At 64.9% G+C, this 115343-nt stretch carries 87 protein-coding genes, 1 other RNA gene and 2 pseudogenes (1 of these 90 running past the window's edge); 21 read left to right on the top strand and 69 right to left on the bottom strand.

Annotated elements, in window-relative coordinates; all coding sequences use genetic code 11:
• On the top strand, positions 1-661 hold the 3' portion of the coding sequence (locus tag DF200_RS02360) for a methionine ABC transporter permease (protein WP_109136686.1). The gene continues 20 nt to the left of window position 1, outside the view; 661 of the gene's 681 nt are visible here — the last part of the coding sequence; its start codon lies beyond the left edge, outside the window; the stop codon is at positions 659-661.
• A gap of 90 nt (positions 662-751) precedes the next feature.
• Here the strand turns inward: DF200_RS02360 and DF200_RS02355 are convergent, their stop codons facing one another.
• Positions 752-1735 (bottom strand): D-2-hydroxyacid dehydrogenase, encoded by a 984-nt coding sequence (locus DF200_RS02355; RefSeq protein ID WP_109136685.1) that lies wholly within the window; start codon positions 1733-1735, stop codon positions 752-754.
• 69 nt (positions 1736-1804) lie between these two features.
• A complete protein-coding gene (locus tag DF200_RS02350) occupies positions 1805-3013 on the bottom strand; it encodes an aminotransferase class I/II-fold pyridoxal phosphate-dependent enzyme (protein ID WP_170112468.1) in 1209 nt (402 codons plus the stop codon).
• Between the two features lie 206 nt (positions 3014-3219).
• Between DF200_RS02350 and DF200_RS02345 the strand changes: the two genes are divergently transcribed.
• On the top strand, positions 3220-4260 hold the full coding sequence (locus DF200_RS02345) for a threonine aldolase family protein (RefSeq protein WP_109136756.1): 1041 nt from the start codon (positions 3220-3222) through the stop codon (positions 4258-4260).
• Between the two features lie 81 nt (positions 4261-4341).
• Here DF200_RS02345 and DF200_RS02340 read toward each other — a convergent pair.
• From DF200_RS02340 to hisS, 20 genes and pseudogenes are all read right to left on the bottom strand, one after another.
• Positions 4342-5654: pseudogene (locus DF200_RS02340) on the bottom strand (MFS transporter).
• A 350-nt stretch (positions 5655-6004) separates the two neighbouring features.
• Positions 6005-7024 (bottom strand): fructose ABC transporter permease FruG, encoded by a 1020-nt coding sequence (fruG, locus tag DF200_RS02335; RefSeq protein WP_109136684.1) that lies wholly within the window; start codon positions 7022-7024, stop codon positions 6005-6007.
• Positions 7021-8094, bottom strand: a complete 1074-nt coding sequence (gene fruF / locus DF200_RS02330; protein ID WP_109136683.1) for a fructose ABC transporter permease FruF — start codon at positions 8092-8094, stop codon at positions 7021-7023. The genes fruG and fruF overlap by 4 nt, the downstream gene beginning before the upstream one ends.
• Position 8095: 1 nt before the next feature.
• Positions 8096-9625: a fructose ABC transporter ATP-binding protein FruK gene (gene fruK / locus DF200_RS02325; RefSeq protein WP_109136682.1), complete on the bottom strand. Its 1530-nt coding sequence runs from the start codon at positions 9623-9625 to the stop codon at positions 8096-8098.
• Between the two features lie 135 nt (positions 9626-9760).
• Positions 9761-10753, bottom strand: a complete 993-nt coding sequence (gene fruE, locus DF200_RS02320; protein WP_109136681.1) for a fructose ABC transporter substrate-binding protein FruE — start codon at positions 10751-10753, stop codon at positions 9761-9763.
• Between the two features lie 267 nt (positions 10754-11020).
• Positions 11021-12763: an LpqB family beta-propeller domain-containing protein gene (locus tag DF200_RS02315; protein WP_241520097.1), complete on the bottom strand. Its 1743-nt coding sequence runs from the start codon at positions 12761-12763 to the stop codon at positions 11021-11023.
• The gene (gene mtrB, locus DF200_RS02310; RefSeq protein WP_158275749.1) at positions 12756-14471 is read right to left on the bottom strand and encodes an MtrAB system histidine kinase MtrB; all 1716 of its coding nucleotides are present in this window, start codon (positions 14469-14471) and stop codon (positions 12756-12758) included. Before mtrB ends, DF200_RS02315 begins: the two co-directional genes overlap by 8 nt.
• 22 nt (positions 14472-14493) lie before the next feature.
• The gene (gene mtrA / locus DF200_RS02305; protein WP_109136755.1) at positions 14494-15165 is read right to left on the bottom strand and encodes an MtrAB system response regulator MtrA; all 672 of its coding nucleotides are present in this window, start codon (positions 15163-15165) and stop codon (positions 14494-14496) included.
• Between the two features lie 105 nt (positions 15166-15270).
• Positions 15271-16662 (bottom strand): replication-associated recombination protein A, encoded by a 1392-nt coding sequence (locus tag DF200_RS02300; RefSeq protein ID WP_109136678.1) that lies wholly within the window; start codon positions 16660-16662, stop codon positions 15271-15273.
• A gap of 48 nt (positions 16663-16710) precedes the next feature.
• Positions 16711-19263, bottom strand: a complete 2553-nt coding sequence (locus DF200_RS02295; RefSeq protein WP_241520091.1) for a DEAD/DEAH box helicase — start codon at positions 19261-19263, stop codon at positions 16711-16713.
• A gap of 35 nt (positions 19264-19298) precedes the next feature.
• The gene (locus tag DF200_RS02290) at positions 19299-20297 is read right to left on the bottom strand and encodes a PPK2 family polyphosphate kinase (protein WP_109136677.1); all 999 of its coding nucleotides are present in this window, start codon (positions 20295-20297) and stop codon (positions 19299-19301) included.
• Between the two features lie 45 nt (positions 20298-20342).
• Positions 20343-21950 (bottom strand): bifunctional metallophosphatase/5'-nucleotidase, encoded by a 1608-nt coding sequence (locus tag DF200_RS02285; RefSeq protein WP_109136676.1) that lies wholly within the window; start codon positions 21948-21950, stop codon positions 20343-20345.
• Positions 21951-22032: 82 nt separating this feature from the next.
• Entirely contained in the window at positions 22033-22764 is a 732-nt protein-coding gene (locus DF200_RS02280; RefSeq protein ID WP_109136675.1) for a ubiquinone/menaquinone biosynthesis methyltransferase, read from the bottom strand.
• Between the two features lie 151 nt (positions 22765-22915).
• Positions 22916-24127 carry an amino acid ABC transporter permease gene (locus DF200_RS02275; RefSeq protein ID WP_109136674.1) on the bottom strand — a complete coding sequence of 404 codons (1212 nt, stop codon included), beginning with the start codon at positions 24125-24127 and terminating at the stop codon, positions 22916-22918.
• Between the two features lie 7 nt (positions 24128-24134).
• Entirely contained in the window at positions 24135-24812 is a 678-nt protein-coding gene (locus tag DF200_RS02270; RefSeq protein WP_109136673.1) for an amino acid ABC transporter permease, read from the bottom strand.
• 1 nt (position 24813) lies between these two features.
• Positions 24814-25638: a glutamate ABC transporter substrate-binding protein gene (locus DF200_RS02265; RefSeq protein WP_170112471.1), complete on the bottom strand. Its 825-nt coding sequence runs from the start codon at positions 25636-25638 to the stop codon at positions 24814-24816.
• 57 nt (positions 25639-25695) lie between these two features.
• Entirely contained in the window at positions 25696-26466 is a 771-nt protein-coding gene (locus DF200_RS02260) for an amino acid ABC transporter ATP-binding protein (protein ID WP_109136671.1), read from the bottom strand.
• Between the two features lie 91 nt (positions 26467-26557).
• Positions 26558-27109 (bottom strand): YbaK/EbsC family protein, encoded by a 552-nt coding sequence (locus DF200_RS02255; protein WP_193903108.1) that lies wholly within the window; start codon positions 27107-27109, stop codon positions 26558-26560.
• A gap of 102 nt (positions 27110-27211) precedes the next feature.
• Positions 27212-29011, bottom strand: a complete 1800-nt coding sequence (aspS, locus tag DF200_RS02250; RefSeq protein WP_109136670.1) for an aspartate--tRNA ligase — start codon at positions 29009-29011, stop codon at positions 27212-27214.
• Between the two features lie 82 nt (positions 29012-29093).
• Positions 29094-30479: a histidine--tRNA ligase gene (gene hisS, locus DF200_RS02245; RefSeq protein WP_109136669.1), complete on the bottom strand. Its 1386-nt coding sequence runs from the start codon at positions 30477-30479 to the stop codon at positions 29094-29096.
• Positions 30480-30567: 88 nt separating this feature from the next.
• Here hisS and DF200_RS02240 point away from each other — a divergent pair, with 88 nt between their 5' ends.
• Positions 30568-31965, top strand: a complete 1398-nt coding sequence (locus tag DF200_RS02240) for a DUF349 domain-containing protein (protein ID WP_109136668.1) — start codon at positions 30568-30570, stop codon at positions 31963-31965.
• Between the two features lie 239 nt (positions 31966-32204).
• Here DF200_RS02240 and DF200_RS02235 read toward each other — a convergent pair whose 3' ends face one another.
• From DF200_RS02235 to DF200_RS02225, 3 genes are all read right to left on the bottom strand, one after another.
• The gene (locus tag DF200_RS02235) at positions 32205-34535 is read right to left on the bottom strand and encodes a RelA/SpoT family protein (protein ID WP_109136667.1); all 2331 of its coding nucleotides are present in this window, start codon (positions 34533-34535) and stop codon (positions 32205-32207) included.
• A 61-nt stretch (positions 34536-34596) separates the two neighbouring features.
• Positions 34597-35070 carry a dUTP diphosphatase gene (gene dut / locus DF200_RS02230; protein ID WP_109136666.1) on the bottom strand — a complete coding sequence of 158 codons (474 nt, stop codon included), beginning with the start codon at positions 35068-35070 and terminating at the stop codon, positions 34597-34599.
• Between the two features lies 1 nt (position 35071).
• Entirely contained in the window at positions 35072-35368 is a 297-nt protein-coding gene (locus DF200_RS02225; RefSeq protein ID WP_109136665.1) for a DUF4193 domain-containing protein, read from the bottom strand.
• Positions 35369-35502: 134 nt separating this feature from the next.
• Here DF200_RS02225 and sepH point away from each other — a divergent pair, with 134 nt between their 5' ends.
• The gene (gene sepH, locus DF200_RS02220) at positions 35503-36528 is read left to right on the top strand and encodes a septation protein SepH (protein ID WP_109136664.1); all 1026 of its coding nucleotides are present in this window, start codon (positions 35503-35505) and stop codon (positions 36526-36528) included.
• Positions 36529-36537: 9 nt separating this feature from the next.
• On the opposite strand, the gene DF200_RS02215 is transcribed toward sepH, so the two are convergent.
• Positions 36538-37758, bottom strand: a complete 1221-nt coding sequence (locus tag DF200_RS02215) for an alkaline phosphatase family protein (RefSeq protein ID WP_109136663.1) — start codon at positions 37756-37758, stop codon at positions 36538-36540.
• A 78-nt stretch (positions 37759-37836) separates the two neighbouring features.
• Here DF200_RS02215 and DF200_RS02210 point away from each other — a divergent pair, with 78 nt between their 5' ends.
• The gene (locus DF200_RS02210; protein WP_241520090.1) at positions 37837-40491 is read left to right on the top strand and encodes a DNA gyrase/topoisomerase IV subunit A; all 2655 of its coding nucleotides are present in this window, start codon (positions 37837-37839) and stop codon (positions 40489-40491) included.
• A 13-nt stretch (positions 40492-40504) separates the two neighbouring features.
• On the opposite strand, the pseudogene DF200_RS11340 reads toward DF200_RS02210, so the two are convergent.
• The 8 genes and pseudogenes from DF200_RS11340 to DF200_RS02165 all read right to left on the bottom strand — a co-directional run bounded on the left by DF200_RS11340 (position 40505) and on the right by DF200_RS02165 (position 56417).
• Positions 40505-45125, bottom strand: a pseudogene (locus tag DF200_RS11340) (ATP-dependent helicase).
• Between the two features lie 25 nt (positions 45126-45150).
• Entirely contained in the window at positions 45151-47970 is a 2820-nt protein-coding gene (locus DF200_RS02195) for a hypothetical protein (RefSeq protein ID WP_109136661.1), read from the bottom strand.
• A gap of 43 nt (positions 47971-48013) precedes the next feature.
• Positions 48014-49513, bottom strand: coding sequence for a purine-cytosine permease family protein (locus DF200_RS02190; protein WP_109136660.1), 1500 nt, complete (start codon positions 49511-49513; stop codon positions 48014-48016).
• A gap of 65 nt (positions 49514-49578) precedes the next feature.
• Positions 49579-50604 (bottom strand): LacI family DNA-binding transcriptional regulator, encoded by a 1026-nt coding sequence (locus DF200_RS02185; protein ID WP_109136659.1) that lies wholly within the window; start codon positions 50602-50604, stop codon positions 49579-49581.
• 10 nt (positions 50605-50614) lie between these two features.
• Positions 50615-51604 (bottom strand): ribokinase, encoded by a 990-nt coding sequence (locus DF200_RS02180; protein WP_109136658.1) that lies wholly within the window; start codon positions 51602-51604, stop codon positions 50615-50617.
• A 243-nt stretch (positions 51605-51847) separates the two neighbouring features.
• Entirely contained in the window at positions 51848-54109 is a 2262-nt protein-coding gene (locus DF200_RS02175) for a DNA gyrase/topoisomerase IV subunit B (protein WP_109136657.1), read from the bottom strand.
• A 123-nt stretch (positions 54110-54232) separates the two neighbouring features.
• Complete coding sequence (locus tag DF200_RS02170; RefSeq protein WP_109136656.1) at positions 54233-55648, bottom strand: RNA polymerase sigma factor; 1416 nt, start codon at positions 55646-55648, stop codon at positions 54233-54235.
• A gap of 103 nt (positions 55649-55751) precedes the next feature.
• The gene (locus DF200_RS02165) at positions 55752-56417 is read right to left on the bottom strand and encodes a hypothetical protein (RefSeq protein ID WP_109136655.1); all 666 of its coding nucleotides are present in this window, start codon (positions 56415-56417) and stop codon (positions 55752-55754) included.
• A 269-nt stretch (positions 56418-56686) separates the two neighbouring features.
• Here DF200_RS02165 and DF200_RS02160 point away from each other — a divergent pair, with 269 nt between their 5' ends.
• Together DF200_RS02160 and DF200_RS02155 are read left to right on the top strand one after the other, a co-directional pair.
• On the top strand, positions 56687-57832 hold the full coding sequence (locus DF200_RS02160; protein WP_158275748.1) for a polyprenyl synthetase family protein: 1146 nt from the start codon (positions 56687-56689) through the stop codon (positions 57830-57832).
• 47 nt (positions 57833-57879) lie between these two features.
• On the top strand, positions 57880-59952 hold the full coding sequence (locus DF200_RS02155) for a protein kinase domain-containing protein (protein ID WP_109136653.1): 2073 nt from the start codon (positions 57880-57882) through the stop codon (positions 59950-59952).
• A 5-nt stretch (positions 59953-59957) separates the two neighbouring features.
• Here the strand turns inward: DF200_RS02155 and DF200_RS02150 are convergent, their stop codons facing one another.
• The gene (locus tag DF200_RS02150) at positions 59958-60647 is read right to left on the bottom strand and encodes a lysophospholipid acyltransferase family protein (protein ID WP_109136652.1); all 690 of its coding nucleotides are present in this window, start codon (positions 60645-60647) and stop codon (positions 59958-59960) included.
• A 48-nt stretch (positions 60648-60695) separates the two neighbouring features.
• Between DF200_RS02150 and DF200_RS02145 the strand changes: the two genes are divergently transcribed.
• Positions 60696-61241, top strand: a complete 546-nt coding sequence (locus DF200_RS02145; protein WP_109136651.1) for a hypothetical protein — start codon at positions 60696-60698, stop codon at positions 61239-61241.
• Between the two features lie 112 nt (positions 61242-61353).
• Here the strand turns inward: DF200_RS02145 and DF200_RS02140 are convergent, their stop codons facing one another.
• From DF200_RS02140 to hpf, 4 genes are all read right to left on the bottom strand, one after another.
• Positions 61354-62307, bottom strand: a complete 954-nt coding sequence (locus DF200_RS02140; RefSeq protein ID WP_109136650.1) for an ROK family glucokinase — start codon at positions 62305-62307, stop codon at positions 61354-61356.
• Positions 62308-62557: 250 nt separating this feature from the next.
• Positions 62558-63610: an anthranilate phosphoribosyltransferase gene (trpD, locus tag DF200_RS02135; RefSeq protein ID WP_109136649.1), complete on the bottom strand. Its 1053-nt coding sequence runs from the start codon at positions 63608-63610 to the stop codon at positions 62558-62560.
• A gap of 173 nt (positions 63611-63783) precedes the next feature.
• On the bottom strand, positions 63784-66726 hold the full coding sequence (gene secA, locus DF200_RS02130) for a preprotein translocase subunit SecA (RefSeq protein WP_109136648.1): 2943 nt from the start codon (positions 66724-66726) through the stop codon (positions 63784-63786).
• A 213-nt stretch (positions 66727-66939) separates the two neighbouring features.
• Positions 66940-67605, bottom strand: coding sequence for a ribosome hibernation-promoting factor, HPF/YfiA family (gene hpf, locus DF200_RS02125; RefSeq protein WP_109136647.1), 666 nt, complete (start codon positions 67603-67605; stop codon positions 66940-66942).
• Between the two features lie 157 nt (positions 67606-67762).
• Here hpf and rnpB point away from each other — a divergent pair.
• Positions 67763-68138: RNase P RNA component class A (gene rnpB, locus DF200_RS02120), an RNA gene on the top strand.
• Between the two features lie 114 nt (positions 68139-68252).
• Here the strand turns inward: rnpB and DF200_RS02115 are convergent.
• The 9 genes from DF200_RS02115 to miaB all read right to left on the bottom strand — a co-directional run bounded on the left by DF200_RS02115 (position 68253) and on the right by miaB (position 78104).
• Positions 68253-69080 (bottom strand): regulatory protein RecX, encoded by an 828-nt coding sequence (locus DF200_RS02115; RefSeq protein ID WP_241520089.1) that lies wholly within the window; start codon positions 69078-69080, stop codon positions 68253-68255.
• A 2-nt stretch (positions 69081-69082) separates the two neighbouring features.
• On the bottom strand, positions 69083-70258 hold the full coding sequence (recA, locus tag DF200_RS02110; protein ID WP_109136645.1) for a recombinase RecA: 1176 nt from the start codon (positions 70256-70258) through the stop codon (positions 69083-69085).
• A gap of 197 nt (positions 70259-70455) precedes the next feature.
• Positions 70456-70698 (bottom strand): DUF3046 domain-containing protein, encoded by a 243-nt coding sequence (locus DF200_RS02105; protein WP_109136644.1) that lies wholly within the window; start codon positions 70696-70698, stop codon positions 70456-70458.
• An 11-nt stretch (positions 70699-70709) separates the two neighbouring features.
• Entirely contained in the window at positions 70710-71159 is a 450-nt protein-coding gene (locus tag DF200_RS02100) for a helix-turn-helix domain-containing protein (protein WP_241520095.1), read from the bottom strand.
• 198 nt (positions 71160-71357) lie between these two features.
• Complete coding sequence (locus DF200_RS02095) at positions 71358-71939, bottom strand: CinA family protein (protein WP_109136750.1); 582 nt, start codon at positions 71937-71939, stop codon at positions 71358-71360.
• A gap of 8 nt (positions 71940-71947) precedes the next feature.
• Complete coding sequence (gene pgsA / locus DF200_RS02090; RefSeq protein WP_109136642.1) at positions 71948-72604, bottom strand: CDP-diacylglycerol--glycerol-3-phosphate 3-phosphatidyltransferase; 657 nt, start codon at positions 72602-72604, stop codon at positions 71948-71950.
• Between the two features lie 130 nt (positions 72605-72734).
• A complete protein-coding gene (locus DF200_RS02085; RefSeq protein ID WP_109136641.1) occupies positions 72735-75563 on the bottom strand; it encodes an FtsK/SpoIIIE family DNA translocase in 2829 nt (942 codons plus the stop codon).
• Positions 75564-75652: 89 nt separating this feature from the next.
• Positions 75653-76651, bottom strand: coding sequence for a tRNA (adenosine(37)-N6)-dimethylallyltransferase MiaA (gene miaA, locus DF200_RS02080; protein WP_109136640.1), 999 nt, complete (start codon positions 76649-76651; stop codon positions 75653-75655).
• The gene (miaB, locus tag DF200_RS02075) at positions 76635-78104 is read right to left on the bottom strand and encodes a tRNA (N6-isopentenyl adenosine(37)-C2)-methylthiotransferase MiaB (RefSeq protein ID WP_109136639.1); all 1470 of its coding nucleotides are present in this window, start codon (positions 78102-78104) and stop codon (positions 76635-76637) included. Before miaB ends, miaA begins: the two co-directional genes overlap by 17 nt.
• 116 nt (positions 78105-78220) lie before the next feature.
• On the opposite strand from miaB, the gene DF200_RS02070 reads away from it, so the two are divergent.
• From DF200_RS02070 to DF200_RS02060, 3 genes are all read left to right on the top strand, one after another.
• The gene (locus DF200_RS02070; RefSeq protein WP_109136638.1) at positions 78221-78919 is read left to right on the top strand and encodes a GTP pyrophosphokinase; all 699 of its coding nucleotides are present in this window, start codon (positions 78221-78223) and stop codon (positions 78917-78919) included.
• Between the two features lie 65 nt (positions 78920-78984).
• Positions 78985-79881 (top strand): Bax inhibitor-1/YccA family protein, encoded by an 897-nt coding sequence (locus tag DF200_RS02065; protein WP_109136637.1) that lies wholly within the window; start codon positions 78985-78987, stop codon positions 79879-79881.
• A gap of 150 nt (positions 79882-80031) precedes the next feature.
• Positions 80032-80937, top strand: coding sequence for a DMT family transporter (locus tag DF200_RS02060; protein ID WP_170112470.1), 906 nt, complete (start codon positions 80032-80034; stop codon positions 80935-80937).
• Between the two features lie 119 nt (positions 80938-81056).
• On the opposite strand, the gene DF200_RS02055 is transcribed toward DF200_RS02060, so the two are convergent.
• Both DF200_RS02055 and DF200_RS02050 read right to left on the bottom strand, forming a co-directional pair.
• A complete protein-coding gene (locus DF200_RS02055) occupies positions 81057-81206 on the bottom strand; it encodes a hypothetical protein (protein ID WP_241520087.1) in 150 nt (49 codons plus the stop codon).
• Between the two features lie 348 nt (positions 81207-81554).
• Complete coding sequence (locus DF200_RS02050) at positions 81555-82175, bottom strand: Ltp family lipoprotein (RefSeq protein WP_109136635.1); 621 nt, start codon at positions 82173-82175, stop codon at positions 81555-81557.
• Between the two features lie 167 nt (positions 82176-82342).
• Between DF200_RS02050 and DF200_RS02045 the strand changes: the two genes are divergently transcribed.
• Positions 82343-83749: a sensor histidine kinase gene (locus DF200_RS02045; protein ID WP_158275747.1), complete on the top strand. Its 1407-nt coding sequence runs from the start codon at positions 82343-82345 to the stop codon at positions 83747-83749.
• A gap of 4 nt (positions 83750-83753) precedes the next feature.
• On the top strand, positions 83754-84455 hold the full coding sequence (locus DF200_RS02040) for a response regulator transcription factor (protein WP_193903106.1): 702 nt from the start codon (positions 83754-83756) through the stop codon (positions 84453-84455).
• 170 nt (positions 84456-84625) lie between these two features.
• On the opposite strand, the gene acnA is transcribed toward DF200_RS02040, so the two are convergent.
• The 6 genes from acnA to DF200_RS02010 form a co-directional block, all read right to left on the bottom strand.
• Positions 84626-87328, bottom strand: coding sequence for an aconitate hydratase AcnA (acnA, locus tag DF200_RS02035; protein WP_109136632.1), 2703 nt, complete (start codon positions 87326-87328; stop codon positions 84626-84628).
• A gap of 39 nt (positions 87329-87367) precedes the next feature.
• Positions 87368-89878, bottom strand: a complete 2511-nt coding sequence (locus DF200_RS02030; protein WP_439098304.1) for an HAD-IC family P-type ATPase — start codon at positions 89876-89878, stop codon at positions 87368-87370.
• Positions 89875-90441 carry a substrate-binding domain-containing protein gene (locus DF200_RS02025; protein ID WP_158275746.1) on the bottom strand — a complete coding sequence of 189 codons (567 nt, stop codon included), beginning with the start codon at positions 90439-90441 and terminating at the stop codon, positions 89875-89877. Before DF200_RS02025 ends, DF200_RS02030 begins: the two co-directional genes overlap by 4 nt.
• Positions 90442-90565: 124 nt before the next feature.
• Positions 90566-91825: a class I SAM-dependent RNA methyltransferase gene (locus DF200_RS02020; RefSeq protein ID WP_109136629.1), complete on the bottom strand. Its 1260-nt coding sequence runs from the start codon at positions 91823-91825 to the stop codon at positions 90566-90568.
• A complete protein-coding gene (locus DF200_RS02015) occupies positions 91822-92520 on the bottom strand; it encodes a DUF3159 domain-containing protein (protein WP_109136628.1) in 699 nt (232 codons plus the stop codon). The genes DF200_RS02020 and DF200_RS02015 overlap by 4 nt, the downstream gene beginning before the upstream one ends.
• 57 nt (positions 92521-92577) lie before the next feature.
• Complete coding sequence (locus DF200_RS02010; RefSeq protein ID WP_109136627.1) at positions 92578-93405, bottom strand: DUF3710 domain-containing protein; 828 nt, start codon at positions 93403-93405, stop codon at positions 92578-92580.
• A gap of 140 nt (positions 93406-93545) precedes the next feature.
• Here DF200_RS02010 and DF200_RS02005 point away from each other — a divergent pair, with 140 nt between their 5' ends.
• A complete protein-coding gene (locus tag DF200_RS02005; protein ID WP_109136626.1) occupies positions 93546-94805 on the top strand; it encodes an FIVAR domain-containing protein in 1260 nt (419 codons plus the stop codon).
• A 26-nt stretch (positions 94806-94831) separates the two neighbouring features.
• Here the strand turns inward: DF200_RS02005 and DF200_RS02000 are convergent, their stop codons facing one another.
• Positions 94832-95878 carry a glycosyltransferase family 2 protein gene (locus DF200_RS02000; protein WP_109136748.1) on the bottom strand — a complete coding sequence of 349 codons (1047 nt, stop codon included), beginning with the start codon at positions 95876-95878 and terminating at the stop codon, positions 94832-94834.
• A gap of 178 nt (positions 95879-96056) precedes the next feature.
• Here DF200_RS02000 and DF200_RS01995 point away from each other — a divergent pair, with 178 nt between their 5' ends.
• The gene (locus tag DF200_RS01995) at positions 96057-97088 is read left to right on the top strand and encodes a tyrosine recombinase XerC (RefSeq protein WP_109136625.1); all 1032 of its coding nucleotides are present in this window, start codon (positions 96057-96059) and stop codon (positions 97086-97088) included.
• Between the two features lie 29 nt (positions 97089-97117).
• Positions 97118-97975, top strand: a complete 858-nt coding sequence (locus DF200_RS01990) for an exodeoxyribonuclease III (protein WP_109136624.1) — start codon at positions 97118-97120, stop codon at positions 97973-97975.
• Positions 97976-97991: 16 nt separating this feature from the next.
• Here DF200_RS01990 and DF200_RS01985 read toward each other — a convergent pair whose 3' ends face one another.
• On the bottom strand, positions 97992-98729 hold the full coding sequence (locus DF200_RS01985; protein WP_109136747.1) for an SGNH/GDSL hydrolase family protein: 738 nt from the start codon (positions 98727-98729) through the stop codon (positions 97992-97994).
• A 72-nt stretch (positions 98730-98801) separates the two neighbouring features.
• Positions 98802-99452, bottom strand: a complete 651-nt coding sequence (locus DF200_RS01980; RefSeq protein WP_109136623.1) for a GNAT family N-acetyltransferase — start codon at positions 99450-99452, stop codon at positions 98802-98804.
• A gap of 178 nt (positions 99453-99630) precedes the next feature.
• Between DF200_RS01980 and DF200_RS01975 the strand changes: the two genes are divergently transcribed.
• Positions 99631-101676 (top strand): bifunctional ADP-dependent NAD(P)H-hydrate dehydratase/NAD(P)H-hydrate epimerase, encoded by a 2046-nt coding sequence (locus DF200_RS01975; protein WP_439098305.1) that lies wholly within the window; start codon positions 99631-99633, stop codon positions 101674-101676.
• A 1-nt stretch (position 101677) separates the two neighbouring features.
• Here DF200_RS01975 and DF200_RS01970 read toward each other — a convergent pair whose 3' ends face one another.
• The 3 genes from DF200_RS01970 to DF200_RS01960 form a co-directional block, all read right to left on the bottom strand.
• On the bottom strand, positions 101678-102463 hold the full coding sequence (locus tag DF200_RS01970; RefSeq protein WP_109136622.1) for a carboxymuconolactone decarboxylase family protein: 786 nt from the start codon (positions 102461-102463) through the stop codon (positions 101678-101680).
• Between the two features lie 93 nt (positions 102464-102556).
• Complete coding sequence (locus tag DF200_RS01965; protein ID WP_109136621.1) at positions 102557-103513, bottom strand: LysR family transcriptional regulator; 957 nt, start codon at positions 103511-103513, stop codon at positions 102557-102559.
• 68 nt (positions 103514-103581) lie between these two features.
• Positions 103582-105231, bottom strand: coding sequence for an NAD-dependent malic enzyme (locus DF200_RS01960; protein WP_277724792.1), 1650 nt, complete (start codon positions 105229-105231; stop codon positions 103582-103584).
• 280 nt (positions 105232-105511) lie between these two features.
• Between DF200_RS01960 and DF200_RS01955 the strand changes: the two genes are divergently transcribed.
• The 3 genes from DF200_RS01955 to DF200_RS01945 all read left to right on the top strand — a co-directional run bounded on the left by DF200_RS01955 (position 105512) and on the right by DF200_RS01945 (position 108200).
• Complete coding sequence (locus DF200_RS01955; RefSeq protein ID WP_109136744.1) at positions 105512-106942, top strand: DASS family sodium-coupled anion symporter; 1431 nt, start codon at positions 105512-105514, stop codon at positions 106940-106942.
• 233 nt (positions 106943-107175) lie between these two features.
• Complete coding sequence (locus DF200_RS01950) at positions 107176-107436, top strand: DUF6725 family protein (protein WP_109136620.1); 261 nt, start codon at positions 107176-107178, stop codon at positions 107434-107436.
• Between the two features lie 137 nt (positions 107437-107573).
• On the top strand, positions 107574-108200 hold the full coding sequence (locus tag DF200_RS01945) for a TetR/AcrR family transcriptional regulator (protein ID WP_109136619.1): 627 nt from the start codon (positions 107574-107576) through the stop codon (positions 108198-108200).
• A 3-nt stretch (positions 108201-108203) separates the two neighbouring features.
• Here DF200_RS01945 and DF200_RS01940 read toward each other — a convergent pair whose 3' ends face one another.
• The 7 genes from DF200_RS01940 to DF200_RS01910 all read right to left on the bottom strand — a co-directional run bounded on the left by DF200_RS01940 (position 108204) and on the right by DF200_RS01910 (position 115226).
• On the bottom strand, positions 108204-109289 hold the full coding sequence (locus DF200_RS01940) for a prephenate dehydrogenase (RefSeq protein ID WP_109136743.1): 1086 nt from the start codon (positions 109287-109289) through the stop codon (positions 108204-108206).
• Between the two features lie 2 nt (positions 109290-109291).
• Positions 109292-110245 carry a prephenate dehydratase gene (locus DF200_RS01935; protein WP_109136618.1) on the bottom strand — a complete coding sequence of 318 codons (954 nt, stop codon included), beginning with the start codon at positions 110243-110245 and terminating at the stop codon, positions 109292-109294.
• A 9-nt stretch (positions 110246-110254) separates the two neighbouring features.
• A complete protein-coding gene (locus DF200_RS01930) occupies positions 110255-110743 on the bottom strand; it encodes an alcohol dehydrogenase (protein ID WP_146191984.1) in 489 nt (162 codons plus the stop codon).
• Between the two features lie 67 nt (positions 110744-110810).
• Positions 110811-112733: a translational GTPase TypA gene (typA, locus tag DF200_RS01925; RefSeq protein ID WP_109136616.1), complete on the bottom strand. Its 1923-nt coding sequence runs from the start codon at positions 112731-112733 to the stop codon at positions 110811-110813.
• Positions 112734-112886: 153 nt separating this feature from the next.
• Positions 112887-113492, bottom strand: a complete 606-nt coding sequence (scpB, locus tag DF200_RS01920) for an SMC-Scp complex subunit ScpB (protein ID WP_241520085.1) — start codon at positions 113490-113492, stop codon at positions 112887-112889.
• A gap of 23 nt (positions 113493-113515) precedes the next feature.
• Positions 113516-114373: a segregation and condensation protein A gene (locus DF200_RS01915; RefSeq protein WP_109136742.1), complete on the bottom strand. Its 858-nt coding sequence runs from the start codon at positions 114371-114373 to the stop codon at positions 113516-113518.
• Between the two features lie 13 nt (positions 114374-114386).
• Entirely contained in the window at positions 114387-115226 is an 840-nt protein-coding gene (locus DF200_RS01910; protein WP_109136614.1) for a ParA family protein, read from the bottom strand.
• Positions 115227-115343: the final 117 nt, after the last annotated feature.

The following is a 115343-nucleotide window of genomic DNA, read 5'->3' as shown; positions in this document are numbered from 1 at the left end:
ATTTCTCGGCGAATACGGGGAACTGCTGCTGGACGGCACGTGGGACACCTTGGTGATGACCACGGTCTCCACCTTTCTGGCGTATGTGATCGGCGTGCCGTTGGGCGTGCTGCTGACCATCAGCGCACCGAAGGCGATCTGGCCGCATAGGATTCTTCATGCCGTGCTTGGATGGATCGTGAACATCGGACGCTCCATCCCGTTCATCATCCTGCTGGTGGCGTTGATCCCCCTGACCAGACTCATCATGGGCACCTCGCTTGGCGTGCAGGGTGCCATCGTGCCGTTGGTGGTCTCGGCGGCTCCGTTCGTCGGACGCATGGTGGAGCAAAGCCTCGCCGAAGTGGATGGGGATCTCGTCGAGGCAGCTCAGAGCTTCGGCGCGGGCTCCTGGGCCATCGTCACCAAGGTGCTGCTGTTCGAGAGCCTACCCTCCCTCATCCGCGGTGCGGCGATAACGTTCATCAACCTGTTCGGGTATTCGGCCATGGCCGGCACCGTGGGTGCCGGTGGTCTTGGCGACATTGCCATCCGTTACGGCTACCAGCGCTACCAGTATGACGTCATGGTGGTTTCCGTGGTGCTGTGCGTGATTCTCGTCCAGATCTTCCAGAGCCTCGGCAACGTGCTTGCGCGCCGGATCGACCATCATTCCCGGTGACGAGAACCGAAAGGCATCATTTATACGGAAAAGGACGGCCCTGGCGGAACTGGAATCCGCCACGGCCGTCCTTTTTCATCCGCCGCGCGATCAGCGATGTACGAGATTATGCAATGGTCTGCCATGCGCATAGTTCGCCACGTTGTCCAACGCTATCTCAATGATGCGCTCCACGGTGATGCCGAGATGATTGCCTCCGGCGACATGCGGCGTGATCAGGCAGCGCGGCTCGTCCCACAGCGGGTCTTCGGCGGGCAGTGGCTCCGGTTCCGTGACATCGAGGCCTACGCCCCTGAGCCTTCCCATGGCGTCGTGCAGCGCCGCCGGATCGATGACGTCGCCGCGGCCGGCGTTGAGCACGATCGAACCGGTCTTGAGCAAGTCGAATCGGTGGGCGTCGAGGAGGTGATGCGTCTTCGGGGAGGACGGCACGGTGATGGCCACCACATCGGCCTTGGTGAGCAGCACGTCCAGCGCGTCGAAGCCGAACATGGAGTCGATGCCCTCCGCCGGCTTGTTCGGGTCACGGCGCACTCCAAGGGTGTGGGCGCCCACGCCCTTCACCATTGTCGCGAAGGTGGATCCGATATCGCCCGTGCCGATGACCAGCACGGTCAGTCCCTTGGGCGACAACGCCGGACCCGCGTCCCTCCATTCGTGCGCACGCTGCCGGTCGCGGTATTGCGGCAGATTCTTCATCAACGACCACATCATGGCGAACAGATGCTCGGCTACGCTCTGCCCGTAGGCACCGGTGGCGTTGGTCACCTGGACGTGGTTCGGCAGCACGCCGGGAGCCAGATACCGGTCGACGCCAGCGCTCCACGTCTGCAGCCATTCCAACCGAGTATAGTCGCCCATGCCGTCCGGAGGCACATTGCCGATGAGCGCCGTGGCATGGGGGCGCATCCCCTCTGGGACGCCGGCCGGCCAGGCCATCTGGTCTCGCATGGAATCGTCCCCGACGAATTCCTGTCTCACCCCGGCGGCGGCGTCCACGAAACGTCGGCGCTCATCGGCGGTGAGCGGCAGGCAGTTGATTATCAGCCGATCGGCTGTCGGTGCATCGTTCATTGCCATCCTCTTTCATCGATGTCGGTTCATATCGTAGTTGCACATACCGGGGTCCCGATATGCCACGGATCATGCCGGACGACTCGTCCGCACGTCATCGCAGAACCGTCCGATTCTGCGCAGGCCCTCGTTCAACGCATCACGGGAGGCGGCGTAGGACAGCCTCACATGCGTGTCCGCCGTGGCCACGGCGAAGTCCCTTCCCGGCGTGAGCGCCACGTGATATTCCTCCAGAAGCCGCTCACAGAACGTCCAGGAATCCATCCCCGTGGAGCTGATGTCGAAATACGCGTAGAACGCCCCGGTAGGCCGCACCTCCAACGGCAGCCCGATACGATCCAGACCCTCGGTCACCACCGCGCGCCTGGCCAGGAATTCACGACGCCGGGCGTCGCATTCCGCATATGATTCCGGAGTGAAGCACTCCAATGCAGCGTATTGCACCGGGGTCGGGGCGCACAGCAGATAGTTCATGGCCAGATTGTCGGCCGCCTCCAGCAGTCGTTCCGGCAGGACGAGCCAACCGAGACGCCAGCCGGTCATGCCGAAGTACTTGGAGAAGCTGTTGACGGTGATGGCATCCGGATCGCAGGCCAGCACCGATCGTACTACAGGCCTCCCCATGGCATCGACATCGGCGAGGTCGAGATACGTCTCGTCCACGATCCGCCACGCGCCATGCTCGCGCGCATAGCCGCAGACCGCATCCATTGTGTCGAACGGGATGCACGTGCCCGTCGGATTCGACGGGGATGTGATCATAACGGCCGCTACCGCATCATCCCAATGCCGTCGAACGCCGTCGAGATCGAGATGGTATCGCGTCCCGGCATTGGTCGGCACGTCGACCACGGTGCCGCCGAACGTCCGCACCAGTTCACGGTTGCAGGGATACGAAGGGTCCGCCACGAGGACCTTGTCCCCCGGATCCACGGTGAGCGCCGTGGCGAGCAGCAGTCCTTCGGAACCGCCGCAGGTCACGCATATGCGGTGCGGGTCGACGTCCAGACCGTGACGGTCCCTGTAGAACCCGCTGATCGCCTCTCGCAACCGGGGAATGCCGAATGTCGCGGTATAGGGCAGCGCACGGCCGTCCATCAACCCGGCCATGGCCCGTCGCACGGCCCGGGGCGCCCCGAAATCCGGCTCGCCCAGACAGAGTTTGATCACGTCGCACCCCTGTGCGGCGAGCCGGTCCGCCCTGGCGCCGAACGCCATGGCCCGGAACGGCTCCGATCGTTCTGCGCGTATCGACATCCTCGGCGGCTGGTGGTTCATGTCGGATCCCTCATTGGTTAAACGAATGCTTCCCGTAGCATCATAACGCCATGCTGTCCCATCACCCTCACGGAACATGCATCCCTATATGTAGGACATTATTTCAAAATCTGAAATCTCGGGAATATACTGTGCGATAAAACCATCGACGATTTACGATGCCGAGGGAATTCACGATTCATGTTCACGACGGGGGGAGCCGCATCATGCTGCATTTCGACAACGACTATCTGGTGGGAGCGCATCCCCGCGTTCTCGAAGCCCTATGCGAAGACAACGGCCGGGAGCATACGGGATATGGACTTGACGACGTCTGCGAGCACGCGGTGCAACGCATACGCATGGAATGCGGCACCCCGGATGCGGAGGTGCGGTTCCTCGTAGGCGGCACGCAGACCAACCGCACGGTCATCGATTCCACACTCCGTCCATTCGAAGGCGTCGTCTCCGCGGAAAGCGGCCACATCAGCGTCCACGAGGCCGGCGCAATCGAATCGAGCGGGCACAAGGTACTCACGCTCCCCCATCATGAAGGCCGAATCGATGCGGACGATCTGCGCTCGTACCTCGACGCCTTCGAACAAGACGAGAACCACGACCATATGGTCAGACCCGGCATGGTATATGTTTCCCATCCCACGGAATTCGGCACACTGTACTCCTCGACCGAACTGCATGCCATCAGTGCGGTCTGTCACGATCACGGCATACCCCTGTACCTCGACGGCGCACGGCTTGGATACGGTCTTGCGGCGGAGGGCACCGACGTGACGCTGAAAACAATTGCGGAATGCTGCGACGTGTTCTACATCGGTGGCACCAAGGTCGGAGCGTTGTTCGGGGAGGCCGTGGTCGTCACCAGACCGCACCGTCGCGACGGGTTCGGCATAGACGGCTTCTTCACACAGATCAAGCTCAACGGCGCCCTGTTGGCCAAGGGATGGCTCCTGGGTTTGCAGTTCAACACGTTGTTCACCGATGGTCTGTATGTGGACATCGCCAGAAACGGCGTCGAGCAGGCGATGCGGATCAGACGGGGCTTCACGGAAAAGGGGTATCGGCGTTTGTACGACTCCCCTACCAACCAGCAGTTCCTTATCCTCGACGACGCGACGCTGAGCCGCCTGCGGAAGGACGTATCGTTTAGTTTCTGGGAGAAATACGACGACGACCACACCATCGTTCGATTCGCCACCAGCTGGGCGACCCGGCCGCAGGACGTGGACGCGCTGCTGGAACTCATCTGACCATATGCAAATGGGGAGTCCCCCTCTGGGAGACTCCCCATGGTCAAAGCGTCGAGCTGACGCACGGCCGCCAATCGCTGGCTACTTGCTGTAGTCCATGTTCTTGCTTTCCTTGATCAGCAGCAACGCGATAAGCGCGACGGCGCTCATTGCGGCCATGTACCAGCCGACGGACATGATGCCGTAGGTGCTCACGAGCCAGGTGGCCAGCGACGGGGCGAACGCACCACCGAAGATGGCCGCGAGGTTATAGCTCAGGCGGCGCCGGAATACCGCACGTGCATCGGGAACAGCTCGGGCAGGTAGGCGCCGGAGGGACCGAACAGGCCTCCCATGAGCACGAAGCCGAGGCAGAGGAACAACATGATGCGCATGGCGTCGTGCTGGAGCAGCGCCGGGGCGAAGAAACTGAACACCAGCGTGACGGCCGTGGTGGCGATCAGCACCTTCTTGCGGCCGAGTTTGTCGGCCTGCAGGCATCCCACGACGATGAACGCGGCGAAGAAGAACACCGACACCATCTGCATGGCGAGATACTCGGGCTGGCTGAATCCAAGACCCGAGACGCCATAGCTGAGCGACCATGTGCCGAGGATGTAGAACAGCGTGTAGGTGATGCCCATGGCGACCGTGCCAAGCAGCACCTGCTTCCAGTAGGGAAGGAGATCGGTAAGCGGATGCCTGGAGGTGCGCTTCTCCTCGGAGGCCTTACGGAAGACCGGGGTTTCGCTCATGCGGGCACGCACATACAGACCGATGATGACGAGGATCGCGGACATGAGGAACGGGATGCGCCATCCGAAGGCAATCATCTGGTCCTTGCTCAGATGCGTGGTGAGCAGCAGGTTGATGCCGTAGGCGCAGAAGAATCCGATGGGCGCACCGAGGTTCGGGAACGATCCGTAGAGGGCGCGCTTGTCGGCGGGCGCGTTCTCCGTGGCCACGAGCGCGGCGCCGGACCATTCGCCGGCAAGACCGACACCTTGGCATGCGCGGCAGAGGCACAGGATGACGACAGACCAGACGCCGATCTGTTCGTAGCCCGGAAGCACGCCGACGAGGAACGTGGAGATGCCCATGGTCATGAGGGCCACGACAAGCGTCTTCTTTCGTCCGAGCTTGTCGCCGAAGTGGCCGAACAGCATGGAGCCGAACGGTCGGGCGAGGAACGAGACGGCGAAGGTGACGAATGCCATGAGCGTGGCGATGGCGGGGTTGGATTTGGCGACGTCCGTAAAGAAGATCAGGCCGAAGTAGCTCGCCGCGGCGATGGAATAGCAGTAGTTGTCATAGAACTCGATGGCGGTGCCGACCATGGACGCTGCGATGATCTCGGCGACGGAATCCTTCTTTACCGTCTTGGAGCCGGACAGTGATGCCGTTGTGGTTGACATGATGGTTATGTCTTTCTCTCACATGAAGTGCATCGCGGCCCGGCTCCGGATGCGGTCGGCGGTTGGCGTTCCGCATCACGACGCCCGGCGACGATGCGGAGCTTTGGCTTCCCTCTTGGAGGCTGTCACCATCTTGTACCCTATGAGACAACAATGAGATATTTGCTCAGATAATGGACAGTTATTCGCCGAATCGTATGACACATCATATTCCCTCCAACGCCGTCACCTCGTCGGCCTCGACCGGCGCAAGCCACTCGTCAGTGGCGCGAATCGTCGCCCCGTCAACGGCAAAGAGGCCCGCCGGGAAATCCCGACGGGCCTCTCCGAAGGAGGGAAATGAACCGTTGCTATTCCTTCTTGAATGCGGTGACCGCACGCTGAAGGACAACGAAGATGAGGATCATCACGCCGACCACGATCTGCACGGCCTCGGCGGGAACGCCGAAGTCGGTGGTCAGCGGCTCAAGGATGGAGCGGACCAGGGCACCCAGCACGGAGCCAAGCACGTAACCGAAGCCGCCGGTGATGATCGTACCGCCGATGACGACGGAGGCGACGGCGTCGAGCTCCCAGCCGACACCCACCGTGTTCTTCGCGGAACCGATGTTGGCGGTGTAGACGATGGAGGCCAGCGCGGCGAGCGTGGCGGACGTCAGGTAGATGACGTACTGCGTGCGCTTGACCGGCAGACCCATGAGCTCGGCCGAGGAACGGGAGCCGCCGATGGCGTAGATCGTGCGTCCGGTGCGGGTGTGATGCAGCAGGATGTAGCCGAACACGACCACGACGATCGCGATGATCACACCGAGGTTGATGCTCAGATCGTTGGCGATCTTCGGATTGTCGATGATCTTCCAGCCTTCGCCGCCGATCCACGCATAGCCGTTGTTGGCCGGCATGGTCAGGGAGTCGGTGGAGATGATGGATGCGATGCCTCGGGCGAGGAACATGGTCGACAGCGTCGCGATGAACGGCTGCATGTTGAATTCCTCGATCAGCACGCCGGCGAGCAGGCCGAAAGCGGCACCGATGAGCAGCATGACGACGAGGACCAGCGGGGCGGGGGTTCCGCCGTTGAGCATCTTCATGCCGACGACGGCCGTGATGGCCACGATGGCACCGACGGACAGGTCGATGCCGCCGGTGAGGATCGGCAACGTCATGGCGACGGCGAGGATGATCAGGTAGGCGTGGTCGATGAACAGCGAGGAGATGAAGCCGAGCCTGAAGTAGGTGCCGAACAGCACCTGACCCATGATCAGCATCAGGATGAAGATCACCACGGCGGCGATCGTCGGAATCATTTGGGCGTCGAACTTGCCGCCCTTGGCCTTCTCGGCCTTTGGAGTCACTGCTGCGGAACTCATGCTGCCACCGCCTTCTGAGAATCCTTGAGCGCGCGCTTACGCTTCAGCTCGGCGCTCAGGTTGTGAACCTTCGGAGCCTGCATCACACAGATGATGATGACCACGGCGGCGAAGAAGGCCGGGGTTGCGGCCGAATCGACACCGAGGGTGATGATGGTCTTGCGAATCATCGCGATGATGACGGCGCCGAGGGCGCTGCCCGCAAGGGAGAACTTGCCGCCGAGCAGCGAGGTGCCGCCGATGACGACCGCGAGAATCGCGTACATTTCGAGATCCTGACCGGTCTTGACCACGTCGACGCGCATCACGGATGCGGTGGCGAACAGACCTGCGATGGCGGCGAGAACGCCGGAGATCGCATAGACAAGGAAGAGGATCTTTCGGGGGTTGATGCCGGTCATGCGGCTGGCTTCCTGATTGATGCCGACGGATTCGATCATCATTCCCATGGCCGTCTTGCGGGAGACCAGGCCGACCGCGATGACGATGACGAGGGCGATGACGAAGTTGGCGGGGATGCCGAGGATGAAGCCGTTGGCCATCCAGCGCAGGGGTTCGCCGCCGGCGACCTGGGAGGCGTCGGTGTTCTCACCGGAGGTGATGACCTTGGCGATGCCTCGGCCGGCGAGCATCATGATCAGGGTGGTGATGAACGGCTGAAGTCCGAGGATGGAGACCAGCACGCCGTTGACGGAACCGATGACCAGACCGATGGCGAGGGCCACAAGGATGGCGACCCAGACGTTGGTGCCGTTGGTCAGCAGCTGCATGGCGGTGGCGCCGGCCACGGCCATGACGGAGCCGACGGACAGATCGATGCCGGCGGTGGAGATGACCAGGGTCATGCCGGTGGCGATCATCAGGTATCGGGCGGATTCCTGAAGCATGGTGATCAGCGGGCCCGCGAGACCACCCGTGTTGTCGTTCCACGAGAGGTTGAGGAACTGGTGGTCGACGATGGTGCAGATGATGATCAGCGCGATCAGTGCGACGACCGACCAGGTCAGGTTGTTGCCGAGGAGCTTGGCGACGACGTTGTTCTTGTCGTCCTTCTTCTCTGCTGCTGCCATCTCACGCCTCCTTTCCGGAATTTGCGATCGTCTCGACGATGGTTGCCTGCGAGACGGTGTCGTCGTTTACGATGTCTGCGATCTTCTTGTGGTCCTTGAGCACGGTGATGGTGTCGGAGAGTCGAACCACCTCTTCGAGCTCGGAGGAGATGAAGACCACGCCCATGCCCTCGGCGGCGAGTTCGAGGACCTTCTGCTGGATCTCGGCCTTGGCGCCGATGTCGATGCCTCGGGTCGGCTCGTCGAGGATGAGCAGCTTGGGCTGGATGGCGAGCCAGCGGGCGATCAGCACCTTCTGCTGGTTGCCGCCGGAGAGGTTCTTGATGAGCTTGTTCGGATCCGGCGGACGGACGTTGAGCTCCTTCATGTACTTGTCGACGATCTCGTCCGCTTCCTTCTTGGGAATCGGGTTGAACATGCCGCGGATGGCCTGCAGGGCGATGAGCATGTTCTGGCGGACGGTCAGGTCGGCGACGATGCCTTCGTCTCGACGGTTCTCGGTGGAGTAGGCGATGCCGTTCTTCAGCGCGACGTACGGGCTGTCGATGTTGACCTTCTTGCCATTGAGCATGTACTCGCCGTGGTCGGGCTTGTCGGCGCCGAACATCAGACGGCCGAGCTCGGTACGACCGGAGCCAAGCAGACCTGCGAAGCCGACGACCTCGCCCGCGTACACGTCCTGGTTCGTTGGCTCGATCTGTCCCTTGCGGCCAAGCTGCTTGATGGTGACGACGGGCTTTTCGCCGGGTTTGATCTCCCGGCGCGCCTTCTTGGCGCCGATCTGGCTCAGCTCGGCGGCGGACTTGCCGATCATCATGCCGATGAGCTCGTCGCGCGGCGTCTCCTTGGTCATGACCTCCTTGATGAACTGGCCGTTGCGCAGAATCGTCAGACGGTCGGTGATCTCATAGATCTGGTCGAGGAAGTGGGAGACGAAGAGGATGGCCACTCCGGAGTCGCGGACCTTGCGCATGATGGCGAACAGGTCCTGGACCTCGTTGGCGTCCAGCGAGGAGGTCGGTTCGTCGAGGATGAGCACCTTGGCGTCGATGACCATGGCGCGTGCGATGGCGACCAGCTGCTGCATGGCGATGGAGATCGAGCTCAGCGGTGCGCGGGGGTTGAGATGGTCAAGGCCCATCTTGGCGAGGTGCTTGCGTGCCTCGGCGTGGGTCTTCTTCCAGTCGATGCCGAACGGGCCGCGCTTCTCGTGGCCGAGCATCACGTTCTCGCCGATGGAGAGGTTGGTGCACAGGTTGACTTCCTGGTACACGGTGGCGATACCGGCGTTCTGGGCGTCCAGAGTGCCGTTGAGCTGCGTGGGCTTGCCGTCGACGGTGATGGAGCCTGCGTCGATCTTGTACACGCCGGTCAGGGCCTTGATCATCGTGGACTTGCCGGCGCCGTTCTCACCCATGAGAGCGTGGACCTCGCCGGGGAAGAGACGAAGATTGACACCGTCCAGAGCCTTGACACCAGGGAATTCGATCGTGATACCCTTCATCACGACGATCGGTTGTTTATCTGTCATGTCTTTGCCTTACGAAAGGGGATGTTATCGTTTTGTGACATTTGCGCCAGACATGCTGAACGGTGTATCAGAGGGTCGTCCGCTGATACACCGTTCAATGCAATGCGTTTGGCTTATGAGGCGTTCGGTACCGAATCAGTACTTGCGCTCGCCGGAGTCGAGGGCCGTCTTGGCGGCTGCGGCGTCGAAGGTCTTGGATTCGATCTGGATGTCGGCCTCCGGGGTCTTTCCGTCCAGCTTGTCCTTCACGGCCTGGGCGGTCTCCTTGCCGAAGATCGGGTTGTACTCGATGACGAAGTCGAGATCGCCGGCGACGACGGCCTTCAGGGCGGCCTCGGTACCGTCGATGGTCACGATCTTGACCTTGCCCTTGAGTCCGGCGGCGTCGACGGCCTGAGCGGCGCCGATGCCCATCTCATCGTTCTGGGCGAAGATGAACTGCGGGTTCTTGGCCTTGTACTTGTCGAGCAGACCGGCGGTCACGGTCTTGGCCTCGTCGGTGGACCAGTTGGCGGACTGGGACTCAAGGACCTTGATGTTGGAGGCGACCTTGTTCTCCCAACCGGTTCCACGGTCCTTCACCACGGACAGGCCTGCGGGGCCTTCCAGGATGAAGCCGTTGGCACCGTTCGGGAAGTCCTTGGCGATGCGCTCGGCGGCCTGCTCGCCGGCCCACTCGTTGGACGGTCCGATGTGGGAGACGATGGCCTTCTTGGCCTCCGCGTCCTTGACCTCGACGTTACGGTCGACGGTGAAGACCGGAATCTCGGCCTCGGCGGCCTTCTTCAGGGAGTCATCCCAACCGGAATCCTCGGTGGAGGACAGGATGATCGCATCCACCTCGTCGTTGACGAACTTGTTGAATGCCTGGATCTGCTTCTGCTGATCGTTGTTCTGCGTCGGAGAGTAGACGAGGTTGAAGCCGGCGTCCTTGAACGCCTGCTTGATGTCGTTCTCGTTAGCGGTACGGAAGCCACCCTCGGGGCCGACGGCGACGAAGCCGACGGTCTTCTGGCCGCTGTCGCTAGAGCCGCCATCGCTGGAGCTGCTGCCACCGCAGGCCGCGAGGCCGACGAGAGTGGAAGCTGCGACGACTGCCGCCAGACCCGACTTGATTGCTTTCTTCATGTAACTCCTCCTTGAGTAAGACAACAGAACGCTCTGTTGCCGTAACAGACGTTTGTTCATCTGTTGATGTTTTTTACATTAGAGCCTCGTTAACGCTCACTCAACACCATCCGATAACAAAACGGTAACAGTGTGGTTATCGACGTTTCACGCAACGTTTTCCAACAAAAAAACCGCTTATTTGTTGGAAAACGTTATTTTTTGAAAGATTATCGAACATTTCCTTCATCGCTGTGCGTGTCGGCGACAGCAACGACGGCGTGTCGCTCATACGCCGCTGGATATCGCAGTGGTCTGCAGGTCCAGCATCCTCCAGGCGGAGGCGAGCGAACCGCGCGCATACCGAACGTTGCCGGAATCATCCAACGCTATGAGACTCAGCGTCTGGTCGATCTGCGCCGACGCGAGCGCCACGGTGTTCTTCGGCAGTTGCTGCGTGGACTCAGGCCCCGGGGCGAGCTGCTGGTATCCGCTCAGGGAGCCCTTCGTGGAATAGACGACGGTGGTGTCGTTGTAGAACGTCACCGCGTTCACGCCGGAGGCGCGGGACAGCACCGTGAAGGCTCCGCTGAGTCCCGCCACATGGTTCTCGGCGTCACGTCTCACCCCCGCCATGACCACACGGGACGAGGCGTCACCGGCGTCGTCGAAGGCGATGACGATGCGCGACCCTTCCGGGGACACCGCCATCGCGTTGACGCTCACCCCGTCCAGCCACGGCACATGGAGGAGGGAATGCTCGTCGTCCCCGTCAACGGTGTCGATGGCGATGTTCCCACGCGAGTCGGCCATCCATATCTCACGCCCCGTCCCGGCGGTTATGACCCGGGCGCGACGTCCGTCGAACAGCGTGCCGCATGGGGTGACGCCCCGGTCGAAGCACTGCACCGTCCCCGAGGAATCCAGCACGGCGCCGCCACGGGACGTGAAGGCGAGGGAACGAGCGTCCTTGCCGTTCTCCACCTCGCCCAGTTTGATGAGGTTCTGCGACGGAATCGACACGACGGAGCGGTTCGACAGGGTGTAGAGATGCCTCGCCGGCTGCTCCACACCCAATGTGATGTGGGAATCGGCGTCGGACAGGTCCAGTCCGGAACTGTCGATGATGCGCAGGTCATAATCGTCGTTGCCGTCTCCGAGCGTAAGCCTGATCTGGCGGACCAGCATCGCACGGTCGTCGCTGGAGAGGGTCGCGGCATCGGAAAGCCTCACGTCGATCTGGCTGCCGGAGGAGGGCACGGAATCCATGGCGAGCTTCACCTTGCCGTTCGATGCGGCATGGACGGCATCGCCCAGCCATGGGGCAGAACCGTCGAGCAGCTCACGGACCGCGAGCGTACGCCACTGCTTCCATCCGAACCATCTGGTGTCGGGCACGAGCGTATCGGCCGAGCTGGAACGTTGGTAGAGCTGCACCTGACGGAACACCTGCTGGAAATCGGATTCCTCGATCATGATTCCCGCCGGGAGCCTGTCGATGCGCCATTGGCCATCGATCCTCGCGAGCGTCAGACCCTTGTGGACCGACTGCGAGGCGCCGGTCGTGGCGAAGACGCCGTCGCGGTCAATCGACCCCACTTCACTGAACGACATGTCGACCTGCGCATGTCCGGCGCCTGCCCCGGACGCGGTGGCGGCATCGGCCCCGGAGACGCGCAGGTCAGGCTCCCCGTGAAAGACCACGACACCGGTCTCGGGCTTCCACGACTTGGCCGCGGCCTCCGTGAGGAACTGCCGGGCCACCTTGAACCCGTCCGTCTGCGGCCCCGCCGGCAGGGCGGCGAGGAATCCTCTGACGATCTCCCCCGGCGTGGCGTCGTCCGTTGGGCCCTGGGGATCGATGAATACACGGTGGTCCTCGCGTTGGACCTGCGAAAGCCGCTGTACCGGTCCGTCCGTCGGCAGACCGAGCGTCAGTGAGCACGCGCTCAGGCCACCGAGGACCATGACGCCGACGCATACGGCGGCGACACCGCGAATCATTCGGCCGCAGACCGTCACCTTACGCATCGCCACGCTCACCTCCGCTTTCCGCGGTTCCCTGTGCATCGTCTTCCTCCGCCTTCCGCCAACCCTCGCGTCGGACGTCTCCGGGGAGGAAACGCCCAAGCACGTTCATCGACGTGGCATCGGCGAACCGGACCGGATACTGCTCCGGCCGGGGCCTCTCCCCCGACTTAACCGGAATGGACAGCAGGAACCAGGTGCCCTTGCCCAATGCGGACCGTACATCAATGCCGCCGTGGTGCAGGCGGGCGTCCTGCTGGGATATGGACAGCCCCAGTCCGGTGCCTCCGGTGATGCGGGAGCGCGAGACATCCGCGCGCCAGAACCGGTCGAATACATGGGGCAGGTTCTCCTGGCTGATGCCGGCGCCGTAGTCCCTCACCCCGACGACCACACCCGTCTCGTTCGCACCGACGCGCACCTCGACCGGATTCCCCTCGGCGAAGTCCACGGCGTTGCCCAACAGGTTCCTCAGTATGCGCTCGATGCGTCGGGCGTCGATGTCGGCGTAGACCTCGCGTCCGGGTAGCGTCACATCGATCGGCACCTGCCTCGCCTGCGCGATCTCGGCGACGTCGCGAACCGCTTCGTTGATGGGACTGCGTACATCCATGGCGATGAGGTCGGCCGCCGCCGACCCGGCATCGTAGCGGGAGATCTCCAGCAGATCGGCGAGTATGTCCTGGAAGCGCGTGGTCTGCTCGCCGAGCAGTTCCACGGTGCGGGCCGTGGTCGGATCGAAATCGCCCTTCCTTGATTCCAGCAGGTCGGACGCCATCCGGATGGTGGTCACCGGGGTCCGGAGCTCATGGCTCACATCGGAGACGAAGCGACGCTGCATGGAGCTGATGGTCTCCAGCTCCTCGATCGTGGTGTTCAACGTGTCGGCCATCTCGTTGAACGAACGCTGGAGTACGCCGATCTCGTCGTAACGATCGACCTTCACCCTTGCGGAACGGTTGCCGTCGGACAGATACTCCGCGGCCACGGCCACGGATTCAACAGGGCGTATGATGCCGCGGAGCACCCTCCAGGTCATCAGACCGATCACCACGCTGAGCACCAGGGAGCAGGACAGCAGGGTGGTCTGTATGCTCATGACCGAACGTTCCTGCGACTCGTATGAGTATGCTGCGAACAGGCTGACATCGTCGCCATCGGGCATGGTCAGCGAGGCCCCCAGGATGGCGCCCGGCAGATCGGACCGGTTCTCACGACCATAACCCACCGGCTGGTAGAAGATGTCACCCGCCTTGTCGGAGGAGACCTCTCCGCGCATGGCATCGGAGATCAGGCCCATGTATTCCGGATCCGTGGACACCGGAACGACCGAATCGTACTCCCCCGACTCCCCGACGATGTAGACGCCCAGGAGATTCGAACTCCCCTCATCCTGCAGGGTGGATGCGAGGTCCGTGATCAGACGCTGGTAGTCTATGCGATTGATCACATCGGAGGAATCCAGATTCGCCTGCGCGCGCTGGACCTCCTCGGTGAAGTCCCGTTGCGATTGCTCCGACGCCTGCTTGAGCAGGGTGGAGCGCACCGAGAAGACGGACACGACGGAGAAGCCGAAGGCAATCGCCAGCGACATCAGGACGACGACGACGATGATGCGCCGTTGCAGGGAACGACGTATGGCGGCGCGCACCCGTCGCCATAGCCGAAGCAGCGGAATCCCCTTGTCCGAGGAGGGCTCGTTCCCCATCATGGTCGTTCCCGTCGTTGACGCCTCAGGCAGCGGCCCCGGCGGGAGGCACGAACTTGTATCCGATCCCGCGGACCGTCTGGATGATATGCGGATGCTCGGGATTGTCCTCGACCTTTTGGCGCAGACGCTGGACATGCACGTTCACCAACCGGGCGTCGCCGGAACTCTGATAGCCCCACACCTTTTCCAGCAGCTCCCCCCGGCTGAGCACCTCGCCGCTGTTGGCGGCGAGGACGAACAACAGCTCGAACTCCATGGGGGTGAGGTTGAGGTCGACGCCGTTCTTCGTGGCGGTGTGCTCAGCACGGTTGATGGAGACACCACCCTCGTTGATGACCTGGACATCGCCCCGTCCCTCGTCCCTCGCCTGGAGCAGCGGGGCGGCCACACGGAGACGCGCCTTGATCCTGGCCACCAGCTCGGCCACCTTGAACGGCTTGGCCACATAGTCGTCGGCCCCGGCCTCCAGACCACTGACCACATCCCTCGTATCCGATTTCGCGGTAAGCATGATGATCGGCACCTGGGAGGCGCCGCGGATCTCCTTGGCCACCTCCACGCCGTCAAGCCCGGGAAGCATGACGTCGAGCAGGATGAGGTCGGGACTGATGGTGGGGAACATCTCCACGGCACGCAGACCGTCATAGCAGACCACGGTGGCGAAACCTTCGGATTCGAGGACGATGGACAGCATCTCGTCCAACGCCTGATCGTCATCCACAATCAGAATGGTCGTCTTGGACTCCACGTGAACTCTCCTTGTTCGGGTGTGTGTTACGTCTACCGCCAATCGAGAAGGCTATGAGCGTCCAGAGCCGTCCTCGCCATGGAGGATGCCCCGTATCCGTTCCAGCCGCGGGCCTATCTCCCGCTCATAACCCCGGTCATTAGGATGATAATACTCCCGCCCAACCAATTCGTCCGGCATATACTGCTGGCTGGCCACGGCGCCGGGCTCGTCATGGGCGTACCGGTACCCCTCGTGGTTGCCCCACTGCTTCATGAGCTTGGTTGGCGCGTTGCGCAGATGCAGCGGCACCTGGCCTATCAGACCCGCGTCCACGTCCGCGAGAGCCTGGTTGATGGCGTTGTAGCTGGCGTTGGATTTGGGGGCCGTGGCAACGACGATGACGGCTTCGGACAGGATGATGCGGGCTTCGGGCATGCCGACCATGGCCACGGCCTGGGCTGCGGCGACGGTGGTCTGCAGTATCTGGGGGGCCGCCATTCCGACCTCCTCGGCCGACGCGATCATGATGCGTCTGGCGATGAATCGCGGATCCTCGCCCGCGCGCAGCATTCTGGCGAGGTAGTGGAGGGCCGCGTCGACATCGGAACCGCGCATGGATTTGATGAACGCGCTGGCGACGTCATAATGGTCGTCACCGGCCTTGTCGTATCTTACGGCCGCGACGTCCATGACCTGGGAGACGACCTGTGGCGTGATGACAGGTTTTCGCGCGCCTTTTTTCCGTTGTCTGTCACCGGTCATGGCACCGGCTGCCGCCTCAAGGATGGTGAGGGCCTTACGGGCGTCGCCGCCGGAGAGCCGAATGATTTCGGCGATGGCCTCGTCGGAGGCCCTGACCTCGCCGGCAAGACCCCGTTTGTCGTGCAGCGCACGACGGATGAGGACTCCGAGATCGTCCGGGCCGAGGGGTTCGAGCTTGACGACGACGGAGCGCGACAGCAGCGGCGCGATGATGGAGAAGCTGGGGTTCTCGGTGGTGGCCGCGATGAAGGTGACGTCACGGTTCTCCACGCTCGGCAGCAACGCGTCCTGCTGTGATTTGGAGAAGCGATGCACCTCGTCGATGAACAGCACGGTCTCACGTCCGGTGGCGACAAGGCTGTCATGGGCCCGCCGGAGAACCTCGCGGACGTCCTTGACACCGGAGGTGACCGCGGAGAGCTCCTCGAACCGTCTGCCGGATCGCTTGGCCACGATATAGGCAAGGGTGGTCTTGCCGACTCCGGGGGGACCGAACAGAATCACCGAGCTCGGCGCGGTCAACGACCCGCGGCTGGCCGGTGACGCAAGGCGTCGGAGAGGCGAACCGTCGGTCAGGGCATGGTCCTGGCCGACAACGTCGTCGAGCGACGCCGGGCGCATGCGGACGGCGAGCGGACGGGTCACGTCCCGTGGGGCCGATGCCGTGCTGAAGAGATCATCCATACCTGTTTCGGACATATTGCCAGTGTATCCCAGACTTCGAACAGCTGTTCGATATTCACGGAATCAGCCGAGACCGTCGGCCGGCCCCACACGGTAGTCGTCGAAGGTCACCTCGGCGCTGTTCTGCGTGGCATCGAGGTTGACGACGCCGGTGATGGCCCAGTCATGGTCGCCGTCCGAGTCGTCGATGATCTGGCGGACCACCCACCGGTGTTCGGAGCGTTCCCGGGAGGTGTCGAGCATGAAGTACTCGGACGAGTGTGCCTCGGCGTCCACGTTCACATAGTCGTGTTCGTCGTAGTAGTCGTCGAGCGTGTCCTCCCAGTCGCGCAAGCCCATCCCCCACTGTTCGTCGAGGGCGGCGAGGGTCCGCGTGTCCTCGCGATCCATGAGCTCGATGCGGTGGAACAACGCGTTGCGCACGAGCACGGTGAGACCCCGCCGGTCATGGACCACCTCGTCGGGACGAACGGGCGGCGCGGCGGCCGCAGCCGCATCGGACCCCTGCACGCCGGCGTTCTCCCATTCGTCCACAAGACTGGAGTCTATGCCTCGTACGACGACGCGCAACCAGGCGACGATGTCGTCGAGCCGATCGTCATACTTCTCCTCCGGCACGGTGCGTTCAAGCACGCGGTAGGCGTCGGAAAGATACCGCAGCAGCGTCCCCTCGGACCGGGCGATGTTGTAGCGGGCGATGTACCCGGTGAAGTCGGATGCGGTCTCGACCATGTCGCGCAGCACGGATTTGGGGCTGAGCCAGTAGTCGTTCGCCCATGGCACGTCCCGGCGGTATTGGGTGAACGCGGCGTCGAGCATGTCCTCCAGCGGCTTGGGATAGGTGATCTCCTGCAGGCGGTCCATGCGTTCGTCGTAATCTAGCCCATCGGCCTTCATGTCGGCGAGCGCCTTGTCTCGGGCCTGACGCTCCTGGGCGCGCAGCACCTGACGGGGGTCTTCGAGCGTGGATTCGACCATGGAGATCACGTCGAGCGCATAGGTCTCCGATTCGGGGTCGAGCAGTTCGAGCGCCGCCAGCAGGAACGGGCTGAGGGGCTGGTCGAGTGCGAAGTCGTCGGGCAGGTCGACGGTGGTGAGGTATTCGTCGGTGCCGTCGGGGGCGGTCCTGCATTCGATGACCTGGGTGTCGGTGAGGGTCCGGAAGATCTCGTCGGCGCGTTCGTGCAGCTTCTCCTTCTGCTTGGGCGTCTGCGCGGAATCGTCGATGAGATCGTTGATGCGCGCGCGGGCGTCCCCTCCCTGCTCCACTTCCGCGAGCACCATGGAGTGGGTGATGCGCATGTGCGGGATGAGCGTTTCGGGCGGCTGGTCGATGAGTTTGTCGAAGGTGGCGCTGTTCCAGGTGACGAAGCCCTCCTGGGGCTTCTTTCGCTTGACCTTCCTGAGTTTTTTCGGGTCGTTGCCGGCTTTGGCCAGCGCCCTCGCGTTTTCGATCTCGTATTCGGGGGCCTCGGCGATGACGAGGCCTTCGGTGTCGAACCCGGACCGGCCGGCGCGGCCGGCGATCTGATGGAATTCCCTGGCCTTGAGCCTGCGCATGCGCGTGCCGTCGAATTTGGTGAGCTGGGTGAGGATGACGGTGTGGATGGGCACGTTGATGCCGACGCCGAGGGTGTCGGTGCCGCAGATGATGGGCAGCAGGCCCTGTTGGGCGAGCTGTTCGACGAGCCTGCGGTAGCGTGGCAGCATTCCGGCATGGTGCACGCCGATTCCGGTACGTAGCAGGCGTTGCAGGATCTTGCCGAACGCGGTGGTGAACCTGGTGCTGGCGATGGCGTCCTTGATGCGGTCGCGCTGCTCCTTGGTGGTGACACCGGCGCTGGAGAGGGCCTGGGCGGTCTCCAGCGCCGCATCCTGGGAGAAGTGCACGATGTAGACGGGCGACTCCTCCCGGCTCATCGTGCGCTCGACCGTCGTCGCAAGCTGGGTGTCCACGTATTCGTAGCTCAAAGGGATGGGCCTTTTCGCATCGTCGACGATGGCCACGTCTCCATCGGTGTGGCGTTCCAGCGTCTGTACGATGCCGGTGACGTCGCCGAGGGTGGCGCTCATGAGCAGGAACTGCGTCCTGGGCAGGGTGAGCAGCGGCACCTGCCACGCCCAGCCGCGTTCGGGGTCTCCGTAGTAGTGGAATTCGTCCATGGCGACGCATCCGATGTCTGCGTGCGCGCCTTCGCGCAGGGCCTGATTGGCGAGGATCTCGGCGGTGCAGCAAATCACCGGCGCGTCGGGGTTGATGTGGGTGTCGCCGGTGATCATGCCGACGTTCTCGCGGCCGAGCGTGGCCACGAGATCGAAGAACTTCTCGGATACGAGGGCCTTGATGGGAGCGGTGTAATAGGAACGCCGGCCGGTGCACAACGCGGCGAAGTGCATGCCCAGCGCCACCAGCGACTTTCCCGAGCCGGTGGGCGTGGACAGTATCACGTGATCGCCGGCCAGCAGCGAGAGCACGGCGTCCTCCTGATGCGGCCACGGGGTGATGCCCCGAGAGGCGACCCAGTCGAAGAAACGGTCGTAGATGTCATCCGCGCCCAGATTGCGGTCGTCGTCTCCGTATCCCGGAATCAGCGCTTCCAAAGTCCCTTGTTCCACGCGCTCCAGTGTATCGTGTACGCCGGTCGGTGTCGTCACAGGCCGGGTTTCGCGTCATCGCAAAGCCGTCGACGGGCCTCGTCGAGGTCGAAGTCCGCTTCGGGCCAGTTGAGCTCCATGGCTTTGAGCGTCACCCTCAGCAGTTCCGATACCACGGCCCTGGAATACCAGCGGTTGTCGGCGGGCACGACGTACCACGGCGCATAGTCGGTGCAGGTCTGTTCGAACGTCTCCTGCCATGCGGCCATGTAGTCGTCCCAGCGTTCGCGCGCATCGAGGTCGGACACGTCGAATTTCCAATGCTTCGTCGGATCGTCGAGCCGTTCGACGAACTGTCTGCGCTGCGCCGCACGCGAGACGACGAGGAATATCTTGATGATGGCGCAGCCGTCTGCGACCAGCCCCTTCTCGAAACGCCGTATCGTGTCGTATCGAGGCCGCCACGCCTTCTCCTCCATGGTGCCGTACACGTTCGGCATGACGACGTCCTCGTAATGGGACCGGTCGAAGATGGAGATCCATCCGTCCTGCGGCAGTTCGCGGCGGATCCGCCAGAGGAAGTCATGCGAGGCCTCCTCGTCCGTGGGCCTGCCGAAGCCGTGATAGTGTACGCCCATGGGATTGACCTGGCGAAACACGTGTCGGACGATGCCTCCCTTCCCGGAGGCGTCCATGCCCTGCAGGACGATGAGCAGGCGGCGGCGCCCGCCCTTGGCGCCGTTGGCGTACAGGAGGTTCTGGTATCGCGCGATCTCAGTGGCGCTCAACTGGATGAATCGTTCTCCTTCCTCGGCGGTGGCGTGGAATCCGGGGGTGGAGCCTCCCCGGACGTCGGCGAGGTCGATGACCCCCTGCCCGAATCGCAGGCGTGAGGAGGGGTGCTTGCTCCAGACCGAACTGAGCAGCTGCGAGGTCTCTGATGCGAGCCGCAGCCGCTTCTGCAACGATTTGCGCTGCTTGATGGCCTTGTCAAGCCCCCGGCTGCTGCTTGATGCGCTCTTGAGCGCGCTGTTGATGTATCGCGTGTCGCCCATGATGCCTCCTCCACGTCGAGATGGTGGAGACCACTTTAGTACCGTTCAGTCCTGTCCGCGGGATTTCAGGTAGTCGATGAGCGTCTGCGCATACGGCACATGGGTGTCGGCGTAGTCCACACCCTCACGGAACGCCGTATACCCGTCGCCCCCGGTGAGCAGGAACGTGTTGCCGGCCACGACGATCCGGTCGTCGTCGGAGACGGGGCGTCCGTCGACGGTGAGATGTTCCACGCGTGGTTCGTCGTCATCGAAGCTCATGTCATACCGCACGTTCGACGATATGCCGAGATGGCCGCTGCGCCAGACTCCGTCCCCGCGATGCCATTGCCGTGCGATGACGCGTTTCAGCCGGGAACCGGTGAGCGTCGTCACCGCGTTGTCGAATTGCAGGGCCATCATATCCTTCGTCTCACGCACGGTGATGAATCCGTCGCCGTCGAGATCGAGCGCCCGGGTGCGCAGACTGCCGGGGTTGACGAAGCCCACTTCCGCCTTCGCCCCGATGGTGGTGCGTCTGGCGCCGTCAAGCGCGGCGTCGGCGATGAGGCCTCCCAGACGGTCGAGTCCCCCGGGCGTGGTCCTGGAATAGGGGTCGTCGGTGGACGAGACCACGACGTTTCCCCTGCGACGGGCGGAATCGTATGCCTGACGGATGATGGAGTCCACGCGCTGACGGGGTGCTTCCGAGGTCTGTGCGGCGTTGATGGCCCGGGCCGGGTCGGGGTCCGTGCCTGTCCGTTCGACGACAGGTGAGCCGAATGCGTCCCGTACCATGACCTTTGCGGCCGGTCCGCTTCCCCTGACCTCCAGATCCTGAACGGCCATCTGCTCGCCGAAGCTTCCCGCTTCGATGATGGGGGCGCCCGATCGGGTGTGACGGCCCGTTTTGACCGCATGGGTGTGGCCTGTATAAATCAGGTCGACGTTGCGGTCGAGCCCGACCGGATCATGGGCCACGATATCGGCGTCCTCGTGGATGAGTGCGACGACGGCATCGGCCTCCCCGTTGCTCTCGTCTCCGTCGGACAGCATGTCGGCCACCCGGTTGACGGAGGCGACGGCCTTCTCCTCCAGTTGGACGTTCTGCATCACGTCGCGGGACAGAACGGAACCCAGACCGTCGGTGACGGCGCCTACGAACGCCACACGCTTGCCGTTGGCCACCCGCATCGTGTAATCACGCAGATTGGAGAACCGCCCCGTCTTGCGCACGTTGGCGGCGAGCCAGTCGATGTGGTTGGCGGGATCCGCCACACGACCGTTGAAATCACCGACGCCGCGGTCCAGTTCATGGTTGCCCATGGCGGATATGCCGAGCCCCCACGCCTGGGCCATGGCCAGGGTGGGGGCGTCATGTTGGGACGAGGACTCGTATGGGGAGCCTCCTACGAGATCTCCCGTGGATACGAGCACCGTATTGCCGGGATTGTATTCCCTGGCCTTGTCGAATCGTTCATCCACCCACCGTCCGTTTTCGATGTGGCCGTGGAAATCGGTGATGTCGGCGATGGTGATCTTCCTGACGTCCTCGGTGGCGTTCGTGGTCTGCGCGGCGGCCGTGCCGGCGAGCAGCGAGATCGCCGCAAGGACCGCAACGCTCTTCAACGTCCAGAACAGGGTGCTTCTTTTGGTATTGCTCTCGAATCCCACGGCCGTAAGGATACCGGCGCGAAGTTGACGACGACGATGGCGTAACCGGATTGGAGACTACGGCATGGTGAATTCTTGGCTCCTATGCGACGGCCCGACACAACGACGCGATGCCTCCTGACAGCGGCCGCACGGCAACGTCACGCCAGCCGGCGTCACGCAGCATCCCGGCCACGCCCCTCCGCCCGGGCCACGAGTCGATGGACGCGTTGAGATACCGGTAGGCGTCGCGGTCTCCCCCGAGAACGCCTCCCAGAACCGGAAGGACCGCCGTGGCGTACCGCGTATAGATGAGACGCCAGCAGGGATCGGACGGCATATCGAAATCCAGCACGACGATACGGCCTCCCGGACGGCATACGCGGCGCATCTGTTCGAGCGCCGTCCCTGGACGGGGCATGTTCCTCAGACCGTAGGAGACCGTCACCGCGTCGAATGCCGCATCACCGAACGGCAGACGCATGGCATCCGCGGCGATGTAGCGGATCATGGGCCGCCGGGCACCATGTGAACGGCTGCGACGTTCCCGGCGTCGGGCCACGCCGAGCATGCCGTCGGCGATATCGCATCCGGTGACGAGGGCCCCCTCATCCGCGAACGCGCGGGACGACGATCCGGTCCCACATGCGACGTCCAGGATTCTCAGCCCGACGAGGGAACCGTCATAGGAGGCCTTCATCGCCCGCACCGCGGCTCGCCGCCAGAGAAGGTCCTGCCCCAGCGACGCCAGATCGTTGACCAGGTCGTATCGTTCCGAGATCGTGGAGAACATGGCGGCCTGCCGCCGTACATCCTTGAGGGAGTCCGTATCCATGCGTTCACGATACCGCGTGCGCCCCGGACCGTCCATACGCGTCGCGTACGACGGGCCCGATTCCGCCCCGCATATCCGTCCGGGACGAAGAGGCCTCCGCAGGGTCATGCGGAGGCCTCGGTGAATGCGGGCCACGGCCGGCCGGGAACGGTCAGATCTTCGGCTTTCCACCGATGCCGTCACGTCCTCCGCCGATGCCGTCGCCACGCTTGAAAGACGCCGCCCCGAAACGATGATGGTCTCCCGAGAAGCTCTTCCTCGACTCGTGCCGCGCTTCGGTCTTCGTCGCCGGCGATCCTTCGTGTTCGCCATCGGCCTTGACGTCCCGGTTGTCGGGATGCGTCTCGTCGTACCCCTGCTCGTAGCGGGTTCGACGCCAGTTGTGGATCGATGCGTTCGTGCCACGGTGGTGCGCATGGTACTTGCGCGGGGTGCCGCCGAGCGGCAGTTCCTCGACCTCCTTGGCCACGGCTATCTGATTGACGTTGGAGGGGTCCATGACGGCGATGGGCGCCACCGGTTCGGTGTCGACAGGCGCGGCGGTGCGCTGCTGCATGTGCTCGGGCAGCCATTCGGCGAGGCGGGACAGCAGCCAGCATGCGAAGAAGTAGACGATGCCCGCCACGACAAGGGCCTGCAGGATGTTGAAATACATCGAGCCAAGACGCCGGGACTCCTGCAGCAGGTCGGTGTACATGATGATGGACCCGAGGGCGGTGTCCTTGAGCACGACGACCAGCTGGGTGACCGCCGCGGGGAGCATGGCGTTGATGGCCTGCGGCACCTCGATCTGCATCAGTGATTCGGTGCGGGTCAGGCCCAACGCCAGGGCCGCCTCGCGCTGCCCTCCGGGCAAGTTGCCGACGCCGGAGCGCACGAGCTCGGCTACCACGGAACCGTTGTAGAGCACCAGGGCGAGGACCACCGCCCAGTACGACGGTTCCTGCATCCCGGCGAAGGCGAACCATCGCCAGAAGAAGATCATGAGCAACAGTACGGGCACGGCACGGCAGAATTCCACGACGACCGCGGACGCGCCCCGGACGACGACGTTGGGCAGCAGGCGGCCGAAACCGAAGAGCAGTCCGAAGGCGACCGATCCGACGACTGCGAGAACGGACGCCTTGACGGTCATCCACAGGCCGGGAAGATAGAAGTCCGTCCACGCCTCCTTTTCGAGCGCAGGTCTCCACAGCTGCCAGTCAAGCTGGTTCTCGCCGTCCGGGGGATTGTGCAGACGCATCAGGATGAGCGCGAGGACGGCGAGGAAGCAGATCGCCGCGGCCCAGTTGATGACGGCGATGCGGCGCCGCCCCCTGGGGCCGGGCTGGTCGAACAGGACCGATGAGGATGTGTTGTTCATTGCCGGATCACCTTCTTACCGCGAGCTTGTTGGACAGGTATGTGGTCAACATGCCGATGGGGATGATGAGGATCACATAGCCGAATGCGAAGATCAGGAAGATCGAAACGATCACATCGGGATGATATTCGATCATCTGGCTCATGAGCGACGACGTCTCCGTGGCCACCGATGCGGCAGCGGCGACGGTGGAGTTCTTGAGCAGCGCGATGAATGTGTTGCCCAAGGGGGCGACGGAGCCGCGGAACGCCTGCGGCAGGATGATCTCGGTGGCGGACTGCATGAAGCCCAGTCCCAGGGCGCGAGCGGCCTCGGCCTGGCCGAGCGGGACCGTGTTGATGCCGGACCGCAGCGACTCGCACACGAACGCCGCGGTGTACAGGCTCAATCCGGTCACGGCGAGCCAGAAGAAGTTCGTGGCGAACGTGTCGGAGAACGTGAGCTTGAGCTGCGCGTAAGCCCCCAGCACCATGAACACCATGATGATGGTGAGCGGCATGTTCTTGAAGAACTCCACGTAGGCGCCGGCGACCGCCCTCATGGAGCCGATGGGAGAGATGCGCATCATCACGAGCACGACGCCGAGGATGAGCGAGAACAACGCCGACCACAGCGTCAATTCGATGTTGACGAGGAACGCGGCGGGAATATCGTATTCGGAGAACAGTCTGACGAGGCTTTCCATGTCACTCCCCCTCCGTCGGTTTCGGCGGATTGTATTCGGCGTTCGGCCGGTATCCGGTGCCCTTGGTGTTGTCTTCGATGGCGCGTTCCCACGATCCGTCCCTGATCATGGTTTCGATGGCCCTGTTGATTTTCCTCGCGAACGCCTTGTCGCCCTTCCTGATGCCGACCCCGTAGTATTCCTGCGTGAACGGCTTTCCGACGACCTTGAGCTTGCCGCGGGAGGCGGAGGCCAGACCGGCAAGGATGATGTCGTCGGTGGTCACGGCGTCGACGATGCCGGAGAACAGCGCGGTCGCGCATTCGGCGTAGCCGGGCTGTTCCATGAGCTGCAACTCGTTGGCGAATTTCTCCTTGACGGTGGTGGCGGATGTCGAGCCGGTCACCGAACACAGCCGCTTGCCGTTGAGGTCCTCGGGCCCCTTGATGTCGTCGTCCCCCCTACGCACGAGCAGGTCCTGTCCGGCCACGAAATACGGGCCTGCGAACGACACGGCGTTCTTGCGCGCGTCGGTGATCGAATACGACGCGAGGATCATATCGACGTCGCCGTTCTGCAACATGGCCTCACGCTGCTTGGAGGGCGCCTCCTTCCAGACGATCGCGTCCTCGGAATACCCCAGCTGCCTGGCCACGTATCTGGCCACGTCCACGTCGAATCCCACATAGGTGCCGGATTTCTTGAAGCCGAGTCCGGGCTGGTCGAATTTGATGCCGATGCGGATCTTGCCCGACTCGTCGCCCGATCCGCAGGCGGCGACGGAGCATATGCATGCCACGACGCATACCACGGCGAGCAGTCTCTTCCACAGCCGTTTCACGGCCATCGTCACTGTGCTCATAGTCAATCTCTCGTTCTTCTCCTGTTCCTGCGATGTCGAAGATCAGTGCGTAAGGATCTTGGAAAGGAAATCCTTGGCGCGGTCGCTCTTCGGATGGTCGAAGAACTCGTCGGGCGCCGCCTCTTCGAGGATCTGCCCATCGGCCATGAACACGATGCGGTCGGCCGCGCGACGCGCGAATCCCATCTCGTGGGTGACGCAGATCATGGTCATGCCCTCATGGGCCAGTTCGATCATGACGTCGAGCACCTCGTTGACCATTTCCGGGTCGAGCGCGGAGGTCGGCTCGTCGAACAGCATGACCTTGGGGTGCATGGCCAGGGCTCGCGCGATGGCCACGCGTTGCTGCTGGCCTCCGGAAAGCTGCGCCGGCATCTTGGACGCCTGGGAGTCTACGCCGACGCGGGCCAGCAGCTCCATGGCCTGGTCCTCGGCATCCTTCTTGGCCATGTGGCGCACGCGGATGGGCGCCAGGGCGACGTTTTCGAGAATCGTCTTGTTGGCGAACAGATTGAACGACTGGAACACCATGCCGACCTCGGCGCGCAGACGGGCCAGTTCCCTGCCCTCCTGCGGCAGGGGCTTGCCGTCGATGCGGATGTCGCCGGAGTCGATGGTCTCCAGACGGTTGATGGTGCGGCACATGGTGGATTTGCCGGAGCCGGACGGGCCGACGACGACGAGCACCTCGCCCTTGGCGACCTTCAGGTTGATGTCCTTGAGCACATGGAGATCGCCGAAATGCTTCTCCACATGGGTGAGTTCCACAAGTGGACGGGATTCGTCCGTACGGTAAATTTTCTCTTCTGACATACGTGCAGTATAGCCCATGCCCCATTTCAAACGTTTTACGTCCGGCGCGTGGACAATATGCACGGCCTTGCGGCGTATGCGCGGCGACCCGTCAGCCGCGAGGCCTGCCGAGGCCTTCCACGAACGTTACGCCGGGGATGTCATCGAATACCGATCCATCGACCACGAGCTTCGACGGCCGGATTCCCGATCCCAGATACAGCCGCGGTATGCCCGTGATGCGCGCGTCGACGAGCAACGGCCAGCCTTCCGGAAGACCGATGGGCGACATGCCGCCGGATTCCATGCCGGTCGCCTCGACCGCGGCGGCGATGGGCGCGAACGAGACCTTGCTTACCCCGAGCGTGTGCTTGACCAGACCATTGAGGTCGGCACGAGTGTCGGCGGTGACGAACGCCGCGGCGAACAGCGGCGGCGCCTTACGGGTCTTATGCGTATGCACGATCACGACGTTGCCTGTCGTGGAGAACGGAATCTCGTATTTCGGACACCACAGGTCCGTGTCGGACTCCTCGTCGGTGTTCTCGGTGACGCCGAGAATCTTCGATTCGGCGACACCTGAGGCGATGAGCCCGTTCAACGCGTCGAACACCGGCTTCGCCAACAGCCGTCCATCATGCCAGTCCAGTATCTCCAATGCCATGCCTTCCCCCCGTCCATAAGTGCCCGGCCCTGTGCATAGAGGATAACGAAAGCGCCACCGGCACATGCCGATGGCGCTATTCGTATTGCCTATGAACCGTTATCAGTCCTCATCCTCTTCGGGGTCGTAGTCGACTCCGGTCTCCGCACGCTGCTCGTCGGAGATCGGGGCCGGGGCGCCCGTCAGCGGGTCGCGGCCGCCGCCCGCCTTCGGGAAGGCGATGACGTCGCGGATGGAATCGGCGCCTGCGAGGATCGACACGGTGCGGTCCCAGCCGAGGGCGATGCCGGCGTGGGGCGGCGCACCGTACTTGAATGCCTCAAGGAGGAATCCGAACTTCTCGTCGGCCTCCTCCTTGGTGATGCCGAGAACGTCGAGCACACGGTTCTGGATGTCGTCACGGTGGATACGCACCGAACCGCCGCCCATCTCCTCGCCGTTGCAGACGATGTCGTAGGAGTCGGACATGGCATGTTCGGGGTCCTTGTCGAACCTGTCGAGCCAGTCGGCGCTCGGCATGGTGAACGGGTGGTGCATGGACGTCCACTTGGAGTGGCCGACGGCGACGTCGTCATCATCCGGATCGTCGGTGGGCTTGAACAGCGGGAAGTCGACGACCCAGGTGAAGGCGAACTTCTTGGGATCGAGCAGGCCCTGGCGGCGGGCGATCTCGACGCGGACGGCGCCGAGCAGCAGCTGGGAGGACTCACGGGCACCGGCGGCGAAGAACACGGCATCGCCGGGTTCCGCACCGACCGCCTCACGAAGGCCGTCGCGTTCGGCGTCGGACAGGTTCTTGGCGACGGGCCCCTTGAGGTTGCCGTCGGCGGAGAACTGCACATAGGCGAGGCCCTTGGCCCCACGCTGTCGAGCCCAGTCCTGCCATGCATCGAACTTGCGACGGGGCAGGTCGGCGGCGCCCTTGTAGACGACGGCGCCGACGTACGGAGCCTGGAACACGCGGAACGGGGTGTCCTTGAAGTATTCGGTCAGTTCGACGATCTGGTTGCCGAAACGCAGGTCGGGCTTGTCCGAGCCATACTTATCCATGGCGTCCTGCCAGCTGATGCGATCGATCGGCAGCTTGATGTCGTAGCCTGCGGACTTCCAGATGGCGGAGATGACCTTCTCGGCCATGGCCATGACATCCTCCTGGTCGACGTAGGCCATCTCCATGTCGAGCTGGGTGAATTCCGGCTGGCGGTCGGCGCGGAAGTCCTCGTCACGGTAGCAACGGGCCAGCTGGTAATAGCGTTCGACGCCGGAGACCATGAGCAGCTGCTTGAGCAGCTGCGGGGACTGGGGCAGTGCGTACCAGGAACCGGGCACAAGGCGGGCGGGCACGAGGAAGTCACGGGCGCCCTCCGGGGTGGACTTGATGAAGGTCGGGGTCTCGACCTCGGTGAAGTCCATGTCCTCAAGGGCGTGACGGGCCGCCTTGGCCATGTCGGAGCGCAGCTTGAGATTATGCTGCATGGACGGACGGCGCAGGTCGAGGTAACGGTACTTGAGGCGCACATCCTCGCCGGGCAGCTTGTTCTCGGACTCGTTCTCAAGAGCGGTGGACACCTGGAAGGGCAGGGCGTCGGACTTGGCGAGAATGGTGATGTCCTCGGCGACGACCTCGATCCTGCCGGTGGCGAGGTGGTCGTTCTCGTTGCCCTCGGGACGCAGGCGGACCTCGCCGACGACCTGGATGACGAACTCGCTCCTGAGCGGGCGGGCCACCTCCTCGTCGTAGATGACGACCTGCACCAGACCGGTGCTGTCGCGCAGATCGATGAACGCCACCCCGCCGTGGTCGCGGCGGCGGTCCACCCAACCGGCGAGCGTGACCTTCCGGCCGACAAGCGCCTCGGTCACCTCGGTGGCGTGCTGTGTTCTGTAAGCCGTCTGGCTCATTGTGCCTCTATCCTCCTATGGATTGGAAATCTCACGTATTATATCGAATCGCCTATGCGGACCCATGACGGAACGGGAGCCGTCACCGGTCCCCGCATTCGATGCTCTGGCCGGCGAAGGCCCCGTCGGGACGCCATGACCCGGAGTCGGCGCCTGTCTGGTCTCCGGTGACGATGTTCTTCACCTCGTCACCCGCCCCGTCCTGTCCGGGGAACCACACGTAGGGGATGCCCAGCCTGTCGGCGTATCTGATCTGCTTGCCGAGCTTGGCCGCCGTCGGAGCCACATCGGTGGCGATGCCACGGGCCCGCAGCGCCTCGGCGATGCGATTGGCCCGGCCGCGCTCGTCCTCGTTCCACACGGCCACGAGCACGGCGGCCGGGGACTGGCGGCTGGCCCTGGCCCCGGCGGTGTGCAGCATGTAGGACACCAGCCGGGAAAGGCCGATGGACAGGCCCACGCCCGGATACTTCCTGCTGCCCTGGGAGGCGAGATTGTCGTAGCGGCCTCCGGAGCAGATCGACCCGAGCGACGGGGCGCCGTCGAGGAACGTCTCGTAGACGGAGCCGGTGTAGTAGTCAAGGCCGCGGGCGATCTTGAGGTCGGCGACGACCGCGCCCGGTCGGATGCGGGCCGCCTCGTCGACGATCATCGCAAGCGTTCCGAGACCTTCGCTCGCCAGACGGTAGGCGTCGGAGGATTCCTCGATGCCATGCTTTGCGCACAGTTCGCGGAAACGCTCCCCCAGCTCATCGCCGGTGGCCGCGCTCAGCCCCGCGAGATCGAGACACGCCGATGCCTGCGCCTCGCTGGCACCGCATTCGGAGACGAGCAGCTTGGACACCTCGTCGGCGCCGATCTTGTCGAGCTTGTCGATCTCGCGCAGCACCCCTTCGATGTCGGTGAGACCGAGACCGCGGTAGAAGCCCTCGGAAAGCTTGCGGTTGTTGGCGTGGACGGTCGCCTTGGGCAGGCCGAACCGGCGCAGGGCCTCAAGGGCGGAGACCATGACGAGCGGAAGCTCCACTTCGTAGTGGGACGGCAGGTCGCCGTTGCCGACCACGTCGATATCGGCCTGGATGAACTCGCGGAAACGCCCTTCCTGCGGACGTTCGCCACGCCAGACCTTCTGGATCTGCCAGCGCTTGAACGGGAACACGACGTCGCCGGAATGCTCCACGACGTACCGGCTCAGCGGCACGGTCAGATCGAAGTGCAGGCCGAGACGGTCCTCGACGGGCGTGTCGTTCTCCTTGCCGACCTCCTGAAGACGGGACAGCAGATAGATCTCCTTGCTGGTCTCGCCCTTCTTGAGGAGGCTTGAGCCCTGTTCCACCGCCCTCGTCTCGATGCCGAGGAACCCGTTGAGTTCGAAAATCCTACGGAGCGTGTCGATAGCCTGCTGTTCGACGACCCGTTCTTCGGGAAGCCACTCCGGGAAACCTGATAATGATGCACCTTTTGCCACGAGTCCATATAATAGGTCTAGTTGTGGAAAAACCGTGGCTTCCATGGTTCTTCCCATCTCTCTCACGCAAGAACACAAGGAGCTGGCCATGTCGGACGAGACTGCAACCACACCCGAGAACGTATCCGCAGCAGCAGCGAAAGCCGCAGCACGACCCAAGGCGACGCCGAAGCCACATGCGCCGTCGCCGGCGGCCTTCGCCAGGAAGACCCCCAAGGTCGCGGTGGTGAAGAGCACGTATTCCGACGAGGACATCGCCAAGGCCGAGGCCTTCGGACGCGTCGCCGACGACGGCACCGTGTTCGTCAAGGACGGCGACGCCGAGCGCGAGGTCGGCCAGTTCGCGGACGCGGACAAGTCGGAGGCCCTGAAGCTGTACGCCACGCGGTTCCTCGACCTCAAGGCCAAGTTGGACTTTCTGGCCACGCGTCTGAAGTCGGCAGGCATCAAGCCCCATGAGATCGATGAATCCCTGAAGCTGCTGGAGCAGGAGGTGGACAATCCCCCGGTCGTGGGCGACCTGCCTTCGCTCAGGGCCCAGCTTGAGCAGCTCAAGACCGCCGGTGCGGCGAAGAAGGAGGAGCTGTCCGCCGCCCGCAAGGCCGCCGTGGCCAAGGCCGTGGAGGAGCGCACCGCCATCGTGGAGAAGGCGGAGGCGTTGGCCGCGTCCCTCGGCGACAGGACGAATTGGCGTTCCACAGCCGACAAGTTCCGCGCCCTGTTCGACGAATGGCAGGCGCATCAGCGCACCAGCGTGCGCATCGACAAGGCCCAGGCGGACGCGTTGTGGAAGCGCTTCTCCGCGGCACGCACCACGTTCAACCAGTCACGCCGCAAGTGGGCCCAGAACCGCGACGCCGAACGCGCACAGGCGAAGAGCGCCAAGGAGGCCATCATCGAGGAGGCCAACGCCATCAAGGATTCGACCGAATGGGTGGCCACCTCGCGCAAGTTCAACGAGCTCATGGACCGTTGGAAGAAGGCCGGACGTGCCGGACGCAACGACGACGACGCCCTGTGGGGTCGCTTCCGCGAAGCCGCCGACACGTTCTTCAATGCGCGTCAGGCCGATCGTGATCAGATCAGCTCCAGCGAGAAGGAGAACCTCGCGAAGAAGGAGGAGCTGCTCAAGAAGGCGGAGGCCCTGTTGCCCGTCAAGGACGTCAAGGCCGCGAAGGCCGCCCGCCAGGCTCTCGGCAAGATCCAGGACGAATGGGATGAGATCGGTTTCGTGCCGCGCGGCGACGTGCACCGCATCGAAAGCCGTCTCGACGACGTCGAGAAGCAGATCAAGGCCGTCGAGGACGCCGAGTGGAAGCAGACCGACCCGGAGACCGACGCCCGCAAGTCGGACTTCGAGGAGCAGCTGACCGCTCAGCTCGCCGAACTCGACGAGAAGATCGCCGCAGCCACCGACCCGAAGAAGAAGGCCGCCCTTGAGGCGGAGAAGGCCACCAAGGAGCAGTGGCTCAACGCGGTGAAGTAATTGCCGGTTATGGGTATGCAGGAGCCCGGCACGCGATAGTCGCGTGCCGGGCGCCGGGTTTTCGGCCGGTATGGCCCGTCCTTGTCTCGTTCCGAGTGATGAGACGTTTGGCGGGACCTGAAGGGTATGGCAACCGTGGGTGTCGCTCTCCTCAGTCCGCTTCGCGGGCAGCTCCCCTCATGGAGGGGAGCCAATCGGAATCAAGCGCCTTGCGAATCAAGCGCCTTGCGTCGGGATGCTCACATGTGACGAAGTTTGGGTTCCGCGCTGTCCTTGGCTCCGGTGATGCGGTAGCAGTCGAAGACGCCGTCGATCTTGCGCACGGCAGCCAGCAGTGTGGTCAGATGCTGGGGGTCGGCCATCTCGAAGACGAACTGGCTGGTGGCCACACGGTCGTCGCCGGTGGCGATGGAGCCGGAGATGATGTTCACGCCGTGGTCGGACAGCATACGGGTGACGTCCGACAGCAGATGCGGACGGTCAAGCGCCTCCACCTGGATCTTCACCAGGAAGGTTCCGTTGGCATTCGCCCATGAGACGTCGACGATGCGGTCGGGCTGGTGCTTCTTGAGGTCGAGAAGATTCTGGCAGTCGGCGCGATGCACCGACACGCCCTGGGCGCGGGTGATGAAGCCGATGATGGAATCGCCCGGTACGGGCATGCAGCATTTGGCGAGTTTGACCCATATGTTGTCCACACCCTTGACCGACACGCCCGGAGCCGCGTCCACATTGCGAACACGCTGCAACGGCAGCGCCTCCTGCTCCACCTCGTCGTCGACCTCCGCCGGACCAACGTCCTTGACCAGACGGGATATGACGTTCTGCGTGGATACCTGGCCCTCCCCGATGGCCGCGAACACGGCGTTCGGGTCGGGGTAGTTCAGCTCCTCGGCCACGCCAATCAGTGCTTCCGGGGTCAGCAGCGTCGAAATGGGCATGTTGCGCTTGCGCATGGCGCGCGTCAGTTCCTCGCGCCCCTCCTCGATGGCCTCGCTCCGGCGTTCCTTGCTGAACCATTGCCGGATCTTGTTGCGGGCCTTGGGGCTCTTGACAAAGCTGAGCCAGTCCCTTGAGGGGCCGGCGGTATCGGACTTCGAGGTGAGTATCTCCACGGTGTCGCCGTTGTCGAGCTTGGTGTCAAGCGGCACCAGCCGTCCGTTGACGCGGGCGCCCATGGTCCGGTGTCCGACCTCGGTATGCACGGCGTAGGCGAAATCGACCGGAGTGGCGGCCGCAGGCAGGGACACGATCTTGCCCTTGGGGGTGAATACATAGACCTCGGCCGAACCGAGATCCTGCTTCAGGGAGCCCAGGAACTCGTCGGAGTCGGGGGTCTCGCTCGTCCAGTCGGCGAGCTGTTGGATCCACTTGAGGTTGTCGGCCTCGGAAAGCTCGCGATACTCGCCGTCCTTCTCACGTCGGCGGTCCGACTTGTCCGGCGACGACAACGCACGGCCAGCCTGGCCGTTCTCCTTGTATTTCCAATGGGCCGCGATGCCGAATTCCGCCCGCCGGTGCATGTCCCACGTACGAATCTGAATCTCCACCGGCTTGCCGCCGGGACCGACCACCGTGGTATGCAGGGACTGGTACATGTTGAGCTTCGGCATGGCGATGTAGTCCTTGAACCGTCCGGGGACCGGGTTCCATCGGGCATGCACGGCACCGAGCGCGGCATAGCAGTCGCGAATCGAATCGACGATGATGCGTACACCCACCAAATCGTAGATGTTCTCGAAATCATGGCCACGCACGATCATTTTCTGATAGATGCTGAAATAGTCCTTCGGACGACCGGTCACATACGCCTTGACGCCCTGCTTCCTAAGATCGGCGTTGACCTCCTCAAGGATCTGCTTGAGATACACCTCACGCTGCCCGGCGCGACGGGCCACGAGCACTACGATCTCGTTGTAGATCTTCGGATAGAGCACCTTGAAGCTCAGTTCCTCAAGCTCGGTCTTGATGGCGTTCATACCCAGACGGTTCGCCAGCGGCGCATAGACGTCGAGTGTCTCCCGGGCCTTGCGCTGGGCGCTGGAGGTCTTCACATAACGCCATGTGCGCGCGTTATGCACGCGGTCGGCGAGCTTGACGACCAGCACACGCACGTCCCGGCTCATCGCCACCACCATCTTCCGGATGGTCTCGGCCTGGGCCGAGTCTCCGTAGTCCATCTTGGAGAGCTTGGTGACGCCGTCCACCAGTCCGGCCACGGTGTCGCCGAACTCCCGACGGCATTGGTCGAGTGTGTAATCGGTGTCCTCCACGGTGTCGTGCAGGAGCCCGGCGGCCACGACCAACGGCCCCATGCCAAGATCGGCGAGGATCTGCGCCACGGCAAGGGGGTGGATGATGTACGGTTCTCCCGAGTTGCGCCGCTGCGGGGCATGTTGGACCACCGCGCGGTCGTAGGCCCGTTGGAGTATCGACAGGTCCTCGCCGGGATGGTGCAGCTCGCATATCTGCCAGATCGGCCGCAGCGGGTTCAAAGGATCCGTGCTGATCTCGCATCCAAGCGCATGCGCGGAGATGTCCTTCGGCTTGTCAATGGTATGCGTGCCCATGCTTCGCTCCTCTCCCTGCCCCATGATGGCCCCAGTGATGCTGCCTATTGTAGACGCCCGTTCAGGAATTGACCCCGGTGGAGCCGAATCCCCGCTCCGCCCTGTCGGAGCCGGGGAGGGACACGGCCTCGACGAACCGCGCCTCGACGTATCGTTGGATCACCAATTGGGCGATGCGGTCCCCCGGCTCGAAGACGACGTCGTGCTCCGGGTCGAGATTGATGAGCGGCACCTTGATCTCGCCACGGTATCCGGCGTCTATGGTTCCCGGCGCGTTCAGCACGGTGACGCCGCGCTTGACCGCGAGTCCCGACCGGGGATGCACCAGCCCCACATATCCGCTTGGCAGGGCGATGGACAGCCCCGTGGGAACCAACGCGCGCTGGAAGGGGGCGAGCCTCACATGCTCGGTGGTCACGAGGTCCGCCCCGGCGTCGCCGGCATGGGCATAGCGCAACCTCACCGGTGAGCCGTCCAGGGAACGGACCAGAACCTCGATGTTCTCCGGACCGTCATATGCTTCGTCGTACGCCATGTCAGCCAGCGCACTCCTCGCATACGGGGTCGCCGTCGTCGGTGGTGTATGCGAGCTGGCTGCGGTGCTTGACGAGGAAGCATTCGGAGCACACGAACTCGTCACCCTGCATCGGGATGACGGTGACCGAGGAGTCCTCGTTGCTCAGATCGGCGCCCGGCAGCTCATAGTCCTCGGCGATGGCGTTCTCATCATCGTCGATGTCCCCCGCCTGGCTCTGCCGCGAGTTCTTTCCCAGGGCCTCGATGGACTCCTCGTCCTCGTCCTTGCTCCTGGGGGAATCATAATCCTGTGCCATGTGAGAACCTCTTTTCCCGAAAAATGGTGTCGTGTTCTGCGCCATAGGATACACGATTTCAAATACCCGCAAAATACGACACGTGGGGCACAATAGAAGTAATCGGTAATTTTTTTGGAAGTCGGGTGCCACATATGTCGAACGAAACGCTCAAGGTAGCGCATTTCGAGAAGGTCAGCGAACGCGGCGATCTGGTGTTCTCCCTTGAGGGACGGCAATTCGCCGTGCGCGTCGACGACCGGCTTGAGCAGGGCATTCTCGCCAGCAGGCAGATCAGGGAGGAGAATGAGGGCAAGCCCAATCCCCAGGCGAGCTCCACGATTCCCATCTCGACGATCCAGTCCATGATCCGCGCCGGTCATACCACCGGGGAGATCGCCGGGGAATACTCGCTGAGCGAGGCCCTGGTCCGTCGGTTCGCCCAGCCGATCGAGACGGAGAAGCGGTATGCGGTCAACCAGTTCTTCTCCTCCCCCATGCCGGGAAGCCCCCGGAACCGCAAGGTCTCGGACGTCATCGGGGCGTCGTTGCGCGCCGCCCACGTATCCATGGATTCGGTGACATGGCAGGCGACCAGGAACAAACGCGAGCCATGGCATGTCCATGCGACGTTCGAGGCCGCCGGAAGGACCATCAAGGCGGAATGGTCATGGGACATGCGCGACAACTCGGTGACGCCCATGAATTCGACGGCGCGCAAGCTGCTGAAGTCGTCGGAGTTCGACCCCGCCTCCGGGCAAAGCACGCTTGACGACCGGTTCGGACCCTTCCCCGTTCAGGAGGGATCTCCGACTCCCGCCAATGACGTCCATATAGTGGACTCTCATGCCCCGGATACCCTGGGCACGACCGCAAAGAAGGCATCGACGTCCACGGTGCCGCTGCCGGAACGCAGGGACACGGCCTCGAACCCGCCCAAGCCCGATCTGCCGCCCAATCCCGCCGCCGGCGATGCCGGAGGCACGGACGGCACGGACGACTGGCTGTATGGCAAGACCCCGGAGGAGCCGGGCGATCGCGCCGGAGCCGGGGCCAAGGTCAAACCGTTGCTCCCGGACGATGGCGAAGACGGTGGGGACGCGCAGGACCCCGACCGGCAGAAGCGCAAATCCCGCCGTTCGGCGGTGCCCAGTTGGGATGAGATCCTGTTCGGGGAATGATGCGGACGTCTAGACGACGTCGACGAGGAAGGGTATGTCCATCTCGACGCTGGTCTGCGACCCATGGACCGATGGCAGCCGGGTGGCCTTGTCGCTCTGGGTGCGCGAGTCGACGATGGTGACGCGGTCCGCGGCGCTGACCAGCACGTCGCCGAGCATCGGCCTCACCCGGTCATCGACCGGTCCGTAGACACCTTCGTCGATGGCCTGATCCCGTGTGCGCACGAGCGCACGCTCCCCCAGCCGGTTCCGCCAGCGCTCCGCAAGGGTTTCCGGGCTCGTCCCCGGCTCCGCGTACAGCATGACCGCGCGGGGCTCCCCGCCCACCGCGGCCACATCCCGGGAGAGATCGGGTTCGACGGCGATGTCGATGCGCTGCTCCGGATCGGTGGCCACCATGCCGTGGTCGGCCGTTATGACGATCAGCGTCCCCTTGGGCGCGTTGCGCCGGAGCATGACGAGTTGCGCGTCGATACGTTCGAAGACGCCGATCCATTTGTCCGAGTTCCAGCCGTAGTTGTGTCCGGTCTTGTCCGCGTCCCGGATGTACAGGTAGGTCAGACCGGGCGTGCGCGCCGCCTCGCACGCGGCCATCACCCTGTCCTTGGGATGGATGTTGGGAATGTAGTCGGCGCCGCGGAACGCCGCCCTGGTCAACGGGGAGGAAATGAACTTGGGCAGGCCCGATGATGTGACGCGCACATGTTCCGCGGCCAGTCGCTCGAAGATCGTCGGCTGTGTCTGCAGACGCTCGGGTTCCATGGCGTCCTTGAACTGGATGAGCTGGCAGATCCGGCCTGTGTCCGGGTTCAGCTGCGTGTATCCCGTCATGCCGGTGAGCCCCGGGCAGGTCCCCGTGCCGAACGTGCTCATCGCGGCGACGGTGGTGCTCGGATAGCACGTGGAGATGGGACGTCCGTTGGCGGAATCCGCCATCAGGGAACGCAGGTATCGCGCATGGCCGCGTCGCAGGGCGAGATTCCAGAAGCCCAGTCCGTCGATCAGCACCACGATGGCGCTGGAGGCGTCCGGCAGGCCGAGTTCGTCGCGGGCCCGGTCCGGATCGGGATGCAGCGGGGTCGGCACGGGATGCCCGATCGCGGAGGACATGGCGGGCAACACGGCGGAAAGATGCCGGCTCCCCCCTCGGAGACCGGCGTCCATCGCATCGTAACGCACCGTAGGCTGCAGACGCAGCAGGTCGGCTGAATCGGGCACTTCCATACTCATACGTCCCATTGAACCACCTGTGCAGGTCAAGTGGTCGTAATATAGATAGTCGATTCACCCATGTAAGGAGTTCACGCGTTGGCCACCAAGCACAGAACCAAACCGTCCTTCGACCCGCGCACGGTCAAGGAGAACATCGTCGATACGCCGTTGAACGAGGAGATGAGCAAGTCGTTCCTCGAATACGCGTACTCGGTGATCTACGCGCGCGCCCTGCCCGACGCGCGCGACGGTCTCAAGCCGGTGCAGCGGCGCATCGTCTACCAGATGGGGGAGATGAACCTGACCCCGGACCGCGCGTACATGAAGTCGGCCCGTGTGGTCGGCGAGGTCATGGGCAAGCTGCACCCGCACGGAGATTCGGCGATCTACGAGGCCATGGTGCGTCTGGCCCAGCCGTTCGCCATGCGTCTGCCGCTGGTCGACGGCCACGGCAACTTCGGCTCGCTTGACGACGGTCCCGCGGCGTCCCGGTACACCGAAGCCCGGCTGGCTCCGGCGGCGCTGGGCATGAACGCGGACATCGACGAGGAGACGGTCGCCTTCCGCCCGAACTACGACAACAAGCTCGAAGAGCCGGAGGTGCTGCCATCCGCCATACCGAACCTGCTGGTCAACGGGTCGTCCGGCATCGCGGTGGGCATGGCCACGAACATGATCACGCACAACCTCGGCGAGGTCGTGGCCGCGGCGAAGCATCTCATGGCGAATCCCGGGGCATCGGTCGAGGATCTCATGCGGTACGTCCCCGGCCCCGACCTGCCGGGCGGCGGCATCATCATCGGCCGCGACGGCATCCGGGACGCCTATCGGACGGGCCGCGGATCGTTCGTCACGCGTTCGGTGACGCACATCGAGAACATCACAGCCCGAAAGAAGGGCATCGTGGTGACGCAGCTGCCGTTCATGGTCGGTCCGGAGAAGGTGCTGGAGCGCATCTCCGAAGGGGTGAAGAACAAGAAGATCGAAGGCGTCACCGGAGCCATCGACCTGACGGACCGCCATAACGGCACACGCATCGTCATCGAGGTAAAGACGGGATTCAACCCGGAGGCGGTGCTCGCGCAGCTGTTCCGCCACACGCCGCTGCAGGACTCGTTCACCATCAACAACGTGGCGCTGGTGAACGGCCGGCCGCACACCATGGGCCTGCGCGAACTGCTTGAGGTGTGGATAGACCATCGGCGCGGCGTCATCCGCAGACGCAGCGAATTCCGCAGACGCAAGGCGCAGGAGCGTCTGCATCTGGTCGAGGGCCTGCTGCTGGCGCTGATCGACATCGACGAGGTCATACGGGTGATACGCAGTTCCGAGGACGCCGACACCGCCAAGACGAGGCTGATGGCCGTGTTCGACCTCGACGAGGTCCAGTCGCAGTACATCCTCGACCTGCGGCTGCGCAGGCTTACGAAGATGAGTCGCATCGAGCTGGAATCCGAGCGGGACGACCTGCGTCGCCGCATCGATGAGCTCACGGAGATCCTGGGATCCGAGTCCCGTCTCGACCGCGTGGTGACCGAGGAGATGGACGAGGCCGTCGCCAAGTGGGGCGATCCTCGGCGGACCGTGCTGCTCGATGCCGACGAGAACGGCAATCTTACCGCCGTGCACAGCCTTGCCGGCAAAGCCGAAGGCGGTGACTCTTCCATGGCGTCGGCCGCCATCCAGGCGATCTCCGACGTCTCCGGTGCAGCGTCGTCCGCAAGCACGGCGAAGTCGGCCTCGGCGATCGTCAAACCGGAGGGCATGCCGCTGACCATCGCCGACGAGCCGTGCACCGTCATGCTCAGCGCATCCGGACTGATAGCCCGAGCACCCGCCGGGGTCATCGACGCATACGAATCGCGCACGACGTCGACGCCGCGCGCGAAAGACGACCAGATCGTCTCCATCTTCGCGACCACCACCACATCCGATTACGGACTGGTCACGTCCGCAGGCCGTTTCGTGCTGGCGCATGTGGCCGATCTTCCGGTGCTGCAGGCGTCGCCGTCGTTCAGTGTGGCGGACGGGGTGAAGGCCGACGAACTGCTGACGATGACGGAAAGCACGGACCCGATCGATGGGGAGCGTACGATAGCCGCGGTCTCCCTCGACGACGAGCGCCCGCTGGCCATAGGCACGCGGGGAGGAGTCATCAAACGCTGGAACCGTGAATCCCCCACGACCATGGATTCCTGGTCGGTCATCGACCTCAAGGACGGCGACGCCGCCCTGGCCGCCCAGCCCGCCGGCGACGACGACCATCTGGTGTTCGTCTCCACGGACTCCTCGCTGCTGACCTTCGAGGGGGCCAAGGTGCGTGCGCAGGGCAGGAACTCCGCCGGCATGGCCGGCATTCGTCTGGCCGAGGGATGCCATGTGGCCGCGTTCGCCGCCATACCTGCCGGCAAGGTGGCGTGGACGACAGGCGGGGACGGAGACGGCGCGGCCATGCAGTCGGGCGCGGTGGTGCTCACCGTGGCCGGGGACTCCGACGCCCTGGAGGGCACGGAGAACGGCGCGGCCAAGGTGACGCCGCTGGAGATGTACCCGACCAAGGGGCGTGGGACCGGCGGTGTGCGGTCCCAGCGGTTCCTCAAGGGGCAGAACACGCTGATCCTCGCCCACGTCGGCCTCTGGCCGCTGTTCGCGGCGTCATCCTCCGGCTCCCCCGTGGAACTGCCCCACGTGGACATGCGGCGTGACGCCTCCGGCGTGGAGGTCGCATCCCCCATCGCCGCCGTGGCGTGAGTTCATCGGATCATCAGGGGTACAGCTTCATGCCCTGAGGCGACGGTGTGAATCCCGCCGCCCGCATCCAGACCCGCATCGTGGTGCGTGAGGTGAGCGGAATGCCGTTGACGTCGGAGAACAACACCGTGGATTGGTACCGGCGTCGCAACGCGTATGCCAATTCCCCAAGGGCCCGCCGCAGCACCCGTTCGTGGGCGTCGTCGATGGGGGCCAGCACGGTGAGATGATGACTCCGTGGCGCGGCGTACAGGATGGCCGCGCCGTCGACGATGACGGTCGTGGTGCCGGCGCGTCTCGTGGGACGGGACGCCGCCGTCTGCGTCGGGCCCTGGCCACAGGCAGGCCATGGCAGAACCGTGCCGTACAGATTCGCCGGGTCGAGCGTGTCCAACGCGGTCACGGTCTCCTGCGGTTTCTCGGCGCAGCCGCGCAACGCGTCCACGTCCCGACGTCTTGCGAACTGCGCCGCGCCCAGACCGTCCACGAACATGCCGCGGACCAAATCGCCGTTCTCCTCCATGGCCTTCAGAACGGGATACAATGCGGAGAATCCTCCATCCACCCCGGCCGCCTCCGTCAACGGGGGCGCGATGACACCGTACCGGTCGAGCAGCATGTCGACGACCGCGATCAGACGTCGTGCCGGCGCGGATTCCTCGTCGTCCATGCGCGCGGCGGCGGCAACGCCTGACCACAGTCCCCCGAATCCGGCATATGCCGATGCATTCGCGATTCTCCGCATCCTTGCGCGGGCTCCCGTCGCCGTGCGTCCGCCCGTCGCATGCGGCGTCCGTCCCGTCGAAGCGCCGATCATCGACCGTATCGGAGCGAACGTACTACCGGTGATGAGCCCTTGCCATATCAGCGTCCGCATGTGGTTCGCGAAGCGCGAGCCCCCCTCGCCATCGTCCAATTGCCGTGCGGGGAAGGCTCCTCCACCCCGCATACGGGCGAGGATGGGGTCCATGTCCGGGCTTGCGGACGGATCGGGCATGATGACGGAGTCGGCGACATACCAGGCGATATCGCCGACCCCGTGAGTATCCCTGCGGGGCCTGGACCCCACCCATGCAACGGTCGATGACGCAAGCAGCTCGTCGAGCATCCCCGGACGGTAGTTGCGGATCCGTGCGGGGAACACCGCGGTCTCCCATAATGCCGCCGGCAACGCCACACCCTCCAGCTGCTCGATGACCCGCAGCACACCGTCCCCGCCGTCGTAGCGCTCCCCTCCCACGGCCCCCGCCCCCTGCAGGGACAGCACCATGCGCTGGTATGACGCCCCGTCTACCGGTCGGATGGAGTCCCTGGCCCGGGCCAGGGAACGGGAGCGTATGATGCGGAACACGTCCGGATGCAGATATTGCCGCTCCCCCGAATCGCCGTCCGACGCCGCGGCGGCGAGGAACGTGCCGGAAAGCAGCCTCCCCTCCGCCGCGAGGTCGCGCAGTTCGGCTCTGGTCTGCCCCAGGTGAAGTCCGAACCGTCCGGCGATGGCCTGCGCGGCGAACGGACCGTGCGTATGCGCGTACCGAAGGATCAGGTCGTCGGGATCCTCGTCCAGACGACGCCGGTCATCGGGCATGGCCCAGTACCGGTGCGCGCCGATGGGCATCGGCACGGCCCTCCCCGCCGCGTGCAGCGTCTCCAGCATGTCGTCCACCCGCCGGATCCGGGCCGTGCCGTCCGTCCCCCCTGTCGACGGCATCCGGTTCGATCCGCAGCATGATCTCCTCCGCGGTCAACGGTCCGAGCACTCGCAGCAGATCGGCCACGCCCTCCGTCCCATGGCCGCGTCGGTCGTCGGACAACCGTTGCAGACTTCGTTCGACGTCAGCGATCACATCGGGGTCCAGCACTCCGGACAGGTCGCCGTCCCCTTCGCCCAGCAGACGGGCGAGCACGTCCGCGTCGATGGACAACATGGCCGCGCTATGTTCCGCCCGGGGCACATCGTACTGGTACATATTCGCGCCGGTATACCCGAACAGCAGCGATTGCGCGAACGGGGACGGCACCATGGTCATCGCATCCACGAGGCCGATCCGCCGTTCCCCGAGCGCGGCCATCAGCGAACGCAGGGACGGCATATCGTAAACGTCCTGCAGGCATTCTCGCGCGGCTTCCAGCATGAGGGGGAAGTTCTTCAGCCCGCCGGCCACGGATTGCAGCTGCGCCGCGCGCAGACGCTGCTGCCATAGGGGGACGCGTCTGTCCGGATTCATGCGCGGCATGAACAGCGAGCGCGCGGCGCATTCGCGGAATCGTGCGGCGAATAGCGCGGTGTCGGCGATCTCCCTGCGAACGGTGTCCTCCAGTTCATCCGGATCGAAGATGAACAGGTCGGGCCCCGGCATGGCGTCCGCGGTGTCGGGCAGACGAAGCACGATGCCGTCATCATCGGCCATGGTCTGCCCCTCGTATCCGTACCGGTCGCGCAGACGTGCGTTGATGCCCATGGCCCACGGCTCGTGTACTCGTCTGCCATATGGCGAATGGAGCAGTATGCGCCAGTCGCCGTCCTCGTCCTGGCAGCGTTCGATCACCAGCGTGCGGTCGTCCGGTACTACGCCGGTGGCGGCCCGTTGCTCATGGAGCAGCCGCGCGAGATTGTCGATGGCGTTGCCGTCGAGCCCGTCGCCGACCAGCCTGCCCCGTGTCCGGTCGTCGAACCGAGAGCCCGCCAGCCCGTCGCACAGTTCGCGGGTGACCGAACCCAGACGGCGTCCGAATGCGGCGTCGCGTCCATCGCCGTCACCGTGCCAGAACGGGAGTCTCGCGGTGCGGCCCGGTGCCGGTAGCACGATGACGCGGTCACGGGTGATCTCCCGTATCTGCCAGGTGGATGTGCCGAGGGTGATCACGTCCCCCACCCGGGACTCGTACACCATCTCCTCGTCGAGTTCGCCGACACGTCTGGACCCGCCGCCGGCCTCATCGTCGGGCAGGACCACGCTGTAGGTGCCACGGTCGGGTATGGTCCCACCGGAGGTGACGGCGAGTCGTTGCGCCCCGGGTCTTGCGGTGATGGCGCCGGTACGCCGGTCCCATACGAGTATGGGACGGAACGCGGAGAACGCCTCGCCGGAGTATGCCCCGGACATCATGCCCATGACGGCGTCGAACATCGTCCTCGGCAGGTCCGCGAAGGGCGCGCTGCGTCGGACGGTGTCGTACCAGTCGTCCGCGTCGAGGGGGTCCATGGAGGCCGCGGCCACGGTCTGTTGGGCGAGGACATCAAGCGGGTTGGCCGGTATGGAGAACGTTTCGATGTCCCCTGCCTGCATGGCTTCCACCGCGGCAGTGGTGGCGAGAATCTGTCCGCGGGTCAGGGGATGGAACAGGGCGTGGGAGATGCCGCCGACCTTGTGGTCGGCCCTGCCTACGCGCTGCAGTCCGCTGGCGACGGAGAACGGCGGCGATATCTGGATGACGAGGTCCACCGTGCCCATGTCGATGCCGAGTTCGAGGCTGCTGGTGGCGACCACGCAACGCAGGCGGCCTGCCTTGAGATCGGATTCGACCTGTCTGCGCCGTTCCTTCGACACGGAGCCATGATGAGCCATGGCGATGGCGTCGTCGGGGTCGGGGTCGTTGACGAGCATGGTGGAGGAGCCCACGACGGCCGCATAGTGCCGGCCGGAACCGTATTGCGAAGGCTGCGGGCCATGTCGTCGCTGCGTATGGAGGTCGTTGAGCCGTGCCGTGAGCTTTTCGCATAGCCCCCGCGAGTTGACGAAGACGAGGGTGGTGCGATGAGTGAGCACTTCGTCGAGCACGCTGCGCTCGACCATGGGCCAGATGGAACCGTTGCTGCGCTCGTCGTCCTCGTCGGTGGCCGATCCGGCCAGATCACGCATGTCCTTGACCGGTTCGATGATTCTCAGCTCATATCGGGGAGCCTGCGCCGGATCGACGATGGTGACGGGCCTTGTACCGCCCAGGAACCGCGCCGCCTCGTCGGCGGGCCGGATGGTGGCGGACAGCCCGATGCGCTGGGCAGGCCGTCCGGAGAGGCGGTCGAGCCGTTCCAGGCTGACGGCGAGATGGGCGCCGCGTTTCGTCCCGGCGATGGCATGCACCTCGTCGATGATGACGGTGTCGACGGTGGCGAGGATGCGACGCGTCCTGGACGTGAGCATCAGGTACAGCGATTCGGGTGTGGTGACGAGGATGTCGGGAGGATGGGAGGCGATTCGACGGCGTTCCTTCGGCGTGGAGTCGCCGCTACGTATGGCCACGGTGACGTTCGGACGGTCGCCGCCGGCTTGCCCGCATTCGTCGGCGATGCCTTCCAACGGTCCGGTGAGGTTCCTCGCCACGTCGGTTCCCAGGGCCTTCAACGGCGAGACGTACAGCACTCGCACGCCGGAACCGCGCATTGGATGCCCGTCGTCTTTCCCGTCCTTCTCCGGGCATCGTCCGGAGGATCGTTCCCGTATCATCCGGTCTATGGCGTAGAGGAACGCCGCCAGCGTCTTGCCGGAGCCGGTCGGTGCGATGACGAGTGCGTCGCCGCCGGCGCCGATGACCGGCCATGCCATGCGCTGCACCTCGGTGGGTTCGCCGAACGACCGGGAGAACCATCGTCTCGTCTGTTCGGAGAACGATGCCATGGAATCGTCCGTCATCGTGGACGCGTTCATGCGTTTCACCCTAGCCGCGGTTCCGGGCTCCGCCGGCTATGCGGCCGGACGCCTGCGACGTCGGGACGACGACGGTTGCGTCGACGTGCGGTATGAGCACCGGAGCGTCCAGCAGGCCGCACGGTGCGGGGCCGTCTCCCTGTTGCATGGTGCCGGCGTAGTATCGGTTCGCCGCGGACGGCAGTATATCCAGGACCAGCCTGTTCACACCGGTCTTCATGACGCGTCCAAGCGGTATCGGACCGGCCGGCCATGGCGATTCCGCGACCGTCCCGCCGTTGACCCGGACGACGACGGACCCTGCGACCTTCGGCAGCGACAGATCCCATGCGCCATCCCCTCCCCGATCGATGACGACGTCCCGGATGTATCGTCCCATGCCGCAGAACGTGGGATATCCCTGCCGTTCCCAGCCAGACATCGGACTGATGCCGGCAGGTGCGTCGGCCTCATGGCCCTCATATGGCATGAACCGCCATCCGGTGGACAGCGTCATCGACGTGGGCGCCGCGTCCCCGTCCGGGATGATCTGCATCAATACGACCTGATGGGGGTTCATGGACGTTTCGATGCTCGCCCCGATGCCGGTTCCCCGGATCGAGCCCGGCTCCCCTACCGTGCCGTCCGACGGATTCCAGACGACGAGCCGCGCATGGGACGATCCCGTTTCGATGACGACGGTCCTGTTCCGATCGGCATCGTTGAACAGCATGATGCGCCATCCGAGGCGGTCCCGTCCCCTGCGCACCCATAGCTGTCCGATCTCCGGGGACGTGTCGGTCACACGCGGGAGCGGGGACACGCACTCCATCACGTCCGCCGCTACCGCGCGCCATTCGGGAAGACCGTCATACACGCGGACGGTCCCCTCCTCAGTCGCCCCGCAATCCGCCAACGTCTTCAGCCGTTTCACGGCATGGCACCTCCCCGGTTCGGGGGCCGCCACCTCGTGGGGGAAGGCCCCGGTGGCGAGCACGGTGCCACCCGTGCGGACGAAACGCTCCAGAACGCGAACGGAGCGTTCGTCGTGCAGGGTCTCCACGTCGGGCAGCGCCAGTACGGGGAACGAGCGGCCGTCCGGAAGACGCAGGACCCCCTCGTCGGCCTCGCCCCGGCACAGGTCACGTTCGTCGATGATGGCGTAGTCGATGCCGTCGCGGGCCAGGTTCTCGCACCATAGGGCCATATGCCGTCCGAACCCATGAGACGGACCGTGGGCCCAGTCCGTCGTCAGCGGGTACAGCACGGCGACTTCGTCCAACGGCTCGCATCCGTCGAGGAACACGGAGACCCGGGCGGATTCGTCGGCGAACCGACGATGGAAACGGAACCACGGCTCATAGTTGACGCCCGGGGCGAAATCGAACCGGGGGTTGACGAACATCTCGGCCGCGTCGTCGCCGGACGGGTCATGTCCGTCGGTGAGCCAAAAGGCGTGCATGAGCAGTTGCCTCATCCCGAGGACATGATGCCTCATGGTCTGCGAGCGCAGGCGGTCGAGGGTGAGCTCCCACCATCCGGCGGCGAAGTGGGATCCGGGGACCGTGCGGCCGAAGTACTGCTCCACGATGCAGCCGCTTCTGCCGTGGCTGCGTGCCACGGAATCGCCGAATTTGGCGGAGAGCTGTGGATGGTCGTTGCGCGCGTCCACGCCGGTGACGTCGCGCCACGCGTCGATGCCGAAGTAGTCGAGTCCGAAGTTGGTGCGAGGGTCGTCGGCGATGATGGTGCTGGTGGGGTCCCACGAGGAGACGTGGCTGAGCACCTCATGGCCGCAGAGCCTCAACCCGTGACCGTGGCACCATGTGGCGAGCGTGCCGAAGAACATGTCGATGGCGCGCCTGGCGTATCGCTCATAGAACCAGACACGCGACGGCGTCGTCTCCCCTCCGACGTCGATGGCCCATGCGAGCAGGATCAGAGGCCAGCGGTCGCCGGCCTCTTCGGCGAGCTCCCGGTAGAATTCCGGATCGTACATGAGCGTGGACGCGGTGGTGCCACGGTTCTGCGCCCAGTCGAAGAAGCAGGCGTGGGGCTGGTCGAAGAACACGTAGGCGACGGTGGTGCCGAGATGGTCGCCGAACGCCTTCGCGTACGGTTCGTAGCCGACCTCGGTGAAGCGTCGGGCGGCTTCGGGGTCGAGGTAGTTGATCATGCGGCTGGTCGCGCAACGGGCCGATACGAAGAAGGTGACCCGTCGATGCTCCCCCGTGACGTCATCGAGATCGGCGGTCATGGCGCAGCCATCGGCGTCGGCGGATGCGATCCTTGCGCGGGATGTCACGTCCGTGACGGTCGGGCCGATGGCCGCGCCATGTTCGTCGGCGTCGTAGGCCACGGCGGCGACGATGCGCCACTGGTCCCATCGGGGAACGCCGCCCTCGAACACCCATTCGCGCCCCTGTCGCAGCAGGTAGTCGACGTCGACTGCATGGATGCCGTCGATGGTTCCCTCGACGTGTCCCCGTCCGTCCACGTCCGCCGTCACATGGAACAGGTGTCGTTCGCGCAGCCCGTCGTGGCCGTCTGCGACGACACGTCCGCCCGCATGTCCGGAAAGCCAGTTGTATTCGTCATAGATGCCGACCATCATGTCGTGGCTTCGGGCGACGTCGGCGGCGTGACGGCACATGCGCAGGTAGTCGTCGCTCAGATACTCGTCGAGCGGCATCGACATGCGCGCCTGTATCTGGAAGGAACGGTATCCGGCCTCGTCCATCCGCCTGATCTGCTCGTCGATCTCCCCCATGGTGGGGATGCGGTGCCAGAACCAGTAGGTGGCCGGCGCGTTCCATACGCCTGGATGGAGAAAATCATCGTGCGCGTTCATCGGATGCCGTTCCTTCCTGACGACGTCATGGCATGGCCATCGCTCACTGGTCTGCGGATTCGAGCCGGGAACGGTCCGGCTTGGGATCGAGCCCGAATCCGTAGGTGAGGATGGCGTAGAGGACCGTACCGACGATCATGGCGACTACGACGCCGATGTTTGTCGATCCGATGACGCCGGTCCGCTGCTCGGGCGTAAGCAGGAAGCCGACGACCTTGGCGATGTTCGGGTCGGCGCTGGTGACCATGCCGAGTCCGACCACGGTGGCGACGCCCATTGCGGTCAGGGCGGTCCATCGTCCCGAACGGCCGCCGAACCCCTTGGTGCGGGCCATGCGCACATCCCAGCCATAGCGCCTCTGACGGATGAAGTCGATGAGCTGGATGCCTCCCATCGTTCCCATGGGCACGGCGATGAGTGCGAGGAACGCCTGGAACGTGGCCAGGAACGATGTGGAGATGAACAGCAGGTAGAAGGCCCCGAATGCGATGATGCATCCGTTGATGATGGTGATGACCACGCGCGACCCCGGCAGGCCCACCGCCATGAGGGCCAGGCCGGAGGAGTAGATGCCGGTCATGGCCGCGGAGACCAGGGAGATGACGATGACGATGCTGAACGGCACGAAGAACCATGTGGGCAGGAGCACCGTGAGGGCTGCGATGGGGTCCGAGGCTGCGGCTTCGCCGAGCTTGTCGTTGGTGGCCGCGAGCAGGATGCCGAGGATCAGCAGCACCGTGACTGGCAGGGAGATGCCGAGGGTGGTCCATCCAATGACGCCGCGCGCCTTGGTGTCCTTGGGCAGGTAGCGTGCGAAGTCGCCGCCGTAGTTGAGCATGCCCAGACCGACCATGGTCATGGCCATGACGACGCCGCCGACGAACACCATGGGGCCTCCGTCGGGCTGTCCCGCCAGCCTGTCCCAGTGGATGTGCGGCAGGATCATGGCGATGAACACGATGGTGAAGACGCCGGTGATCCAGGAGATCCATTTCTCGGCCTTCATGATCAGTCCGTGGCCGGCCACGGCGAACGCCATGGTGACGACCAGAACGACGATGAACCATATGAGCACGAGCCACGTGACCGGCGTGCCGTCGTCCTTGGCGAACACGGCGGGATTGAGTCTGGAGAAGATGTTGGCCCCGGTGGTGGAGGCCAGGGTGATGATGGTGACCTTCCATCCGATGTTCGACAGGTAGGCGAAGAACGCGATGATGCGGTTGCCCTGATATCCGAAGGCGAAACGCGTCTGCGTCAGCGTGGGCAGGCCGGTTCGCGGGCCTCCCACCGAAAGCACGCCCACGAGGAACGACGAGATGGCGTAGCCGAGGGTTCCGGCGACGATGGCCTGAAGGGGTCCGAGACCGAGTCCATAGACGTAGATGCCGTAGCTGATGCCCATGATGGACACGTTCCATGCGAACCATACCGCGAACAGGTCCCGTGATCTGCCGTGCCGCTCGCTTTCGGGTACGGGATTGACTCCATTGGCCTCGGGCCCTCCTGTGGCCGCGGCCGTCGATGCCGGCGTATCGCTCATGCCATGCCTCCTTGCCGGGTTTGCATTTCCCCAAACAGAGTACACGACCATGGGCTGTTCGACGGCTATGTTCTCATCGACACGGTTCCCCGGCGGATGAGCTCGGGTGGAATGATGACGCTCCGCTCCCCCGACGCGCCCGAGGACCCGGATTCCCCGATGCGCTCACGCATCAGGACCGAGGCCTCGTGGGAAAGCCACCCTATCTTCTGGCCGATGGTGGTCAGCTCGAAGCCGAACCCGAACCGGTCGGCGATGCCATCGTATCCCATGACGGACATGTCGTCCGGAACGCGAAGCCCGCGTTCCCGAAGGCGCTGCATAAGGCCGAGGGCCATGAGGTCGTTGCAACAGAATACGGCGGTGGCGCCTGATTCCACGACGTCGTCGGCCGCGTCGTAGCCGCCTTCGTGCCGATAGTCCCCTTCGATCATGACGGAGGGGGCAAGCCCCACCTCCGCGAGCGCATCCACGAAGCCGTCACGTCGTTCGGCGGCGTTGCCGATACGCGTGTCCCCATAGACGCAGGCGATGCGGCGATGACCGCATTCCATGAGATACTGCGCAGCCATGCGGCCTCCGGCATGGTTGTCGATGCCCACGCCGTCGCACCAGGACGCCCCGGCCATGCGGTCCACCAGCACCACGGGGCATCCGCATCGTCCGATGTCATCCCGCAACGCCGTGATGTCGCCGCCGGATTCGCCCGCAACGATGAGGAACATGCCGTCCACCCCGCGGGCGGCGAGGCGGACGAGGACGTCGTGTTCGGCCGTGCGTGAATCGTTGGTGTTGGCGATGATCAGCGAGTAACCGGTTCTCCGGCATTCGTCCTCCAGCCGTTTGGCGAGGGCGGCGAAGAACAGGTTCTGGATGTCCGGTACGATCAGCGCCAGCAGCATGGAGCGCTGCGTCACCAGCGTGCGGGCCACCTGGTTGGGGACGTAGTGCAGTTCCCGGGCGGCGCGGAGGATGGCGTCACGGGTCTCCTCGGATACCCGTGACGGACGGTTGTTCAATACCAGGGAGACTGCCGTGGCGGAGACTCCCGCGGCGGCCGCCACATCCTTGATCGTCGTGCGTTTGGCCATGTTCTCCAGCCTAGGCGAATCTTGCCGCGATCTGCTCCGTCGTGCCGTATGACGCCTGGGCGCCGTATCCCGTGGCCGCGTAGGCGGATACGTAGGAGGCGACCTGTGCGCCGGTCACAAGGTCAAGACCGGACGCAAGGCCGGCGAGTATTGTGCCCATGAAGGAGTCGCCGCAGCCCGTGGTGTCGACGGCGTCCACCTTCACCGGCGAGATGCGGTGGGCGCTTCCATCGTCGATGACGACGCTGCCGTCGCCGCCGAGGGTGATGACTGCCTGATCGAAGCCGAAGCCCGACATCTGCGTGACGATGGCATCCCAGTCCACGGCGTCCCAGTCGCCGTCCTCGGGCTCGTCGATGCCCAGCAGCTGGCTCATCTCATGCTCGTTGACCAGCAGGATGTCGGCGTTGACGATGAGTTCGCGCGGCAGCTCGGGGATGAACGGCGAATCGTTGACCAGCACCTTCGCGCCCGCTTCGTGGGCGATGCGGGCCGCCTCGATAACGGCGGGCATGGGGCTTTCCAGGCAGAGGCCGAGCACTGCGGCCTCGTCGAAGAGGTCGGCGTGCGCCCGGACGTATTCGGGGCTCACCTTGCCGTTCGAACCGGGCGAGTAGACGATGGTGTTCTCGCCGTGGGAATCCACGGTGATGACGGTGGTGCCGCTGGGGCCGTCGACATGCAGCACCGTGTCGGTGCGGACGCCCGCCTTGCCCAGCTCGTCCAGAAGGAAGCCGGCGTTGGAGTCGCTCCCCACAGCGCCGAGCATGCGCACATCGGCGCCGATCTTCGCCGCGGTGGCGGCCTGGTTGCCGGACTTGCCCCCCGGAAGGACGCGCAGCGGACCGGCGTTCACCGTCTCGCCCGGCCGGGGCAGTCGCTCCGTGGTCACGGTGTAGTCGGCGTTCATCGACCCGACCACGACCAGGGGCCGTGCCGTATGGGCGAATGATGCGAGCCGTTCGAGCGCCTCTTCCCTGCTGATGCCGTTCACGTTCATGTCTGTCTCCCTTGCATGGTGCCGGCGCGCGATGCCATGCCGGAATCGCGGCGGCATCGCCTTTCGTAGTCCGTGATTACTGGGTTCGTGCGGATGAGTGGATGGTATTGAGATGTTGCGTGGAACGCCGACATATTTCATGGTAAAACGCTAGACCAAATTATGCAAGCCGACACAGGGGAACGAACATGGGGTTATCGTGCCGTCGTTCCTCCGGAGACGGCCCCGGAGGAACGACGGGAGTCAGGCGTCGATGTTGGAACGATCGAAATCGTCGGCGTTGTCGACGATGAAACGCTTGCGCGGCGGCACTTCTCCGCCCATGAGCAGGCTGAAGATCTCCGAGGCCTGCGCCGCGTCCTCCATCCGGATGCGCCTCAACATGCGTGTGCGCGGGTCCATGGTGGTGTCGGCCAGCTGGTCGGCGTCCATTTCGCCGAGTCCCTTGTAACGCTGGATATCGTCATCGTAGGCGATATGCCCTCTGTCCAGCTGTGCCGTGCGTTGCGCCAGCTCGTCGTCGGAGTACGTGTAGATGTACTCGCCCTTGCGTTTGCCGGTGAGCGCGATGCGGTGCAACGGGGGCACCGCCGCATATACGTGCCCGTGCTCGATGAGCGGACGCATGTACCGGTAGAACAGGGTGAGCAGGAGAATCCGGATATGCGCGCCGTCCACATCGGCGTCGGTCATCATGATGACCTTGTCGTACCGTGCCTGGGCGATGTCGAACGTGGCCCCCGATCCCGCGCCGATGACCTGGATGATCGAGGCGCATTCCTTGTTGGCGAGCATCTGGGAGATGGACGCCTTCTGCACGTTGAGGATCTTGCCGCGGATCGGCAGCAGCGCCTGGAACATGGAGTTGCGGGCTGCCTTGGCGGTTCCCAACGCGGAATCGCCCTCCACGATGAACAGCTCGGCGATGTCGTCGTTGCCGGGCTGGCAATCCGAGAGCTTCGACGGCATGGACGCGGATTCGAGGGCGTTCTTGCGGCGCGTGACCTCCTTCGTCCTGCGCGCCTGGATGCGCGCGTGCATCTCTCCCGCGATCTTCTCCAGCACACGGCCCGACTGCTCCTTGTAGCCGCGTTTGGAGCCGGCGATCATCTCGCCGAACTGCCGGTCGGTGAGACGGGCGACGATGGGCTTGACCTGGGCGGTGCCGAGCACGTCCTTGGTCTGTCCCTGGAACTGCGGTTCGGCGATGCGCACCGTGACGACGGCCACCAGACCGGTCGTCACATCGTCGCGCTCGACCTTCGTGGCGGAATCCTTCAGATTCACCTTGAGCCTGCGGGCGTTGGCCTCCACATTCCTGCGCACCTGCCTGGTGAGCGCGTTGAGGAACCCGTCCACGTGCGTGCCGCCGCCGGGGGTCTCCACCACGTTGACGAAGCTGCGTATGGTGGTCTCGTAGTCATTGGTCCATCGCAGGGCTATGTCGACCCCGCATGTGCGCTCCACCATCTGCGCGTGCAGGTCGCCGCCTGGGCCCACGACCTGCGTCTCCTCCTGATAGGTGCCTTCCCCGCTCACATGCCAGATGTCGCACACGGGCTCGCCTTTGGACAGGAAGTCCACGTAGTCGACGACGCCTCCCGTATGAAGGAACTCCTCCACCCGGGCATGCGAGCGTCCTTCCATCTGCCGCGCCGCGGACGGTTCCACGGATGCGGTGCCGGAATCGCCCGCGCCTGCCTCGGACCGGTCGGAGGCCTCGGCGGCGCCCTCCGACGGCATGACGTCCACCTCGCGGAAATCGTCGACGGATTCGTCTCCGGTCTCGGGGATGTTCTCGTCGACCACCGTGATCGACAGCCCGGGAACGAGGAAGCTGGTCTGCCGCACGCGGTCGATGAGCTGCTCGTAGCTGAACCGCGCGGTGGCGTTGAAGATCTCCGGATCGGCCCAATAGCGGATGCGTGTCCCCGTGGTCTTCGCCGGCACCTCACCGACCTCGCGCAGCTCGGTCGGGGAACGTTTGCGGGTCTTCTTGAACGGGGAGGCGGGCGAGGGATGCCCGGGGTCGGCGTCGGCGAAGACGCCCGGATGACCCTGACGGAACTCCATGCGGTAGGTCTTGCCGTTGCGGTCCACCTCCACGTCGAGACGGGAGCTCAGGGCGTTGACCACGGACGAGCCGACACCGTGAAGACCACCGACGGCGTTATACGACGCATTGCCGAACTTGGCGCCGGCATGCAGCTTGGTGAGCACCACCTCGACGCCCGTCAGACCGGTCTTCGGCTCCTTGTCGACGGGGATGCCCCGGCCGTTGTCGGCCACGGTGATGGAGCCGTCCGTATGCAGCGTGACCACGATTCTGGTGCAGAATCCGGCCAACGCCTCGTCGACGGAGTTGTCGATGATCTCCCACAGGCAGTGCATGAGCCCCTGGGAGTCGGTGGTGCCGATGTACATGCCCGGACGCTTGCGCACCGCATCGAGGCCTTCAAGCACCGCGAGGTCCTTCGCATCGTATTCTTCCTTGGTTGCAGCCATTTCCCCACCCAAACTGTCGTCGAATTGCGTTAGATCGAATTACGTTGATATTGAAGCGAATGCCACGTCATGCGAACGGCGGATGCCGATGGCACCCGCCGAACCGCAGCCGATGATGACGATTCACTGGTCGAGGAAGTCGCGCAGCGTCTGAGAGCGGGACGGATGGCGCAGCTTCGACATCGTCTTGGATTCGATCTGACGGATACGCTCGCGTGTCACGCCGTATACGCGGCCGATGTCGTCAAGCGTCTTGGGCTGGCCGTCCTCAAGACCGTAGCGCATCTTGATGACGCCGGCCTCGCGCGGGGAAAGGGTCTCCAGCACCTGCTTGAACTGCTCCTGAAGCAGCGAGAAGGCCACTGCGTCGGACGGGGCGATGGCGTCGGTGTCCTCGATGAGGTCGCCGAACTCGGAATCACCGTCCTCGCCCAGCGGGGTGTGCAGCGAAATCGGCTCGCGCCCGTACTTCTGCACCTCCTGCACCTTCTCGACCGGCATGTCGAGCTCACGGGCGAGTTCGTCGGGCGTGGGTTCGCGACCGAGGTCCTGCAGCATCTGGCGCTGCACACGCGAAAGCTTGTTGATGACCTCCACCATGTGCACGGGGACGCGGATGGTTCGCGCCTGGTCGGCCATGGCGCGGGTGATGGCCTGGCGAATCCACCACGTGGCGTACGTGGAGAACTTGAACCCCTTCTTCCAGTCGAACTTCTCCACGGCGCGGATCAGTCCCAGATTGCCCTCCTGGATGAGGTCGAGGAACAGCATTCCTCGACCGGTGTATCGCTTGGCCAGCGAGACGACGAGTCGCAGGTTTGCCTCCAGCAGGTGGTCCTTGGCCTTGCGGCCGTCGTTGGCGGCCCACTTGAGCTCACGGCGACGTTTGAAGTCGAGGCTGTCTCCCTCGGTGTCGAGCAGATGCTGCGCATACAGGCCCGCCTCGATGCGCTCGGAAAGGTCGACCTCCTGCTCCGCGTTCAGCAGGCTTACCCGGCCGATCTGCTTGAGGTAGTCCTTGACCGGATCGGCCGTCGCGCCGGTGGCGATCACGCGGCGCTTGGGGTTGCCGGACGGCGTGTAGTTGTCATCGTCGTCGAGATCGGTGACGACGAACGCGCCCTTCTCCTTCGGCTGTTCCGGGGGCTTCGGCTTGGACTTCTCCTCGCCTTCCGCATCGCCTTCGGAATCATCGCCATCCGCGTTGTTCTCCCTATCCTCGGCGTCGCCGTCTTCGCTGACGTCGTCGAATCCCCCGTCGAGGTCGGCATCGTCCACATCGGCGTCGTCCAGCAGTTCGTCGTCCAGCTCCAGCTCGTCGTCGACCTTCTTGCTGGCACGGGAGGCCTTGCCCCGCGCGGCGCCCTTGGGCCGCGCGGCCTTCGCGGTGCGGCGCGCGGGACCCTTGGCGCCCTTTCTGGCCGTACGGCCCTTCCTCGCCGTGGTCTCCTCAGCCGTCTTGGATTCCGTGGAAGTCGAATCCTTCGCCGCTGCGTTACGCTTCGTTCCACGCGTTGCCGTCGTCTTCTCGCCTGCCAACTTATCCTCCTGGCTTCGTCCTGCCCCGCCCTTCTAGCATGAAGGCGCACTTATGGCAAGAGCAAATTGTCAACTAATAGAGTGAACCACGTTCCAAGGACGATTATTCCCGCTCCCTTCCGTGAACCCATGCGGGGAACACGCCACGGGCGATGGAGCCGGCGATTATGGACGCCATCGTGCACCCGTCGTCGAGCAGCAACGCGCGTATGGCGCAGGCCAGCGACTGTTCGTCCCTGCCCACCCACCACAGCAGATACGCCAGAGTGGTCAGCGGTTGCACGGAGTAGCCTGCGGGCACCAGGCAGACCATCCGCGCCAGGGCATCGATGCCACGCTGGCAACGTTCCGTGTCGGGGCGACTCGCAGGGTTCTCAAAACCGTCCCGGAGCGTCTCGTACACCAATCGGCCGCTGTCCTTGTCGTGCGGCTCCGTGGCCAGGACGAGCAGACGCTCCTGTTCCACCTTCGCCAGCACGGCCATCAACATGGCGTCACGCATCGACATCACCTCGCCCATGCCCACGCACAGCCGGATCATCACGGCACGGTCCAGATCGTCGCTCCGGCCCTCCAGCAGTCGGGCCCACTCCCGCAGAGGCTCACCGAACCAGGACCGGTCGGCGTCCGGCACCCCTTCCCTGCGCCGGGACCGTCTGAACGTCTCCCGAGCCATGTCCATCGTCCGTTCGTCCACCTTCATGGACCGCAGCTTGTCCTCATCCGCGTAGTCTCCGCTCAGCGGCCGCAATCCCACGGTTGTCGTCATCCTCAGGCTCCTTTCGCCCCGTCCGCGGCGGGGACGGTCCCCACCGGCGGCGACGCATCCCCTTTCGCCATCGTCCTCGCCTGTATCCCACTATCGCAGACGGGCGAGGCCCCGCCCATGGTTTTCCGGCAATGTTGACGAACGTGGTTTTTCGTTGCGGCCGTGCGGTTCGGCGCCCGCCCGGGACGGGTGGCCGACACCGGCCGGGGGCACGGCGTTGTCAGCACCGGTTCATTATTGTGTCTTCCATGAACGTTCAGGACCCATTGATGACGACACGTGACCGGATCGAGCGGCGCATCGAAGAGCTCGTCGTCCGGCTGCTCGACACGCATTCCGAGGACCTCGGCTCCGCGACGAGCGAGCGGCTGTGCCGTGCGGTGGCCGATCAGGCCCTCGTATCCAGCCAGGGGGGCAAGCGGCTCCGTGCGTTGCTGCTGTTGACGTTCCATGACGTCCTGCGCGGCCCTGTGGATACCGATGACGCCGAAGCCCGCGGGGCGCTTGACACGGCCTGCGCCATCGAGGTGTTCCAGACCGCGGCGCTCGTCCATGACGACATCATCGACGACGCCGACGTGCGTCGGGGCAGGCCCGCCGCGCACAAGGCGCTGGAATCGTTCTGCGCCGGACACTCCCCCACGCCCATGGGTTCCGACGCCGCCTCGATCGGCAATGGGCTGGGCATCATGCTCGGGGATCTGCTCGCCACCGCAAGCGTGGCCATCGTCAACGAGGCCACGGCCCCGATGGCGAACCATGGATGGATGCTCGACCGGTTCCTCGCGATGCATCGCGACGTGGAGATCGGGCAGGTCATGGATCTCGCGGCGGAGCGAATGCCGCTGGACTCCCCCGCGGCGCTGGCGTCGAACGCCCTGGCCGTGTCCCGCTGGAAGACCGCCAGCTACACCACCGTGGCCCCGATAGAGCTCGCCCTGCTCGCCGCCGGGCTGGATCCGACGGTCTGCCGCGGCGCGGCACGGGAGATCGGCGTGCCGTTGGGTACGGCCTTCCAGCTGGCAGACGACCTGCTCGACGTCATCGCGGACCCGGCAGTGACCGGCAAGCCGGTAGGCGGCGACATCCGCGAGGGCAAACGGACCGTGCTGCTCGCCGACGCCCTCGACGCCTTCGACGGTTCCCTGCCGTCCGAGGCCGCGTTCCTGCGCGAGCGGTTCTCCGCCCCTCGACGCGATGACGACGACGTCGCCCGCATCATCGACGCCTTCGTGGCTTCGGGTGCCGTCGACCGGTCCAAGGACCGCATCGCACGGCTGTGGGACCGGACGAGGGACGCCATCACCGACACATCGGCGAAACTCGGACTGTCACCCGATTCCACGGAAACGCTGCGGTCCATGTGCGCCCGTTTCATCCCCGGTGCACTTCACGTGGAGATTTCTCCGGCATGACATGCCTTTTCGCCTCGCCGGCACGAACGAAACGTAGTATATGAACCATGAGTGAAGTGACGGGGACCCTTATCGGACAGACCATCGACGGCCGGTATACGATCACGAGGAAAATCGCCGAAGGCGGCATGGCCACCGTCTACGAGGCCGACGACACCCGCCTCGCGCGAACCGTCGCCATCAAGGTCATGCATACGCAGTTGGCGCAGGGACCCCATCGCGACCAGTTCGTGGAACGGTTCCGACGCGAGGCGCGTTCGGCGGCGGCCATCGCCAACCCCCACATCGTGCAGATCTACGACACCGGCGAATTCGACGGACTCGACTATCTGGTCATGGAATACGTGCACGGCGTCAACCTCCGGTACGAGATGAACCGGGTGGGCACGTTCACCGTACGTGAAACGATGCGCATCATCGGGGAGATCCTCGACGGGCTGTCAGCGGCGCACGGAGTGGGCGTGGTGCATCGGGACATCAAGCCGGAGAACATCCTGCTCAACGAACGCGGCCGCGTGCAGATCACCGATTTCGGACTGGCGAAGGCGGCCTCGCAGGCCACGCTCGCCACCACGGGCATGCTGCTGGGCACGGCCGCCTACCTCGCCCCCGAGATGATCGAGCACAATCAGGCCACTCCACAGGGGGACCTGTACTCCGTCGGCATCATGGCATGGGAGATGCTCACCGGGGACGTTCCCTTCAACGCCGACAATCCGGTTACCATGGTGTTCAAGCACGTGCACGAGGACGTGCCCGCCCTTGCTGACGGACATCCGGGGATGCCGCGCCCCGTTTCCGAGTTCATCGCGCATCTGACCTGCCGCATGGTGTCGGACCGTCCCGATGATGCCATGGCGGCTCTGGAGGAGCTGCGCGGCTTCGTCGGAGGGTTGACGCCCACGGAGCTGTCGTACCGGGTGGGATCCGGACATACGCCACGCCCCACCAGCGTGCTCCCCCTGTCGGATCGGCCGTCCGGGACGGACGGCACAGGCCGTTCACGGTTCGGCACTCCCTCATCCGACGACGATGACGCGGTCATGGGCCGGCAGGATGTTCTGCGTCGCGATCTGCCGGCCCAGCATTCCGAATCCGGCGGGGACGGCGGCTCGGCGACGGCGAATCGTGGCGGGTCACGCCGCAGGACCATGATCATCGCGGCCGTCGTGCTCGTCATCCTGCTGATCGCCGGAGGCGGAGGCGGTTTCGCATGGTGGTACTATCTCGGGCCCGGCAGCTATTGGACCGTGCCCGCCGCCACCGACGTGCGATGCGGGGAGGACCGGGCATGCCCGCTCAAGGGAGCGAGCTTCTCGGACTATGAGAGCACGCTCAAGGTGGCGGGGATACCGTACGAGTCCATCGAGGAATTCAGCGACACCGTCGCCAAGGGCGCCATCATCTCGGCCAGTCCCGCCAACGTGGGAGACCATGTGAGCAAGAGGAACAACGAGTTCATGCATCTCGTCGTCTCCAAGGGGGTGCGTCAGCTGACCGTTCCCGCGGACATCGCCGACGCGAACTCCACGAACGGCAGGAACCCCGTCGAAGCACTTCGCAAGACGGGTTTCTCGAACATATCGCATGACGAATCCAAGGACGAGTATTCGATGGACGTGCCGCAGGGCGCGATCCTTTCCATCGATCCCAAGCCCGGATCCACGGTGAAGCACAACGCCCGCATCACCGTGACGCTGTCCAAGGGCCTCAAACCGGTGGCCATGCCCGCCGTGGTCGGAAGAAACAAGGCGGATGCCATCGCGTCATTGAACGAGGCCCGTCTGAAGATGTCGGTCACGGAGCAGTACTCCGACACGGTGGCCGCCGGCAAGGTGGTCTCTGCCTCGGTAAGGGCGGGGTCGCAGCTGCATTGGGGCGATGCCGTGAGCCTTGTGGTCTCCAAGGGACCGCAGATGGTGACGGTCCCCGATGTCCGGGGCAAAAGCGAGGACGAGGCCACCAAGGCGCTCAAGGCCCTAGGTCTCGACGTCAAGGTCACCGCCCCTCTGGGCAACCTCACCCATACCGTCCGACTGCAGAATCCGGACCCGGGCAAGCAGGTGCGTATACGAGACGCCAAGGGCAAGGCCACGGTCGTGACGCTCACCGTGGTGTAACGGAATCAGGCCTTTGCCTGGGCGGCGAGACGCTGCTTCACCTTCTGCGCGTATTCGTCCACGTATTCCTGTCCGCTGGCCTCGCCGATGATCTTCATCATCCGGTCGGTCAGTTCGCGCAGCTCATCATGGTTGAGGCTGTCGGCGGGCACCTTCTTCACGATGATGGGCTTGCCGAAGATCACCGTGGTGCGTCCCTTGCCGGGAATCACCTGTCCCGGCTTCTGCAATTCACGGGTGCCGATGATCGCCGTGGGAATGATCGGGCATCCGGTCTCAAGCGCGAGGCGGGCCACCCCGGTGTGTCCCCGGTAGAGGCGTCCGTCGGGACTGCGGGTCCCCTCGGGATGGATGCCGAACAGATGGCCGTCCTCCAGGATTCCCCGGGCCGTCTCCAACGCGCCCAACGATTTCCTGCCGCCGGAACGGTCGACGGGGAACACGCCCACCGACGTGAACCACCACTTCTTGAGCCGTCCTTTGATGCCCTTGCCCTCGAAGTACTCGGCCTTGCCCATGAAGTGGATCATGCGCGGGGAAACCAACGGCAGCAGACCGTCATCAATGACCGCGAGATGGTTCGCCGCGATGATGGCACCGCCCTTCTTCGGAATGTTGTTCAGCCCTTTGACGGTGGGGTTGAACCGACGGCGGGCCAGCGGCCCCAGCAGTCTGACGAAGAACCAGTAAAGCACGATACCTCCAAGCCGTATGATGGCAGATTCACGATTACAGTTATAGATATGACCGGCAACAAGGATAGCAATGTGAACCCGACGTCTTCAAACGGCGGGGCGAACGGCGATGATGAACACCTCCAGTGGGAGGAGTTTCTCTCGTCCCATGAGAGCGATCTGGATGAGGTGGCCCGTTCGCGCAGCGCGCGGAAATTCGACAAGGCCGCACGGAAGGCGGAGAAGAAGGCGCAGTTCAGTGTGCATGATCTCAAGGCGGAGGCCTTCACCAGAACTCCCCCCACCGGCAGGGGCCCCCGTGACTTCAGCAACAGCAGTTGGCTGGATGTAGACGAGACGATGGACGGCGACTCCACGTTCACGCCGCCGAATCCTTCCCTCGGGCCCGTCAGCAGGAGCGGCCTGCTGTTCGTCATCCTGCTGGTGGCAGGTGTGCTGGGACTGGCGGCGGCGGTGCTGCTGCCGTCGTTGGCCTCTCTTCTGGGCACGGTGTGCGGTGTGATGACATTGATCGGCGCCGGCGGCCTGTTGGCACGTCATCGTGGCCATTCGGAGACCCGTCGCGACATCTTCGATGACGGCGCCAGGGTGTGAATGGCGCATGGGCATGAACGGCGCTCAGCGGAATATGTGAACGTACCGACGACATAGGGGGCAGCAATCAAACGCCCCCTATGTCGTTGACGCCTATGCCGGGCGACTCCGGTCACGCATTGCGGAGCGCCAGATCGGCGGCTCCGATCATACCGGCGTCGCCGCCCGCGGTGGCGGGCAGAATCCTCGCATGCTCACGGTAGGCGGCCGCCTGAAGGAAACGCACATAGTTGTAGCGTGCGGGCTTGAGGAGGATGTCGCCGACGGAGACGACGCCACCGCCGATGACGAACAGGTCAGGGTCGATCACCGCGGCGATGGCGGACATGGTACGGCCCAGCCATTCCCCGATCTTGCCGAATGCATACAGCGCCAGCTCGTCGCCCTCCTGGGCGGCTTGGGACACCATCTTGCCTTCGAGGGCGTGGACGTCCCCGCCACACAGTTCCAGAAGCCGATCGGCCTTCTGCGGCATACGACGGATGCCGGCGCGCGCGAACCGCTCCAAGGCGTTGCCGGAGGTGTAACGCTCCGCGCATCCACGCAGTCCGCAACCGCAGAAGTCCCCGTCGGAGACCATGGGCAGATGCCCAAGTTCGGCCGCCATGCCGAACGCCCCACGGTAGAGCTCGCCGTTAATGATGACCGCCCCTCCGAGTCCGGTGCCCACGGTGAGCATGACCATGTCACGACTGCCACGGCCCGCCCCGAGGATGTACTCACCCCAGCCTGCGCAGTTGGCGTCGTTCTCCACGACGACCTTGCATTTACCCCCGGTCCGCTCCTCGATGCGGTCCGCCAGCGGGTAGCCGATCCATTTGGCGATGTTGGCCGAGAAGCTTATGGTGCGACGGTCGGCCTTGACGTTGCCGGCCGCGGAGATGCCCATGGTGGGAATGTCGGAGTGCAGTTTCAGCGCCTCGTTGTAGATCTCGATGATGCAGTCGTTGATCTCTTCGGGATCGGTCGGCGTCGGAACGCGCCATTGGCTGAGAATCTTGTCGTTTTCGTCGCAGACGGCACCCGCGATCTTCGTGCCCCCGATATCGATGCCCAGTGTGTACATGAATCCTCCCTATCGCCGTATCCCACCGTTGACGCTCGTCGATGACGCACCCATACGGAGGAATTAGAACGTTCAACACTGCCATGATACCAGCGACAGGAACGACACGCCGAGCAACCTACCAATCGGTTGGTTTTTTATGGTTGATTCTATATAGCCGAATCGGGCCGTCTTCCGCCATCAACAGCGGAATCCGGCCCGATTCGGCAGTTCAAACCCCTATCGCGATCGCGCGGACTGAAGTCACGAGTCAGTCCCTCTTGCCGCGGGCAACCTCGATCCACCGGTCAAGCAGCTCCCCTGCCTTGCCGGAATCGACGGTCTTCTCGGCCAGTCCGTACGCTTCGCGGAATCGATCGGCCAGAGCGCCGTCCGAAACCAGATGGCCATCCGCGACGATTGCGGAGGCGGCGTTCAGCAGAGCAGTGGTGCGGGCGGGGATATCCTTGCCGGAGACGAAATCACGGAACGCCGCCGCATTGACTTCGGGCTCGCCTCCCTTGAGCTGGTTCACGTCGATCTTCTCAAGGCCCAGCTCCACCGTCGGGTCGAATTCGGTCTCGACGACCTTGCCGTCGCGGACCTCCCATACGGAAACGGGACCGGTGGGCGCAAGCTCGTCCATTCCTTCGTGCGAGGTGTAGACCATGCCGGACTGCCCGTTGGCGGCATACACGGCCGCCATGACCGGGCTGACCTCCCGGTTGGCGCATCCGATGGCCACATGCTTGGGCTTGGCCGGATTGGTCAGGGGTCCCAGCACGTTGAACACGCAGGGGATGCCCAGCGCTGCGCGAATGGGGCCTACGAACCGCATGGCGGGGTGGAAGGTGCGCGCGAAGGCGAAGGTGATACCCACTTCGTCGCCCACCTCGCCCACGGCTTCGGGCTTCAGGTCCAGGGGCAGGCCAAGGGCCTCAAGCACATCGGCGGCGCCGCACTTCGAGGATGCGGCGCGGTTGCCGTGCTTGACGATCTTGATTCCAGCCGCGGCGGCGGCCACCGAACCCATGGTGGACAGGTTCACGGTGGAGAAGCCGTCGCCTCCGGTGCCGACGATGTCGGTGGTCTCTCCTGAGACGTTGAGCGGCACCGCATGGGAGACCATGGCCTTGGCCGCGCCGGACACCTCCTCAGGGGTGAGGCCGAGTTGTTGCTGCATGGCCAGAACGGCACCCACGGCGGCTGGGTTCGCCTGACCTTTCATGAGGTCGTCGACGTACCACTCACTTTCCTCGGCGCTCAGATGCCCCCCGTGCACGAGCTTGGTAAGGATTGCTTTCCACGTGAATGGTTCGACCATGGCTGATTCCTCCTTGGCGTATTCGCCAGCGTTACATTCGTTGCCATTGTATCGACTGTGCATTACGCGCCGGCCATGTCGTCCACGATTGTTCCAATATACGAAAAGACGCCCCGTGGGTTTTCTCCCCGCGGGGCGTCACATCACGACGGAGGCGTCAGCCCCGTCGTCCCTTACTTCTCGTTTTTGCCATGGCACAGCTTGTATTTCTTGCCGGAACCGCAGGGGCATGGCGCGTTCCTGCCGGTTCCGGGGAAGGTGCGTCCGTCGGACTCGGGAGCATGCAGCTCCCCGCTCTTGGGACGTTTGGAGGCGGGGACCTTGCGGTCGGCGTGACTGATCGGCTTCGGCCCGGTGACGCTGCCGGTCTCGGTCCTCACAGGTTCGTCCGTCGCATCCTCCTCGGTCGCCTTCTCGCCGGAATCCTCGTCATTTTCGGTCTCGGCGACGGCAGTCTCCTCGGCGTCCTCGTCTTCCGAATCCGGATCATCGGGGGCGGAGGTCTCCAACTCGTCCGCGGACGGCTGTTCCCCGTCCACGCCTTCGACCTTCTCCGTGGCCACGGCCACGGCCTTGTCCTCATCCGTCTCGGTGTTCGATTCCTCGGTCCGGGCGACCTGCTGGATGTCGACGTGGAACAGCAGCTGGATGGACTCCTCCTTGATACCCTCCACCATGGAGTTGTACATCTGGTAGCCCTCGCGCTGGTACTCGGTCAACGGATCGCGCTGACCCATGCCGCGCAGGCCGATGCCGTCCTTGAGGTAGTCCATCTCGTACAGATGCTCGCGCCATTTGCGGTCGAGCACGGCGAGTACGACACGGCGTTCGAGCTGGCGCATCGCCGCCGATCCGGCCACCTCCTCGATCTTGGCGTACTGCTTCTCGATGTCGTCCACGATGAGCTCATGCAGCTTGGCGACGGCCTTGTCGGCCTTCAGCCCGGTCAGCTCCTTTTCGGCGTCCTCCCGCTCCACGTCGATGGGATAGATCTGGCCGAGGGCCTTCCACAGGCCCTCAAGATCCCAATCGGCAGGCTTATCGCTGCCGTGGGCGGCGCCCCTGATGTAGGAGTCGACGGTATCGGCCATGAAGCGCCTGATGTCCTCGTCGATGTCCTCCCCCTTGAGCACGGCCTGGCGTTCCGCGTACACGACGGTGCGCTGCTTGTTCATCACGTCGTCGTACTTCAACACGTTCTTGCGAATCTCGAAGTTACGAGATTCCACGGCCTTCTGAGCGTTACGGACGCCCTTGGACACGCTCTTCGACTCGATCGGCTCGCCCGTGGGCATGCCCTTGGCCATCACGCGAGCCACAAGCTGCGTGTTGAAGAGGCGCATGAGGTTGTCTTCGAGCGACAGGTAGAAGCGGGATTCACCCGGATCTCCCTGACGGCCGGAACGGCCGCGAAGCTGGTTGTCGATACGGCGGGACTCATGGCGTTCGGTGCCAAGCACGTAGAGACCGCCGAGCTTCTTGACTTCCTCGTGCTCATCCTTGACCTGCGCCTTGACCTCGGCGAGGGTCTCGGGCCACAGCTTCTCGTACTCCTCCGGGGTGTCCTCCGACGAATAGCCCTGCTCCTTGAGCTTCTGGTCGGCGAGGAACTCGACGTTGCCGCCGAGCATGATGTCGGTGCCTCGGCCGGCCATGTTGGTGGCCACGGTCACGGCGCCCTTGCGGCCGGCGACGGCCACGACGGCCGCCTCCTTGGCATGATGCTTGGCGTTGAGCACCTGATGGGGGATGCCGGCCACGTCGAGCAGCGAGGAGACGACCTCGGAGGATTCCACCGACGCGGTGCCGAGCAGCACCGGCTGGCCCTTGGCATGACGCTTGGCCACGTCCTTGACGATGGCGGTCAGCTTCTCCTTCTTGGTGCGGTAGATGAGGTCGTCCTTGTCCTGACGGATCATCGGACGGTTCGTCGGAATCGGCAGCACGCCCAGCTTGTAGGTGTTCATGAACTCGGCGGCCTCGGTCTCGGCGGTGCCGGTCATGCCGGCGAGCTTGTCGTACATGCGGAAGTAGTTCTGCAGGGTGATGGTCGCAAAGGTCTGGTTCTCGGCCTTGACCTCCACGCCCTCCTTGGCCTCGATGGCCTGGTGCAGGCCCTCGTTGTAACGGCGTCCGGGCAGCATGCGTCCGGTGTGCTCGTCGACGATGAGCACCTCGCCGCCCTGCACCACGTAGTCCTTGTCGCGCAGGAAGAGCTCCTTGGCCTTGATGGCGTTGTTCAGGTAGCCGATGAGCGCGGTGTTGTTCGGTTCGTACAGGTTGTCGATGCCGAGGTAGTCCTCCACCTTGGTGATGCCCGGGTCGAGTATGCCGACGACCTTCTTCTTCTCGTCGACCTCGTAGTCCTCGTCGCGTTTGAGCTTGAGCACCAGCTTGGCGAACTGCCGGTACCAGCGGGTCACGTCGCCTTCGGCGGGACCGGAGATGATGAGCGGGGTCCGGGCCTCGTCGATGAGGATGGAGTCGACCTCGTCGACGATGGCGTAGTGGTGCTCACGCTGCACCAGATCGGACTTCTCCCACGCCATGTTGTCTCGCAGATAGTCGAAGCCGAACTCGTTGTTGGTGCCGTAGGTGACGTCCGCCGCGTACTGCTTCCGGCGCTCCGGAGGCTTCTGGTCGGTGATGATGCAGCCGGTGGTCATGCCGAGGAACCGGAACACACGGCCCATCAGGTCGCTCTGGTAGCTGGCGAGGTAGTCGTTGACGGTGACCACGTGCACGCCCTTGCCCTCCAGGGCGTTGAGGTAGCTCGGCAGCGTGGCGACCAGGGTCTTGCCCTCGCCGGTCTTCATCTCGGCGATGTTGCCCCAGTGCAGGGCGGCGCCGCCCATGAGCTGTACGTCGAAGTGCCTCATGCCTAGTGTGCGCTTCGAAGCCTCACGCACCGTGGCGAACGCCTCCGGCATGAGCTTGTCGAGACTCTCGCCGTTCTCGATGCGCTGCTTGAACTTGGCCGTCTGCCCCTTGAGTTCGTCATCGGACATGGCGGAGATGGTGTTCTCCAAGGCGTTGGTCGCCTCCGCCACGGACTGAAGCTTGCGAAGCTGGTGTCCTTCGCCGATACGCAGGACCTTGTCCAGAACGTTTACCACGAGTTATCTCCTCAACTTGTGTCTGTGTTTTTGCACCTGGACTACAAGCCCTGTTCAGGCACAAACTGCATCCATAGTACGCGATTGTTCCGATTTTCGTTTTCTTCCCGGAGGTTTTATGGGAAAACCCATCCGAAATCGTTTCCCCGCGTTCACAGACGAGCGCCCCCGGGCATTGGTCCGGGGGCGCTCGTCACAACGGGTGAAGGGCCGTCACTTGGCCTTGTTCACATTCTCGGGGGTATCAATCTCGAACACGCCGTAGCTCCATCCGTGACGGTGGTAGACGACCGAGGGACGACCGGTCTCCTTGTTGACGAACAGGAAGAAGTCGTGTCCGATCAGCTCCATCTCGTACAGGGCCTCGTCGATGCTCATCGGTTCCGCGATGTGCAGCTTGCGGCGGATGACGATCGGGGTGTCCCCGACCTGCACCTCGACGGACTCGCCGGGGCCAAGGTCTCCGGCCACGGCGTCGGCGGGGCTGTTGCTCGGCTCTTCGACCGGCTCCTCCTCGACGACGGGCGGCTCGACCGCGCCCAGATCGACGGGCTGGGGATTGGTGTATCCGCGACGATGGTCCTTGCGGCGGTCACGGGAACGGCGCAGACGAAGCGTCAGCTTGTCAAGGGCCAGATCGAGGGCACTGAACTCATCGGTGCTCGAAGCCTCGGCACGGACGACGGTACGGCCCGCGATGACGGTGATCTCGACCTTCTTGGCGGTATCGGCCTGGCGGGGATTGCCCTCATGCGTGACGACGATCTGGGCGCGTTGCGCATCGGGGGCGATTGCGGTCACACGATTCATCTTGTTTTCGGCGACATCACGGAACCTCTGCTTGATCTGCGTGTGACGCCCGGTAACCACGATTTCCATGTGAACCTCCTTTTTCAAGCGGTTGCTGCACCGCTGTGGACACCCATCGGCAACCTCGCCGAAGGGATATCCACCATCCTAGCCGACGAAACGAAATTTTTGTGGAATTCAGCGCAATGAAAACCCGTGTTCACCATTGCTGCTATGCTTTTCTCCCTGAGACCCCTTGATGGCCGCGACACGCGTTCCCACGGAACACGGGTTGAGGAACTTCCGGGCTCCGCAGAGCACGATGGCGGATAACGTCCGCCCAGGGCGACCTGAGAGATAGCGCAGCAGAGAACAGACCGCCCGGCCTCGGCCGGGTAAGGGTGAAACGGCGGTGTAAGAGACCACCGGGCTTCCGGCAACGGACAGCCGCATGGCAAGCCTCATCGGGAGCAAGGCCAAGCAGAGGACGTCAAGGGCTGCTCGCCCATGTCCTCGGGTAGGCCGCTAGAGCCTGGCGGCGACGTCAGGTCGAGATGGATGGCCATCCGTGCGTGATCTTCGGATGCGCACGACAGAACCCGGGGTATAAGGGGTCTCAATCATCCGTATCAAGCGGTCCACCAAGGTCCGCCCATATTTCGCATCCCGATTCCACATCCCGGACGGGCGCCGTCTTCGTCCAGCCACATCCCCCATCCCCGCCGACGCGGGCTCGGTCACGCGATGCCGTCTGCGCCATCGCCAAACAGGTCATCGCGAAACAGGTCATCGGCCACGCGCCGGATGAGGTCCGGATCATGGCCTTTGCGGCCTCCCGCACTCCATAGCCGGCGGCGCCGTCCGTCCCGGTCCATGCCCTCGGTCCTTCGCGCGACACGCCGGCCCAGCTCATACGCCGAATCCACGAACGCGCCGGTTTCGGCGAACCGTTCCACCACCTGCTCGGACAGTGGACGTCCGAGTCCTTTTCTCATGAGTTCGCGTACCGCGCCCATCCTGCCCAGCTGCCGTGACAGACAATACCGGACCATGGAACATGCGTAGGCTTCGTCATCGACGAGACCGACGTCGACCAGCCGCCGCACGACCTTCGCCGCCACTGACGGCGCATATCCCTTGGCCCTCAGCCGCTCGTCCAGCGCGCCCGACGAACGCGGAGCGGCGTCAAGCAACGTCAACGCGGCCTCGCGGCACGCTTCGTAGTCCTCTGGGTTGTCAGGCCCTTCGACGGCGTGGATACCACGACCCGACACGGCGAATCCGCCGCGCCTGGGAACGCGCGCCGCACGCCTGCGGCCGCCCCGTCCCCGTCCGCCGCGGATGCGCCCCGAAGAACCGTCCTCATCCGGCACCGCTCCGAACGCGCCCGAGCACCGGGACGGCGATCCCGTGACCGTGACGGCGGTCTTTCCACTGTCATGGTCACGGTCATGGGAACCTTGCGCCGCGTCCTCGGCCCCGTCCGGCATATGGCATCCAGCCCCATGAGGCTCCTCCGCCATGACGGTGGGATGGCGGCGGAGGAACTCCTCTGCGGAAATCATCGTCAGGCAACGGCCCCGGCATCGGAAGACTTGCCGTCCGCGGACTTGCCGCCGGAGGGCTTCCCGGCATCAGCCTTGGACACGCCATCGGCGGCACCGGCCCCGGACGTCTCCTCCCCCTCCTTCTTCGCCGCAGCCTCATCGGGGTCGGGCTTCTCGACGCCGAAGGCGATCTTCACCCGATGCTCGATCTCATTGGTGAGTTCGGGGTTGTCCTTGAGGAACTGACGCACCTTCTCGCGCCCCTGCCCCAGCTGATCCCCGTCATAGGTGAACCAGGAGCCGGACTTCTTGACCAGGCCGCACTGCTGCGCCATGTCGAGCACGGAACCCTCCCGGGAGATGCCCTCGCCGTAGAGCACATCGAACTCCGCGGTCTTGAAGGGCGGCGCCATCTTGTTCTTGACGACCTTGACCTTGGTGCGGTTGCCGATGGCCTCGTCGCCGTTCTTCATCGTCTGTATGCGACGGATGTCCAGCCGCACGGACGCGTAGAACTTGAGCGCCTTGCCGCCGGTGGTGGTCTCGGGCGAGCCGAAGAACACGCCGATCTTCTCACGAAGCTGGTTGATGAAGATCGCCGTGGTGCCCGCCTGGGACAGCGCACCGGTCATCTTGCGCAATGCCTGACTCATCAGTCGGGCCTGCAGACCGACGTGGCTGTCTCCCATATCGCCCTCGATCTCGGCCTTGGGAACGAGCGCGGCCACCGAATCAATGACGATGACGTCAAGCGCGCCGGAACGGATGAGCATGTCGGCGATCTCCAACGCCTGTTCGCCGTTGTCCGGCTGCGACACGATAAGCGAATCTGTATCCACCCCGAGCTTGCGCGCGTATTCGGGATCGAGGGCGTGTTCGGCGTCGATGAACGCGGCGACACCGCCGTTGCGCTGGGCGTTGGCGACGACATGCAGCGCCAGCGTCGTCTTGCCGGATGACTCGGGGCCATACACCTCGACGATCCTGCCCTTGGGCAGACCGCCGATGCCCAACGCCAGATCGAGCGCCAGGGAACCGGTGGGGATGACCTCCACGTTCTGGATGGGCTTGTCGCCCAACCGCATGGCGGACCCCTTGCCGAAGCTCTTCTCCACCTGCGCCAGCGCGGTGTTCAGCGCCGCCTGTCTCTGGTCCGCGGTCTTCGCGGCCGGATCCTGTTTCTTCTGCTGTGCCATCAGCGTCTCCTTAACGTCGGTGCCATGGTGCCCACCGTAGACCGACCATCGCCGTGAATGCCGGCCGCGCGGAAAATGTGGACAACCATACCACCCGCAAGCGGACATCAATAATGTTGCCTTTTGCCGGCATCATCCAATCTGCCGCCAACGACTATACTCGAACATGTGTTCGACTTCTTGCGACACGCCGAAAATCAACGCAACGATTTCGGCGGCAGAGGCGGGGCGTTATGCCCATCGCCCCACCGTCGACCGTCGGGAACCCCCATATGATCGCACAGCACATTCCACACGACACGTGGCTCCACGCCGGCCGCCAACGCCTCGACGACCGTCATCGACCCCAGACGATCCAGATTCTGGTCACGCGATACGCTCCTGCCGTAGGACCGGCCGAAGACCTCATCAACCAGCTGCCAAAACTCCCGTTCCCGCATATGCGCAGAATCTATTCCCTGCCCTCAACCGCACGGACGCGGTCGGCCACCATCATCAGCATGTCGGAGAGGTGCACGCCCAGCGCCTGCGTGATGGATACGAGCAATTCGGAGCTGGCCTCCTTCTGCCCGCGCTCCACCTCGGAAAGGTAGCCGAGGGAGACGCCGGCCTTCCCGCTGACCTCGCGAAGGGTCTTGTGGTCCTTGGTACGCAGCGAACGCAGAACCTCGCCTATGACCTTACGCAACGAGATCTGCCCGTCGTCACTTGTGACCACGCGGGTGCGCTCGGCCGCATTCGAACGGTCCTCAAGGCCGTCCTCGCGGTCGGCGTTCGCCCACATGCGGCTGAGTGCCGCCTGACGGTCGTCCTTCGCCTTGCGGGCCGCGCGGGCGCGCAGGATCTGCTGCTGCGCGAAAGCGACGGCGCGCTTCTGCGCAGGGGTGAGGTTCCTGGCCATGGCCTTGCCGTCGGGCAGTGCCGCCGTGGCATGGCCGGAAGTGCGGATGTCATCGTCGTACCGTGTTGCCGTAGTCGTCATGTTCGCTCCTTTTCCAACCCCTGGACCTGTATCTCAATCCCTATAGGTGTCAACCGGATGATTCGGCGATTATTCCGCTATCGGTCATAAATGTGACTCATTTCACACGTCAGGACGTCATCGCGACGCGTCTTCTCGCCGCGCGTCACCGGCAAGCAGCGCGACAAGACGGCCCAGCACCCGCCCGACGGTCGCCTCGCGTATCTCCTCGCGGGTGCCGGAGAGCCTCAGCTCGTGGGATTCGACCATGTACCCGCCGCGTACATGCCTGTCCGGGATGCACAGGCCGATGTATACCAGACCCACCGGCTTGTCGCCATCGGGGCCCGGGCCGGCGACGCCCGTCGTCGACAATCCGACGACGCGGCCGCGGTATTCGTCGCGCGTGCGGTACAGCCGGGCGGTGCCTACCGCCATCTGCCTGGCCACTTCCGGATGAACGGCCCCATGCTCTCGCAGAAGCCGGGAATCGACGTCGAGAATCGACGCCTTCGCCGCGATGTCGTAGGTCACCGCCGAGCCGAGGAACACCTGTGACGCGCCGGGGATGCGGACGAACGCGTCGGCCAGCAGGCCTCCCGTCAACGACTCCGCGGCGGCGATGCGCCAGCCGCGTCCGCCGCACAGCCCCAAGGCCCGCGCCGCGAGATCGTCCCGCTTGTCCTGCGCACCCACATCATCGAGACCGGACTGCGCCATCCCATGCATCAGGCGTCCCTCCCCGAGGCCCCGAACGTGTTGCGCAGGTAGACGCCGCCGGAATACAGGCACAGGACCAGCGCCACGATGAGCATCGCATAGGCGAGGACGTAATACCATGTCGTCCATCCGATGCCGGGGGCGATGACGTCAGCCAACGACCATACCGGCAGCGTGTACATCGACAATGCGATGGACTGGAACACCGTCTTGAGCTTGCCCGGCCAAGCGGCGGCGATGACCTTGCCTCCCGGACGCTCCATCACGAAGAACCGCATGACGGTGATGCCGACTTCACGGACGAGGAACAGCACGGTGATGACCCATGCCCACGCGAATTCACCGAAGACGGAGAACACGATGAGCGCCGAACACATGAGCAGCTTGTCGGCGATGGGGTCCATGAGCTTGCCCAATTCGGTGACTTCGTTGCGGGAACGCGCCAGATACCCGTCGACCTTGTCGGTGCTGGCCGCCACGATGAACAATACGGCGGCGACCCATCGCAGGACAAGATTGTCCCGTCCTGCAGGACCGGCGACCACGGTCAACACGATGAACACCACCACGAGGATGATGCGGGCGTAGGTGACGAGGTTCGCCGGCGTGTTCCAACCCGCCAGCAGGGAATTCCCCGTCGTCCCCGAACCATTGCCTTCGGACATCACATGCTCCTTGCCATATCGGTATGCGGCCGCACCGGCATCGCGGCGGCCGCATGTTTCCTAAGCGATTCCCAAGCGTACCCCATATTCCCGCGGGCGCGCCTCCGATCCATCGCCCCGCAGCGGGCCCTCACTCCCCCGCCTCCTGTGGCCGGGAGGGCGTCAGGGCCTTCGTCTCGCCCTTGATGAATGCCAGCACCTGCGGCAGATCCTGGGGCTGGACCAGCACCTCCCTCGCCTTGGACCCCTCGGACGGGCCGACGACGCCGCGCGATTCCAGCAGATCCATGAGGCGTCCCGCCTTGGCGAAGCCGACGCGCAGCTTGCGCTGCAGCATGGAGGTGGAGCCGAACTGCGAGGTGACGACGAGCTCGGCGGCCTGCAGCAGGACGTCCATGTCGCCGCCGATCTCCTCGTCGGGTTCGAGCGCGCTCTTCTCCGACTCCTTGGCCATCTCCTCGATGTCCTCGCGATAATGCGGCTTGCGCTGCGTCTTGACGAAGTCCACGGCGTCGCGGATCTCGGATTCCGAGACCCAGGAGCCCTGCACGCGCAACGGCTTGGCGCTGCCCATCGGCAGGAACAAGGCGTCACCCTGTCCGATGAGGCTCTCCGCACCGGTGGTGTCGAGGATGACGCGCGAATCCGTGGCCGACGAGGTGGCGAAGGCGAGTCGAGAGGGGATGTTGGCCTTGATCAGGCCAGTGACCACGTCGACGGACGGACGCTGCGTGGCGAGCACGAGGTGCACGCCGGCGGCGCGTGCCAGCTGGGTGATGCGCTGGATGGAGCTTTCGACGTCGTTCTTGGCCACCATCATGAGGTCGGCCATCTCGTCGACGACCACGAGCAGGTACGGGTACGGCGCCACCTTGCGGTTCGACCCCTCGGGCGCATGCACCTTGCCGGCGCGCACGGCCTCGTTGAAGTCCTTGACGTGACGGAATCCGAAGTACTGGAGGTCGTCGTAGCGGGCGTCCATCTCCTTGACGACCCATTCGAGCGCCTGGGCGGCCTTCTTCGGGTCGGTGATGATGGGTGTGAGCAGATGCGGGATGCCGGCATAGGCGGAGAGCTCCACGCGTTTGGGGTCCACCATGATGAGCCGCACCTGCTCGGGCGTGGCGCGCATGATGATGGAGGTGAGCATGGAGTTGATGAAGCTCGACTTGCCGGAGCCTGTGGCGCCGGCGACGAGCAGATGCGGCATCTTGGTGAGGTCTGCCGTGACGAAATGGCCCTCCACGTCCTTGCCCACGCCGGCGAGCATGGGATTGCGGTCCTTGCGGGCCTTGTCGGAGCGCAGGACGTCGCCGAGATGCACGATCTCGCGGTCCACGTTCGGGATCTCGATACCGATGGCGGATTTGCCGGGGATCGGCGAGAGGATGCGCACGTCGGAGCTGGCCACGGCATACGCGATGTTGCGCCGCAGGTTGGTGACCTTCTCGACCTTGACCCCGGGGCCGAGCTCAACCTCGTACTGGGTGACCGAGGGCCCCCTGAGGAATCCGACCACCTGGGCGTCCACCTTGAACTGCTGGAAGGTGTCGCGCAGGGCGGCGATGACCCTGTCGTTCGCCGGTGTCCTTGCGGCATGGGGCTTGCCGTGTTTGAGCAGCTCCAGATCGGGAAGATGGTATTCCGCGGGGTCCAGGACCGTGGCGGCGGGACGGGGCTCTGCACGCCGCGCATCGTTGGACGCGGCATCGACCACGGTCTGCGGTTCCACGCCGCCGTGCGCGTTCCCGAGGTCCTTCGCATCCATGGCGGGCGAAGCTGAGGACTCGACGGCGGCGGCGCCCTGCGGATGCGCGGGCGACTCCGACGCGGGGAAACTGCCCGAGGGCATGATGGCGGTGGCCCACGGGTCCACCCCGACGGCGCCGGACTGCGCCGGGGAACCGGCCTCGCCGCCGAGGGACGATACGGTTCGCAGGCGATGCGCCGGCAGATCGCCGTCACGGCTCACCAGTGCGGTCTCCGCCGTCTGCCCATGGGTGCTGGCGGCCTTGTCGAACGCCTTGTCCGCTGCATATTCGTCCAGTTTGGCGTCGTCGCCGGCATCCCGGCCGAAATGCCCGGAGAACAATCGCCGCCACCATGGGGCGCGGGCACCGTCGCCGCCCTCGTCGGCCCCATGGCCGCCGTCGCTCCCGTCATGGGTAGGCACGCCGTCAGCGAAGGCTATGGTGTCGTCGCCGTCCCCCAGCCTGACCTCGTTGGGGAAATCGGCGTCGCGCCCCTCGTCCCCGGCTGCGGCGTCGCGACCCTGCAGCCGCGCGGCGAGCGTCTCAAGACGCTGCGGCAGCTCGCTCACATGGGTGCGGGTGATGAGCAGCAGCGACGCAAGCGCCACGAGCACGAACAGGATGATGGCGAAGACCTTGGAAAGACCCCACGACAGCGTGGATCCGAGCACGAATCCGAACAGGCCTCCGGCGTCCTGTATCCGGTGGATGTCGAAGTCATGGGAGTCCCCCAGCTTGGCGGCGTCGATGATCGAGCAGACGGACCACAGCAGCATGGTCCACCCGCAGACGACGCGGGGATTGTCGGAGTCCCGGCCGGCGTTGCGCAGCAGCCGCCAGACGACGATGAACAGCAGCACGGGAAGCACGACGCTCATCATGCCGAACAGCCCCGCCGCGACCGCGTGGAGCGTACGGCCGATGAATCCGTCGACGCGGAACCATTCGCTGGCCACGAACATGATGGCCAGTATGGCGAAGACGAAGCACAGCCCGTCCCTGCGGTAGGCCGGATCGAACTCTCCCACGCCGGTGAGCGTACGGACCATCATGCCCAATCCGCGGGGCACGGCGAGCAGGGCCCGCTTCCATCCCGGCTCGTCGTCGGTCATGGCGGGGCCCGCCTGCGATGCGGAACGCGGGGATGACGATGCTTTTCGTGAACTGGACCGATTCGGCGTCGATCGAGGGGATGATTTCTGTGCCATAGCAATGCCCTACAATACCGTTGCTTCAGGATGTCCCCGGGCTCGGCGGCATGATGTTCACGAAACATCGTGGAAAAAACATCCGCATGTCATCGGGCGATGTCTCCGAGATGGTGCTGCGCGTATTCGTCGGCATGCGCGTCGATGGCATCGTATGCGCCCTCATCGGCATGGGCCACGATGGCGAGCGCGTTGTGGAGCAGCGCCGGGTTGAGCGCCTCAAGCCAATGGATGCGGGGGTCGCGTCCGAACCATCCCATCTGCTTGCGGGCGAGACGACGGGTCTTCTGCGCGATGTCGGCGAACGCCTCGTCCTCGTCCATGAGCCCGTCGAGCACGTCGATCATCTGCTGGTAGCCGAGCGCCCGTGCGGCGGTGGCCCCCAGATGGTCGCGAAGACGTTCCGCCTCATGGACGAAGCCGTCGTCGCGCATCCGCATGGTACGTGCGGCGATGCGCCTGTCGAGCTCCTCGCGCGGCAGGTCGAGGCCGATCTGCACGCAGGGGATCACGTAGCGGTATCGGGGCAGACTGGCGGAGTACGGGCGACCGGTGATCGCGATGACCTCCAGCGCTCGGATCGTGCGTCGCGGGTTGTGCGGGTCCATGCGCGCGGCGGCTTCGGGGTCCTTCGCGCGAAGCTCGTCGAAGAGGACGCCCGGTCCCTCGTCAACCGCCCTGCGTTCGAGCGCCGCACGCACATCGGGATCGGTTCCGGGGAAGCTGATGTCGTCGATGGCGGCGCGCGCGTACAGCCCCGAACCGCCGACGAGTATGGGGCGCACCCCCCGGGACCGCAGTTCACGGATGCAGTCGCGGGCCATGGCCTGGAACCGGGCCACGGTCATGGTCTCGCCGGGATCGATGACGTCGAGCAGGTGATGCGGCACCTCGGCCCGTTCCCCGGCGGTGGCCTTGGCGGTGCCGATGTCCATGCCGCGGTACATCTGGTAGGCGTCCGCATTCACGATCTCGGCCCGCTGCCCCTTGGCCTCAAGGGCCTTGGCTAGGGCGATGGCGAGGCCGGTCTTGCCGGAGGCCGTGGGTCCGACGATGGAGACGACTCGCGGCTCAGTGCCTGATGTCATAGGTCTGCCCCGCTTTCATGTCCGGGTCGGCGATGAGATAGTGTGCCGCGGCATGGGTCACGGTGGCGGTGACGAAGTCGCCGACCTTCGGCTGCGGACGGTCCTCGGGCACACCCACGTGCACGAGGACGCCGGTGCGTTCGCGTCCGGTGACGCGATGGGTCTCCCCGTCGCGTCTGCCCTGCGTGGCGGAGACCATCACCTCGACGTCGCGCCCCTCGAACGTGCGCAGCCCTTCGGCGGTGATGCGCTCCTGCAGCTCGTGGAGCCTGTCGTAGCGCTCGCGCACCGCGGCGTGGGGCACCTGGTCCATCACGGCGGCGGGCGTGCCCGGCCTCGGCGAGTATTCGAAGGTGAACGCCGAGGAGAACCGGGCCTGTTCGACCACGCGCATGGTCTGTTCGAAGTCATCGTCGGTCTCACCGGGGAATCCCACGATGACGTCCGTGCTGATCTGCGCGTCGGGCATGGCGTCGCGCACCTTGCCGAGGATGGTCATGAACCTCTCGGCGCGATAGGAGCGCCGCATGGCGCGCAGGATGCGGTCCGACCCGGATTGCAGAGGCATGTGCAGCTGGTGCATCACGTTGGGGGTCTCGGCCATGGCCGCGATCACGTCGTCGGTGAACGCCGCCGGATGGGGCGACGTGAATCGGACTCGTTCGAGCCCGTCGATGCGCCCGCATGCGCGCAGCAGCCTGGAGAACGCGGTGCGGTCGCCCATGGAGTACCCATACGAGTTGACGTTCTGCCCGAGCAGCGTCACCTCCCGGGCCCCTTCGTCCACGCAACGTCGGATCTCCTCAAGGACGTCGCCGGGACGGCGGTCTCGCTCCTTGCCTCGCACGGCGGGCACGATGCAGAACGTGCAGGTGTTGTTGCATCCCACGGAGATGGACACCCACGAGGATATCCTCGACGCCCTTGCCGTGGGCAGCTGGCTGGGGAAATAGGAGAGGTCGCGCGAGATCTCCACCTGGGCGCGTCCGGTCGTTCGCGCCTCGTCCAGCAGTCTGGGCAGCGAGCCGATGTTCTTGGTGCCGAAGACGGCATCCACCCAGGGCACTCGCCTGGTGATGCGGTCGCGGTCCTTCTGGGCCATGCACCCTCCTACGGCGATCTGCATGCCCGGTCGGCGGTGCTTGTACCGGGCCCATCGACCGAGTGTGCCGTACATGCGTTCGGTGGCGTTCTCGCGCACCGCGCAGGTGTTCAGTATGACCAGGTCGAAGTCGCCGTTCCTGGTCTGGTCCTCGTCGGCGGGCACGTATCCGGCGGATTCGAGCACGCCGGCGATGCGTTCCGAATCATGCACGTTCATCTGGCATCCCAGCGTGCGGATGGCGAACACACCCCTGCCGCGTCCCGTGCCACGCCCGCATTCGTCCTTCCGCCCGGCTGGGACCGCGGGGACGGGATCGCGTTCCTCAGGCGTCATCATGTCCTCGTTCATAACGTCCAATCCTAGCGAGCGTCGCGAATCTCACCGAATTCCCAGCTTTCCCCGCGTCTCGTTTGCTAATATTCCGTTGGTTTCGATGATGATCGGTCGACAAGGAGAACGGACCCATGATTCTTGAACGCAAGCAGCGCTTCAACGTGCCCGAGATCCGCACACGCATGGAGCAGGTCTCGGCGGAGCTCGGCACCGACACCTTCCGCGGCGCGCAGATCGTGGAATACGCGGAGTTGGAGCAGGTCTATTCGGGCGCCATGCGTGAGATCAGCACGAAGCTGGAGAACCTCGACGACGAGTTCCAGCTGAAGAACGAACACAATCCCATCCACCACATCGAATGCCGTCTGAAGAGCATCGGCTCCACGATCGGCAAGCTGAAGAGGCGCGGCCTGCCCGTCGAGATCTCATCGATCAGGGACAACCTCTACGACATCGCCGGCATCCGCGTGATCTGCAACTACGTGACGGACGTCTACGCCGTGGCGAAGACCCTGTCGGAGCAGTCCGACATCGAGGTCATCCGGGTCAAGGACTACATCGCCAATCCCAAGCCGAACGGATACCGCAGCCTCCACGTCATATACCAGGTGCCGGTGTTCCTTTCCGACGGCCCCCATCCGACGCCAGTCGAGGTGCAGTTCCGCACCATCGCCATGGACTACTGGGCGAGTCTCGAACATCGTCTCCGCTACAAGAACACGATCGAGGACACGGCCAGGGAGAGGCATTTCGAGACCTTGAAGGACTGCGCCGAGCAATTGGCCGAGATCGAGGGGCGCATGCAGCGGATTCATCAGGAGATCGGCTGAGTTCCAGCAATCCTTAAGGTGGCCGCCGTATGCTGTGCCCGGTTATGGAAACAGAAGGAGCATTCATGGCATTCGACAACGGCCGCCAGCCCCGCAACCAGCAGTATCAGGATTATCAGGACGGCTACGGCCAGCAGTATCAGCAGCAGTATGCGCAGCCCCAATACGCGCAACCACAGTACACTCAGCCCCAGTATGCGCAACCACAGTATGCGCAGCCACAGTACGCGCAGCCAGGATACGACGGCCGTCCTGTCATGGACGCGCAGGCGGCCTATTCCCAGGACAGTCTCTTCAGAGCACAGCGGGTCTCGGTCACGAAGGCGTATGCGGAGATGACCGCCGGTCTTCTTGTGACGGCCGTCGTGGCCATGTTCACGCAGGTCAGCGGCCTGCTGGTCGCGTATCTTTCCGCCACGGGCGTGTTCGGATGGATCGGTCTGGCCATCGTCCAGGTGGTGATGGCGGTGGCCCTGAGCGCCAAGGTGATGTCGATGAACCCGGCCGTGGCCCGCGTGGTGTTTTACGTCTACGCCGCGTTGATGGGGTTCACGCTCAGTTCGATCTTCGCCGTGTATTCGCTGGGCAGCATCGTCATGGTGCTGGCCATGACCGCCGGATTCTTCCTGTGCCTGACCATGATCGGTCTGACCACCAAGGTGGATCTGCTGCGGTTCGGACCCATTCTCATGGTCGCCTTGCTGGTGCTGATCGTGGCGGAGATCCTTATGGCCGTGTTCATGCCCGGCCAGACGATGACTATGGTCTGCTCGGCGATCGCGTTGGTGATCTTCGCCGGTCTGACCGCCCATGACGCGCAGTTCACGCGCGCCATGTTCCAGCAGTATTCCTACGACGGCACGATGATCAGGAGGGTTTCGATCCTCTGCGCGCTGAACCTGTATCTCGATTTCATCAACTTCTTCATGAACCTGCTGCAGCTGTTCGGCTCCCGGGACTGACCGTCGGATCCATCGTCCGGAAGGCCGCTTCGCGTTTCGCCGAAGCGGCCTTCCGTCGTTTCGCGGCCGGTTCCATAATCCGGACCGTCGTTCTGACGGTTCATATGCGTGGTCTACGGTGTTCGCGTGCGAAAGAAAGAGTATGGCGGCATGGCCTGCCTGTTGCTGACGGCCATGATATGGGGATTCGCCTTCGTCTCGCAGGTCGCGGGCATGGATTCGACGACCCCGATGTTCTTCAACGCCGCGCGGTTCACGTTGGGAGCGATCTCCCTCCTACCCATTCTGCTGATGCGGAAAGGCGGACGGAGGGGACTCCCCCATGCCCACGGGACGGGCTCGCCGGCGCATGTGGCGGCGGTGGCCGCGTTATGCGGGCTGGTGTTGTTCGCGGCGAGCACCCTGCAACAGTACGGCGTCCTCTACGGCCGTTCCGCGGGAAGGGCGGGGTTCATCACCGCGCTGTACATCGTCATCGTGCCCCTGCTGGCGTGGGTGTTCCTGCACAGGCGCATCGGCCTGTTCACAATCGTGAGCGTGGGACTGGCCGTCATCGGCTTCTACCTGCTGTGCATGGCGAACGATTCGGGGACGCTGACCTTAGGCGACGCCATGGTGTTCGTCTCCGCGCTGCTGTTCGCCGCGCACATCCTGCTCATCGACACGCTCGCCTCGGACATCGACCCGATCCTGTTGTCGTTCGGCCAGTTCATCGTCACGTCGGCGCTCAGCTGGTCCGGTTCGCTGATCGAGGGATCGGTGAACTGGTCGGGTGCGGCCGCCGCATGGATGCCCATCCTGTATGCGGGAATCGGCTCGGTGGGCGTCGCCTACACCCTGCAGGTTGTGGGACAGCAGTGGGTGCCGCCGACGCGCGCGTCGCTGATCATGTCGCTGGAGTCGTTCTTCTCCGCCGTCGGAGGGGCTCTGCTGCTCGGCGAGGTGATGACCGGACGGGGGTATCTGGGATGCGTGTTGATCTTCGCGGGCACCATGCTCGCCCAGATCCCGGCGAAGACGCCCCGTGAGGCTGTGGATGCGGCCGCCCCACGCTGACGGTGTACTGGGGAAAACGATGATGGCGGCGGGCGTCCATCGTCGAACGCCCGCCGCCATCATTCAGGATTCGCGTCCGATGCACGGCATGTATCGGACGCGAATCTTCCGGATATGAATCATTGCTGCTTCACCGGGGCCGGGACCGCCTGCCGCCTTGGCAGACGGAGCTGTCCATAGACAAGCGCCCTGGTGAAATGCCGTTCGCACAATCCGCTGGCTTCCGCCGGTGCGTCGCATCCGGCGATGGTGCATTGATGCTGCGTCATGGTAAGAACTCCTTCGCTCCTGCTCCTGCGCGCAGGCCCGCGTTGTTGCATGCCATTCGCGCATCGCGGCCGTGTCGCATTGCGGCCGCGTCATGTCCGCATCGGGGCTCGTTCTCCGATGCGCTTTACTCCAGGAGCGCCGAATACTGCTACAGCGCAAGACCCTTCGTTCCCTTCATCCGCCAACAGTATCAGCATTGCCGCATATTGTTATGGTTTTGATGCCTTTTTGACATCGAAAGGCTTTTCGCACGGCGTGTTGCGTTCGATGATGGGATGTTGCTGTGCGTTTGGACTGGAATCGGCCCGGCCGGCCACGTCATCCGTGGCCCGGCCGGCGACGACGGCTCACCCATTGAGATGCTCGATGGCGTAGTTGGCCTCATCCGCGGTGAACTTCTCACCGTCCTTGCTGGTCAGCTGGTCACGAATCGCCTCGGGCGACATGGCCATGTCCTCCTGATAGGTCTTGGCCTTGGCGAGCGCGTTGGCGTTCCAATCGGCCTTGACGTTGTCGATCGCGTATTGCGCGGCCTTTGCGGAGAACTGTCCCCCGTATTCGCTGGTCAGCTGGTCGTATACGCCCTGCTTGGACATATGCATGGTGTTGGCATAGGTTTCGGCCTGGCGCAGGGCGGACCTGTAGTCGGCTGGGACGGATGGATCCTCGCTCTTCTTCTGGCCGGTGGAGCCATCGGACGTACCCGCGCCTCCGGTCTGCGAGGATTGCGTCTGCGAGGATTGCGCCTGCGATGCGCCTGTCGTTCCATCCGTCGACGATCCGCCGCCCGTGCTGGCCGCGGCGCCGATGACGATGAGGACGACGATCAACCAGAACCACCATCTCCTCCAGAACGGCTTCTTCGGCCTCCTGTCTCGTTTCGATCCGCGCTTCGGCGCCTGATATGCGGTTCCGGGCTGTTGCGGCGTCGGCCGGCCGCCCGGCACGGGTCCGTTGTTGCTGGTCATGATTGGCAGTCCTTCTTTCTTCGAGGTCTCGTACATGGCTCAACGTACCGGTTTCGCGGCTGCGCCGTCAGTGTACGAACGGCCGTTTCGGATTGCCCGAACGGGCGATGCCGCCGGCCGCCCCGGGCAATGGCGTACGACTGGGCGAGCGTCTACGCTTGTCGGATATGACCGATCTGACAGATTCCCGGAACATGGACCCGCCCGTGGGCGTGAGGAGGCGTTGGACCGTGGCCATGGTCGCGGTCTCTATGCTCGACATGCTTGTGCAGACCGCGTATGCGTCGAACTGGTTCCGGCATACGGGATACGACCTCGGCTACGTGTGGGGCGTGGCGGGCCTGCTGATCGGGTTCGTGGCGCCGTTCCTGCTGCTGCGCCGGGGCGAGCGTCCCGTGCATGTCTGTGTGGCGTCCTGTCTGGCGGTGCTGCTGACGCCGTCCGGCTCGGCGTTGCCGCTGTTCGCCCTCGCGGGGGTTCTTGCGCGGTGTCGTGACCGTCGCGTCGTGTCCGTCTGCACGGCGTTGTCGGCGGCGTGCTGCGTCAAAGTGGAGGTCATGGACCTGCTTCGCCCGGCCGACTATTCGGTGTGGCGCTTGTTGTTCGCCCGGCCCGGCACCGGCGTCGACGGGGTTCCGGCGGTGGTGGATGCCGATTCCCTGGCCATCGTCGCGGCCGCCACGCTGTGGTCCGTCGGTACGTTCGCCGTGGCCGTCCTTTCCGGATTGCATATGCGCAACAGGACCGTGGCTGCGGATGCGGCCGCCCGTGCGGACAACGAACGCGAGCGCGCGAATGGACTGCAGACGGATCTCGATGCGCAGCGGTTCGCGGACGCGGTGGCCGCCGAGGCGCATGACACGCTGGCGCACAGCCTGTCGCTGATCGCCGTCAACGCGAGCGCGCTGCAGGCCCAGGCGACGCGGCTCGCCTCGATGCTGCGACCGGGCGACGCTGGTCATCCATCGAACGACGCCGACGATGCCATGGCCTCAGCCGCCGATCTGGCGAAACGTGCCGACGAGATTCGACGACAGTCGGCGGGGGCGCTGGATGAGGCCCATGACATCATCGACATGCTCCGGCACCCGCAGGATGCGCGGGCGATGCTGGCTCCGGACTCCGGTACCGCGCTGACACGCGAGGCGTTGTATGACGTCATCGGTTCGGCACGCTCTGCGGGTATGGCGTTGGATACGTGGATCGACATCCGGGATCTCGGTTCGCTGCATCCGGACATCGGCAAGATCGCGTTCCGTGCCGTCCAGGAGGGGCTGACGAACGCCCGTCGTCATGCTCCGGGCCAGCATGTGTCGTTGGAGATCACGGCGGAGAGGCCACATGGGGTGATCATACTGTTCACGAATGCGACGGGGCGGCCGGACGATGCCGCGGCCTCGACGGCCTTGCCGGGCACGCCTGTGGCCACGGGGACGCTCCCCCGCTCCGGAGGCAATGGGCTGCCGGGGCTCAGAGCGCGGGTGCAGCAGGCGGGCGGCACCTGCGAATACGGCTATGATGAGCGTAACGACTTCCATCTTGACGTGAAACTGCCGTTCGTGCCGCTACGATGAGGATATGCCTTCATCCATGCAGCCCGTCTCCGTTCCCACGCCGATCACGGTGGGCATCGTCGACGACGACCCGATGATCTGCCAGGCGATGCAGTTGATTCTCAACGATTATTCGCGGGGACGCGTCACCGTGACGTTCATGGCGCATGATGGCGAGGATGCCGTCGCCAAGGCACGTGAGCATCATCCGGATGTGGTGCTTATGGATATCGCCATGCCGAACGGGGACGGCATCACGGCGACGTCGCGGCTACGGCGTCTTCCCGATCCCCCGCATGTGCTGATTCTTACGTCGCTTTCCCCCAAGGGCACGGTGGAACGTGCCGCCGAGGCCGGGGCCGAGGGATTCGTGTCGAAGACGGATGCCCCGGAGGAGATCATCGACCGCATCATCAGGGTGCGCGAGGGGCGTCCGCAGTATAATCCGGCGAGTCAGCGCCAGCTGTTGGCCGATCTGCATACGCACCGGCCGATGACGCGTCGGGATGAGGCGAGGACGCTGCTGGATTCGTTGAGCGAGCGGGAACGCGAGGCGGTGCTGCTGGCCGCCGATGGTTTGACGAATCAGGAGATAGCCGCGCGCATGTTCACCAGCGAACGCACGACGAAGGCGCATCTTTCCTCGGCTTCGGAGAAGCTGTGCATGAACCGTGTGCAGCTGGCGCAGCTGGTGGGCAGGGCCGATCTGCCGTCCCCGCTGGCGTAGCGGCTTCGATTCGCCGGGCCGGAGGACGAAGGCATGGTGCCATACGTCGATTCCTCCGGCCCATGGGCCCGCGCCCCGAAGCGGCGCCGCGTGTGTCCTCGGTGCATCAGCAGGCGAAGACGTATTGGCATACGTCGATTCCGCTGAGGTGCCGAGGACACTCCGTCATCTCATTTCCTCATGAGGTTCCTCAACACGTACTGGAGAATGCCGCCGTTACGGTAGTAGTCGGCCTCGCCGGGCGTGTCGATGCGCACGACGGCGTCGAATTCGGTCTTCGAGCCGTCCTTGTGCGTGGCCGTGACGTGGACGGTCTTCGGGGTGGCGCCCGCGTTGAGCTCGTCGATGCCGTCGATGTCGTAGGTCTCGGTACCGTCGAGGCCCAGCGACCCGTAGGATTCGCCGGCCGGGAACTGCAGCGGCAGCACGCCCATGCCGATGAGGTTGGAACGGTGGATGCGCTCGAAGCTCTCGGTGATCACGGCTTTCACGCCAAGCATGAGGGTGCCTTTGGCGGCCCAGTCGCGCGACGATCCGGTGCCGTACTCCTTGCCGGCGAGGACGACGAGCGGCGTGCCGGCGGCCTTGTAGTTGAGGGAGGCGTCGAAGATGGTGGACGGCTTGCCGGTGGTGAAGTCGTAGGTGAAGCCGCCGGGCGTCACCTCCTCGCCCACCGAGGCGAGCAGCTGGTTGCGCAGTCGGATGTTGCCGAAGGTGCCGCGGACCATGATCTCGTGGTTGCCTCGACGGGAGCCGTAGGAGTTGAAGTTCTTCGGCTGCACGCCGCGCTCGGTGAGGTACCTGCCGGCGGGGCTGGACGCCTTGAACGCGCCGGCCGGGGAGATGTGGTCGGTGGTGACGGAGTCGCCGAGCAGGGCGAGCACGCGGGCGCCGTGGATGTCCTTCACCGGGTCCGGGGTGGCGTTCATGCCGTCGAAGAACGTCTGCCTGCGCACGTACGTGGATTCCGGATCCCATGCGAAGAGCTCGCCTTCGGGCACGTCGAGGCCCTTCCAACGGCGGTCGCCGTCGAAGACGGAGGCGTAGTCCTTGAGGAACATCTCGCGGTTGACGGTGCCGTTGACCACGGCTTCGACCTCGGCGTTGGTGGGCCAGATGTCCTTGAGGTAGACGTCGTTGCCGTCGGCATCCGTTCCGAGCGGCTGGGTCGCGAAGTCGAAGTCCATGGTGCCGGCGAGCGCGTAGGCGATGACGAGCGGCGGGGACGCCAGGTAGTTCATCTTGACGTCGGGGCTGATGCGGCCTTCGAAGTTGCGGTTGCCGGAGAGCACGGCGGTGACGGTGAGGTCGTTGGCGCTGATGGCTTCGCTGATCTCGGGCAGCAGCGGGCCGGAGTTGCCGATGCAGGTGGCGCAGCCGAAACCGACGAGCTGGTAGCCGAGGGCGTCGAGGTCGTCCTGCAGGCCGGCGGCCTTGAGGTAGTCGGCGACGACCTGCGATCCGGGGGCGAGGGAGGTCTTGACCCAGGGCTTGGGCTTGAGTCCCTTGGCGTGGGCGTTGCGGGCGATGAGGCCCGCGGCGATCATGACGCTCGGGTTGGAGGTGTTGGTGCAGGAGGTGATGGAGGCGATGGCCACATCGCCGTTCTCCAGGTCGAAGTCGCCGCGGAACGAGGTGGAGACGGGGACAGGCTCCGTGACGGTCTTGTCGGTCTCGTAGGCGGGCAGGGTGTCTTCGAATGTCTTCTTGGATTCGGCGAGCGTGATGCGGTCCTGCGGGCGCTTGGGTCCTGCGATGGAGGGCACGACGTCGCCAAGGTCGAGTTCCATGTATTCGGAGTACCGAGGTTCGACGTAGTCCGGGTCCTTGGCGTCGCCCCACAGCTTGTTGGCCTTGGCGTAGGCTTCGACGAGCGCGACCTGCTCCTCGCTGCGGCCGGTGAGGCGCAGGTAGTCGAGGGTGACGTCGTCGATGGGGAAGATGCCGCAGGTGGAGCCGAATTCGGGGCTCATGTTACCGATGGTGGCGCGGTTGGCGAGCGGCACCGAGGCAATGCCTTCGCCGTAGAATTCGACGAATTTGCCGACGACTCCGTGCTGGCGGAGCATGTCGGTGATGGTGAGGACCACGTCGGTGGCGGTGACGCCTTCGGGGATGGAGCCGGTGAGCTTGAATCCTACGACGCGGGGCACAAGCATGGAGATGGGCTGGCCGAGCATGGCGGCTTCGGCCTCGATGCCGCCGACGCCCCAGCCGAGTACGCCGAGTCCGTTTTCGGTGGTGGTGTGGGAGTCGGTGCCGACGCAGGAGTCGAGATAGGCGAGCGTGTTGCCGTTCTCCTCGGCGCGGGTCATGACCACTTTGGCCAGGTATTCGATGTTGACCTGGTGGATGATGCCGGTCCCCGGGGGCACGACGCGGAAGTTGCGGAACGCCTGCTGGCCCCAGCGGAGGAACTGGTAGCGTTCGCCGTTGCGCTGGTATTCGATGTCCATGTTCTGCTGGACGGCGTCGGCGAGCGCGTATTTGTCGATCTGCACGGAGTGGTCGATGACCATGTCGGACTGGACCTGCGGGTTGATGACCTCGGGATCGCCGCCGAGCTGCTTGACGGCGTCGCGCATGGTGGCGAGGTCGACGATGCAGGGCACGCCGGTGAAGTCCTGCATGACGACGCGGCTGGGCGTGAACTGGATCTCGTGGCTGGGTTCGGCGTCCGGGTCCCAGTCGAGCAGGGCCCTGACGTGCTCGTCGGTGATGTTGGCGCCGTCGATGTTGCGCACGAGGTTCTCGACGAGCACCTTGAGCGAGTACGGCAGATGGTCGATGCCGGGCAGGTCGGCGATGGAATAGTAGTCGAAATCCTTGCCGGCAACGTTCAGCCGGGCAAGTTGATCGTCATGGATGGACATACGACCTCCGTGAATTACGAAATCATTAACACATTAGTTCTAGCGTGTTTTTGTTTCGTGTGTAATAATGCGCCCGATTTTTGGGACGACGATGATGCAGACCACGAAGATCGCCGCGGCGACGGCGAGCGCGACGGCGGTGGCCGTGAGCGTCCTGCCGGCGGGGATGATGAGGGCGAAGAAGTTCGCGACGAAGGGGATGAACATGCCGATGACGCCTGCGGCCGCGAAGAACGCCACGAGTCCTCCCCGCCAGGAGCGCAGCGGCCGGGCGACGCGGGCGAGCACGAACACGCCCATGAGGAACAGGATGATGGCGCTTGTGGCGCGCATGGCGTCGAGGTCGTCGGGGCGTGAGAGGTCCCATCCCATGGCGTGCGGCACGATCCATGCGCAGAGCAGCACCGACAGGCCGGTGGCGATGCCGCCGGGCAGGGCGAAGGCGACGACGCGGCGGAGGAACCCCGGGATGTATCGGCGGGTGTTGGGCGCGAGCGCGAGGATGAACGCCGGCATGCCGATGGTGAGCGCGCCCACGTAGGTGATGTGCCGGGGAAGGTACGGGTAGGGCATGGCGGTGAGCACGACGCCGAGGGAGATGATGGCCGAGTAGACGGTCTTGACGAGGAACAGGCTGGCGACGCGTTCCATGTTGGCCATGACCTGGCGCCCGCGGGCGACGACGTCGGGCAGGTGGGAGAATTTCGAGTCGACGAGCACGACCTGGGCCACGGCCTTGGCGGCGGGAGCGGCGTTGCCCATGGCGATGCCGAGGTCGGCCTCCTTGAGGGCGAGCGTGTCGTTGACGCCGTCGCCGGTCATGGCCACGGTGTGTCCGCGCCGGTGCAGGGCCTGCACGATGGCCTTCTTCTGTTCGGGCAGGACGCGGCCGAGCACGTCGACGCGTTCCAGGGTTTCGGCGAGCGCGTCGGGATCGGTGATGTCGGGCAGTTCGCGGGCGTCCATGTACCGTGGCGGCTCGTCGCCGGTGAGCCGCACCTTGCCGGCGATGGCGGCGACGGTGCGCGGGTTGTCTCCGGAGATGAGCCGGCATCGCACGCCCTGTTCGCGGAACCATGCGAGGGTCCTTTCCGCGTCGGGCCGGATTCGCTCGGAGCAGACGACCAGGGCGACGGGCTCCGCGTCCGGCAGCGGCCGCGGGTCGGAATCGGACCATGCCCCGGGGCCTTGGATGGAATCCGGGACGGTGTGCGCCCGGGCGAGCAGCACCACGCGGCTGCCTTCGGCGGCGATGGCGTTCGCCCGGTCGAGGATGTCGTCGTGGGATTCCCTCAGGCAGGACAGCAGCACTTCGGGGGCGCCCATGTACCATGCCGTCGCCCGGTCGCCGCGCCCGCCGGATCCGATTTCCACGGCGCTCCATTTCCGTGCGGAGGAGAACGGCACGCGCGCCGCGACCTTGCCCGCGGTCACGCCCCGCTCCCCCAGTCCGTCGAGGATGGCCCTACCGGTGCCGTTGGGCCGTTCCTCGTTCGCCAGGTCGAACAGCGCCTGTTCGGCCAGGCGTCTCGCTTCGTCCGATGCGTCGCCGTCGAGCATCTCCACCCGGTCGAAGGCGATGCCGCCGTCGGTGATGGTGCCGGTCTTGTCGAGGTTCAGCGCGTCGACGCGGGCGAGCGTCTCCACGGATTCGAGCTCCTGGACGAGCGTGTTGTGCCGTGCGAGCCGCATGGCGGCGACGGCGAAGTTGAGCGATGTGAGCAGCACGAGACCTTCGGGGATCATGCCGACCACGCCGGCGACGGCGGAGACCACGGCCTGACGCCATGCGCCGGTGGATACCGCGGCGTCCCATCCGCCGACGGTGTTCAGCTGCGTCCAGATCAGCAGGGCGCACAGCGGCACGACGAGGAACGTCATGAACCTCAGTATCGTGTCGATGCCGGCGTTGAGGTCGGAACGCGTCTTTTTGTAGACCTTCGCCTCGGCGGCGAGGCGGGCCGCGTAGCTGTGCTCCCCCACCGCGGTCACGCGGCCGAGCGCCATGCCGGCGACGGCGGTCGAACCCGAGTACGCGGTGTCTCCCACGGATTTGCGTACGGTCCTCGATTCGCCGGTCAGCATGGACTCGTCGAGTTCGAGCCCCCATGAAGCCGTCAGCTCCATGTCGGCGGGGATCTGGTCGCCCGACCGTATCCACAGCAGGTCGTCCCTGACTATCTCGTCGTGCGCGATCTCGACGTCGTCTCCGTCGCGGCGGACGAGGTATTTCGCGGCGACGAGGATCGACAGCCGGTCGAGCGTGCGCTTGGCCTTGAGTTCGGTGACGATGCCGATGCCGGTGTTGATGATGATGACGAACCCGAACACGGAGTCGCGCCATTGGCCGGTGAGCAGCACCATGACCATGGCCACGGCGATGATTGCATTGAACAGTGTGAACACGTTCGCTCGGATGATCTGCGACACCGACCGCGACGACTCGTCCCTCACGGTGTTGGCCTCGCCCCGCTCCATGCGACGTCTTACATCCTGCCCGGTAAGTCCCGTCATCGTCACCGCGGGCATCGTCCCCCTCTTCCCGCTCATTCCAGCGTCCCCGTCAGCATCACGTTCATGTCCTTGGCGTGCGGTTTGTCGTCGATGACGGTCATCAACGCGTCGTCGATGCCGTATGCGCCGCCTTTGGGCGTCGAACCCTGGGCGACGATATGGAACCGTGCGGCGTACAACGTTCGGTCGTCCGGGGTGATGGAGCTTTCCAGCAGCACGACGGGTATGCCGGCGCGCCGCGCATCGTCGAGCGCGTCCTGCCAGCCGGACGGGTCGTCCACGCTGATGACGATGACCTTCACGTTGCGTTGGACGAATCCCTCGACGGATTTCCTCTGGCTGCCGGCGTCGGTGTTGGCCGCGGCGTAGAACGGCTGCATGTCGTTCGCACGCATCGATCGGAGGACGGCCGAGTTGCGTTTGGCGTTGCCGGGGCTGGCGCTGCCGACGAAGCCGACGCCGATGTCGTGCCTATCCACGCCGTCGTGCGCGATGGCCTCCGGCGTCTCCTGGGTGTCTCCCACCGCCTTGTCCTTCGGCATGCATCCGGAGAGCGGCAGCAGCGCGCCGACCGCCAGCAGACAGGCCAGCGTTCTCACGATTCGTCGTATTGTCCATCGTCCGTTCATCGTTCTCATTGTACGAGGGCGTCGGAGAACCATCGTCGCCGCGACGGAACCGCTACGGCATGGCCATATTCCGCGTGACGGGGTCGACGCCGGATCAGCGGACGAAGAGGGCGATGGTCTCGACGTGGTGGGTGTTCGGATAGATGTCGTGCCCTTTGATGTATGCGATGTCGTAGCCGAGGCCGGTCAGCGTGGCGGCGTCGCGGGCGAGGCTGGCCGGGTCGCAGGCCACGTAGACCACGGAACTGGCGCCGGATTCGGCGATCTGCTCGCATACGCGGCGTTTGGCGCCGGCGCGCGGCGGATCGAGTACGACCACGTCGGGATGGGCGAGACGTCCGGGCACATGCCGCAGGGTTTTCGACACGTCGCCGATGAGCGCATGCACGTTGTCGATGCCGGCGGCCCCGAGGTTGCGGCGCGCATTGCGCACGGCGGTCTTCGCGCCCTCGATGCTGAGCATGCGCGTGCGTTTCGCCGTGGCGGAGGCCAATGGCAGGGTGAACAGGCCCGAGCCGGAATACAGGTCCCACAGGACGGCGTCGTCGGTGCCGTCGAGCTGTCGGCGGACCAGATCGACGACCTCGTCGGCGAGCACGTTCGGCGCTTCGCGGTGCACCTGCCAGAAGCCGCCGGCATCGACGGTGTACGAGTATTCATGGCCGTCGTCGAGGACCATGGCCTCGGTGAGATTCCGGGTGCCGGAACGCAGTTCCCCGTCGACGAGGATGGCGTGGTTCGTGGGGGCCGCCGCGGAGGATCGTGGTTCGGGGACCGCGATGCGGATCCGTGCGCCGGGTTCGAAGCCCCCGTCCCATACGTGCTCGGCTTCGGCCACCGCGTTCAACGCGTCGGAGGCGAGGGGCATGGAGTCCAGCGGCACACGCACGTGCGATTCGCGGCGGCGCATGGACGGACGCCCATCGTCGTCGGCGATCATTTCGATGCGGGTGCGCCAGCCGAGGCCATGGCGCGCCGCGTCGTCGGGCACGCCGACGACCGGCACATCCACCTCCACATGGCCGAGACGCTTCATCTGGTCTCCGATGGATGCGGATTTCCACCGTAATTGCCCGGGGACGGAGACGTGCACCATGTCGGCGCCGCCCACCCCGCCGTCCCATGCGAGCGGGCCGGCCAGCGGCCATACGGGGTCCACGCGGTCGTCGCTCGCCTCCAGCACCTCGACGACCTCGCCGGTCCAGAACCGGTCGTCGCGGTCATGCGGCTCGTCGAGGCGCACGTTCACCAGTTCGCCGGGCAGGGCGAAGCGGACGAACACCACACGGCCGTCGATGTGGGCGATGCAGCGTCCCTGATCGGCGTACCGTTCGATACGGACTTGGGAAGTCATGAATTCCTTTCCTCGGCGAGGCGATGCCGGTGCAGCGGGGTGGCGATGACCAGCCACGAGACCCAGATGGCGGCGGCGAACAGGGGGATGCCCATGACGAGCCTCGCGGTGCCGAGCCAGCCGACGTGGTTGGTCAGGTACATGGGCACCTGTATGCCGAGACGCAGCGCGAACACGGCGATCCACAGGCCGCTGACCGTCATGTACGCCCTGAGCAGCGGGCCGTCGGAACGCCACGCTTGCAGCCAGTCCCGGAAATGGCCGGTCGCGGGATTGCGCACGAACTCCACAAGCACGCCGATGCCGGGGATGCGCACCGCCACCGATACGGCGAGCACGACGATCCAGAACGCGTTGACGAGGAAGCCGGGCAGATAGTAGTTGCGGGCATCGTGGCTGAGCCACGCCCAGACGAGGCAGATGGCCACCGACATCACACCGGTGAGCGCGCCGAGCACGGACTGCCGCTGGAGCAGCCGCACGACGACCTGTACGACGGCGACGGCGGCGGACGCCATGACCGTCAGTCGCAGGTCCCGTGTGGCCACGAACAGGACCACGAACACCACGCCCGGCAGCATCGATTCGATGACGCCGCGCGGCCCTCCGATCGCGCCGATGACGGAGAAGTCCTCGTCCGCCAGCGATGCCAGTCCGCTGCGGTTCCCCGTGCGACCCGTCGCATGGTCCGGCATGGGGGCTGTATCGTCGGCACCGTCATGCCGTTCGTTCATCGTCACCTGCCAGGCCGCCTATCGGACCTCGGAGAACAGCGGACCGCGGCGGAGCGTGGTCTGGGTCTCGGTCTGCACGGTCTTGGTGAGCGGGCCGTCGGGCTTGCCGGGGACGTCCTTCCTCGCATCGTCGGCGGATTTCTCGGCCTCGGCCTGCTTGGCGCGTTCGGCCGGGCCGATGGGCGCGTGCATGGGGATGAGGTCGCGCGGGGCCAGCGGCTCCTCGCCACGGTCCACGACCATGTCGGAGAAGTACTTGTCGAGCGTGGCCTTCTCGTCGTTGTCGCCGTCGAATTCGGCCGACGGGCCGGTGAAGATGCCGCGGAGCATCCAACGCGGGCCGTCTACGCCGACGATGCGGGTGTCGAGCGTCTTGTCCTTGACCTTCACCGGCAGGCGCAGCTCGGTGCCGAACACGCCTTCGACCTCCTCGGCGCCCTCGTTGGCCGTGAGCAGGTCGGCGCGCACGTCGTCCCACAGGCCGTACGACTTCGGCGCGGCGAACGCCTCCATCTCCAGGCTGGACCCTCCAAGCGTGATGGTGGCACCGAGCACGGCGCCGGTCTTCCGGGCGCCCTTGAGGCGCAGTTCGATGCCCTGCAGGAACGGCAGGTAGAGGGAGCCGATGTCAAGGTAGTCGTCGTAGTCGGGGATGTTCTCGTCGTCGACGTCCCATGGGCCGCGGTCCACGCCGCGCTCGCCCTCCCCCGGGTTCGCGTCCTTGGTTTCCCCGGTCTCGTCGACATCGTCCATGATGCCCTCGGCCTCGTCGACGTCCTTGGTCTCGACGCCCTTGGACGCCTCGTCGGCGTCGTGGTGCTTCCTGCCGAATCCGAACAGTCCCATTGTCCCTCGTTTCGTCACATGCGTGAATGTACCGTATACAGCTTAATGGTCCGCCGGGTCAATTATGTGATTGCCCGTATTCCGACATCGCTCACCAGCCGCGATCAAGCAAACAACCGGTTTGCATATGGGGGTATAATATGGCCCGCAACACGTTGAACGTTCCGCTCGCCGTCCAAGGGGAATCCATGCCGCTCCAATCACCGAACCAGTCCGAGATGCCGCCCGTGCCGATGCCATCGCTCCCGGCGCAGCCGTCCCCGGTGCCTCCGGTGCTGATGCCATCGGGGAACGCGCCCGTCGGCGACACGCCCGCCGGGGATGGCGACGATGCGGGACACCGACGGATCATGCCCGTACTCGCCGCGGCCGTGGCGATCGTGGCGCTGCTGGCCGTGGGCACGTTCCTGTTCACCCGGCATCAGACCATGGCCATGGCCGACACATGCCGTCAGGAGCAGGACCGGCTCACCGGGCTGGCCGCCACGCTGGGCAGGACCATGGACACGGCCAGGGACGCCGCCGGAACCGACGCCTCGAAGCTCGACGACGCCGCCACCCTCACCACGTTGAAGACCGCCATCGACGGTACCGCAACCCCCGACGCCGCCAAGCTCGACTGCGGCGCCGACCAGCCGTTCCGCGACCTCAAGGCGAATGCGGAGAGGCTCAAGGAACTCGCCGACACGGCCGAGAAGGACAACGGCAGGCTGGCAAAAGCCGTGGACGCCGTGACCGCCAGCCGCGACGGCAAAAGCCTGGCCGACTCCAGAAAATCACTGAACGGCTCCATCGCCAAGGCCGAGTCCATCCTCGCCAAGGCCAGGAACAACGTGACCGACCGGAGCACCATCACCGCCCTGCAGACCAGCATCGACAACGCCAAAAAGGTGGCGGACAGCGACTCACCGAGCCTGAACGACGTCACACGTGCGAACAGGGAGCTCACCGCCGCCATCAACAAGGTCAACGGCTCCATGACCGCCAAGCAGAACGCCGACCGCGCGCTCCAGCAGCGGCAGCAGCAGGCCCAGCAGGAGCAGCGGGCCGAACTGCAACAGCAGCAATCGCAAAGCCAAAGCCAGTCGCAAAGTCAAAGCCAGTCGCAGGGCGGCACACAGCAGGCAGGAGGCATCCCGAACGGCGCGTACTCTTTCGTGGCGCCGGTCGGCGGAGCACGAAACAGCGTCTCCGTCGTCGGCAACAGGGCCACCGTGACCGAAGGGAAGTCAATCGTCAGCCCCGATCGCTGGACACGCACGGTCTACACCATCTCCGGCAGCGGCCCGACATACACCTTCACCGCTTCCAACGGGAAGACACAAACCTACACCTACGACGCCAACGCCCATACGCTGACGGATTCCTATGGACTCGTTTACCAAAAGGTAGCCGGCTGACGTAGCGCACCACCCGTCACGGACGCTCAGTTGACGCCGACGACGTTGTGCGCGATGGCGTAGCCGAGGCGTATCAGCCCGCGTCCGAGGGGACCGCGCACGGTGAGCAGCCGTCCGATGACGGTGCGGCGCACGGCGGCGTCGGCCTCGGGCGCGCGTTCGGCGAGGTACGCCCACAGCTCGTCCTTGCGGCGGTAGTTCTCCCTGTCCTTGGAAAGCACCATGAACACCGAGTCGATGGCCATGTTGATGGTCAGGTAGTGGATCATGTACCGGTAGAGGCCGGCGGGCACGGCGTCGCGTCCGGGCGTCGCGTCGACCATGGCGCGTACCACGCGGATGAGCTGGTCGATGCGGCGGATCATCGTCTCCTCCTCGACGGACTGTCCCTCGCGGCCGATGAAATAGCGGTAGAGGTCCTCGTCGAGGTACATGAGCGTGCGCACCTGCGGCAGCGGCGCATACGCGTAGATGTTGTCCACGTAGAACGTGTGCTCGGGGAGTCTGAGCCCCGCCTTCTCGCGCAGCACCTTGGTGCGGTAGATGAGCGAATGCATGAGCAGGTTCTGGTCGGGGCGGAAGCGCCGCACCTCGTTCCAGCCGAGGATGGTGTTCGGCCTCATCACGCTGCCGTAGCGCACGGTCTTCTTGATGCGCTTGCCCTGCTTCTCGTACGTGTAGTTCGTGACCACCAGGTCGACTGGCGCCGTGGCCTGCGCCTGCGTGCGCAGTTCGGCGAGCACGTTGCGCAGCGCGACCATGTCAAGCCAGTCGTCGGCGTCGACGACCTTGACGTACATGCCGCGCGCATTGGCGACGCCCGTGTTGACGGCGCCGCCATGCCCCTTGTTGGTCTGGTCGATGACGCGGATCACGCCCGGGTACCGGCTTTCGTATTCGCGGGCCAATGCGGGCGTGCCGTCCTTGGAGCCGTCGTTGACGATGATGATCTCCGTGTCGCTCAGGTCCTGCTCGATGAGCAGCGACGAGAGGCATCGTCCAAGATAGTCCTCGACGTTGTAGGAGGGGACGACGAACGTCAGCACGATGGGGTTGTCGCCGTCGCCGGGCATGGCGTCGACGGCTTGGTTTTCGCTGTTCTGCACCCTACTGTTAAACCATAGATTCGTCGTTTTGCCAAATGACGGCGTACGCCGGACGCGACGGTATCATGACGAAAGGTCATGGAGGCCAGGATGCAGATGGCCACGGCACAAACAGCCATGAGCAAAGGTCATGGAGGGATCACGTATGGAATACGAACGCGACGTCGACGGCTTTCTGCGCTACATGGCCGTCAACCGGGGGTTGAGCGGCAACACGGTCCGCGCATACGGCTCGGACCTGCATGAGTGCCTGTCGTCGATGGACGCGCGCGGCGTGGCGTCCCTCGCCTCGGTGACGGTGGACGACCTGCGTTCGTGGATGGCGGCGGCGTCGCCCGGTCTTGCACGCTCATCCATGGCGAGGAAGGTCGTGGCGGTGCGCGCGTTCTTCGCATACGCGTACGGGCGCGGGACTATTCCGTCGGACCCTGCCGCGGGGCTGAAGACGCCGAAGATCCCCGGCACGCTGCCGACCGTGCTGAACGAGACGCAGGCCGCGCGGATGATGGACCGCGCGGACACCGACGCGCGAAGCAGCGGCGCAGAAAACACTGACGCGCGAAGCGGCGGCGCAGAAAACACCGACGCGCGGAACGCTCCCGAAACACCGTCGACCGGAACGATCCGGCACAAACACCGCGGGGATGCGACCGTGCGCAGGGCGCTGGGACTGCGCGACGCCGCCATCGTCGAGATGCTGTATGCCACGGGCATCCGTGTCTCGGAACTGGTGGGCATCGACGTCGAAGACGTGGACTTCTCAACGCGCACGGTGCGCGTGCTCGGCAAGGGCGGCAAGCAGCGGGTGGTGCCGTTCGGCGCGCCGGCGGCCAGGGCGCTCGACGCGTGGATGAGCGAAGGCCGGTCGCCCATCCTGCACCGGGCCGGGGCCAGGGGCGACGCAAGTGCCGTGTTCCTCGGCGCCCGCGGAGGCAGGCTCGACCAGAGGCAGGTGCGGACGGTGGTGCATCACGCCGCGGCGGCGGCCGGGGTACCCGACATCGGACCGCACGCGCTGAGGCATTCGGCGGCCACCCACATGCTCGACGGCGGTGCCGACCTGCGCGAGGTGCAGGAGATGCTCGGCCATTCCTCGCTGCAGACCACGCAACGGTATACGCACGTCTCCATCGAACAGCTGACGCAGCGGTACAACCAGGCGTTTCCCCGGGCATAGTTTCCCCGGATGTCGATAGACTGCTGCGTATGATCTCCATCACGACTTCGAACATGAACGGCATCCGGGCGGCGGCACGCAAGAACCTCGGCTCCTGGATCGACGGGCATACGCCCGACGTGTGGTGCATGCAGGAGGTGCGTGCCCCGCAGGACGCCCTCGACCCGATCCTCGACGACATCGCCGTGCGGTATGCGGCGTCGGGCGCGGCCGACGGGCCTGCCGGGCTGCATCGTGTGAACGAGGTGTGCCGGGTCAAGGGCCGCGCCGGCGTGGCGCTGCTGTCGTCCCTGCCTGTGGTCGCGACGAGGCGCGGACTGCCGGGATTGGACGAGGACGTGGACTCCGGACGGTGGATCGAGGCCGACATCCGCACGCCGGAGGGATACGTGATCACCGTCTGCTGCGTGTACGTGCATGCGGGCAACGCCGACGACGAGACGAAGATGGCGCAGAAATACCGGTTCCTCGACCATATGCTGGTCCGTCTGGGGCAGCTGAGGGACGAGGCGGCGTCGGGCGGCAGGCAGGCGGTGCTGTGCGGCGACTTCAACATCGCGCACACGCCGCTCGACATCAGGAACGCCAAGGGCAACGTGAAGCATGCCGGGTTCCTGCCCGCCGAACGCGCCTACGTGGACCGTTGGCTCGACGAATACGAGTTCGTGGATGTGATGAGGGACCTGGCCGGCGACATCCAGGGGCCGTACACGTGGTGGAGCCAGCGCGGGCGCGCGTTCGACAACAACGTGGGATGGCGGCTCGACTACCAGTTCGCCACGCCGGAGCTCGCCGAGACGGCCCGCGGGTTCGTCATCGACAAGGCGCCGTCCTACGAGGCGCGATGGTCCGACCACGCGCCCCTCACCATCACCTACGCCGTATGAGGGGGCGCGTCGGCGGTCAGACGCGCAGCGTGCGCAGATGCCCGCGGAGGAGCTCGATGCTGCGTTCGGCCATGTAGCGGTAGCCGAACTCGCCGGGATGGAAGTGATCGGCGGCGTAGAACTTCTCGTCGTCGGCCTTCACGTCCTCGTGGGTCATATCAAGGTAGACGACGCCGCGTCGATCGCAGATGCGCCTGCTGACCGCGGTCTGCTCATCGACCCGTCCCTCCAGGTATTCCCTGAGCGCGGCACCGAGCGCGGGACTGTTGTACAACTGGCCGCAGCTGTAGACGACGACGCCATCGGCCATCGCCATGGCCTCGTCCAGCGTGGCGGCGAGGTCCTCGGACCACTCCTTCATGCTGCGCTGCGCCATGATGTCGTTGGAGCCGGCGCACAGCACCAGCAGGTCGGCACGCCCCTCCACCTCGGGCAGCAGACGGTAGCGCACGCGGCGCATGGTGGCGCCCAGCCGCCCGTGCGCGCTCCAGCGCACCGGTCGTTCCAGCTCGTCGGCGACGCCCCTGGCGAGGTCGGGGATCAAGCCGGCCGCCTGGTCGTCCACTCCGCATCCGGCGACCATGGAGTCGCCGACCGCCACCAGCGTGAACGGTCTCTCGCCGGCGTGGGGACCGTCGGCATACCGCTCCCCGACGACGCCGTGCCGCTCCCCCGCAGGTTCGGGTGCGAGCCGCACATGGTGCTTGGCCCACCAGGCCTCAAGCATCGCCATGGTCTTTCTCATCACGTTCATGGTCCATCCCTCCCTGATCGAACCCATCGGACCGTCCGAAAACGATCCGGCCGCCATCATACGGGCGTACGGTCAGACGGTCAGACGACTGACCGAACCGTCATAGATGTACATCTCCTCGGAGACGTCCTCGCCCGCCAGGGTGAAGCTCGCCGTCCGGGAACAGCGGCGCTCCAGACCACGGTGGTCGTAGAAGCCGTAGTCGCAGCTGGTGTCGGTGTAGAGGAAGAAATCGTCGATGCCACGCCCGCGCAGATGGTCGAGGGCGGCGTCGAACAGCATCCTCCCCAGTCCGTGGCCGCGGTACCGGTCGTCGACGATGAACAGCACGATCTCGCCGTCGTAGCGCCGTCCCTGGTCGAGGGCGTCGCGGTCGAGGGCGCGGTCGGCGGCCATGAACCTCGCGAACATGCGCAGCCCCTGCCGTCCTTCCTCGCTGCCGAGCAGGCCGAGACCCGCGACCGCCTGCCGGGCGACCAGACGCAGGTCGGTCCTGGGGTTGCGGCGGTCGGCGACGACGATGAGGCCGGCGACCCGGCCGTCGATGTCGGCCACGCGCATGAACGTGCGCCGGGAGAGGCAGTTGCAGGCGTCAATGCGTCCGAGCAGCGCGGCCTCGCGCGGCGGCATGCGCTCATCGTATTTCCACGTTCTCCTGGCGAGGTCCTCGATCTGCGGCATGTCTTCGGCGCGCATGGCCCTGAGCACGGCTTGCGATGTCATTCTTGGTCCGTTCCTCCGTTCTGTCGGAACTCCACCCTATCCGATATGGAGGATGTCCACACGACGCACGGCCGGCCCTTCGGGTTTTTCTCCGCGGAGTGAGAGACAATGGTGTGGCAAAGAGCCGGTCGCGACGAGATTCGTCGCCCGACAGCCGGCGGGAAGGCTGGAAACGATGATGTCGACGCTGTTTGATGACGATGCCGAGATGTTTGACGAGTTCATTTCGGCCGCGTTCTCCTCGGATGACGTCCGGGCGATGGAACGGCCCCTGCTGGACGAGGGCGTGCCGCTGATGCGCATGGCCGCCTCGGCCACGGCCATGACGGCCCGTGGGATGATGGCCCGCGCGCACATATCCCCTGACGAGGCGAAGATCGTGCTGCTGGCCGGAGGCGGCGACAACGGCGGCGACGGATTGTTCGCGGCGGCGGAGCTCGCCGCCGAGGGCGTGGACGTGACGGTGGTGGCGACCGGGAGAAGCCTGCACGAGGCCGGGCTCTCCGCGTTGCGAGCGCAGGGCGCCGACCTCATCGTGCTTGATCCGGACGCGGAGATTCCCGGCGCGGACGGTCCCCGGGACGCCCGGGAGGCGGTGGACCTGTTCGAGGAGGCCCTAAGTGCCGCGGAGGGCGCTCATCTGGTCATCGACGCCATGACCGGCATCGGCCTGCACGGCGCGCTGCGCGGCATCCCCGCGCATATCGCCGCCGAACTCGGTGAGGACGGGGCGTTGCCGTCCACCTTCGCGGCACCCCGCGGCGAGGGCGTCGACGGCTTTCCCCTGGTGCTTGCGGTGGACACGCCGTCCGGCATCGGCGTGGACGACGGCACCCTGCCCGGTGCGTACATCCCCGCGGACGTGACCGTCATGTTCGGCGCGCTCAAGCCGTGCGCGCTGATTCCGCCGTCGGCGTATGTATGCGGCCAGCTGGTGCTTGTGGACTTCGGCTTCGACACGGAGGGGCACGTCCCCGTCGCCGAGTCGGTGAACGCCAGGACCGCGGCCCAGTCGGTACGACTGCCGCATATCGACGATTCGAAGTATTCGCGCGGCGTGACCGGGCTGGTCACCGGCTCGGACGCCTACCCCGGCGCCGCCGTGCTCTCCTCGCTGGCCGCGGCGCGATCGAACGTGGGCATGATTCGCTACGTGGGCCCGTCCCGCCCGGGCGACATGGTGCTGCGCGAGGTGCCCGAGGCGGTGATGGGCACCGGCCACGTGCAGGCGTGGGTCGTGGGGTCGGGCGTACCGAACGCCATGGCCGACGAAGGCCATGACAACGAGGGCCATACCGACGTGCAGCGTCGAACGATAGCCGCCCTGCTCGCCCACTATGACGTCGATGCGCAGGGCAGCGACGCGATGCCGCCGGTAGTGGTGGACGCCGGAGCGCTTGACCTGCTGCCGGAGAGCTGCGTGTCCCAGGTGCTCATCACCCCGCATGCGGGCGAGCTGGCCCGGCTCATCAGCGAGCGCGATGAGCCGGTGACCGTGCCGCAGGTGCTCGCCTCCCCGTTGGAGTATGCGTTGCGCGCATGGGACCTCACCGGCGCGACCGTGCTGCTCAAGGGCGCGGCGACGATTGTGGTGGGGGACGACGGCGAAGGCAATCCCCGCGTATTCGTCGCCGGAGCCGGACCGGCCTGGCTGGCCACCGCGGGCTCAGGCGACGTGCTGGCCGGCACGCTGGGTTCGATGCTGGCGCAGAACGCGGAGACCCTCGACCGCTTGCCCGACCTGATGGCCGTGTATTCGGCGGTCGGCGCCTACATCCATGGCATGGCGGCCATCGTGGCGTCGGGCTCGTCGCAACAGGGGCTGTCACGACCGGTGGTCTATGATGCGCAGGACCCGGTCGCGTTCTTCCACGATATGATGAGCGTCCACATCGCCGGCGGGAAAGCCCCTTACGGTCTGCTGGGTCGGCCGATCACGGCGTCGGAGGTCGCCGAACGGCTGCCGTCCGTGTTCGGCACGCTCATATCCCTGGCCGACGACGGATGCGATGTCGATGGATATGACGGCGACCCTCTCATCGACGGCCCGGTCTCCCCCGTACATTCCACCTCCACCGGAGAAGACGGACCCGCGGCACCGGTCAACGATGACGATCCCGGCGACGGGATCGTCATCGACGCCGACCGCGACTACACGGACGAGGAGCTCGACGCGCTCGCCGACGCCCTGTTCGCGCGGTATGAGGAAGACGACCGGCGGTAGCCTATTCGCCTTTCCCGTCGGCGTCCGTCCCCGCGCACGCCCGGTCCACGCAGTCCAATGCGTTGAGCGTGCGCGGATAGCCGATGTAGGGCATGATCTGGGAGATGACCGCGATGAGGAACGTCCGCTCGTTGCCTACGTTCACGTTGGCCTTCACATGGGCCGTGAGCTGCGGTTCGCAGCCGCCCTGCGCGGCCAAGAAGCACAGGGTGATCATCTCGCGTCGGCGCACGTCGAGCCCGCCGCGCGTATAGTAGTCGCCGAAGCAGTTGCCGACGAGCCAGCGGCGGATGTGCCGGGTCGCCGCGGGACCGGTTTCGGCGAATCCGCGCATGTGCTCGCCGAAGATCGCCATCTGTTCACGTTCGCCGGCCTCCATGCGGGTGTCGGCGTCGACGGTGCCCTGCGGTTCGAGGGGCAGGGGGATTCTCCGTTCGAGGAACACGTCATTGGTGGCGTTGAGGAAACCCATGACACGGCCGATGCCGAGGTAGGCGGTCGCCTGGTAGACGATCTCCCTGACCTCCACCGGGGTGACTCCCGTCCGCAGTGCGGCGGGAAGCATGAGCCGGTATTCGTCAAGGCCCTGACAGCCGATCAGCGCGGCGAGAATGGCCATGGACCTGATGCGGTCGTCAAGGTCGGGATGGTTGGCGTCGGGGTCGCTCACCACTTCGTCGTAGGCGAAACGGCTGAACATGTCCACGAATTCGGGGTCGGTCTCGCCGAGCGGCCGCTTGTCGGACATGAGCTGGTCGTATTTCTTCCTGAATGATTCGAATGCCATGCCTCAACTTCTTACCACGAAAGCATGAGGGCCGCGAATGCATGTCATGCATGCCCCGTCATGCCCGCTCCGCATGATATGCGCCGCGCCCGTTCAATCCTGCGCATCGGAGGCGAGCCGTCGTCCGATGACGTCGAGGAACGCCTGGGCCCCCTCGCCGCGTCCGCCCGTCTGCCCGGGGGCGTCACGCGTCTCGTCGTTGAACACGTAGACGTCGAACGTGGGCAGTTCGACGCCGTGCACGGGCAACGTGGCGAGACGGTCGTCGTTCTCCACGGCGATGGATGCCATGAGACCGACGGCCAGACCGGAGGCGATGATGGCTTTCATCGTGTTGACGTCGGCCACTTCGATGAGCTGGGTGACGTCGATGCGCGACCTGAGGAATTCGTCCACCGCCTGGGAATGCACGAAGTCGCCTCCCAGCGTGACGAACCGCAGGTGGCGGAACAACGATTCGTCACCGAAGTCGAAGCCGCTCCGCCCGCTGAGCATCTCCGGAGGGTTGACCGCCGAATAGGTGAGTCGGAAGGGGAACGATGCGAGTTTGAACGATCGGACACCGCCGATGTCCGGCAGGGCGTCGAGGGTGGCGACGGCCCCGAAATCCACGTCATGACGTTCGATCTGCTCCATGAGACGCGTGGAGCCGACCGACTGCACGGATATCCTGCCGTGCAGTCGGTCGGCAAGCATGTCGATGGAGGCGTCGCCCAGCAGATAGGCGGAGATGATGGGCGGCAGTCCCACGGTGTAGACATCGTGCATGTGGGCGGCGTCGAGGTCGTCGGCGAGCGCATCGAGTTCACCGAGTATGGCGGCGGTGTGGCGGACGACGATAAGCCCTTCGCCGGTGAGGCTCAGCCCTCCGCCTGCGCCGAAGCGCCTACGTTGCAGCAAGGTGGCGCCGAGCCGGGATTCAAGGCGTTTGACCGCCTGGGACACGGTGGGCTGGGAGACGCCGGCCGCGGCAGCGGCGTCGGTGAAGCTGCCGAGTTCGGCGACGAGCTGGAACAGTTCGAGGTCGCGGATGTTCTCTATCGACGCCACATTGCCTCCCCGCGTTCAACGACATTGGTGTCTGTCATTGTACGCGGGGTGTTCGAGGAGCATCCGGCCTAGTCTTCAGGGTGCCAGGTGGCGGCTTCGACGGCGGCCGGCACGTCGTCGACCGGTTCGCGGCTGAGCCCCTCGGCTATGGCCTGTTCGGCCACGGCGATGGCGACCCTGCGGGAGATTTCGGTGAGCCGGCTGACCGGCGGCAGCACGGCGGCGCCCGGCTGGTCCACGTCGATCATGTCGGAGATGGCGTGGGCGCCGGCGAGCAGCATGCGGTCGCTGATGAGCCGGGCCTTGCCCACAATGGCGCCGAAGCACAGCCCCGGGTACATGAGCGCGTTGTTGCCTTGGCCGATATGGTAGGTGACGCCGTTGTATTCCACGGGCGCGGAGGGCGTTCCCGTGATGACGAACGCCCTGCCGTCGGTCCAGCGGATGACGTCGGCCGCCTTGGCTTCGGCGAGTTCGGTCGGATTGGAGATCGGGCAGATGAGCGGCCGCTCCACATGGCTGGCCATGGCGGTCACAACGCGCTCGTCGAACGCGCCTGGCCGGGTGGAGGTGCCGATGAGCACGGATGGACGGAACGCATCCACCACCTGGGCGAGGTCGGTGATATCGGCCACGCCTGCGAATTCGGCCGGGTCATGCGCATACTTGCGCTGGCCTTCGGTCAAGCCGTCCTGCCCCTTCAGCACCAGGCCATAGCGGTCCACCAACGCCACCCGGGCCATTGACTCGGCACGGTCCATGCCGCCGTTCACCACCATGTCGTCGACGAGCTGGTCGGCGATGCCGACGCCGGCGGTGCCCGCACCGAACACGAGGATGCGCGTGTCCTCGTAGCCGGTGCCGGCGATCCTGCGCGCCGCCACAAGCGCGGCGAGCACGGTCACGCCGGTGCCCTGGATGTCGTCGTTGAGGGTGAGAACCTCGCGACGGTACCGTTCGAGAATGGGCGCGGCGGTGGGACGGCCGAAATCCTCCCAATGCAGCAGGGCGTCCGGATAGAGTTCGAGGCTGTCGTGGACGAACGCGTCGATGAACGCGTCGTAGCGTTCGCCGCGCACTCGCGGGAAGCGGTTGCCCACGTAGTCGGGGTTGTCGAGCAGTTCCTTGCGGTCGGTGCCCACATCGATCATGACCGGCAGTACGCGGGAGGGGTCGATGCCGGCGGCCGCCGTGTAGACGGCGAGCTTGCCGGTGAGGATCTCCGCCCCCTGCGCGCCCCAGTCGCCGATGCCGAGGATGCCCTCGCCGTCCGTGGCCACGATGAGGTCGATGTCGCGACCCTGCGCATACTGGCGCAACGCGTCCTTGATGCGTTCGGGGTGTTCGATGGACACGTAGGCCACGTCACTGCCCAGATAGTACTTGTCGTACTGCCGAATCGACTGGGCGACGGTCGGCGCGTACACGATCGGCATGTATTCGGTCAGATGCCGGGCCATGCCGTGATAGAACAACGCACGGTTCTCGCGGGCAACACCCATCAGATACAGACGCTTGTCGAGATCGCCGTCGATGGCGGAGAAACGAGCATGCATCATCTTCTCCTGCGCGTCAAGCGTCCGCACGGCGGCGGGCAGCAGACCATCCACGTCGGCGGCGATGCGCTCTTCGGCGGTGAAGGCGGCGCCCCTGTTGACGAAGGGATTCCTCAGCGTTTCCATTCCGGTCATGATTACCGTCCTTAGTCTCGATGTCATCGCCGGCCGATGGCCGGCGGCCGGGCTTCGCTGCCCGGCTGATGTCTACCAACCTATGGAGATGGCAAGCGCCGTACAAATAAACGATGCCTATATGAGCAACACGCCTGAAATCCCAACGTTCACAACCATACAAGTCGGCGAGCCGCCCCCATATTGGCGGGATTTATTTGTGAGGCTCGTCACATTTTTCCTACGCTCGGGGCATCGCATGAATCGGCACGATGACGACGTCGCCATCACGGTTCCGTTCACCAGCAACGTCAAGCAAAGGAGCATCATGACGCAGGCAACCAAGCAACGAACCAGCCAGCTCATCAAGGCCGCGGTCTGTGTGGCCATCACCGCCGCCATCTACGTCATACCGCCGCCCGAAGGGCTCGAACCCAGGGCCATGCACATGCTCGCCATCTTCCTCGGCACCATCCTCGGCCTCATCCTCCAGCCGCTGCCCACGTCCGCCATCGCCATCATCGGACTGACCGTCGCCATGCTCACCGGCGCCATGGACCCGAAGACCGAGGCGTTCGCCGGGCTCGGCAGCGCATCGATCTGGCTCATCGTCGCCGCGTTCTTCATCGCCCAGGGCTTCGTCAAGACCGGACTCGGCCGCCGCATCGCACTCGTGTTCATCAGCCTGCTCGGCAAATCCACACTCGGCATCTCCTACGGACTGTCCGCCGCCGACCTGCTGCTCGCCCCCGCCACCCCGTCGAACACGGCACGCCTCGGCGGCATCCTCTTCCCCATCATCACCTCCATCAGCGATGTGCAACGATCCACCCCCGAATCCGACGAGTCACGACGCCGCATCGGCGCCTACCTGGCCATCACGGCGAACAACGTGAACGCCGTCACCTCCGCCATGTTCACCACCGCCATGGCCGCCGGCCCCGTCGTCGCCCAACTCGCCGCCGACTCCGACGTCACCATAGGCTGGGGCACATGGGCGCTCGCGGGCATCGTCCCCGGCGTACTGTGCCTGCTCATCATCCCGGCGCTGGTATACAAGGTGTATCCGCCGACCATCAGGCACGTACCGACCGCACAGAGCGACGCCCGCGCCGAACTCAGGAATCTGGGACGCCTGAGCGTGAAGGAATGGATCATGGCCGCCACGTTCGTCATCATGCTGGTGCTGTGGGCCACCGGATCGATGACCGGCATCAATGCCACCACCGTCGCGTTCCTCGGCGTGACAGTGCTGCTCGTCTCCGGCATCATCACCTGGAAGGACATGGCGGCCAACACCTCCGCCTGGTCCACGCTCATCTTCTTCGGAGTGCTGGTCGGCATGGCCACCCCGATCAACGACCTCGGCGTGGCCGCATGGGCCGGGGAGATCATCGCGCGGGCCACGTCCGGCATGCCGTGGATGGCCGTGCTGGCGCTGCTCACCGTCTGCTACTTCCTCATGCACTACCTGTTCGCCGCCGAACTCGCCCAGGCCGTGGCCCTGTATACCCTGTTCCTCGGCGTGGCAGTGGCCGCCGGAGCCCCGCCGCTTGCCGCCGCCCTCATGCTCGGCTGCACCACCGGTCTGATCGGAGCGATGACCCATTACGCCTCCGGCCCCGCGGCCCTGATATACGGCGCCGGATATGTGAAGACCCCCGAGTTCCTGAAGATAGGGCTGCTGTGCGGCATCGTCTGTGTGGCCGTATGGATCACTCTCGGCATGGGATGGTGGAAAATCATCGGCATCTGGTAGTCCACGACGATTCCCCCGACCGTCAGACCGCCTCTTCGCAGCCCCGTTCGCCTGCGAAGAGGCCCTTGATGTTCCGTGCCATGGCACGGGAGAGCTTCCCACCGTTTTCAGGCTACCGGTGTCGTGTGTGACGTACATGGCGCACTCGCAAGGCAAACGTTTGATGTGACGCAAATCACATCACCGGCCGAAACCCGTGCCCATGCTCCCGGTCATGGCATAGACTCGGCGTCATGAGCATCGAGCAGCGCAGCGCGGGCATCGCCCGCATCCCCGTCGGCGCACGCATAGTAGTCCGCACCTCGCTTGGTCCGGACCCTGAGAACGGGAGGGAACGGTACCGTGATTTCGTCGGCCATGTGACCGGCCATGACGGGGCGACGCTGCATCTGCTGCGGGACGAATCGGCCAACGGCCGTCGTCCCGCGCAGCTGGTGGATATCCGTGTAGCGGACATCGTCCTGTTCAGACCGGTTCCCGAACGCCCGTTCTGAGACCATTCGCCATGGTCCTCCATTCCCTGCCATCTTCCATTCGTCGGAATCCCTCCCCCTTATCTGTACAACGTGTTGTCGCTATGCCATAATGATGCCAATCCCATGATCGTTCGTTGTCGGCATAAGGAGACGGCATGGCACAACGCAGGAACACACGGACCGAGGCATCGCTCAAACAGGCGTTCATCACGCTCACGCGCGCCAAGGGCTTCGATGCCACGACGGTCAGCGATCTGGCCCGCGAAGCGCATATCAACCGCGGCACCTTCTACACGCACTACACCGACAAGTTCGATCTGCGGCAGCAGCTCATAGCCAACGCCGTCTCCGACCTCAACGACATCGTCCTGCGTTCGCACCGCCCCTCCGACCGCGAGTTCATCCCCCATGAGGCGATACTCGGCGCACTGCGTTACATCAGGCAGGACTTCGATTTCTTCGACGCGATATCACAGAGCGGATCCGACATGCAGCTCTACACCAAGGTGAAGGACCTTCTCGCCGACCTGCTCATCATAGAGACGGAGAAATCGGGAATACGCCTGGAGACGGACGGCGTACCCGTCATGTACGGCAAGGAGATGATGGCCTCGGCCCTGACGTCGGCCATCTGGATGTGGCTGCGCCGTGGATGCGTCGAATCCCCCGAGGACATGGCCATGCTCATCGAACGGGCCAAACGGATCGCGGCGGTCCGACCCCTCGCCGTCGCGCAGGTGCAAAGTCAGGCGCGGCGGCGGGGAGGGGCGGACTCCCGATAGGGGCTACAGTGCGGTGCGCACCTGCGCCACGGCGGTGCGACGGCCATCGAAGCGGATGACGTGCTCGCCTCGTTTCGCGGAAGCCAGCAGATCCTCGCGCCACGTGCCCTCGCCGAGCGACAGCCGGACCTCGTCGTGGACGACGTCGCCGGATCGCTGACGCGCCTTGAAATCACGGTATGGCTGCGCGGTGGAGAAGAACCCACGGATTCCCGACGCCGCCGCATCGCCGCCCGATTCCAACAGCCCGGCCATGTCGGACAGACGACGGCTCATATGCCGCAGCAGTTCCGCCACATTGGCCGCATCCTCCTCCACCATGGCACGGGTGCGGTCCGGGTCGGTGAGCGCCACGCGCGTCATGTCGCGCCAGCATCCCGCGGCGAGCGCCTGCGCGATGTTGCGTGCGGGCATGTCGGTCAGCTCGTTCGCGAGCGCGGTGGAGACCACGTGCGGCATGTGGGAGATCATGGCGGCCGCCTGATCGTGGGTTTCGTCATCGAGGACGATGATGCGGTCGCCGACGCCCTCGCAGATCATGTCGGCGACGGTGAGGAAGCGCTCATAGTCGGTGTCGGCGTCGACGGTGACGGCCCAGAGCGCATCGTCGTACAGGTCGGGGCTGGAGGCGTCGTAGCCGGAGAACTCGCTGCCGGCCATGGGATGCGCGCCGACGTAGCAGGCGCCGAGTCCGGCGGCCTCGACTTCGTCACGGACCTGGCCTTTGACGCTGCCGACGTCGGTGAGCGTCGTATGGGGGTCCAGTACCGGCGCGATCGAGGCGAGCGCCTGCGGCATGGCCTTCAGCGGCGTGCACAGCACCAGCACGTCGGGCTTCGCCAGGGCGAGGTCCTCGATGCGTTCCACGCAGTTGATGCCTGCGGCGCGGGCCTGCCCGTACGGGTGGGGGCGATGGTTCCAGGCGATCACCTTGCGTCCCCTCGCGACGAGCCGTCTGGCGAGGGACCCTCCGATGAGTCCGAGTCCGGCGACGGCGATGACGTTCGCCTCCGGAAGACCCCTGTCGCCGGCGTTGACGTGGTTGACGCCCCCGTCGCTGGTGTTCGTGTCGTTTGCCACGTTCGTCATGTTCATTTCCACAGCAGTTCCCTATCGGATTCATGATCGTCGTTGCGTGTCGTCGCGTCGTCGATGTGGATGCCGCCCTGTGGAAGCATCCACGCGCTGACGGGCGGGTTGGGCCGTTCCCGGCGGGGGTAGACGGCCAGGGTCTTCACCCAGTCGCCGTGGGTGAGCACCTGCCTGAGCGCGGCCTTGAACTGCGGCTGCCATGGAGCGGCGTCGAAGGTGGCGATGAAGCTGTAGGTGCCGGCATTGCCCTTGATGGGTCGTGAGATGAAGCTGGTCATGTTGAGGCCGGCGTAGCGTAATACGTCGAGCAGGTTGGCGAGCACGCCGGGACCGGTGTTGAGGAGGATGAACGCGACGATGGATTCGAAGTCCCGGTCGTCGGTCTTGCGGATTCGATCCAGCTGGTCCCGCACGTCGTCGCGGGGGGCGAGGACGAGGAATTCGGTGCGTCCGCCGCTGAAGTCCTGCACGGATCGTGCCATCACGTCGAGTCCGTAGATGTCTGCGCAGACGGATGGGGCCAGGGCTATCTGGGTGTCGGTGATGTCTCGGCAGGCCGCGGCGTTCGACGCCGTCGGGCGCACGGCGAGATTCCGGTCGGCGATGAATCCGGTGCATTGGGCCAGTCCATGAGGATGGGCGCATATGGCGGTCAGTTCCGTATGGTCATGTCTTACGAGGGCGTCGAACGAGATGTCGACGCCGATTCGCGCGAATCCCGCGACGTCGTCGGCGTCGATGAGGGCGTCGAGGTTCGGTACGACGTAGCCTTCGACGTTGTTCTCCCATGCGATGACGCCCCAGCCGCGGCGTTCGCCCACGGCGTCGAAGATGGCGGTGACGTTCGGTTCGGCGACGCACTCCCCCGCATCGTCGATGAGCCGGGACGCCTCCAACGCGGCCTGATGGGTGAACGACCCCTGGGGGCCCAGATAATGCAATGGAACCGTCATGTCTTATCCTTATCGCTCCTCGGGATGATGCCGGCGTGGTGGTACATGGAACCATGCGGAGGGCAGAACCAGCATGAGGACCTGCACGGCGACCATGCCGAGCAGCCAGATGATGCCCGCCTTCTGCATGATGGGCGAATAGGCGTCGGACAGGTAGCCGAAGATGATGAGCGCGCGCGAGTTCGACGCGTGGGACGCGACGAGCATGGCCGCCGAGCCCGATGCGATGAGGTGGAACCCCACCCCGAGCCCTCCGGCGCGGGTGCGGGCCGACCATGCGGAGACGCCCATGAGGGCCAGCGACAGGACGAGGCCGTAGGGGATGTTCCACGGCACACCCATGCGGTGTGTCGCCGAGCCGACGAGGCCGACGACGAAGCCGGTCGCGACGCATGCGAGGAGCCGTCCCCAGACGGGCAAACGAAAACTCCACGGCATCCGTCGCAGCTGCTGTGCGGATCGTTGCCGTGGAGTTCGTTTCATCGTTCGCTGGGCCATACGCTCCAGTATGCCTCGATGTGGTGACCGTCGGCGCCGCCAAGGCCGTCGACGGTCGTCGGAACAACTACTTGTTGTTGTTCTGACGACGCTGCTTGGCGCGCCACTTGTACCATTCGTCGCGGCTGAGGATGATCTTGCGCACGCGGATGGCCTCCGGGGTGACCTCGACGCATTCGTCCTCGTTGGCGAAGTCCAGGGACTCCTCAAGGCTCATCTTGATCGGCGGGGTGAGGGTTTCGAGCACGTCGGCGGTGGAGGAGCGCATGTTGGTCATGTGCTTGGCCAGCGTGATGTTCACGTCGAGCTCGTCGGGCTTGTTGTTGATGCCGACGACCTGACCCTCGTACACCGGGGACTGCGGCTCGACGAAGAAGTTGCCGCGGGCCTGCAGACGCTGCATGGCGTACGGGGTGGCGACGCCCTGACGGTCGGAGACCATGGAGCCGTTCTGGCGGATGGTGATCTCGCCCGCCCACGGTGCGTAGCCGGCGGAGATGGAGGATGCGATGCCGGTGCCGCGCGTGGCGGACAGCAGCGCGGTGCGGAAGCCGATGAGGCCGCGGGACGGCACGGTGAACTGCAGACGCACCCAGCCGGAGCCGTGGTTGGTCATGTTGTCCATGCGGCCCTTGCGGTCGGCCATGAGCTGGGTGACGGCGCCCATGTACTCCTCGGGCACGTCGATGGTGGTGTTCTCCATCGGCTCGTTGATCTTGCCGTCGATGGTCTTGGTGACCACCTGCGGACGGCCGACGGTCAGCTCGTAGCCCTCGCGGCGCATCTGCTCGGCGAGCACGGCCAGCGCGAGTTCGCCGCGGCCCTGGACCTCCCAGGCGTCAGGACGCTCGGTGGGCAGCACCTTGATGGAGACGTTGCCGATGAGCTCGCGGTCGAGACGGTCCTTGATCATGCGGGCGGTGAGCTTGTGGTCCTTGCCTTCGGTGCCGGCCAGCGGGGAGTCGTTGACGCCGAAGGTCATGGAGATGGCCGGGTCGTCCACGTGGATGAGCGGCAGCGGCTTCGGGTCGTTGGGGTCGACGATGGTCTCGCCGATCATGATGTCGTTCACGCCGGCGACGGCGACGATGTCGCCGGGGCCCGCCTCGTCGACCGGCTGGCGGTCGAGGCCCTGGGTGCGCAGCAGCTCGGAGACGCGGAAGTTCTCCAGGGAGCCGTCCACACGGGACAGGCCGTAGGTGGCGCCCTTCTTCAGGGTGCCGTTGTAGATGCGGACCAGACCGAGGCGCCCGAGGAAGTCGGAGGAGTCGATGTTGGCCACGTGTGCCTGCAGCGGCGCGCCCTCCTCGTATTCGGGGGCGGGGATGTTGGAGATGATGGCCTCGAACAGCGGTTCGAGGTTGTCGTTGTCGGGCAGGCCGCCGTCGGCGGGCTGGTTGGTGGAGGCGTATCCGGCCTTGGCCGCGCAATAGATGACCGGCATGTCGAGCAGCTGGTCGAGGTCGAGGTCGACGCCCTCATGCTGAACGTCGTCGGCGAGGCCGAGCAGCAGGTCGGAGGTCTCGCCCACGACCTCTTCGATGCGGGCGTCGGGGCGGTCCACCTTGTTCACGCACAGGATTACCGGAAGCTTGGCCTCAAGTGCCTTGCGCAGCACGAAGCGGGTCTGCGGCAGCGGCCCCTCGGAGGCGTCGACCAGCAGCACGACGCCGTCGACCATGGAGATGCCGCGCTCCACCTCGCCGCCGAAGTCGGCGTGTCCGGGGGTGTCGATGATGTTGAGCGTGATGCCTTCGGGGTGGCCGTACTTGGCGGCCAGCGGACCGGTGTATTCGACGGCCGTGTTCTTCGCGAGGATGGTGATGCCCTTCTCGCGTTCCAGATCGTTGGAATCCATGACACGGTCCGGCACTTCCTCACGCTCGTTGAACACGTGGGACTGCTGGAGCATTGCGTTCACCAGCGTGGTCTTGCCGTGGTCGACGTGAGCCACAATCGCCACATTACGGATATCACCGCGTACCGCCATCGAAAACCTCTCTTAATTGACTGTCGTATTTGCGTCTCGAACGGATTGTTTCGAAAAGACTTGGTTCTGTCGTTATCCCTGAATACACAAACCGTCGTAATGATAGCCGGATTGCTTGACAGGGTCGGCCCCGGGCTGCCGGGGCCGACCGGGCTAGGGTTCCAGTCCGTCCTCGGGGTCGGGCAGGAACGGCGCCAGGGACGGCAGCTCGTCGAGCCCGTCCAGTCCCATGGCCTCAAGGAACAGGTCTCCGGTGACGAGCAGGGCCGCATAGGTCTCCTCATCGACGCCCCGTTCCACGATCAGGCCGCGCACGGTCAGGGAGCGGATGACGCCGTCGGAGTTGACGCCCCGGATGTCCGCCACCCGTGCGCGTGTGATCGGCTGCTGGTAGGCGACGATGGCGAGCGTCTCCAATGCGGCCTGCGAGAGCCGGGACGTCTGCCCGTCGGTGACGAACCGGCGCACCACCGGTTCGAGTTCGCGCCTGCTGGCGAACTGCCATCCCCGCACGGTGTGGCGCAGCTCGAATCCCCGCGCCGGCGTGTCGTCATCGCCGTCGTATTCGGCCCGCAGGTCATGCAGGACCTTGTCCACGCGTGATTCGGACACTCCCAGCGTCCTCGCCAGCTCGCCGGCGGACCGGGGCCGGTCGGAGACGATGAGCATGGATTCCAGACATGAGCGCAGTCCGCCGGGGAATGCCTCGACGTCGAGCGGGCGCTTTCCCGCATCGACGTCCGTTTCGGTATGGTTCATCGGATGGGATCCTTTGTCGTAGGTCATGATGACGGCGCCATGGCGGTGTCGCCGCCGTCCTGCGGATCGTCGCCCGTCGGGCCTTCGTACGGATCGTCCGACGCGCCGGCGTCGGGCGCCCACCGCAGATGGAGTTCGGCGTAGGGGCGCCGCTGACGAACCTGGACGACGCCCTGTTTGAAGAACGCCAGGACGGCGAGGAACCGTGCCGCTATCTCAAGGTTCGACGTCGTGTCCTCCGTGAGTTCGGCGAAGGTCGTGGCACTGCCCCCGGGCAGCGCCTTCAGCCGGTCGCGCACGATGGCGGCCTGCCGCCGAAGATCGACGATCGGCACATGGAGCTGCCCGACCGACACCTCGCGGACGGGTGCGTCGGCAAGCGCCTTCGCCGCCAGGGCGGCGAGGCCCTCCGGGGAGGTCGTCCATGCCAGGGGAGGCAGCATCGCGGCGACGTCTTCGCCGCAGTATCCCGGATGGGCGATGCGGCCGCCGTGCTCGGTCATGCGGACGCGAAAATCCAGGCCTGCCTGTTTGAACGCCTTGTACTGCAGGAGTCTGGCGAACAGCAGGTCGCGTTCGCGCAACGCCTCCATGCCGTGCCCGTCGCGTTCGTCGTCCTCGTCCGCAGGCAGGATGGCGACGCTCTTGGCCTCGACGAGCACGGCGGCAACGTCGAGGAACGCGCTGGCCTCGTCCAGATTCCGTTCGAGGTCCATCCTGTCGATGTACCGCATGAATTCGTCGGTGACGGCGGCGAGCGACACCTCCGTGAGGTCCATCCGTCTGCTGGCGAGCATGTCGAGGAGCACGTCGAACGGACCCTGGTAGGCGTCGAGCGTGACGGTGAATCCGGCGCCTTCCCGGTCGTGGGGTCGCGTCATGCGGAGCCCGTCGTCAGCGGACGACGCCACGGGCCACGAGCTCGCGCGCCACCTCGCGGTATTCCTTGGCGGTCTTGTGCTGCGGGGCGTACATGGTGATCGGCGCGGCGGCGATGGTGGCGTCGGGCAGTTTGATGGAACGGGTGATGACCGTGTGGAACACCTTGTCCTGGAACGCCTCGTAGATGCGGGCGAGCACCTCCTCGGAGTGCAGGGTGCGGGTATACATGGTCACGAGCACGCCGTCGATGCGCAGCTGCGGGTTGATGCGGCTTTTGACCTTCTCGATGGACTGCATGAGCAGAGCCACGCCACGCAGCGCGAAGAACTCGGCGGCGACGGGGATGATGACCCCGTCGGCCGCGGTGAGGGCGTTGACGGTGAGCAGGCCGAGGGACGGCTGGCAGTCGATGATGATGACGTCGTATTCGTCGCGCAGCGGACGCAGCACCTGGGCGAGCACCTGTTCGCGGCCGACCTCGGTGACGAGCTGCACCTCGGCGGCGGACAGGTCGATGTTGGCGGGGATGATGTCGAGAAGGGGGAACCGGGTGTGGTGGATGACGTCATGCGGGTCCATGGACGTGTTGAACATGGCGGTGTAGATGGTGTTGTCCACGGAGTTCGCGTTGATGCCGAGCCCGACGGACGACGCCCCCTGCGGGTCGAAGTCCACGATGAGCACCTTGCGTCCGAAGTTAGTGAGCGCGCCGGCGATGTTGATGGAGGATGTGGTCTTGCCTACGCCACCCTTTTGGTTGCACATGGCGATGATGGTCGCAGGTCCATGATGTTCCAAAGCTTCCGGCGCGGGAAAGATCTCGTATTCGCGCCCCAACAGATCAGTAGGCATGGAACCATGCTAACAACAGCCGTGCATCGGAGCCGGGTGTCGACGTGACTCATGTTTTTTGAGCGCGTAATGGTTAGTGGTGCCTCATCGGAAATGAGCGCGAACGGTACCGGTCCT

Origin of the sequence: Bifidobacterium catulorum (genome assembly GCF_003129925.1) — a bacterium.
GTDB classification, from domain to species: domain Bacteria; phylum Actinomycetota; class Actinomycetes; order Actinomycetales; family Bifidobacteriaceae; genus Galliscardovia; species Galliscardovia catulorum.
Note: the sequence above shows the minus strand (reverse complement) of the source record. Positions and strands in the feature narration are given on the sequence as shown.

What these genes read in the sequence shown, in the direction of transcription:
- DF200_RS02355 (WP_109136685.1), bottom strand. Translation starts at nt 1,735, where the DNA reads ATGAACGATGCACCGACAGCCGATCGGCTGATAATCAACTGCCTGCCG.
- DF200_RS02350 (WP_170112468.1), bottom strand. Translation starts at nt 3,013, where the DNA reads ATGAACCACCAGCCGCCGAGGATGTCGATACGCGCAGAACGATCGGAG.
- DF200_RS02345 (WP_109136756.1), top strand. Translation starts at nt 3,220, where the DNA reads ATGCTGCATTTCGACAACGACTATCTGGTGGGAGCGCATCCCCGCGTT.
- fruG (WP_109136684.1), bottom strand. Translation starts at nt 7,024, where the DNA reads ATGAGTTCCGCAGCAGTGACTCCAAAGGCCGAGAAGGCCAAGGGCGGC.
- fruF (WP_109136683.1), bottom strand. Translation starts at nt 8,094, where the DNA reads ATGGCAGCAGCAGAGAAGAAGGACGACAAGAACAACGTCGTCGCCAAG.
- fruK (WP_109136682.1), bottom strand. Translation starts at nt 9,625, where the DNA reads ATGACAGATAAACAACCGATCGTCGTGATGAAGGGTATCACGATCGAA.
- fruE (WP_109136681.1), bottom strand. Translation starts at nt 10,753, where the DNA reads ATGAAGAAAGCAATCAAGTCGGGTCTGGCGGCAGTCGTCGCAGCTTCC.
- DF200_RS02315 (WP_241520097.1), bottom strand. Translation starts at nt 12,763, where the DNA reads ATGCGTAAGGTGACGGTCTGCGGCCGAATGATTCGCGGTGTCGCCGCC.
- mtrB (WP_158275749.1), bottom strand. Translation starts at nt 14,471, where the DNA reads ATGATGGGGAACGAGCCCTCCTCGGACAAGGGGATTCCGCTGCTTCGG.
- mtrA (WP_109136755.1), bottom strand. Translation starts at nt 15,165, where the DNA reads ATGCTGTCCATCGTCCTCGAATCCGAAGGTTTCGCCACCGTGGTCTGC.
- DF200_RS02300 (WP_109136678.1), bottom strand. Translation starts at nt 16,662, where the DNA reads ATGTCCGAAACAGGTATGGATGATCTCTTCAGCACGGCATCGGCCCCA.
- DF200_RS02290 (WP_109136677.1), bottom strand. Translation starts at nt 20,297, where the DNA reads ATGGGCGACACGCGATACATCAACAGCGCGCTCAAGAGCGCATCAAGC.
- DF200_RS02280 (WP_109136675.1), bottom strand. Translation starts at nt 22,764, where the DNA reads ATGGATACGGACTCCCTCAAGGATGTACGGCGGCAGGCCGCCATGTTC.
- DF200_RS02275 (WP_109136674.1), bottom strand. Translation starts at nt 24,127, where the DNA reads ATGAACAACACATCCTCATCGGTCCTGTTCGACCAGCCCGGCCCCAGG.
- DF200_RS02270 (WP_109136673.1), bottom strand. Translation starts at nt 24,812, where the DNA reads ATGGAAAGCCTCGTCAGACTGTTCTCCGAATACGATATTCCCGCCGCG.
- DF200_RS02265 (WP_170112471.1), bottom strand. Translation starts at nt 25,638, where the DNA reads ATGGCCGTGAAACGGCTGTGGAAGAGACTGCTCGCCGTGGTATGCGTC.
- DF200_RS02260 (WP_109136671.1), bottom strand. Translation starts at nt 26,466, where the DNA reads ATGTCAGAAGAGAAAATTTACCGTACGGACGAATCCCGTCCACTTGTG.
- DF200_RS02255 (WP_193903108.1), bottom strand. Translation starts at nt 27,109, where the DNA reads ATGGCATTGGAGATACTGGACTGGCATGATGGACGGCTGTTGGCGAAG.
- aspS (WP_109136670.1), bottom strand. Translation starts at nt 29,011, where the DNA reads ATGAGCCAGACGGCTTACAGAACACAGCACGCCACCGAGGTGACCGAG.
- DF200_RS02240 (WP_109136668.1), top strand. Translation starts at nt 30,568, where the DNA reads ATGTCGGACGAGACTGCAACCACACCCGAGAACGTATCCGCAGCAGCA.
- DF200_RS02235 (WP_109136667.1), bottom strand. Translation starts at nt 34,535, where the DNA reads ATGGGCACGCATACCATTGACAAGCCGAAGGACATCTCCGCGCATGCG.
- dut (WP_109136666.1), bottom strand. Translation starts at nt 35,070, where the DNA reads ATGGCGTACGACGAAGCATATGACGGTCCGGAGAACATCGAGGTTCTG.
- DF200_RS02225 (WP_109136665.1), bottom strand. Translation starts at nt 35,368, where the DNA reads ATGGCACAGGATTATGATTCCCCCAGGAGCAAGGACGAGGACGAGGAG.
- sepH (WP_109136664.1), top strand. Translation starts at nt 35,503, where the DNA reads ATGTCGAACGAAACGCTCAAGGTAGCGCATTTCGAGAAGGTCAGCGAA.
- DF200_RS02215 (WP_109136663.1), bottom strand. Translation starts at nt 37,758, where the DNA reads ATGAGTATGGAAGTGCCCGATTCAGCCGACCTGCTGCGTCTGCAGCCT.
- DF200_RS02195 (WP_109136661.1), bottom strand. Translation starts at nt 47,970, where the DNA reads ATGAACGCGCACGATGATTTTCTCCATCCAGGCGTATGGAACGCGCCG.
- DF200_RS02190 (WP_109136660.1), bottom strand. Translation starts at nt 49,513, where the DNA reads ATGAGCGATACGCCGGCATCGACGGCCGCGGCCACAGGAGGGCCCGAG.
- DF200_RS02185 (WP_109136659.1), bottom strand. Translation starts at nt 50,604, where the DNA reads ATGGCCAAACGCACGACGATCAAGGATGTGGCGGCCGCCGCGGGAGTC.
- DF200_RS02180 (WP_109136658.1), bottom strand. Translation starts at nt 51,604, where the DNA reads ATGAACGTGAACGGCATCAGCAGGGAAGAGGCGCTCGAACGGCTCGCA.
- DF200_RS02175 (WP_109136657.1), bottom strand. Translation starts at nt 54,109, where the DNA reads ATGGCTGCAACCAAGGAAGAATACGATGCGAAGGACCTCGCGGTGCTT.
- DF200_RS02165 (WP_109136655.1), bottom strand. Translation starts at nt 56,417, where the DNA reads ATGACGACAACCGTGGGATTGCGGCCGCTGAGCGGAGACTACGCGGAT.
- DF200_RS02160 (WP_158275748.1), top strand. Translation starts at nt 56,687, where the DNA reads ATGACGACACGTGACCGGATCGAGCGGCGCATCGAAGAGCTCGTCGTC.
- DF200_RS02155 (WP_109136653.1), top strand. Translation starts at nt 57,880, where the DNA reads ATGAGTGAAGTGACGGGGACCCTTATCGGACAGACCATCGACGGCCGG.
- DF200_RS02145 (WP_109136651.1), top strand. Translation starts at nt 60,696, where the DNA reads ATGACCGGCAACAAGGATAGCAATGTGAACCCGACGTCTTCAAACGGC.
- DF200_RS02140 (WP_109136650.1), bottom strand. Translation starts at nt 62,307, where the DNA reads ATGTACACACTGGGCATCGATATCGGGGGCACGAAGATCGCGGGTGCC.
- trpD (WP_109136649.1), bottom strand. Translation starts at nt 63,610, where the DNA reads ATGGTCGAACCATTCACGTGGAAAGCAATCCTTACCAAGCTCGTGCAC.
- hpf (WP_109136647.1), bottom strand. Translation starts at nt 67,605, where the DNA reads ATGGAAATCGTGGTTACCGGGCGTCACACGCAGATCAAGCAGAGGTTC.
- DF200_RS02115 (WP_241520089.1), bottom strand. Translation starts at nt 69,080, where the DNA reads ATGATTTCCGCAGAGGAGTTCCTCCGCCGCCATCCCACCGTCATGGCG.
- recA (WP_109136645.1), bottom strand. Translation starts at nt 70,258, where the DNA reads ATGGCACAGCAGAAGAAACAGGATCCGGCCGCGAAGACCGCGGACCAG.
- DF200_RS02105 (WP_109136644.1), bottom strand. Translation starts at nt 70,698, where the DNA reads ATGCGGGAACGGGAGTTTTGGCAGCTGGTTGATGAGGTCTTCGGCCGG.
- DF200_RS02100 (WP_241520095.1), bottom strand. Translation starts at nt 71,159, where the DNA reads ATGGCCAGGAACCTCACCCCTGCGCAGAAGCGCGCCGTCGCTTTCGCG.
- DF200_RS02095 (WP_109136750.1), bottom strand. Translation starts at nt 71,939, where the DNA reads ATGGCGCAGTCCGGTCTCGATGATGTGGGTGCGCAGGACAAGCGGGAC.
- pgsA (WP_109136642.1), bottom strand. Translation starts at nt 72,604, where the DNA reads ATGTCCGAAGGCAATGGTTCGGGGACGACGGGGAATTCCCTGCTGGCG.
- DF200_RS02085 (WP_109136641.1), bottom strand. Translation starts at nt 75,563, where the DNA reads ATGGCACAGAAATCATCCCCTCGATCGACGCCGAATCGGTCCAGTTCA.
- miaA (WP_109136640.1), bottom strand. Translation starts at nt 76,651, where the DNA reads ATGACATCAGGCACTGAGCCGCGAGTCGTCTCCATCGTCGGACCCACG.
- miaB (WP_109136639.1), bottom strand. Translation starts at nt 78,104, where the DNA reads ATGAACGAGGACATGATGACGCCTGAGGAACGCGATCCCGTCCCCGCG.
- DF200_RS02070 (WP_109136638.1), top strand. Translation starts at nt 78,221, where the DNA reads ATGATTCTTGAACGCAAGCAGCGCTTCAACGTGCCCGAGATCCGCACA.
- DF200_RS02065 (WP_109136637.1), top strand. Translation starts at nt 78,985, where the DNA reads ATGGCATTCGACAACGGCCGCCAGCCCCGCAACCAGCAGTATCAGGAT.
- DF200_RS02060 (WP_170112470.1), top strand. Translation starts at nt 80,032, where the DNA reads ATGGCCTGCCTGTTGCTGACGGCCATGATATGGGGATTCGCCTTCGTC.
- DF200_RS02055 (WP_241520087.1), bottom strand. Translation starts at nt 81,206, where the DNA reads ATGACGCAGCATCAATGCACCATCGCCGGATGCGACGCACCGGCGGAA.
- DF200_RS02050 (WP_109136635.1), bottom strand. Translation starts at nt 82,175, where the DNA reads ATGACCAGCAACAACGGACCCGTGCCGGGCGGCCGGCCGACGCCGCAA.
- DF200_RS02045 (WP_158275747.1), top strand. Translation starts at nt 82,343, where the DNA reads ATGACCGATCTGACAGATTCCCGGAACATGGACCCGCCCGTGGGCGTG.
- DF200_RS02040 (WP_193903106.1), top strand. Translation starts at nt 83,754, where the DNA reads ATGCCTTCATCCATGCAGCCCGTCTCCGTTCCCACGCCGATCACGGTG.
- acnA (WP_109136632.1), bottom strand. Translation starts at nt 87,328, where the DNA reads ATGTCCATCCATGACGATCAACTTGCCCGGCTGAACGTTGCCGGCAAG.
- DF200_RS02030 (WP_439098304.1), bottom strand. Translation starts at nt 89,878, where the DNA reads ATGAGCGGGAAGAGGGGGACGATGCCCGCGGTGACGATGACGGGACTT.
- DF200_RS02020 (WP_109136629.1), bottom strand. Translation starts at nt 91,825, where the DNA reads ATGACTTCCCAAGTCCGTATCGAACGGTACGCCGATCAGGGACGCTGC.
- DF200_RS02015 (WP_109136628.1), bottom strand. Translation starts at nt 92,520, where the DNA reads ATGCCGGACCATGCGACGGGTCGCACGGGGAACCGCAGCGGACTGGCA.
- DF200_RS02010 (WP_109136627.1), bottom strand. Translation starts at nt 93,405, where the DNA reads ATGGGACTGTTCGGATTCGGCAGGAAGCACCACGACGCCGACGAGGCG.
- DF200_RS02005 (WP_109136626.1), top strand. Translation starts at nt 93,546, where the DNA reads ATGGCCCGCAACACGTTGAACGTTCCGCTCGCCGTCCAAGGGGAATCC.
- DF200_RS02000 (WP_109136748.1), bottom strand. Translation starts at nt 95,878, where the DNA reads ATGCCCGGCGACGGCGACAACCCCATCGTGCTGACGTTCGTCGTCCCC.
- DF200_RS01995 (WP_109136625.1), top strand. Translation starts at nt 96,057, where the DNA reads ATGGAATACGAACGCGACGTCGACGGCTTTCTGCGCTACATGGCCGTC.
- DF200_RS01990 (WP_109136624.1), top strand. Translation starts at nt 97,118, where the DNA reads ATGATCTCCATCACGACTTCGAACATGAACGGCATCCGGGCGGCGGCA.
- DF200_RS01985 (WP_109136747.1), bottom strand. Translation starts at nt 98,729, where the DNA reads ATGAACGTGATGAGAAAGACCATGGCGATGCTTGAGGCCTGGTGGGCC.
- DF200_RS01980 (WP_109136623.1), bottom strand. Translation starts at nt 99,452, where the DNA reads ATGACATCGCAAGCCGTGCTCAGGGCCATGCGCGCCGAAGACATGCCG.
- DF200_RS01975 (WP_439098305.1), top strand. Translation starts at nt 99,631, where the DNA reads ATGTCGACGCTGTTTGATGACGATGCCGAGATGTTTGACGAGTTCATT.
- DF200_RS01970 (WP_109136622.1), bottom strand. Translation starts at nt 102,463, where the DNA reads ATGGCATTCGAATCATTCAGGAAGAAATACGACCAGCTCATGTCCGAC.
- DF200_RS01960 (WP_277724792.1), bottom strand. Translation starts at nt 105,231, where the DNA reads ATGACATCGAGACTAAGGACGGTAATCATGACCGGAATGGAAACGCTG.
- DF200_RS01955 (WP_109136744.1), top strand. Translation starts at nt 105,512, where the DNA reads ATGACGCAGGCAACCAAGCAACGAACCAGCCAGCTCATCAAGGCCGCG.
- DF200_RS01950 (WP_109136620.1), top strand. Translation starts at nt 107,176, where the DNA reads ATGAGCATCGAGCAGCGCAGCGCGGGCATCGCCCGCATCCCCGTCGGC.
- DF200_RS01945 (WP_109136619.1), top strand. Translation starts at nt 107,574, where the DNA reads ATGGCACAACGCAGGAACACACGGACCGAGGCATCGCTCAAACAGGCG.
- DF200_RS01940 (WP_109136743.1), bottom strand. Translation starts at nt 109,289, where the DNA reads ATGACGAACGTGGCAAACGACACGAACACCAGCGACGGGGGCGTCAAC.
- DF200_RS01935 (WP_109136618.1), bottom strand. Translation starts at nt 110,245, where the DNA reads ATGACGGTTCCATTGCATTATCTGGGCCCCCAGGGGTCGTTCACCCAT.
- DF200_RS01930 (WP_146191984.1), bottom strand. Translation starts at nt 110,743, where the DNA reads ATGGCCCAGCGAACGATGAAACGAACTCCACGGCAACGATCCGCACAG.
- typA (WP_109136616.1), bottom strand. Translation starts at nt 112,733, where the DNA reads ATGGCGGTACGCGGTGATATCCGTAATGTGGCGATTGTGGCTCACGTC.
- scpB (WP_241520085.1), bottom strand. Translation starts at nt 113,492, where the DNA reads ATGAACCATACCGAAACGGACGTCGATGCGGGAAAGCGCCCGCTCGAC.
- DF200_RS01915 (WP_109136742.1), bottom strand. Translation starts at nt 114,373, where the DNA reads ATGACGCGACCCCACGACCGGGAAGGCGCCGGATTCACCGTCACGCTC.
- DF200_RS01910 (WP_109136614.1), bottom strand. Translation starts at nt 115,226, where the DNA reads ATGCCTACTGATCTGTTGGGGCGCGAATACGAGATCTTTCCCGCGCCG.